At 68.3% G+C, this 115343-nt stretch carries 92 protein-coding genes and 2 tRNA genes (2 of these 94 cut by a window edge); 55 read left to right on the plus strand and 39 right to left on the minus strand.

The features are described 5' to 3' along the window. From OG858_RS22650 to fxsT, 3 genes are all read left to right on the plus strand, one after another. A protein-coding gene (locus OG858_RS22650; protein ID WP_086747427.1) for an FxsB family cyclophane-forming radical SAM/SPASM peptide maturase crosses the window boundary here: on the plus strand, positions 1-578 show its 3' end. 1954 nt of this gene lie to the left of the window's left edge; the window shows 578 of its 2532 coding nt (coding positions 1955-2532); the start codon falls outside the window, past its left edge; the stop codon is at positions 576-578. Positions 579-775: 197 nt separating this feature from the next. Then, positions 776-2023, plus strand: coding sequence for a TIR-like protein FxsC (locus tag OG858_RS22655; protein ID WP_327744329.1), 1248 nt, complete (start codon positions 776-778; stop codon positions 2021-2023). 117 nt (positions 2024-2140) lie between these two features. Beyond that, positions 2141-6112: an FxSxx-COOH system tetratricopeptide repeat protein gene (fxsT, locus tag OG858_RS22660; protein WP_328544532.1), complete on the plus strand. Its 3972-nt coding sequence runs from the start codon at positions 2141-2143 to the stop codon at positions 6110-6112. Positions 6113-6847: 735 nt separating this feature from the next. On the opposite strand, the gene OG858_RS22665 is transcribed toward fxsT, so the two are convergent. Next, complete coding sequence (locus tag OG858_RS22665) at positions 6848-7294, minus strand: ATP-binding protein (protein WP_060891164.1); 447 nt, start codon at positions 7292-7294, stop codon at positions 6848-6850. Positions 7295-7696: 402 nt separating this feature from the next. Here OG858_RS22665 and OG858_RS22670 point away from each other — a divergent pair, with 402 nt between their 5' ends. From OG858_RS22670 to OG858_RS22710, 9 genes are all read left to right on the plus strand, one after another. After that, a complete protein-coding gene (locus OG858_RS22670; RefSeq protein WP_328544531.1) occupies positions 7697-8512 on the plus strand; it encodes a hypothetical protein in 816 nt (271 codons plus the stop codon). Between the two features lie 179 nt (positions 8513-8691). After that, positions 8692-9438, plus strand: a complete 747-nt coding sequence (locus tag OG858_RS22675) for a YcnI family copper-binding membrane protein (RefSeq protein WP_086750998.1) — start codon at positions 8692-8694, stop codon at positions 9436-9438. 176 nt (positions 9439-9614) lie between these two features. Continuing rightward, positions 9615-10289 carry an SCO family protein gene (locus tag OG858_RS22680; protein ID WP_327724453.1) on the plus strand — a complete coding sequence of 225 codons (675 nt, stop codon included), beginning with the start codon at positions 9615-9617 and terminating at the stop codon, positions 10287-10289. After that, positions 10286-10747: a copper chaperone PCu(A)C gene (locus tag OG858_RS22685; RefSeq protein ID WP_328544530.1), complete on the plus strand. Its 462-nt coding sequence runs from the start codon at positions 10286-10288 to the stop codon at positions 10745-10747. Before OG858_RS22680 ends, OG858_RS22685 begins: the two co-directional genes overlap by 4 nt. 14 nt (positions 10748-10761) lie before the next feature. Further along, positions 10762-12885 carry a copper resistance CopC/CopD family protein gene (locus OG858_RS22690; RefSeq protein WP_086751001.1) on the plus strand — a complete coding sequence of 708 codons (2124 nt, stop codon included), beginning with the start codon at positions 10762-10764 and terminating at the stop codon, positions 12883-12885. Positions 12886-12893: 8 nt separating this feature from the next. After that, entirely contained in the window at positions 12894-14309 is a 1416-nt protein-coding gene (gene efeB, locus OG858_RS22695; protein ID WP_327724456.1) for an iron uptake transporter deferrochelatase/peroxidase subunit, read from the plus strand. 207 nt (positions 14310-14516) lie between these two features. Then, on the plus strand, positions 14517-15452 hold the full coding sequence (gene pheA / locus OG858_RS22700) for a prephenate dehydratase (RefSeq protein WP_086751004.1): 936 nt from the start codon (positions 14517-14519) through the stop codon (positions 15450-15452). A 678-nt stretch (positions 15453-16130) separates the two neighbouring features. Continuing rightward, positions 16131-17408 carry a serine--tRNA ligase gene (gene serS / locus OG858_RS22705; protein WP_319069017.1) on the plus strand — a complete coding sequence of 426 codons (1278 nt, stop codon included), beginning with the start codon at positions 16131-16133 and terminating at the stop codon, positions 17406-17408. Positions 17409-17488: 80 nt separating this feature from the next. Beyond that, entirely contained in the window at positions 17489-18295 is an 807-nt protein-coding gene (locus OG858_RS22710; RefSeq protein WP_086751005.1) for a Cof-type HAD-IIB family hydrolase, read from the plus strand. A gap of 631 nt (positions 18296-18926) precedes the next feature. Here OG858_RS22710 and OG858_RS22715 read toward each other — a convergent pair. The 6 genes from OG858_RS22715 to OG858_RS22740 form a co-directional block, all read right to left on the minus strand. Continuing rightward, positions 18927-19010, minus strand: a tRNA-Ser gene (locus OG858_RS22715). 285 nt (positions 19011-19295) lie between these two features. Further along, positions 19296-19541, minus strand: a complete 246-nt coding sequence (locus tag OG858_RS22720) for an SGM_3592 family protein (RefSeq protein ID WP_086746991.1) — start codon at positions 19539-19541, stop codon at positions 19296-19298. A gap of 321 nt (positions 19542-19862) precedes the next feature. After that, entirely contained in the window at positions 19863-20582 is a 720-nt protein-coding gene (locus OG858_RS22725; RefSeq protein WP_086746992.1) for an ABC transporter permease, read from the minus strand. A 10-nt stretch (positions 20583-20592) separates the two neighbouring features. Continuing rightward, the gene (locus OG858_RS22730; RefSeq protein WP_046704279.1) at positions 20593-21504 is read right to left on the minus strand and encodes an ABC transporter ATP-binding protein; all 912 of its coding nucleotides are present in this window, start codon (positions 21502-21504) and stop codon (positions 20593-20595) included. Beyond that, positions 21501-22439, minus strand: coding sequence for an ABC transporter permease subunit (locus OG858_RS22735; RefSeq protein WP_179200829.1), 939 nt, complete (start codon positions 22437-22439; stop codon positions 21501-21503). The genes OG858_RS22730 and OG858_RS22735 overlap by 4 nt, the downstream gene beginning before the upstream one ends. Beyond that, positions 22429-23418 (minus strand): ABC transporter ATP-binding protein, encoded by a 990-nt coding sequence (locus tag OG858_RS22740; protein WP_086746993.1) that lies wholly within the window; start codon positions 23416-23418, stop codon positions 22429-22431. Before OG858_RS22740 ends, OG858_RS22735 begins: the two co-directional genes overlap by 11 nt. A gap of 373 nt (positions 23419-23791) precedes the next feature. Between OG858_RS22740 and OG858_RS22745 the strand changes: the two genes are divergently transcribed. From OG858_RS22745 to OG858_RS22770, 6 genes are all read left to right on the plus strand, one after another. Further along, a complete protein-coding gene (locus OG858_RS22745; RefSeq protein ID WP_319314907.1) occupies positions 23792-24640 on the plus strand; it encodes a M24 family metallopeptidase in 849 nt (282 codons plus the stop codon). Then, the gene (locus OG858_RS22750; protein ID WP_328544529.1) at positions 24637-26421 is read left to right on the plus strand and encodes an SDR family oxidoreductase; all 1785 of its coding nucleotides are present in this window, start codon (positions 24637-24639) and stop codon (positions 26419-26421) included. The genes OG858_RS22745 and OG858_RS22750 overlap by 4 nt, the downstream gene beginning before the upstream one ends. A 695-nt stretch (positions 26422-27116) precedes the next feature. Continuing rightward, positions 27117-28067 (plus strand): MerR family transcriptional regulator, encoded by a 951-nt coding sequence (locus OG858_RS22755; protein ID WP_408059483.1) that lies wholly within the window; start codon positions 27117-27119, stop codon positions 28065-28067. A gap of 123 nt (positions 28068-28190) precedes the next feature. Beyond that, a complete protein-coding gene (locus OG858_RS22760) occupies positions 28191-28739 on the plus strand; it encodes an RNA 2'-phosphotransferase (protein WP_327724460.1) in 549 nt (182 codons plus the stop codon). A 36-nt stretch (positions 28740-28775) separates the two neighbouring features. Beyond that, positions 28776-29678 carry an LLM class flavin-dependent oxidoreductase gene (locus tag OG858_RS22765; RefSeq protein ID WP_319260234.1) on the plus strand — a complete coding sequence of 301 codons (903 nt, stop codon included), beginning with the start codon at positions 28776-28778 and terminating at the stop codon, positions 29676-29678. A gap of 172 nt (positions 29679-29850) precedes the next feature. Continuing rightward, positions 29851-30720: an HAD family hydrolase gene (locus tag OG858_RS22770; RefSeq protein ID WP_086747021.1), complete on the plus strand. Its 870-nt coding sequence runs from the start codon at positions 29851-29853 to the stop codon at positions 30718-30720. 118 nt (positions 30721-30838) lie between these two features. Here OG858_RS22770 and OG858_RS22775 read toward each other — a convergent pair whose 3' ends face one another. The 5 genes from OG858_RS22775 to hisC all read right to left on the minus strand — a co-directional run bounded on the left by OG858_RS22775 (position 30839) and on the right by hisC (position 39854). Next, positions 30839-31903 carry a M23 family metallopeptidase gene (locus OG858_RS22775; protein ID WP_328544527.1) on the minus strand — a complete coding sequence of 355 codons (1065 nt, stop codon included), beginning with the start codon at positions 31901-31903 and terminating at the stop codon, positions 30839-30841. Between the two features lie 395 nt (positions 31904-32298). After that, a complete protein-coding gene (gene cydD, locus OG858_RS22780; RefSeq protein ID WP_328544526.1) occupies positions 32299-35910 on the minus strand; it encodes a thiol reductant ABC exporter subunit CydD in 3612 nt (1203 codons plus the stop codon). Positions 35911-36018: 108 nt separating this feature from the next. Beyond that, positions 36019-37023, minus strand: a complete 1005-nt coding sequence (cydB, locus tag OG858_RS22785; RefSeq protein ID WP_086746998.1) for a cytochrome d ubiquinol oxidase subunit II — start codon at positions 37021-37023, stop codon at positions 36019-36021. A 27-nt stretch (positions 37024-37050) separates the two neighbouring features. Next, complete coding sequence (locus tag OG858_RS22790) at positions 37051-38559, minus strand: cytochrome ubiquinol oxidase subunit I (RefSeq protein ID WP_086746999.1); 1509 nt, start codon at positions 38557-38559, stop codon at positions 37051-37053. 215 nt (positions 38560-38774) lie between these two features. After that, entirely contained in the window at positions 38775-39854 is a 1080-nt protein-coding gene (gene hisC, locus OG858_RS22795; protein WP_086747000.1) for a histidinol-phosphate transaminase, read from the minus strand. A gap of 435 nt (positions 39855-40289) precedes the next feature. Here hisC and OG858_RS22800 point away from each other — a divergent pair, with 435 nt between their 5' ends. The 3 genes from OG858_RS22800 to OG858_RS22810 all read left to right on the plus strand — a co-directional run bounded on the left by OG858_RS22800 (position 40290) and on the right by OG858_RS22810 (position 43758). Then, positions 40290-41402 carry a LacI family DNA-binding transcriptional regulator gene (locus OG858_RS22800; protein ID WP_086747001.1) on the plus strand — a complete coding sequence of 371 codons (1113 nt, stop codon included), beginning with the start codon at positions 40290-40292 and terminating at the stop codon, positions 41400-41402. A gap of 199 nt (positions 41403-41601) precedes the next feature. Beyond that, positions 41602-42696: a metallophosphoesterase gene (locus OG858_RS22805; protein WP_256960234.1), complete on the plus strand. Its 1095-nt coding sequence runs from the start codon at positions 41602-41604 to the stop codon at positions 42694-42696. Between the two features lie 183 nt (positions 42697-42879). Beyond that, complete coding sequence (locus tag OG858_RS22810; protein ID WP_086747002.1) at positions 42880-43758, plus strand: hypothetical protein; 879 nt, start codon at positions 42880-42882, stop codon at positions 43756-43758. Between the two features lie 376 nt (positions 43759-44134). Here OG858_RS22810 and OG858_RS22815 read toward each other — a convergent pair whose 3' ends face one another. Continuing rightward, the gene (locus OG858_RS22815; protein WP_086747003.1) at positions 44135-45526 is read right to left on the minus strand and encodes a VWA domain-containing protein; all 1392 of its coding nucleotides are present in this window, start codon (positions 45524-45526) and stop codon (positions 44135-44137) included. A gap of 96 nt (positions 45527-45622) precedes the next feature. Next, the gene (thiC, locus tag OG858_RS22820; protein ID WP_086747004.1) at positions 45623-47467 is read right to left on the minus strand and encodes a phosphomethylpyrimidine synthase ThiC; all 1845 of its coding nucleotides are present in this window, start codon (positions 47465-47467) and stop codon (positions 45623-45625) included. A gap of 220 nt (positions 47468-47687) precedes the next feature. On the opposite strand from thiC, the gene OG858_RS22825 reads away from it, so the two are divergent. Continuing rightward, positions 47688-49181, plus strand: a complete 1494-nt coding sequence (locus OG858_RS22825) for a YibE/F family protein (protein WP_086747005.1) — start codon at positions 47688-47690, stop codon at positions 49179-49181. A gap of 31 nt (positions 49182-49212) precedes the next feature. Here OG858_RS22825 and OG858_RS22830 read toward each other — a convergent pair whose 3' ends face one another. The 4 genes from OG858_RS22830 to OG858_RS22845 form a co-directional block, all read right to left on the minus strand. Then, complete coding sequence (locus tag OG858_RS22830) at positions 49213-49650, minus strand: SsgA family sporulation/cell division regulator (protein ID WP_086747006.1); 438 nt, start codon at positions 49648-49650, stop codon at positions 49213-49215. A gap of 98 nt (positions 49651-49748) precedes the next feature. Further along, positions 49749-50474 (minus strand): IclR family transcriptional regulator, encoded by a 726-nt coding sequence (locus tag OG858_RS22835; protein WP_086747007.1) that lies wholly within the window; start codon positions 50472-50474, stop codon positions 49749-49751. A 762-nt stretch (positions 50475-51236) separates the two neighbouring features. After that, the gene (locus tag OG858_RS22840) at positions 51237-51449 is read right to left on the minus strand and encodes a DUF5326 family protein (RefSeq protein WP_086747008.1); all 213 of its coding nucleotides are present in this window, start codon (positions 51447-51449) and stop codon (positions 51237-51239) included. Between the two features lie 164 nt (positions 51450-51613). After that, a complete protein-coding gene (locus OG858_RS22845; RefSeq protein ID WP_046704297.1) occupies positions 51614-51931 on the minus strand; it encodes a cupin domain-containing protein in 318 nt (105 codons plus the stop codon). Between the two features lie 57 nt (positions 51932-51988). On the opposite strand from OG858_RS22845, the gene OG858_RS22850 reads away from it, so the two are divergent. The 5 genes from OG858_RS22850 to OG858_RS22870 all read left to right on the plus strand — a co-directional run bounded on the left by OG858_RS22850 (position 51989) and on the right by OG858_RS22870 (position 55714). Then, positions 51989-52366 carry a phage holin family protein gene (locus OG858_RS22850; RefSeq protein WP_328544525.1) on the plus strand — a complete coding sequence of 126 codons (378 nt, stop codon included), beginning with the start codon at positions 51989-51991 and terminating at the stop codon, positions 52364-52366. 8 nt (positions 52367-52374) lie between these two features. Continuing rightward, on the plus strand, positions 52375-52866 hold the full coding sequence (locus OG858_RS22855) for a low molecular weight protein-tyrosine-phosphatase (protein WP_086747010.1): 492 nt from the start codon (positions 52375-52377) through the stop codon (positions 52864-52866). Next, positions 52863-54008, plus strand: a complete 1146-nt coding sequence (locus tag OG858_RS22860) for a cystathionine gamma-lyase (RefSeq protein WP_086747011.1) — start codon at positions 52863-52865, stop codon at positions 54006-54008. Before OG858_RS22855 ends, OG858_RS22860 begins: the two co-directional genes overlap by 4 nt. A 190-nt stretch (positions 54009-54198) precedes the next feature. Further along, complete coding sequence (locus OG858_RS22865) at positions 54199-55104, plus strand: LysR family transcriptional regulator (RefSeq protein WP_086747012.1); 906 nt, start codon at positions 54199-54201, stop codon at positions 55102-55104. A gap of 127 nt (positions 55105-55231) precedes the next feature. After that, positions 55232-55714: an NUDIX domain-containing protein gene (locus OG858_RS22870; RefSeq protein WP_037689600.1), complete on the plus strand. Its 483-nt coding sequence runs from the start codon at positions 55232-55234 to the stop codon at positions 55712-55714. Positions 55715-55753: 39 nt separating this feature from the next. Here OG858_RS22870 and OG858_RS22875 read toward each other — a convergent pair whose 3' ends face one another. After that, entirely contained in the window at positions 55754-57214 is a 1461-nt protein-coding gene (locus tag OG858_RS22875; RefSeq protein ID WP_328544524.1) for a globin domain-containing protein, read from the minus strand. Between the two features lie 896 nt (positions 57215-58110). On the opposite strand from OG858_RS22875, the gene OG858_RS22880 reads away from it, so the two are divergent. Beyond that, a complete protein-coding gene (locus OG858_RS22880; RefSeq protein ID WP_328544523.1) occupies positions 58111-58977 on the plus strand; it encodes a GNAT family N-acetyltransferase in 867 nt (288 codons plus the stop codon). 34 nt (positions 58978-59011) lie between these two features. On the opposite strand, the gene OG858_RS22885 is transcribed toward OG858_RS22880, so the two are convergent. After that, positions 59012-60220: an MFS transporter gene (locus OG858_RS22885; RefSeq protein WP_319260271.1), complete on the minus strand. Its 1209-nt coding sequence runs from the start codon at positions 60218-60220 to the stop codon at positions 59012-59014. A 141-nt stretch (positions 60221-60361) separates the two neighbouring features. Between OG858_RS22885 and OG858_RS22890 the strand changes: the two genes are divergently transcribed. Next, on the plus strand, positions 60362-60820 hold the full coding sequence (locus OG858_RS22890) for a MarR family winged helix-turn-helix transcriptional regulator (RefSeq protein WP_328544522.1): 459 nt from the start codon (positions 60362-60364) through the stop codon (positions 60818-60820). A 9-nt stretch (positions 60821-60829) separates the two neighbouring features. Further along, positions 60830-61282, plus strand: coding sequence for a GNAT family N-acetyltransferase (locus OG858_RS22895; protein ID WP_086747015.1), 453 nt, complete (start codon positions 60830-60832; stop codon positions 61280-61282). 82 nt (positions 61283-61364) lie between these two features. On the opposite strand, the gene OG858_RS22900 is transcribed toward OG858_RS22895, so the two are convergent. Together OG858_RS22900 and dnaB are read right to left on the minus strand one after the other, a co-directional pair. Further along, on the minus strand, positions 61365-62750 hold the full coding sequence (locus OG858_RS22900; RefSeq protein ID WP_328544521.1) for a serine hydrolase domain-containing protein: 1386 nt from the start codon (positions 62748-62750) through the stop codon (positions 61365-61367). Positions 62751-62800: 50 nt separating this feature from the next. After that, positions 62801-64279, minus strand: coding sequence for a replicative DNA helicase (dnaB, locus tag OG858_RS22905; RefSeq protein WP_086747017.1), 1479 nt, complete (start codon positions 64277-64279; stop codon positions 62801-62803). A gap of 449 nt (positions 64280-64728) precedes the next feature. Between dnaB and OG858_RS22910 the strand changes: the two genes are divergently transcribed. Further along, entirely contained in the window at positions 64729-66075 is a 1347-nt protein-coding gene (locus OG858_RS22910) for an MATE family efflux transporter (RefSeq protein ID WP_408059421.1), read from the plus strand. Between the two features lie 186 nt (positions 66076-66261). On the opposite strand, the gene rplI is transcribed toward OG858_RS22910, so the two are convergent. From rplI to rpsF, 4 genes are all read right to left on the minus strand, one after another. Next, positions 66262-66708, minus strand: coding sequence for a 50S ribosomal protein L9 (gene rplI / locus OG858_RS22915; protein WP_086747019.1), 447 nt, complete (start codon positions 66706-66708; stop codon positions 66262-66264). Positions 66709-66725: 17 nt separating this feature from the next. Beyond that, positions 66726-66962, minus strand: coding sequence for a 30S ribosomal protein S18 (gene rpsR / locus OG858_RS22920; RefSeq protein ID WP_003949403.1), 237 nt, complete (start codon positions 66960-66962; stop codon positions 66726-66728). Positions 66963-67043: 81 nt separating this feature from the next. Continuing rightward, entirely contained in the window at positions 67044-67655 is a 612-nt protein-coding gene (locus OG858_RS22925) for a single-stranded DNA-binding protein (RefSeq protein ID WP_037689619.1), read from the minus strand. A 77-nt stretch (positions 67656-67732) separates the two neighbouring features. Beyond that, positions 67733-68023, minus strand: coding sequence for a 30S ribosomal protein S6 (gene rpsF, locus OG858_RS22930; RefSeq protein WP_005482942.1), 291 nt, complete (start codon positions 68021-68023; stop codon positions 67733-67735). A 263-nt stretch (positions 68024-68286) separates the two neighbouring features. Here rpsF and OG858_RS22935 point away from each other — a divergent pair, with 263 nt between their 5' ends. The 3 genes from OG858_RS22935 (at position 68287) to OG858_RS22945 (ending at position 71043) form a co-directional block, all read left to right on the plus strand. Next, on the plus strand, positions 68287-68601 hold the full coding sequence (locus OG858_RS22935) for a hypothetical protein (protein ID WP_327724465.1): 315 nt from the start codon (positions 68287-68289) through the stop codon (positions 68599-68601). A gap of 223 nt (positions 68602-68824) precedes the next feature. Further along, a complete protein-coding gene (gene femX / locus OG858_RS22940) occupies positions 68825-69946 on the plus strand; it encodes a peptidoglycan bridge formation glycyltransferase FemX (protein ID WP_086748638.1) in 1122 nt (373 codons plus the stop codon). A 65-nt stretch (positions 69947-70011) separates the two neighbouring features. Next, entirely contained in the window at positions 70012-71043 is a 1032-nt protein-coding gene (locus tag OG858_RS22945; RefSeq protein ID WP_033530670.1) for an alanine racemase, read from the plus strand. A 123-nt stretch (positions 71044-71166) separates the two neighbouring features. Here OG858_RS22945 and OG858_RS22950 read toward each other — a convergent pair whose 3' ends face one another. Continuing rightward, positions 71167-72666 (minus strand): glycosyltransferase family 87 protein, encoded by a 1500-nt coding sequence (locus OG858_RS22950; RefSeq protein WP_086748637.1) that lies wholly within the window; start codon positions 72664-72666, stop codon positions 71167-71169. A 195-nt stretch (positions 72667-72861) separates the two neighbouring features. After that, entirely contained in the window at positions 72862-75516 is a 2655-nt protein-coding gene (locus tag OG858_RS22955; protein WP_179200998.1) for a transglycosylase domain-containing protein, read from the minus strand. Between the two features lie 373 nt (positions 75517-75889). On the opposite strand from OG858_RS22955, the gene OG858_RS22960 reads away from it, so the two are divergent. The 3 genes from OG858_RS22960 (at position 75890) to OG858_RS22970 (ending at position 79110) form a co-directional block, all read left to right on the plus strand. Beyond that, a complete protein-coding gene (locus OG858_RS22960; RefSeq protein WP_086748635.1) occupies positions 75890-76570 on the plus strand; it encodes a PadR family transcriptional regulator in 681 nt (226 codons plus the stop codon). Positions 76571-76614: 44 nt separating this feature from the next. After that, complete coding sequence (locus OG858_RS22965) at positions 76615-77697, plus strand: inositol-3-phosphate synthase (protein WP_319260287.1); 1083 nt, start codon at positions 76615-76617, stop codon at positions 77695-77697. A 78-nt stretch (positions 77698-77775) separates the two neighbouring features. Then, complete coding sequence (locus OG858_RS22970) at positions 77776-79110, plus strand: MFS transporter (protein ID WP_327724466.1); 1335 nt, start codon at positions 77776-77778, stop codon at positions 79108-79110. A gap of 101 nt (positions 79111-79211) precedes the next feature. Here the strand turns inward: OG858_RS22970 and OG858_RS22975 are convergent, their stop codons facing one another. After that, on the minus strand, positions 79212-80660 hold the full coding sequence (locus tag OG858_RS22975) for a CCA tRNA nucleotidyltransferase (protein WP_086748632.1): 1449 nt from the start codon (positions 80658-80660) through the stop codon (positions 79212-79214). A gap of 234 nt (positions 80661-80894) precedes the next feature. Here OG858_RS22975 and OG858_RS22980 point away from each other — a divergent pair, with 234 nt between their 5' ends. The 7 genes from OG858_RS22980 (at position 80895) to trxA (ending at position 91601) form a co-directional block, all read left to right on the plus strand. After that, positions 80895-83306, plus strand: a complete 2412-nt coding sequence (locus tag OG858_RS22980) for a DUF6049 family protein (RefSeq protein WP_328544519.1) — start codon at positions 80895-80897, stop codon at positions 83304-83306. 47 nt (positions 83307-83353) lie between these two features. Further along, entirely contained in the window at positions 83354-85573 is a 2220-nt protein-coding gene (gene murJ / locus OG858_RS22985) for a murein biosynthesis integral membrane protein MurJ (protein WP_327724468.1), read from the plus strand. Positions 85574-85691: 118 nt separating this feature from the next. Beyond that, positions 85692-87392 carry a protein kinase family protein gene (locus OG858_RS22990; RefSeq protein ID WP_327724469.1) on the plus strand — a complete coding sequence of 567 codons (1701 nt, stop codon included), beginning with the start codon at positions 85692-85694 and terminating at the stop codon, positions 87390-87392. Between the two features lie 1081 nt (positions 87393-88473). After that, complete coding sequence (gene sigM / locus OG858_RS23000) at positions 88474-89181, plus strand: RNA polymerase sigma factor SigM (protein WP_086748628.1); 708 nt, start codon at positions 88474-88476, stop codon at positions 89179-89181. Next, positions 89178-90083, plus strand: coding sequence for an anti-sigma factor family protein (locus OG858_RS23005; RefSeq protein ID WP_328544518.1), 906 nt, complete (start codon positions 89178-89180; stop codon positions 90081-90083). Before sigM ends, OG858_RS23005 begins: the two co-directional genes overlap by 4 nt. 172 nt (positions 90084-90255) lie before the next feature. Next, on the plus strand, positions 90256-91227 hold the full coding sequence (gene trxB, locus OG858_RS23010) for a thioredoxin-disulfide reductase (RefSeq protein WP_086748626.1): 972 nt from the start codon (positions 90256-90258) through the stop codon (positions 91225-91227). Between the two features lie 41 nt (positions 91228-91268). Continuing rightward, positions 91269-91601, plus strand: coding sequence for a thioredoxin (gene trxA, locus OG858_RS23015; protein ID WP_037689654.1), 333 nt, complete (start codon positions 91269-91271; stop codon positions 91599-91601). A gap of 52 nt (positions 91602-91653) precedes the next feature. Here the strand turns inward: trxA and OG858_RS23020 are convergent, their stop codons facing one another. From OG858_RS23020 to rpmH, 9 genes are all read right to left on the minus strand, one after another. Next, positions 91654-92271, minus strand: a complete 618-nt coding sequence (locus OG858_RS23020; protein ID WP_327724472.1) for a GNAT family N-acetyltransferase — start codon at positions 92269-92271, stop codon at positions 91654-91656. Positions 92272-92596: 325 nt separating this feature from the next. Continuing rightward, positions 92597-93694: a ParB/RepB/Spo0J family partition protein gene (locus OG858_RS23025; protein ID WP_086748624.1), complete on the minus strand. Its 1098-nt coding sequence runs from the start codon at positions 93692-93694 to the stop codon at positions 92597-92599. After that, positions 93691-94764: a ParA family protein gene (locus OG858_RS23030; protein WP_086748641.1), complete on the minus strand. Its 1074-nt coding sequence runs from the start codon at positions 94762-94764 to the stop codon at positions 93691-93693. The genes OG858_RS23025 and OG858_RS23030 overlap by 4 nt, the downstream gene beginning before the upstream one ends. 288 nt (positions 94765-95052) lie before the next feature. Next, the gene (gene rsmG, locus OG858_RS23035) at positions 95053-95769 is read right to left on the minus strand and encodes a 16S rRNA (guanine(527)-N(7))-methyltransferase RsmG (protein ID WP_086748623.1); all 717 of its coding nucleotides are present in this window, start codon (positions 95767-95769) and stop codon (positions 95053-95055) included. Between the two features lie 115 nt (positions 95770-95884). Next, positions 95885-96397, minus strand: a complete 513-nt coding sequence (locus OG858_RS23040) for a Jag family protein (protein ID WP_037689663.1) — start codon at positions 96395-96397, stop codon at positions 95885-95887. A 15-nt stretch (positions 96398-96412) separates the two neighbouring features. Further along, positions 96413-97696, minus strand: a complete 1284-nt coding sequence (yidC, locus tag OG858_RS23045; RefSeq protein ID WP_086747271.1) for a membrane protein insertase YidC — start codon at positions 97694-97696, stop codon at positions 96413-96415. A 3-nt stretch (positions 97697-97699) separates the two neighbouring features. Further along, the gene (yidD, locus tag OG858_RS23050; protein ID WP_086747270.1) at positions 97700-98053 is read right to left on the minus strand and encodes a membrane protein insertion efficiency factor YidD; all 354 of its coding nucleotides are present in this window, start codon (positions 98051-98053) and stop codon (positions 97700-97702) included. After that, positions 98050-98421 (minus strand): ribonuclease P protein component, encoded by a 372-nt coding sequence (rnpA, locus tag OG858_RS23055; RefSeq protein WP_078935269.1) that lies wholly within the window; start codon positions 98419-98421, stop codon positions 98050-98052. Before rnpA ends, yidD begins: the two co-directional genes overlap by 4 nt. A 21-nt stretch (positions 98422-98442) precedes the next feature. Then, positions 98443-98580, minus strand: a complete 138-nt coding sequence (rpmH, locus tag OG858_RS23060; RefSeq protein ID WP_060891143.1) for a 50S ribosomal protein L34 — start codon at positions 98578-98580, stop codon at positions 98443-98445. Between the two features lie 417 nt (positions 98581-98997). Between rpmH and dnaA the strand changes: the two genes are divergently transcribed. The 9 genes from dnaA to OG858_RS23105 all read left to right on the plus strand — a co-directional run bounded on the left by dnaA (position 98998) and on the right by OG858_RS23105 (position 112051). After that, the gene (gene dnaA, locus OG858_RS23065) at positions 98998-101007 is read left to right on the plus strand and encodes a chromosomal replication initiator protein DnaA (RefSeq protein ID WP_086747269.1); all 2010 of its coding nucleotides are present in this window, start codon (positions 98998-99000) and stop codon (positions 101005-101007) included. An 880-nt stretch (positions 101008-101887) separates the two neighbouring features. Then, positions 101888-103018 (plus strand): DNA polymerase III subunit beta, encoded by a 1131-nt coding sequence (gene dnaN, locus OG858_RS23070; protein WP_037689673.1) that lies wholly within the window; start codon positions 101888-101890, stop codon positions 103016-103018. Positions 103019-103225: 207 nt separating this feature from the next. Then, positions 103226-104101, plus strand: a complete 876-nt coding sequence (gene gnd / locus OG858_RS23075; protein WP_327724475.1) for a phosphogluconate dehydrogenase (NAD(+)-dependent, decarboxylating) — start codon at positions 103226-103228, stop codon at positions 104099-104101. A gap of 105 nt (positions 104102-104206) precedes the next feature. After that, positions 104207-105331: a DNA replication/repair protein RecF gene (gene recF, locus OG858_RS23080; protein WP_086747267.1), complete on the plus strand. Its 1125-nt coding sequence runs from the start codon at positions 104207-104209 to the stop codon at positions 105329-105331. Next, positions 105328-105861, plus strand: coding sequence for a DUF721 domain-containing protein (locus tag OG858_RS23085; RefSeq protein ID WP_179200866.1), 534 nt, complete (start codon positions 105328-105330; stop codon positions 105859-105861). The genes recF and OG858_RS23085 overlap by 4 nt, the downstream gene beginning before the upstream one ends. Positions 105862-106256: 395 nt before the next feature. Continuing rightward, positions 106257-108320 (plus strand): DNA topoisomerase (ATP-hydrolyzing) subunit B, encoded by a 2064-nt coding sequence (gyrB, locus tag OG858_RS23090; protein WP_086747266.1) that lies wholly within the window; start codon positions 106257-106259, stop codon positions 108318-108320. A gap of 42 nt (positions 108321-108362) precedes the next feature. Next, positions 108363-110969: a DNA gyrase subunit A gene (gene gyrA / locus OG858_RS23095; RefSeq protein WP_037689683.1), complete on the plus strand. Its 2607-nt coding sequence runs from the start codon at positions 108363-108365 to the stop codon at positions 110967-110969. A gap of 18 nt (positions 110970-110987) precedes the next feature. Then, on the plus strand, positions 110988-111806 hold the full coding sequence (locus OG858_RS23100; RefSeq protein WP_086747265.1) for a DUF3566 domain-containing protein: 819 nt from the start codon (positions 110988-110990) through the stop codon (positions 111804-111806). A gap of 168 nt (positions 111807-111974) precedes the next feature. After that, positions 111975-112051: transfer RNA gene (locus OG858_RS23105), tRNA-Ile, on the plus strand. 489 nt (positions 112052-112540) lie between these two features. Here OG858_RS23105 and OG858_RS23110 read toward each other — a convergent pair. Then, entirely contained in the window at positions 112541-112891 is a 351-nt protein-coding gene (locus OG858_RS23110; protein WP_319068648.1) for a DUF6344 domain-containing protein, read from the minus strand. Positions 112892-113309: 418 nt separating this feature from the next. Here OG858_RS23110 and OG858_RS23115 point away from each other — a divergent pair, with 418 nt between their 5' ends. Then, complete coding sequence (locus OG858_RS23115; RefSeq protein ID WP_003999697.1) at positions 113310-113438, plus strand: DLW-39 family protein; 129 nt, start codon at positions 113310-113312, stop codon at positions 113436-113438. Between the two features lie 438 nt (positions 113439-113876). Next, on the plus strand, positions 113877-115343 hold the 5' portion of the coding sequence (locus OG858_RS23120) for a hypothetical protein (protein ID WP_328544517.1). 3 nt of this gene lie beyond the right edge of the window; 1467 of the gene's 1470 nt are visible here — the first part of the coding sequence; it begins with the start codon at positions 113877-113879; its stop codon lies beyond the right edge, outside the window.

Below are 115343 nucleotides of genomic sequence, written 5' to 3' on the forward strand. Positions count from 1 at the left end.
CGGGAATCGCCGCCGGACTCCAGGTGATCACCCCGCTCCTTCCCTCCCCCGAGGGCGCCGACATCAGCTCGGCGGCCCGCGACGCCTTCGGCGCGGTGGCCATCGCCCGCCCCGCCACACCTCAGACGCTCGCGCTGCTCCTCGTCCACGAGTTCCAGCATGTGAAGCTGGGCGCCGTCCTGGATCTGGTCGACCTGTACGACCCGGCCTGCGAGAAGCTGTTCTACGCGCCCTGGCGGCCCGACCCGCGCCCGTTGGAGGGGCTGCTGCAGGGGACGTACGCCCATCTCGCGGTGGTCGACTTCTGGCGCGCCCGGTGGCGGATCACGGCGGGCGCCGAGGCCCACGCCGCCGAAATCCAGTTCTCCCGTTGGCGAGACCAGACGGCCGAGGCTGTGGAGACTCTGGCCGCATCCGGCGCACTCACGCCTGTGGGCGAACGCTTCGTGGCGGGGGTGCGGGAGACGGTGCGCAGGTCGATGACCGCATCGGTCGGTCCGGACGCTCTCCGCACGGCCCGCGAGATGGCTGAGGAGCACCGGGGCACCTGGCGAGCGGCATCGCGTCCAGCGACCTGACGAGAGGTCTCCGAGATCCGACTCTCGAAGGACGACCGCGGGTCACCCATAGTCGACCGTGCGATGATCCGCGCCCCACTCGTACGCAATGACCTCCTTGGACATCAAAATCCGAGACGAGCGCATTCGTCCTGTTCCGAACAGGACTTGAGGCTTCCTACACTGGGATCCCACTCACGGAGCGTCGGGGGACATACGTGCAGGGTGCCGGTCTGGGCAGAGGGGGAAGCAGTCCGTACTTCTTCCTCAGTCATGCGCATACGCCGCGTCACGATTCGAGCGGTGCCGACCCCAGCGTGTGGGTGAAGAAACTGTTCGACGGACTGTGCGAGCACATCATGGAGCTGACCGACCTGCCCATGGGGACCAAGGTCGGATTTCTGGACCAGGGGATACAGGTCGGCACCCGGTGGACCGACGAGTTGTCGGCGAACCTCGCGCGCTGCAAGGTGTTCGTACCGTTGTACTCACCTCGCTACTTCCGCAGCAAGCAGTGCGGCCGGGAGTGGTGGGCCTTCTCCCAGCGGCAGGGCGACCATCGGGCGCGCGGCGGCGGCGCGCGGGACAGCGCGATCATCCCGGCGTTATGGACGCCGGTGGAGCCGGCACACATGCCCCAGGTGGCGAGGGACCTACAGTTCAACCACGCCGCCTTCGGGCGGGACTACGCGGACGAGGGCTTCTACGGACTGACCAAGCTGCGCTGTCTCCGTGACGAGTACGAGCGGGCCGTGTACCGGCTGGCCAAGCAGATCGTGCGGGTGGCCGACGGCACCTCGCTGGACGAGGGCAAGTTCTCCAGGGACTACGAGTCGCTGCCGACCGCGTTCGGATCCGTGGAGCATCCGCCGGAATTCGACATATCGGTGCTCGCCTGCACCCGTTCGGACCTGCCGCAGGGCCGCGAGCCGGACTACTACGGGAACCGACCGCACGACTGGAACCCGTACCACCCGGAGTCCACCCTGCCGCTCGGCGAGCACGCGGCCGACCTCGTGCGCACCATGGGCTACAAGGTGAACGTCTTGGCCCTCGACGACAACTCCCGCATGCTCCGCCAGAAAAAGCCCAAGGCTCCCGGGCTGATGCTGCTCGACCGGTGGGCGCTGGAAGCCACCAAGAACCAGGACCTCATGGGCAAGTTGTGCGAGGAGCAACGCCCCTGGGTCAGCGTCATGATCCCGCAGTACCGCTACGACATCGTGCCCGCAGAGAGGGAGCAGCAGCTCGATGAGCTCGCGTACCGGACGCTGATCCCGCGGCTGGCGGACGACGCCGGCCACTGCGCGGCCAACGGCAGCATCCCCGATCTGGACGCCTTCGGCAGCGAGCTGCAGCGGGCGGTCGCCTCGGCCGTCTTCTCCTACTGGGAACACATCGAGACCTATCCACCGGAGGGACCACCGATCGAGCCTCCACGGCTGAGGGGGCCCGACCTGGGCTAGGCCCGACCTGGGCCAGTGGACCCGGGTAACGGACCCCGGCAGCACCACCTGGCACGACCACCGAAGGGCGCGCGACGAGCGAGGCCGAAAGAGGCCGACAGGGCGGAAGGCAGAAACATGGCGCAAAGCCGCAACGGCACCGTGATCACGTTCTACTCGTACAAGGGCGGTACCGGACGGACCATGGCACTCGCCAATGTGGCGTGGATCCTGGCCGCGAACGGCCATCGTGTGCTGGCCGTCGACTGGGACCTGGAGGCACCGGGCCTCCACAAGTTCTTCCACCCCTTCCTGGACGCCCATTTACTGCGTGGCACGCCCGGGTTGATCAACCTCATAGACGAGTACCGGCGGGAGGCCCTGCGCAATCTGCCCGACCGGGCGGCGGACTGGCACCGCAGTTACGCACGGGTCCGGCCGCACGCGCTCTCCCTCGACTGGGCCTTCCCCGACGGCGGCAGCCTGGACTTCCTGTCCGCCGGGAAGCGGCACCGCGACTACCCCATCGTCGGCAACATGGACTGGGACCGCTTCTACGCGAGCTACGGCGGCGGCCAGTTCTTCGACGCGATGCGCGCCGACATGCAGCGCTACTACGACTTCACCCTGATCGACAGCCGTACCGGTCTCAGCGACCTCGCGGACATCTGCACCGTGCAGATGCCCGACACCCTGGTCGTCTGCTACACCCTCAGCGAGCAGAGCATCGAGGGTGCCGCCTCCGTCGCCCAGGACATCAAGGAACTCCACGGTGACAAGGGCATCCGCATCCTGCCCGTCGCCATGCGCATCGACCTCGGCGAGAAGGACAAGCTCGACGCCGGGCGTGCCCGCGCCAAGGAACGCTTCTCCGGGCTGCCGGCCGGCCTGAACTCCGACCAGCTGGCCGACTACTGGGCGTCGACGGAGGTCCTCTACCAGCCGTACTACGCCTACGAGGAGATCCTCGCGGCGTTCGGCGACCCGCCGAAGTCGGCCAACTCCATGCTGAGCGCCTGTGAGCGGCTCACCTCGGTCATCACCGAGGAGCGGGTGACCAAGCTGCCGCCGATCAGCGAGGCGAAGCGGGCCCGGTACAAGAGCGCGTACACCCGGCAGCGGCCGACGCCGCCGTCCCAGCTGACGCTCTACTACGTGTCCGAGGACCGGATGTGGGTGGACTGGCTCGAATCCGTGCTGCGCGGCGCGGGTTTCGAGGTGACGCCCAAGAACGTCCAGTCGATGCCCACGGCCGAGATCGGCGCCGAGGCCATGCCCGGCGGGGCGCACCGGGTGCTCGCCGTGCTCTCGCCGAGCTTCGTCGACTCCCGCCGGGCACGGGCGGCGTGGGAGGCGGCCGTGCACTCCAGCGGCTCGGAGAAACGGCAGCAGCCGGTGTCGATCCGCATCGACGACGTACAGCTCAGCCTTCCGTTCGCGGCCCGGGGCGTCATCGACCTCAAGGGCCTGACCGAGACCCAGGCGTACACCACGCTGCTGAACGGACTGGACCGCCCTGAGTCCGTCTCCACCGTGACCCCGAGCGCCCGCGGGCTGCGGTTCCCCATACTCGGCCGACGGATCTCCAACGTCCCGGCCCGATACCGCTGGTTCACCGGTCGCTCCACGATCCTGGACCGGCTGCGCCAGCAGCTGACCGCGAACCGCTCCGGACAGCGCGTGCCCCAGGTCCTGCACGGCTTCGGCGGTGTGGGCAAGACGCACCTCGCCCGTGAGTACGCCCACCGGTTCATGGCGGACTACGACCTGGTGTGGTGGGTCGACGCCGAGCAGCCGGAGCTGGTGCCGCCGAAGCTGGCCGCGCTCGCCCGGCACCTCGAACTCGGCGTCGGCGAGGACGTCAAGGAGGCGGCCGAATCGGTCATCCAGGCCCTCAGGAACGGTGAGCCGTTCAACCGATGGCTGTTGATCTTCGACAACGTCGAGGACCTGGACAAGGTGCTCCACAGCTTCCCGGAGTACACCGGCCCCGTCCCCGACGACGTCTACGGCCACATCATCACCACCACCCGCACCCGGCCCGCGCTGCCCAAGGTCCAGCCGCTGGAGATGGAGGTCTTCACCCGCGAGGAGAGCGTGGAGCACCTGTGCCGCCGGGTGCCCGGGCTGAGCGAGGAGGACGGCGGGCTGGTCGCCGACGCGGTGGGCGACCTGCCGCTCGCCATCGAGGTGGCGGCCGCGTGGCTGGAGGCGACGGCCACCCCCGTCGACGCCTACATCGAACAACTGCGCGAGCAGTCCACCCAGGTGCTCTCCGTCAAGGAGGCCGTGGAGGCCGTGGACTACCCGCGGTCCGTCGGAGCCACCTGGAACATCTCCATCAACCGCCTCCGCGATGAGTCCCCGGCCGCCGCCCGTCTCCTCGAACTGTGCGCCTTCTTCGCCGCCGAGCCCATCTCCATGGCCCTCATCGGCAGCGACGCGATGATCAGGGCGCTGCTGCCGTACGACCGGGATCTGCGCGCCCGTTACATGCTCGGCCGGGTCACCCAGGCGCTGAACCGCTTCGCCCTGGCCAAGGTCGACTCGACCGACAACTCCATCCAGGTGCACCGCCTCGTCCAGGCCGCCGTGCGCGACAGCATGGACGAGCAGAAGTTCGACGACACCATCCACGAGGTGCACCGCATCCTCGCCGCCGCCCGACCGCCCGAGGAGGCCCTGGACGACCCCGCCCAGTGGCCCGGCTACGAGGTGATCTGGCCGCATCTGACGCCCTCGGACATCCGCAACTGCTCGGAGGAGGAACCGCGGCAGCTGATGGTCTACCGCGTCCGGTATCTGTGGAAGCGGGGCGACCTGCACGCCGCCCGCACCCTGAGCACCCAGCTCAACGAGTTCTGGTCGGGCGAGTTCCCGAACGCCACCGACGAACAGATCCTCAATCTCCGCTTCGAACTCGCCAACGTGCTGCGCTCGCAGGGCCAGTACCAGGACGCCCTGGATCTGGACGAGAAGACCCTCGCCGACCAGCGGCAGCTCCTGGGCGACGACCATCCGAGCATCCTGATCACGTCCGGAAGCTTTGCCGCCGACCTACGGGCGGTGGGCCGCTTCACCGAGGCCCTGGAACTGGACCAGCGGATCTACCGTGGCTTCCGCGAGATCTTCGGTGAGGACCATCCTCGTACCCTCACCTCCGCCAACAACCTCGCGATCGACTACCGGCTCGCCGGTCAGAGCGAGGACGCCCGCCGCCTCGACGAGGACACGGTGCGCCGCCGCACCGCGCTGCTGGGAACGCTGCACCCGTACACCCTGACCACCCAGGGCCACCACGCCCGCGACCTGCGGGAACTGGGCGACTACAAGAATTCGGTGGACATCCTGCGCGAGGTCCGCGAGGGCTTCAAGCAGGTCATGAACCCGAACGTGCCCGAGGTACTGCGGGTCGACAAGAGCCTCGCGGTCTCCCTGCGCAAAGACGGCCAGGTCGCGGAGGCACTGCGGATCACCCAGGAGACCTGGGAGACGTACACCCTGTACCGCGACCGCTACGGCAGCACGATCCCCGAGGCGCTGGCCTGCGGGCTCAACCTCGCCGCGGACTACTTCGCCACGGATCCGGAGCACGGCGCGGCGCGTGCGGTCGAGCTGGTCGACGAGGTGCTGGAGGGGTACAGGAACATCTTCGGACCCGAGCACCCGTTCGTCATGTGCTGCCTCAACAACCTGTCCATCTACCGCCGCGCCCTGGGCGAGGCGGAGAGGGCCGCCGAACTCAGCGAGCGGGCCCGCGACGCCCTGGCGGCGGACCTCGGGGGCGACCACCCCGCCGTGTTGTCCGCCGGCCTGAACCTCGCCAACGCCTACGGCGATCTGGGGCTCCACAACCGGGCCGAACAGTGGGAGCGGCTGGCCATTGAGGGCTTCCGCGCCCGGTTCGGGGCGGATCACCCGGACGTCCTGGTCAGTACCGGGAACCTGTCCGTGACCCTGCGGGGCATGCGGCGGGGGGACGAGGCCGAGCGGCTCCAGCAGCAGGCGGAGTCCAGGCTGTCACAGCTGCTGGGCGACGCCCATCCGGTCACCGAGTCCGTCCGCGCCGGGCGCCGGGTCGGCCGGGACCTGGAGCCGCAACAGACGTGACCTGAGTCCGGATGTCTTCGCGGAGAGCCCTCCCTGGCCTACGGCCCGACTCAGGACCGACCTGGGTCGGCGCCCGCAGCACGCCGAGGTGGGCGGCACCGCGCCGAGTGGGCGGCACCGCACCCTGCTCGACCGACAGCGAGCCGTCGAGCGTGCGAGGAACGCGCCGTTGTTTGCAATGCCGTCCCCTGTCGTCCCGTCCCACCCATGTGTCCGCCGATCGTCTCCTCCGCCGATCGTGAACCACCGCAGCGGGTTTGGGCTTCGCACCACGTCCGGCCTCGGTGGGAAACATCGGAGAGACCGAGGCCCACGCGCGTGGTTGGGGGCACGCGGGTCCAGAGTGGCTCGGGGCGGGGTGGTGTGCGGCAGCACGCCCCCGCCATGGGGCGGTCCTTCGTCGTACGGCACTTACGCGAGCGTGGACGTACGGCATGACGTCGCCGTACGTCGTGGAACCGCGCACCGCCGGGTCACGAACCATAGAACTCCGCGCCGTGGCACCACGCGCCGCCGAGTCGCACGGGCCATGACGGCCGTGTTCAGTGACGCTTCGTCGGCGATCGGCTCGATCCCATCAACAGCGGGCGCCCACGCTGGTCGCCTCACATGCCTCCGGTGCACGGCCGACCGGCCGGCCCCGGCCCAGACCGCGTAGGGAACCTAGCCCCGTCGGCAGCGGCTCTTCATCGGGAACGCGCGGGCCCTACACGACCGGGCGCGGGCCTGGGCGCGCTACACCGCCACCAGCGGTGCGTCCTCGCGCCACTTGAGGATCTTGTCGAAGCTGACGACGGCGCCGCCGTGGCCCGGTTTGTTGCCGATGTGGACGTGGTCGGCGAGTTCGCGGATGAGGCAGAGGCCGCGGCCGTTCTCGGCGTCGGTGTGGGCCGGGCGGACCGGATGGCGGTGCGGGAAGCCGGGGCCGGAGTCGGCGACCTCGATACGGCACTTCTCACCGTCGAGGTAGGCGGTGACCCGGTACGCCTCGGTGGTGGCGCCGGCCGAGACCGCGCCGCCGTGCTCGACCGCGTTGGCACAGGCCTCGCTGAGGGCGACGGAGAGGTCGTAGGAGACGTCCGGGTCGACGCCCGCCGTCTCCATCGTGCCGATCAGCAGTCGCCGGGCGAGCGGCACGCTCGCAGCCTCGCGCCGCAAATGGAGTGACCACCAGATGCTCATGCTCCAGCCTCCAGGCCGCGGCTCGACATACCGTTACGTATTGCCGCCGAGAGCGGTGCGCAATCGCCCGGACACAGTCTCTCCGCCCATACGGCGGATGCGTCCCCCGCGCATTCGGTGTATGCGGACCGAACCCTTCCGAATCACCCACCACTTTCGACACTCGGGCCCACAACGCTTGGGCCCCGGACGACTTCGCGATCAAGGGGACGGGGGCGGCCCTTTCAGGGTCGCGGGGAACTGCGCGACAGGCTCCCCACAACTCGCACCCGCCGACCGCCCACGCACCCCACCCCCATCGCGCCCGAACCCCCACCTGAACACCGCCCCCCGTCCCCCCGTACCTCACCCCATGAACCCGCCGAACCCAGCGGAGCGCCCCGGTGCGATGATGGGCCCGCCATGACTGCCCCCCATCCACACCGGCCAGGCGCCCCGCGCCGGGCGCGCGCCGGAGGTGAACTCCGGGTTCTGCGGGCCGCGGTGTTCGCCGCGGTCTGCGTCGTGCTGGCCGGGGCCGGACACGCGCTCGCCTCATGCGCGGCGATCCCGCTGTGGAGCCTGGGCGTCGGTTTCGTCGGCGTCTTCTCCGTCGCGGCCGCGCTGGCCGGGCGCGAACGCTCGCTGCCAGGCATCGCGGCGACGCTGGCGGTGGGCCAGATCCTGTTGCACATTCTGTTCGGGCTGGGCCGGCATGGGGCGACGACCGCGTCGCGGACCACGGAAGCCATGGACAGCGTGCTCGTCGAGCGCGCCGCCCGCTTCGTGTGCGGCGCGACCGCGGCGGCCCTGAGCCCCGCGCAGGCCCGGCGGATCCTCATCGAGGCCGGTGTCGGCGGCACACACGCCGCCCACGACCCGGCAGACGCCATGACGACCGCCACAGGCTCCCCCGCCGCCCTCCTGCCGTCCCTGCCCATGCTGCTCGGCCATGTACTCGCGGCCCTCGCCGCCGGGTGGATGCTCCGCCACGGCGACCTGGCGCTGCTGCGCCTGACCCGGCTGTCGGCGCAGGAGCCACTCGTAGGGTCCCTGCGTGGGGCGCTCGCGCTGGCGCGGGTCCTGCGGTCCGGGCTCCCGAGCGCGCCGGAGGCCGTTTCGGCCGCCCCGCGCGCCGGGTACACGGCGCCCGCGACCCTGCGGACGACCTCCCTCCAGCACACGCTCGTCCGGCGCGGCCCGCCGACCGCGGCGCCCGTCTTCGCCCTCGCCGCCTGACCCGACGCCCGCTCACTCCACACCTGGAGGGGGAGTCCGTCGTAGGACGACGAGAAACGCGCGCATCCGTTTCCGCTCCCGGCCGCGGGCTCCCCGCTCCCGGCCTCGGCTGCCGGCTCGTGGCGCGCGCGGCCCCTCTTCCTCTCTTCTCCCTCACTCACTGTGGAGTGTCACCAGTCATGAAGGCTTCTCGTATCGCCGCCGTCGGCGCCCTCGCCGGTTCGGCCGTCCTCCTCCTTTCCGGCCCCGCGTTCGCGCACGTCAGCGTCGCGGCGGAGGGCACGGCGGCCAAGGGCGGGTACGCGACCGTCAACTTCAAGGTCCCCAACGAGCGCGACGACGCCACGACCACCGAGCTCGAGGTCAACTTCCCGACCGACCACCCGCTCGCCTCGGCCCAGCCGGAGGCCATCCCCGGCTGGAAGATCAAGGTCACCAAGGCCAAGCTCGACAAGCCGGTCGAACTGCACGGCGAGCAGATCGACGAGGCCGTCTCCAAGATCACCTGGACCGCCACCGGCGACGGCATCGCGGCGGGCTTCTTCCAGAAGTTCCCGGTCTCCATGGGCCAGCTCCCCGAGAACACCGACGAACTGGTCTTCAAGGCCATCCAGACGTACTCCAACAAGGAGGTCGTCCGCTGGATCGAGGTGCCGAAGGACGGCGAGGAGGAGCCCGAGAACCCGGCACCCGTGCTCGCGCTGTCGGCCGCCTCCGAGGACCACCACGGCTCGTCCGGCGCCTCCACCGCCTCCGACGAGTCGGAGGACGCCGACGACGCCAAGGCCGCGTCGAACGAGACCGCCGCCGCGCCCGCCGACTCCAGCGACACCACCGCCCGAGTCCTCGGCATCGTCGGCATCGTCATCGGCGCCGCGGGCGTGGCGTACGGCGTCCTGGCCGGCCGCCGGCGCACGAACGTCTGAGCCTCCGCCTTCTCGGCCCCTTCCCCCCTCGGCGCGCACGCGGCCCCGTACAGAACTCCGTCCCGAACTTCGTCCGAAGTCCGTACCGAAGTCCGTACCGAAGTCCGTACACAGGCTGTCCGCGACGGCGTACGCCCCCGTGCGCGCCGGGGCTCGAACAACTGGGACATTTCTCTATGCGCACGAACACGACGAAGAAGACGTTCGCGGCCGGCGCCCTGCTGGTCGCGGCCGTCCTCACCCTCTCGGCCTGCGGCACGGGCGACGCCTCGACGACATCGGTCGCCGAGGTCTCCGACACCGGCCCGCGGAAGGCCGCCACAGTCCTCGACCAGCCGTTCACCAAGCCGGACCTGGTCCTCACCGACACGAACGGCAAGTCGTACGACCTCCGCAAGGAGACCGAGGGCAAGCCGACGCTGATCTACTTCGGCTATACCAACTGCCCCGACGTCTGCCCGCTGACCATGAACAACCTCGCGGTCGCGAAGAAGGAGGTGGCGAAGAAGGTGTCCAAGTCGGAGCTGGCCAACCTCCGGCTCGTCTTCGTCACCACCGACCCGGAGCGGGACACCGCGGCGGAACTCGGCAAGTGGCTCAAGGGCATCGACTCCGAGATCGTCGGCCTGACCGGCGACTTCGACGACATCCAGGCCGGCGCCCTCAAGCTCGGCATCTCCATCAACCCGCCGACCAAGGACGAGAACGGCAAGACCATCTCCGAGCACGGCACCCAGGTCATCGCGTTCTCGCCGAAGACCGACGAGGGCTATGTGCTGTACGACGACGAGGCCACCGTGCAGGACTACGAGAAGGACCTGCCGAAGCTGCTCAAGGGCGAGAACCCGTGAGGCATCGACTCGCCGGCCCCCTCCTGGTCACCACCGCCGCGCTCGTCCTGACCGGGTGCGGGTCCTCCGACTCCGCCTCGTCCGCCGCGAAGTTGTCCGTGAAGTCCGCCTACATGCCGCAGCCCGTCACGGACTCCCTGGCCGCCGGTTACCTCGTCATCGAGAACGACGGCGGTGCGGCGGACGAGCTGACCTCCGTCACCAGCGACATCGCCCGCGACGTCACTGTCCACGAGACGACCGGGCAGTCGATGCAGGAGGTCACAGGCCTGAAGGTCCCCGCCGACGGCGAACTCGTGCTCAAGAGCGGCGGAAACCACCTGATGTTCGAGAACCTGAAGCGCAAGCCGAAGGAAGGCGAGACGGTGTCCCTGCGGTTGAACTTCACCAAGTCCGGGGCCATCACGGTCGAGATGCCAGTGAAGTCGGCGACGTACCAGCCGACCAGCGGGCACTGAGGGAGGTAGCACCGTTGAGCCGGTTGAGGCCGTTGCTGTTGCTGTTGTTCGCCACCGTCGGAGCGCTGCTCGCCGGTGCCGTGCCCGTCTCCGCGCACGCCGCGCTGACCGGCAGCGACCCGCAGCAGGGGTCGGTGGTCCAGGAGGCACCGGGCCAGGTGTCGCTCACCTTCTCCGAGAAGGTCGCGATGTCCGACGGCGCGGTGCGCGTGTACGACCCCAAGGGCAAGGAGGCCGACACCGGCGAGGTCACCGACCTGGGCGGCAACAGCTACGCGGTGGAGCTGCACTCGGGCCTGCCCGACGGCACGTTCACCGTCACCTACCAGGTCGTCTCGGCGGACAGCCACCCTGTCTCCGGCGCCTTCACCTTCTCCGTGGGGGCGCCCTCCAAGACGACGGTCGCGGTACCCGAGCAGGAGGTCGGCGGCGGGGTCGTCGGCGGCCTCTACGGGTTCGCGCGCTACCTGTCGTACGCCGGTTTCATCCTGCTGGTCGGCGGCGCGGCCTTCGTGCTGGCCTGCTGGCAGCGCGGTGCCGGGGTACGGCCCGTGCAGCGGCTCGTGGTCTCCGGCTGGCTCGCGCTGACCACCGCCACCCTTGCGATGCTGCTCCTGCGCGGCTCCTACACCGGCTCCGGCAAGCTCGGCGACGTATTCGACCTCGACCTCCTGGGCCAGGTCCTGCAGACGAAGACGGGCGCCGCCCTCGTCTCCCGCCTGCTGCTGCTCGCCGCGGCGGCACTGTTCATCGCGGTCCTGTTCGGGGCGTACGCACGACGGGACGAGGAGGCCGAGGACGACGGAGAGGCCGTGGAGGTTCCTCGGGCTCGTTCGGGCCCTTCCGGGGACACCGACACCGAAAGGGATTCAGAAGGGGACTTGGAGGAGGACTCGAAGGACGGCTCGAACAAGGGCTCCGAAGAGGACTCAGAAGAGGACTCCGGGGACGAAGAGGCCGACGACGAGTCCCTCCGGCGGGACCTCACCTTCGGGCTGGCCATCGGCGGGGGCGTGGTCTCCGCCGGTCTCGCCGCGAGCTGGGCGATGGCCGAGCACGCCTCTACCGGCATCCAGACGGGCATCTCGATGCCCCTCGACATCCTGCACCTGCTGGCGGTCGCCGCCTGGCTGGGCGGCCTGGCGACCCTGCTCGTGGCACTGTTCCGGGCCCCTGTGGACGCACAGATCGAGACCGAGGCCGTACGACGGTTCTCGCGGGTCGCGTTCGGCAGCGTGCTCGTCCTGACCGCGACCGGGATCTACCAGTCGTGGCGCCAGGTCGGCACGTGGTCCGCGCTGACCGGCACCTCGTACGGGCAGCTGCTCCTGGTGAAAGTCGGCCTGGTCGCCGTACTCGTCGGGATCGCGTGGATCTCCCGCCGGTGGACCGCGCAACTGGCGGAAGCACCGGCCGTGGCGGAAGCGGAAGCCGCAGTGGAAGCGGAAGCCGCAGTGGAAGCGGAAGCCGCGGTGGAGAAGGAGCCGGCGGCCACGCACGCCACCGGTGGCTCCGCGCGGGGCGCGGGCGGAGGTTCCGAGAAGGTCACCGGCGAGGGTTCCGAGCGAGCCGCTCAGCTCGCCCGGCAGCAGGCGGCGGTGGCAAGCGCGCGTGAGCAGCGGATACGGAACGCCGATCCGGGCCGAACGGGTCTGCGCCGGTCGGTGCTGGCGGAGGCCGGCGTCGCGGTCGTACTGCTCGCCGTCACGACGGTGCTGACCGCCACCGAACCGGGACGCACGGTGGAGGAGGCCAAGGCGGCCAACGCTGCCGTGACGCAGGAGGACGAGACGTCAGGGGCGTTGGCGCTGGACATGTCGTTCGACACGGGAGGCAAGAACGGCAAGGGCGTGGCCCGGCTGCAGATCGACCCCGCGCGCGTGGGCGCCAACGAGATGCACGTCTACGTCCAGCGCCCCGACGGCAAGCCCTTCGACATCCCCGAGGTGAAGGTCGCCTTCACCCTGGAGGCCAAGGAGATCGGCCCCCTGCCCGTGGTCCCCGACCGCGTCACCACCGGTCACTGGACGGCGAACGGCGTGCAGATCCCCATGGCCGGCAACTGGAAGATCGAGATCACCGTACGGACATCTGAGATCGACCAGGTGACCGTCAGCAAGAACGCGAAGATCGGCTGAAACACATCATGGCTGACCAGGACCTTGTCGACGGCGACTCCGCCACCCCTGAAGGGACGCGGGGCGGCGCTGAACCCACGACTGCCGCCGCGCGGGGGCGAGCGACCACGAACGACGCGCAGTCGCCGTCCGGCCCTTCGGAGTCGCGGCAGGAGAGCAATATCCCACCCCCCGGTGGAACGATCTCGCGTCGCCTCCTGCTGGGCACCGCCGGCGCAACCGGCCTCGCGCTGGGCGCGGTAGGCGGCGCCGCCGGATACGCGGCCGGATCCTCCTCATCCTCCTCCTCGACCGAGAAGGTCGCCCCTCTGTCCTCCCTCGGCGCCGGGGAGGTGATGTTTCACGTGAAACATCAGCCGGGGATCATCACCCCCCTCCAGGCACGCGGCCACCTCGTCGCGTTCGACCTGGCCGCCGGAGCCGGGCACAAGGAGGCCGCCGCTCTGCTGCGCCGCTGGTCGGAGACGGCCCGGCGGCTGATGGCGGGCGAGGCCGCGGCCCAGGACGACACCGGTATCGCCCGTGACGCGGGACCGTCGTCGTTGACGGTCACCTTCGGTTTCGGGCACAGCTTCTTCGCCCGTACCGGCCTGGAGAAGCAGCGCCCGGAATCCCTGGACCCGCTGCCCGACTTCTCCTCGGACCAGCTCGACAGAACGCGGAGCAACGGCGATCTGTGGGTGCAGATCGGGGCCGACGACGCACTCGTCGCCTTCCACGCCCTGCGCGCGATCCAGAAGGACGCAGGCAGGGCGGCCCGGGTGCGGTGGCAGATGAACGGCTTCAACCGTTCGCCGGGTGCCACGGCCCACCCCATGACGGCCCGCAACCTGATGGGGCAGATCGACGGCACCCGCAACCCGAAGCCGACCGAGTCCGACTTCGACGAGCGGATCTTCGTGCCTTCCTCGGGTGGCTCGGACCCGGCATGGATGGCGAACGGCTCGTATGCCGTCGTACGCCGTATCCGCATGCTCCTCGACGACTGGGAGCACCTCTCGGTCAAGGAGCAGGAGGACGTCATCGGGCGCCGGAAGTCCGACGGCGCGCCGCTGAGCGGGGGCACGAAGGCGATCGAGACGACCGCGATGGACCTGGAGAAAACCGACGCCCAGGGCAATCTCCTCGTCCCGATCAACGCGCACGCCCGTATCACCCGGCCCGACCAGAACGGCGGCGCGGCCATGCTCCGTCGCCCGTTCTCCTTCCACGACGGTATCGACGCGAAGGGTGTCCCCGACGCCGGTCTCCTCTTCGTCTGCTGGCAGGCCGACCCTCTCCGCGGTTTCGTCACCGTGCAACGCAAACTCGACCGCGGCGACGCCCTGTCGAAGTTCATCCGCCACGAGTCGAGCGGCCTCTTCGCGGTGCCGGGAGGCGCGGCGGAGGGGGAGTACGTGGGGCAGGGGTTGTTGGAGAGTTAGCCGACTGGAGGGTTGGCCGATTGGAGGGTTGCCCCGTGGGAGGAGGCTGGGTCACCCTCCGATCGCCCCGACCGGCCCGGCCCTGGCCCGCCGCGTCCCGACGTCTCCGGGAGGCGTGCGGGCGCCCACAGAGCCGTACGTCGCTCTCCGGGGTGGTGGGGGCAAGATAGTGCGCCGGGGCCCCGCAAGGCCCATTAGGGTGAGTCCATGCCAGCCAGCTACGTGTACCTCGGCCCCGAGGGCACCTTCACCGAGGTCGCCCTGCGCACGCTGCCGGAGTCCGCGACCCGCGAGCTCGTCCCGATGGTGTCCGTCCCCGCCGCGCTCGACGCCGTCCGCAACGGCGAGGCCGAGGCCGCGTTCGTCCCGATCGAGAACTCCGTGGAGGGCGGGATCACGACCACGCTCGACGAGCTGGTCGCCGGCGCCCCGCTGATGATCTACCGCGAGGTGCTCCTCTCGATCACCTTCGCGCTGCTGGTCAGGCCGGGTACCAAGCTCTCGGAGATCAAGACGGTCACCGCGCACCCGGCCGCCCAGCCGCAGGTCCGCAACTGGATGAAGGCCAACCTCTCGCCCGACGTCGTCTGGGAGTCCGCCGCCTCGAACGCCGACGGCGCCCGTCTCGTCCAGGAGGGCCGCTACGACGCCGCCTTCGCCGGTGAGTTCGCGGCCTCGCGGTACGGCCTGGAGGCACTGCAGACCGAGATCCACGACGCGGAGAACGCCCAGACCCGGTTCGTCCTGGTCGGCCGCCCCGCCCGGCCCGCTGCCCCGACGGGCTCCGACAAGACCTCCGTCGTCATCTGGCAGCGCGACGACCACCCCGGCGGACTGCGCGACCTGCTCGGCGAGTTCGCCGTCCGTGGCGTCAACCTCATGCTGCTGCAGTCCCGCCCGACCGGCGAGGGCATCGGCAACTACTGCTTCGCCATCGATGCCGAGGGCCATATCTCCGACCGCCGGGTGGCCGAGGCGCTGATGGGCCTCAAACGGATCTGCCTCCAGGTCCGCTTCCTCGGTTCGTACCCGCGTGCGGATGCAGCCACCGCGAAGATCCGGCCCACTCTGCCGGGCACCTCCGACGCCGAGTTCGTGGCCGCGGCGGACTGGGTGGCGCGCTGCCAGGACGGCCGCTTCTAGGAAGCCTGTCCCAGGACGGCCGCTTCCAGGAAGCCGGTTCCAGGGAGCACGTCCCAGGAAGTCGACTCCACGGAGTCGACTTCGGGCCCGCCTGCCGCTGGTCCTACCTGCTTATTTTCTTTGTCCACAGAAGTTATCCACAGGGCGGCTTCTCGACCTGGGGACAAGTCGACAACACATCGCCACGTAGTCGACAAATCCCCTTCACGGGCTCCATTGCGTCCACAACCCCGTAGGTCACCCTTCGTCCACGCGTCCCCTCCCGTCAATCCTTTAGAGCTACCCATTTACCCGCGAATCCACTCGAAAGTGGGCGTGAAGGTGGTTTGAGTCGGGAATCCTCAAGTCGACGGCCCGCCATCCCAATGATCTTTCCCTCGATCCACAGATCTTTCGCACAGCCTGTGGATAACTCTGCTGCGCTGTGGACTTCTGTGGACAGTCGATCCCCAAGTCCCTTACGGCACAAGGAAGTCGAGTCAACCAGGCACCACGCCCGCACCTCCTTTCGGGGGGGTGGACCCCAATTCATTGACTTCTACCGGCACCCGCACACACCCTTCGCCACCCTTCACCCCTTCCGGGCGTCGAGGTCGAAATTTGGGTTAAATCGGCACATAAGTGGCGGGGAGTGAATTCGAGTCGTGGGCCGGAACCACGCACCGGTAGCCTTGGGGGGTGATTGACCTTCGCCTGCTCCGTGAGGACCCCGACCGTGTGCGCGCGTCCCAGCGCGCCCGTGGAGAGGACGTCGCGCTCGTCGACTCCCTCCTGTCCGCCGACGAGCGGCGCAGGTCCTCCGGCGTCCGCTTCGACGAGCTCCGCGCCGAGCAGAAATCGCTCGGCAGGCTGATCCCCAAGGCATCCGCCGACGAGAAGGCCGAACTGCTCAAGCGCGCGGAACAGCTCAAGGCCGACGTCAAGGCCGCCGAAGCCGAGCGCGACACGGCCGCCACCGAGACCCAGGAACTCCTCCTCCAGCTCGGCAACCTCGTCCACCCCGACGTCCCCGTCGGCGGCGAGGAGGACTTCGTCACGCTGGAGACGCACGGCGAGATCCGCGACTTCACAGCCGAAGGCTTCGAGCCGAAAGACCACCTGGAGCTCGGCACGATCCTCGGTGCCATCGACACCGAGCGCGGCGCCAAGGTCTCCGGCTCGCGCTTCTACTTCCTGACGGGCGTCGGCGCCCTCCTCGAACTCGCCCTGGTCAACGCGGCGATCGCCCAGGCCACCGCGGCCGGCTTCACCCCGATGCTGACCCCGGCGCTGGTCCGCCCGCAGTCGATGGCCGGCACGGGCTTCCTCGGCCAGGCCGCCCAGGACGTCTACCACCTCGACAAGGACGACCTGTACCTGGTCGGCACCTCCGAGGTCGCGCTCGCGGCGTACCACATGGACGAGATCATCGACGCCGACCGCCTCCCCCTGCGCTACGCGGGCTTCTCCCCCTGCTTCCGCCGCGAGGCCGGTTCACACGGCAAGGACACCCGGGGCATCTTCCGCGTCCACCAGTTCGACAAGGTCGAGATGTTCTCGTACGTCGCGCCGGAGGACTCCCAGGCCGAGCACCAGCGTCTGCTGGACTGGGAGAAGCAGTGGCTGACGTCGCTCGAACTGCCCTTCCGTGTCATCGACGTCGCCTCCGCCGACCTCGGTTCCTCTGCCTCGCGCAAGTTCGACTGCGAGGCGTGGATCCCGACCCAGGGCAAGTACCGCGAGCTGACCTCGACCTCCGACTGCACGGAGTTCCAGTCGCGCCGTCTACAGATCCGTGTCCGTGACGGCAAGCAGGTCAAGCCTCTGGCCACGCTCAACGGCACACTCTGCGCCGTCCCGCGCACGATCGTGGCGATCCTGGAGAACCACCAGCAGGCCGACGGCTCCGTCCGCGTCCCCGAGGTCCTGCGCCCCTACCTGGGCGGCCGCGAGGTGTTGGAGCCGGTAGCCAAGTGAGCGAAGCGGCTGCCCCCGGGGGCTCCTCGGACTCCGGGAAGACCACGGCGTCCGAGGCGTCCGAGGTTTCCGAACCGTCCGTGCAGCCCTCGGGCTTCCCGTACAAACTGATCGCGACCGATCTCGACGGAACGCTCCTGAGCTCCGACGGCTCTGTCTCTCCACGCACCCGTGAGGCGCTCGCCGCAGCCACCGCGGCGGGCGCCACCCACATCGTCGTCACCGGCCGGGCCGTCCCCTGGACCCGCCACATCCTCGACGACCTCGGCTACCGGGGACTGGCCGTCTGTGGCCAGGGCGCCCAGGTCTACGACGCCGAAGAGCACCGGCTGCTCACGGCCGTCACCCTGGACCGACAGCTCGCCGCCGTGGCCCTCGCCAAGATCGAGGCGGAGGTCGGACCCCTGCACCTGGCCGCCAGCCAGGCGGGTCTGGAGGGCGAAATTCTGGTCGGCGCCGGCTACTCCCTGCACGGCACGCTGCCCACCACTCCGCTCACAGACGTGTCCGACCTCTGGGCAGCTCCGCTGAACAAGATCTACATACAGCACCCCACACTGACCTCCGACGAGCTCGCCGAAGCCTCCCGCCAGGCCGCCGGCGGCTTCGTCACGGTCGCCATGGCCGGCGAGGGCATCGTCGAGCTCCTTCCTCTCGGCCTCACCAAGGCCACCGGTCTCTCCCTTGCCGCCCGCCGCCTCGGCGCGAAGCGCACCGACACCATCGCCTTCGGCGACATGCCCAACGACATCCCGATGTTCACCTGGTCCGCCCACGGCGTAGCCATGGCCAACGCCCACGCCGACCTCAAGGCCATCGCCGACGAAGTGACCTCCTCCAACCAGGACGACGGCATCGCCGAGGTACTGGAACGCCTGCTGAGCTAGAAGCCGGCGGCACCGTACGCCCCGGCGAAGCGACGCCGATGGGGTTGGCCGACGCCAGGGGGTTCGCCCTGCGAACCGCCAGCCTGCCGGGAGTCGGCCGCACTGAGGGCTTCGGTGGTGGTTGAGCCGTCGACATCGAGCGGCACGATAGCGGGGAGCCGACAACCGAGTGAGCGCGCGGCGGCGGGTGGAGCCGACACCAGCAAGGCACGCGACGGCGGGGGACCCGACGACAGCAAGGCACGCGGTTGCAGGGGAGCCGACGACTAAGTGTGGGGTAGCGGGGAAGCTGACGTAGCGGTGAAGCTGACGACGCTGAGAGCGCGCAGTGGTGGATGGGGAAGCGCCACCGAGAGGTGCCGTAGGGGGCGGAACCAACAGCCTGCCTTGCCGCAGGCCCGGCACTCCACCCCGCCTCCCCGGCTGCGGGCAGTCGTGCCGCCGGGGCGCCACGGGTGGACGCAGGCGGCACCCTGCAAGCGCCGGTGAGCGGAACACCCACCCCGTTCAGCACCAGCACAGACCGCCGAGCCCCCTCAAGAAGGCCCCCGAGGGGGCACACCCCCGCGAGCCTCCCTCTACGTACCCCCAAGCCCACGACCTGGGCCAAGTCACAGCGACAGCGAAACGGCGGAGGATGCACGAATCGAACGTGCGCGGGCAGAACCCGACCACGGCTTAGCAAGCCGGTGCCTTACCACTCGGCCAATCCTCCGGGTGGGCGGCCCACGCGAAGCGATTCGCGCGCTCGAAGCGGCCGCCCCGGGCAGCACCCCCGCTGGGGGGACGGACTCGACGGAGGGGTAACTACTCCGGAACCCGCCATGAGCTGCCCCGCTGGGAACTCGACGTACTGCACCTGAAGGACAGCATCGCCGGGCTCCTCTCCCAGAACGTGGCACCGGCGCGACCCGGCGACCTGGACATCAACCACTGTGCCCGGCGGCTGAGTTGCCCGCCACCGAATATCCGTCGCAAGGGCCACGGCCGCGTCGAGCGATCACCGGCGGCGCCACCTGCGGCGTCGCGCCTTGCTGAAGAACCACCCGGCCGGCGGCTCGTCCGAGCGCCAGGGCTGAGGATCGGGGGCCTGTCGCCGCCAGCGCGCCGCGAGCATCCGGGCCCGCGCCGACGGTTCGGCCGTCTCGGCGGACCGTATGAAGTCCTCGTCCAGAACGGTGCCGTCCCAGACGCCCTCGCTCGCGCTCCCGGCACCCGCCTCGGCCCGGACGCCTGGTTCCGACATGGGTCCGGATCCCCCCTTGGCGCCCGGTACTCCACCGGAACCCGCGCCGGGCCCGAGGCCAGCTGTGCCTCCGCCCCCGGCACCCGGTGCAGCCGCAGAGCCCGCTCCGTCCCCGACCGTGCCGTCGGTCAGCGCGCCCTGCGCCTCGCCGCCTTCGGGCGACACCTCCGTTGCCATCCCCGTTCCTCCTGCCTTCTGGCCGCCCCTCCTGGCCGCTTGTGCCCTTCGTTTTCCGCTCGTTCAGTCTGCCGGGACAGGCGTGAAGCCCCTGTCAAGATCAAGGAAAGGTGAGCCTCCGGGGCCGAGCCCCGGAGGGTTCCGTCACTCCTCGCCGGCCAGCTTCAGCGTCCGCAGCTTCTGCCCCGCGTACCAGGTCGCGCCCGCCGTGACCACCGTCAGCAGAACCACCGCGGTCGGCAGCCCCACGTCGGACGTCACGAGACCACCGTCGGTGACTCTTTGGGCGACGGCGAGCGCCCACTGCTGGACACTGAGCGTGCGTGCCCCGTCCACCAGAGACCCGAAGAGGGTCTCCCAGACGAGCGCATACACGAGTCCGAAGACGACCGCGTGCCGGGTGACCGTCCCGAGGAGCAGGAACATCGCCGCGTACGCGATCGAGGCGACCAGCGCCGCCACGGTGTAGGCGACCGCGATCTGCTGTCCGTTGCCGTTCAGGATCAGCCCCGCGAGCAGTGTCGGTACGGCCGAGAAAGCCATGGTCACCGCGATCGCCACGATCAGCTTGGTGAAGATGATCGTCGGCCGCTTCACCGGCTTGGCCAGCAGATAGACCACCGAGCCGTCATCGATCTCCGGTCCGATGGCGCCCGTTCCCGCGATGACGCCGATGATCGGCACCATCGTGGCGAGCGCGAACCCGCCGAGGAGGTCTACGGCCACCTGGTCGTCGGCGCCGCTCAGGGCGCGCACGGCCACGGAGAGCACGATCAGCAGGGCGGGCAGCGCACTGAGAATGAGGGCCCGACGGCGGCCGAGCAGAGCCCGGTAGGTGAGCCGGGCGACTGTGGGGTCGTACATCTTCGGCCTCCTACGCCGCTACGAGATACGAGAAGACGGACTCGAGGGACTCGTCCGACGGCGAGACCGTGAGCAGACGAATGCCGTGGTCCCGGGCCACCCTCGGCAACAGGGCCGTGAACCGGCCGAAGTCGACGGCCTGAATACGCAACGCACCCTCGGCCAGGTCCACTTCGATCCCGGCGGTCGACGGGTCGGCGATCAGCGCGGCGGCCAGGGCCCGGTCGTCGCTGGAGCGCACAAGATAGCGGTGCGGACGGTCGGTCATCAGGCGACGGATGCGCCGGAAGTCGCCGCTCGCCGCGTGCCGTCCGGCGACAATCACCTCGATGTGGGCCGCCAGCTGTTCGACTTCTTCGAGGATGTGGGACGAGAACAGCACCGTGCGGCCCTCGTCGCCCATACGCCGCAGAAGGTCCATGAGCTGCATGCGCTGGCGCGGGTCCATGCCGTTGAACGGCTCGTCCAGCAGGAGCAGAGACGGTTCGTGGACCAGCGCGGACGCCATCTTCACGCGCTGGCGCATGCCCTTGGAGTACGTCGAGATCTTGCGGTCCTGCGCGTACTCCATCTCCACCGTGGCGAGCGCCCGCTGGGCGGCCTTCGCCCCGAAGCCGTGCAACTCGGAGTTGGCGACGACGAACTCGCGGCCCGTAAGGAAGTCGTACATCGCCTCGCGCTCGGGGACGATGCCGATGTGCTTGTAGATCTGCTCGTTGCGCCACACCGGCGTGCCGTCCAGTGTGACGGAGCCCGTGGAGGGGGCGAGAAAGCCGCCCATCATGTTGATGAGGGTGGACTTTCCTGCGCCGTTCGGGCCCAGCAGGCCGGTGACACCGGGGCCGATCGTCATCGTGACGTCGTTGACCGCCACCACGTTGCCGAACCAGCGTGAGACGTGGTCGATGTTGAGCGTGGTCACAGCCCGACCTTTCGGTAGCGGCGCATCAGCAGGCCGTAGGAACCGGCGATGAGACCCAGGACGACGAGGAGGTAGAGGGCTCCCTGCCCGCTGGAGGGCCCGTGTCCGCCGGGGAAGGCGGAGGCGGCACCCAGGAAGGCGGTCTGTACGCCGTCTATCAGCGTGATGGGCGAGAAGAGACCGAGCCAGGGCACCGCGTCGGCGCTGGACTGGACATCGGCGATGGCCTGGACGACGGACACGGCCCCATAGGAGATGGTCAGGACGGCGATGACGGCCGCGATGCCGAAACCACGGCGCGGGGTCACCGCCGAGATCACCAGGCCGATGCCTGCGAAGAGGAGCGAGAGCAGTGCCACGGACACCAGTCCCTGCGCGAGTCCCTTGGTCTGGTCGGTGAAGTCGAGCTCGGCCAGCAACGCACCCACATAGAGCACGAGCAGGGGCACCGCGGTCAGGATGAAGAGCGCCGAGGTCAGCGCCGCGAACTTCGCGCGGACGTAGTCGGCGGTCTCGATCGGGCGCGAGAAGTACAGCGGGACGGTCTTGAAGCGCAGGTCGCGCGAGACGGACTGCGGTGCCTGGGAGGCGACGTACAGGCCGATGACGGCCTGCATGATGACCGCGTAGTCGGTGTACTTGATGGGAAGGTCGTTGGCCTGGGTGGCGACCGAGACTGCCACCATGATGGCCGCCGGCACGCACATCACCGCGAACAGCAGCATGGGCAGCACCTTGGACTTGACCGAGCGGCCCAGTCCGTACGCGCCGCGCAGGGACTGCGAGTACAACGAGCGGCGGGCGTAGGCGCGGCCTAGGCGGGCGCCGTCGTAGGAGCGGTATCCGATGTTGTGGATGCGGCTCTGCTCACCCGTGCGAGCGGGCTGTCCACCGGCGAGGGCCGGTGCCTGTGCACCGTGCTGCTCAACCGCCATGGCCGACCGCCTCCTTCCCTGCGTCCTGGGCGCTCCGGGTGCCCGTCTGTTCGTCGTTGTCCTGGAAGACCTCGGCGATCTGGTGCCTGCGCTGCTCCATACGGACCAGGCCGAGCCCCAGGTCGGCGACGACGTCACGGACCAGGTCGTAGGTGTCCTCGCCCTGTGCGGTGAGCAGCAGGATGTGTCCTGCTCCCGGGAGGCCGCTTCCGTCGGAGACGGTCACTCCGCGCGCGTGAAGCGCCTCGCGCAGCGCGCCGGTGCCGTCGGGGTGCTCGTCGCTGTCGGTGACCTCGATCGCGAGGGTCGCCGTGTTCTGCGTGAAGTCCCTGGTGGAGCTGGACCGCAGAAGCTTGCCGCCGTCGACCACGACGACGTGGTCGCAGGTGCGTTCCAACTCGCCGAGCAGGTGGGAGGTGACCAGCACCGAGATTCCGAAGTCGGTGTGGATGCGGCGGATCAGGCCGAGCATCTCGTCCCGACCGACCGGGTCCAGGCCGTTGGTCGGCTCGTCCAGGAAGACCAGCTGCGGGTCGTGCACCAGGGCCTGGGCGAGCTTCACTCGCTGTTTCATGCCCGTGGAGTAGCCGCCTATGGGGCGGTATCGCTCCTCGTACAGGCCGACGTGGCGCAGCGTGTCCGCGGTGCGCTCACGTGCGGCGGTCGGCGGTAGTCCGGACATGCGGGCCATGTGCACGACGAACTCGGTGGCCGAGACGTCGGGCGGCAGGCAGTCGTGCTCCGGCATGTACCCCACGCGCTCGCGGATGGCGCCGCCCTTGGTGGCGACGTCGAGGCCGAGCACCTCGGCTCGGCCCTCCGAGGCGGGGGACAGACCCAGCAGGATTTTGATCAGTGTGGACTTGCCGGCGCCATTGGCACCGACGAGTCCCGTCACACCGGGTCCGATGTCCATGGAGAGCCGGTCAAGAGCGGTCACCCTCGGGAACCGCTTGCTCAGGCTTTCGGTCGCGATCACAGTCACGATTTAGACATTAGGGGCGCGGACCGCCGCGGTCGTCACCCCGCAGAGCTGTCTCGCCGTCACCCTCGAGTCGTACGGGCCCGTAGGGGGCATCCACCGCCGGTCCCCCTAGGGGTCACCCTGAGGTCGAACGACCCGCCGGAACCGAGCCGCGTGGCAGCCGCCATCGTTTGTTGAACGACCGGCGTCGCCGTTTCGTGCCCGGGTTCCCGCCTGTCTCCGTGGCCGGGTTCCCGCCTGTCTCCGTGGCCGACGGTTCTCCACAGCCCAGCACCCACCATTGACGCAGTCGCCAATCACTGTCACATTCATTGATGTCACATTGCGAACACGGACCGTAGTCGACGGAGACGGGTGGGGCAGTGACATGACCTCGGCACCGACAGGCCGACTCACCGCAGAACTGCGGGGGTTCAGGCAGGTCCAGACCCTGGCGTACGAGTGCGCGGAAGCGGTCGCGGCCCAGCTGAAACCGGGCATGACCGAGCGCGAGGCGGCTCGCATGCAGCGCCACTGGCTGCGGGAGCGCGGCGTACAGGACTGGTTCCACCTGCCTTTCGCCTGGTTCGGGGACCGCACGGCGTTCGTGAACTTCCGTGTACCGCTGCAGTTCTTCCCCACCGACCGCCGCCTCGAAGCGGGCATGCCCTTCATCCTCGACATGGCCCCCATATACAAGGGCCACACGGCGGACATCGGCTACTCGGGCTGCCTCGGGCCGAGCCCTCTGCACGACAAGCTGATGACAGACCTTCGAGCACACCGCGAGCTGATCCTGCGCGAGGTGCGCGAGCGTCGGTCGCTGCGCGAGATCTACGAGGACGTGAACCGGCTCATGATCCGCCAGGGATATGCCAACCGACATCGCGCCTACCCGTTCGGCGTCATCGCGCACAAGGTGGACCGGGTGAAGAAAAGCCGCTGGTCACCGCATGTTTTCGGGTTCGGCACACAGTCCCTGAAGGGCCTGGCGGCCGATGCGCTGCGCGGACACCGCGACGGCTGGTCGCCGCTGTGGTCGCCGTACCGGTTCTCCGACCACCCACCGCGGCCTGGGCTGTGGGCGGTCGAGCCCCACCTCGGCTTCCGGGGCACGGGCGCGAAGTTCGAGGAGATCCTGGTCGTCACCGACTCCGCAGATGCTGAGGAGAACGCGTTCTGGCTGGACGACGATCTACCGCACGTCCGGCGGTGGGCGGAGGAGAAGTACCGATGACCGAAGGGGGAGACGTGACGGACACGGTGACGCTCGAAGGCGCGCGGGAGCGCCGGGTGCGCTCGGGCGGGGTCGAGTTGTGCGTCGCCGAGCTGGGCGACCTCGAGCAGCCGACCGTGGTACTCGTGCATGGTTACCCCGACACCAAGGAGGTCTGGTCCGAGGTCGCCGTGCGGCTCGCGGAGCGCTTCCACGTAGTGCTGTACGACGTGCGCGGCCACGGCGGATCGACGGCACCCGAGCCATTGCGCGGCGGGTTCACGCTGGAGAAGCTGACGGACGACTTCCTGGCGGTCGTGGACGAGGTCAGCCCCGGCCGCCCCGTGCACCTGGTGGGGCACGACTGGGGTTCCGTGCAGGGCTGGGAGTTCGTGACGGTCGAGCGCACCGAGGGGCGCGTCGCGTCCTTCACCTCGATGTCCGGCCCTTCCCTCGACCACATGGGGCACTGGATCGAACGGCGGGTGAAGCGCCCGACCCCGCGCCGTATCGGTCAACTCCTCGGCCAGGGCGCCAAGTCCTGGTACATCTACGTGCTGCACACGCCCGTGCTGCCCGAGCTCGCATGGCGAGGCCCTCTCGGCAAACGGTGGCCCGGCCTGATCCGGCGAGCCGAGAAACTGCCCCGGGGTGACTACCCGAGCTCGTCGCTGCCCACGGACGCCGCGCACGGGGCATGGCTGTACCGGGACAACATGCGTGCCCGTCTGGCCCGCCCCCGCGACGACGCGTACGCCCACGCGCCCGTGCAGCTCATCACACCTCTGGGGGACCAGTTCCTCTCCGAGCAACTCTACGAGGACCTTGAGTCGTGGGCCCCGCAGCTCCTCCGCCGCACCCTTCCCGCCAAGCACTGGATCCCACGTACGCGGCCCGATCAACTGACGGCCTGGATCACCGAGTTCGTCACGGCAACCGAGGGTGGACGCCCCGCACCGGTGGCCACCGGGAAGTACACGGACCGCTTCGGTGGGCAGTTGGTGCTGGTCACCGGTGCGGCCGGCGGCATCGGCCGGGCCACAGCCTTCGCGTTCGCCGAGGCCGGGGCACGCGTCGTCGCCGTCGACCTGGACGCCGAAGGAGCGGCCCGCACCGCGGAGCTGTCCCGGCTGATCGGCGCGTCCGAAGCCTGGGCCGAGGCGGTCGACGTCTCGGACGAGCAGGCCATGGAGAAACTCTCCGAGAAGGTCGCCGCCGAGTACGGCGTGGTCGACGTGCTGGTGAACAACGCTGGAATCGGATTGTCAGGGTCCTTCCTCGACACCACTCCCGAGGACTGGCGGAAGGTTCTCGACGTCAATCTGTGGGGCGTGATCCACGGCTGCCGGCTGTTCGGCAGGCAGATGGCAGAGCGCGGCCAGGGCGGCCACATCGTCAACACCGCCTCGGCCGCCGCGTATCTGCCCTCCAGGTCGCTGCCCGCTTACAGCACCTCCAAGGCGGCCGTCCTGATGTTGAGCGAGTGCCTGCGCGCGGAGCTGGCCGGGCAGGGCATCGGGGTGTCGGCGATCTGCCCGGGCATCGTCAACACCAACATCACCTCGACCGCGCGCTTCGCCGGCGTCGACGCCGAAGAGGAGAAGCGCCGTCAGCGGAAGGCCACGAGGCTGTACGGACTGCGGAACTACCCGCCGGAGAAGGTCGCGGACGCCGTCCTGCGCGCGGTCGTCCGCAACCAGGCGGTCGTCCCCGTCACCCCGGAAGCACACGGCGGCCGCTTCATGTCCCGGTTCGCCCCGCGGGCGCTGCGGGCGCTCGCCCGACTGGAGCCGCCGCTGTGAGGCACCGGAACGAGCAAAACGAGAACGGGCATCACGTGGTCGCCCCGCGCAGGGTCTCCCTCGACGGCGCCGGTGTGCGGGCCCCTGATCCACCGGAGAGATGGGTCAGGGCCTCCCAACCGCCCCTGGCCGCGTTCTGCAGATCAAGTCGTGGGGGACCCCGCCCCACCAGGCCTGAAACACGGACGGGATCCGTGCCGCCGCTTTGCCATGAAGACGGGCGACCAGCGCACCCAAGACCGTTCGGGGTGTGCCAGTGGCCGGGCCCGCTTCTGCCACCGTCAAGGAACGGTTCATGGGGCAGAAGGCTCCCCAGGGAAGTGAGTTGCCCCGTAGGCCCGACGGATCACGAGCATGGCGGTCCCCGCGTCCCGGCGCTACACCGACGGACGCGGGGGCGCTGCCTGTCTCATACGGCACGACACGAACTCGCTGGACGCCTGCGCCACTCGCTCGCCGCGCACAACAGGGCAGTACGCAAGGGCCTGTTCCCATGTGGAGGATGCTCGGCGCGGGCATCCAACCACTATCTGCACCGCTCCTGCCATCCGTCACAGGAGCGGTAGCTGCGCAGGGCGGTCGAGTATCCGGCGAAGCCGCCCACGGCACGTACGGCAGCGGGCGCGAGTGCGCGGGGAAGGCGTCGGCGTAGCCGTCGGCGGACGGCATGGCGAGGCAGAAATGGAGGCACGAGGATCTTGAACGACGAACCGGCCGGGGCCGCGTATCGCATCGAGGATCTGGCGCACCTCAGCGGTGCCACGGTCCGGACGATCCGCGCCTACCAGGACCGCGGACTACTCCCCCGCCCCGAGCGGCGCGGCCGGGCGAACGTGTATTCGGACAGACATCTGACCAGACTGCGCCAGATCGCCGACCTGCTCGACCGCGGCTACACCCTGGCTTCCATCAAGGAGCTTCTGGAGGCCTGGGACACGGGCCGCGGACTCGGCGGGGTACTCGGCCTGGCCGCGGAGGTCGACGGGCCGTGGACCGACGAGAAGGCCGTACGGATCTCGCGGGCCGAGATGGTCGAGCGGTTCGGCGGCGCTCCGGACGAAGCGGCGGTGGCGGACGCGGTCGAGCTGGGTGTACTGGAGCAGGTGCCCGGGGAGGAGGACCTCTTCCTCGTGCCGAGCCCCCAAGAGCTGGCTGTGGCTGCCGAGTTGCACGAGGCCGGGGTACCGCTGTCCGCGATCGCCGGTCATCTACGGGAGTTGCGGGGACAGGTGGAGCACATCGCCGCTCGTTTCCTGGAGTTCACCACCGAGCACCTGTTCGCTCGCTACATCGGGGTGCATCAGCCACCGACCGAGGCCGACGTGGTCAAGGCGGCGACGCTCGTACGACGGCTGCGGCCGCTGGCCCAGCAGACAGTGGACGCCGAACTCGCCCGCGCGATGCGACTGTTCGCGACCCGGCAGCTGCGTCGGCACCTGGACACCGAACCGGCCGCCGAACCTGCGGACGACGTGCGTTCCGTCCGGATCCCGGCGTCCACAATGCGAGCCGTGGAGAAGCTGGTTGGTCCGGCGCAGACTTCGGCCTTCATCACGGCGGCAGCCGAACGGGAGGTACAGACGCGCACCTTGGACACCCTCGCGGCAAATATACATAAAGGTAATAAAATTGACCAATCGCCCTGAATTCTATGACCAGTTGTCCACAGAATCCTCAATATCCCTGTGGATAACTACACTTGGCTGTGGATCAAACATCCGGATCAAAATCAAGTGCGTGACGCGGGTCTCGCCAGGCACGCTGACGGGATGAACGAACGACGTACCGTGAGAGTGTCGAAGTACCTCTCCAAACACCTCCGACACCAGCCGGAGCGCATCGGACTCACGCTCGACGAGGGTGGCTGGGTCAGGATCGACACGCTCATCGAGGCTGCCGCCGCACACGGCTTCGGCTTCACCAGGGCGGAACTCGACCACGTGGTCGAGGCCAACGACAAGCAGCGCTTCGCCGTCGAGGGCGACCGGATCCGCGCCAGCCAGGGCCACACCGTCGAGGTCGACCTCGGCCTTCCCCCGGCGACCCCGCCGCCGTACCTCTACCACGGGACCGTGGCGGCTTATCTGGGCGCGATCCGCGCCGAAGGCCTGCGCGCCATGAACCGGCACGACGTGCACCTCTCACCCGACCGTGAGACCGCCACCCGCGTCGGCGCCCGCCGCGGCCGGCCCGTCGTGCTCTCCGTGGACGCGGGTGCCATGCACCGCGACGGCCACGTCTTCCGTGTCAGCGACAACGGGGTGTGGCTGACGGAGGCAGTTCCGCCCCGCTACCTGCGGTTCCCCGAGCCGCACTGAGCGGGACCATCCGACGGCTGCCCTTACGCTCGACGTATGAGTCTGCGTCTGAGCACCGTGATCCTGCCTTACCTCCGCTGGCACGAGGGCGGCCGTGACACGTGGCAGCGGGCCGAGCAGCTCGGGTTCCACACCGCGTTCACCTACGACCACCTGTCATGGCGGACCTTCCGGGACGGGCCGTGGTTCGGTGCCGTGCCGACCCTGACCGCCGCAGCCGCCGTCACCGACCGTCTGCGCCTCGGCACGCTCGTGACCTCGCCGAATTTCCGCCACCCGGTGACCCTCGCCAAGGAACTGATCTCCCTCGACGACATTTCGGGCGGCCGGGTAACCCTCGGTGTCGGTGCGGGCGGCACCGGCTTCGACGCCACCGCGCTCGGCCAGGAGCCGTGGACGCCGCGTGAGCGCGCCGACCGGCTCGCCGAGTTCGTCCCCCTCCTCGACCGGCTGCTCACCGAGGACTCCGTCTCGTACGAGGGCGACCACTACTCCGCCCACGAGGCGCGCAACATCCCCGGCTGCGTCCAGCGCCCCCGGCTGCCCTTCGCCGTGGCCGCCACCGGGCCGCGCGGGATGCGGCTGGCCGCACGGTACGGGCAGGCGTGGGTGACCACCGGAGACCCCAAGCTCTTCGAGGCGGGCACCCCCGAGCAGTCGGTTCAAGCCATTCGCGGGCAGGTCGAGAGGCTGGCCGACACGGCCGCCGCGCTCGGCCGGGACGCGGCCCGGCTCGACAAGATCCTCCTCACGGGTTTCACTCCGGACCGCGGTCGACCGCTGGCGTCCCTGGGCGCATTCGTGGACTTCGCGGGACGCCACGCCGAGCTGGGCTTCACCGACATCGTCATCCACTGGCCGATCCCGGACTCGGACTTCGCCGCGGACGAGAAGGTCTTCGAGCGGATCGCCATGGAGGCACCCGCTCAGCTGGCCTGAGAGCGCCCCCGAGCGTCGCGGCCGGGGCGTGCACGGCCCAGCACGGCCCTCTCCGTAGGAGCGCGGGTCGGCCGCTCGTGACAGCGCTCGTAGCGGGCGGCCCAGGGCGGTAATCACTCACCTGTGCAGGCGCCCGCACGACCGTGCGCGCATATGCGCGACAATGGGGTCCGTGACCTCAGCGACGAGACAGCCCGAGACCCCGGCCCCGACCGTCCCGCTCCGGCTGATAGCCACGGATCTCGACGGCACCCTGCTCCGCGACGACAAGTCGGTCTCCCCCCGCACCGTCGCCGCCCTCGCGGCCGCCGAGGAGGCCGGCGTCGAGGTCTTCTTCGTCACCGGGCGCCCGGCCCGCTGGATGGACGTGGTCAGCGAACACGTCCACGGCCACGGCCTCGCGATCTGCGGAAACGGCGCCGCCGTGGTCGACCTGCACGGCGGCCCGGGCGCCCATCGCTTCGTCAAGGTCCGCGAGCTCGCGCGGGCGAACGCCCTCGACGCCGTGCGGCTGCTGCGCGATGCCGCGCCGGGCACGGTGTACGCGGTCGAGCAGACGTACGGCTTCCATCAGGAGCCCGAGTACCCGAGGCTGCACATGGAGATCCCCGACGCTCTCGCGCCCGCCGAGAAACTGCTTGCTCCGGGCGGTGTGGCCGACGACGAGCCGGTGCTGAAGATTCTCGCGTACCACCCGTCGATCGACCCCGACGACTTCCTCGCCACCGCCCGTCTCGCCGTCGGCGACCGTGCCACGATCACCCGATCCAGCCCCAGCGCGCTGCTGGAGATCAGCGGACCGGGCGTCTCCAAGGCCAGCACCCTCGCCCTGTCCTGCGCCGAGCGCGGTATCTCCCACGAAGAGGTCGTCGCCTTCGGTGACATGCCGAACGACGTCGAGATGCTCACCTGGGCAGGTCGGTCGTACGCCATGGGCAACGCGCATCCGGACGTCCTCGCGGCGGCCTCCGGCCGAACCGTGGCCAACAACGAGGACGGGGTGGCGGTCGTGATCGAGCGGCTGCTGGCGGAGCGCCTGTAGCCGGAGGCCGCCGACCCACCGGCGCCACTCCGCTCACGACCGCCGGGCTGCTGACGAGGCAGTGTTCCGCTCACGAGAGCCCCTTCGCCCACGGCCGACCCCGTACCGGGACAGTCGGCTACAACTCCACCCCGTGGTTCCGCAGCCACGGCACGGGGTCCACACCCGATCCCAGCTCCGGGGTGACCCGCACCTCGAAGTGCAGGTGCGGTCCGGTGGAGTTGCCGGTGGTCCCCGACTGGCCGAGCCACTGCCCCGGGGCCACCCGTTCGCCCTGGTCGACGGTGACGGCGGCGAGGTGCGCGTACTGCGTGTAGTAGCCGTCCTCGTGTTCGACGACGATCTCGATGCCGAAAGCGCCCCCGCACGAGACCTTCACCACACGCCCGGCCCCGACGGCCCGCACCGGCGTGCCGATCGGCACCGCGAAGTCCTGCCCGGTGTGCTGACCGGCCCAGCGCTCACCGCCGCTGCCGTAGCCCGCGGAGAGTTCGTACGTGTCCACAGGCGTGACCCACGTGTTCGAGAGCGCACCAGGCGGCTGGTCCAGCCTGACGGCTCCCCGGCAGGCGCCGGCCGCGACCGCGGCGTCGGCCTGCCCCTGGAGCGTCCACTGCGCCTCTTCGAGCTTCTGTCGGATCGCCTGCTTGCTCTCGGCGAGTCCTGTCTTCCGCTCGTCCAACGCCCGCCATGCCGCAGCGGCCTTCCCCTCGTCCTCGGCGAGCCTCGCCTCCGCGCGACGGTTCTTGGTCACGGCGTTGTTGACCGCCAGGTCGGCCTGCCAGACGGCCCGCTGACCGCGCATCAGCTCCTCCGGATCCTCCGCGAACAGCATCTGCGCGGTGTACGGCACCCCACCGCCCTCGCGGTACTGGGCGCGCGCGATCCGTCCGAGGGCAGCGTTCAGCACCGCGATCTGCTTCCGCTCCCGGGCGAGCAGCGTCTCCAGTCGTTTCGCCTTCGTCTTCTGCGTCTCCGCCGCCCGCCGCCCCGCCTCGTACCGTTGCGTAGCCACCGCCGCTTCCTCGAACAGGCGCGCCACCTGGCCGCTCATCCCTGCCTCGGCAGGCGTGCCCGGGGCCCCACCACCGTCTCTGTCGGCCACCGCCGGTCGGGGCACCAGAACCGCCGAGGCGCACAGCAGCACGACGACGAACAGCGGGTGTCGGCCAGAGAAGCGCATGTCAGCGATCGTGGCCCGTGCCTGGCACCGCCGTCCTGTTCGAGTCGTACGGCTGGGGGACGCCGTGCCCCGGACGGGTCAAGGAGCTGGGCCGAACAGCGGCTCGGCTGCGGCGTGTTCGGCGCGGGGACTCGCGGACGTGGCTGAGCGGTACGAGACGGGCCTGGACGGAAGAGGCCGCGAAGGAAAGAACTTGAGGGAACTGCGCCGGAGCCGCAGGCCGGCGACCGATCGGACGTCCGATGTCACTCGGCATCGGTCTTGGTCGACGGTCGGGCCATACGACGGCGGCCCGATGGCAGAGGACGGCAGAGGACGGAACAGCAACCCCAGGGGCCGTGGCGCGCGGTGAGCCCCTGTCGCACCCCCGTCGTTTCCCGACCGCAGCGAATCACTCAGACCCCGGCCAGTAGTTCCCCCGCCGCCTCCCGCTCCACCATCGCCCGCAAGGGACCATCCACCACGGCCAGTTCCGCGTAGGCCCCGCGCTGCGCGACCCGCCCATCCGCCAGCACGACGACCTCGTCCACGGCGTCGAGACCGGCCAGCCGATGGGTGATCAGCAAGGTGGTACGGCCCTCGGTCGCGGCCAGCAGGTCCGCGGTGAGCGCGTCGGCCGTCGGCAGGTCCAGGTGTTCCGCGGGCTCGTCGAGAACGAGGACGGGGAAGTCGGCCAGCAGCGCGCGGGCGAGGGCGAGCCGCTGACGCTGGCCGCCGGACAGCCGCGCCCCTTGTTCGCCGATCAGGGTGTCCAGCCCGTCGGGCAGTTCGTCGGCCCAGTCGAGCAGCCGCGCCCGCGCGAGCGCGTCCCGCAGCTCCTCCTCACCCGCGCCCTTTCGGGCGAGCAGCAGGTTCTCCCGGACCGAACTGTCGAAGAGGTGCGCGTCCTGGGCGCACAGCCCCACGAGCCGCCGTACAGCGTCCCCGTCGAGCGTGTACGCGTCCACGCCGCCCAGCGTGTACGTCCCTTCCCGCGCGTCCAGAAAGCGCAGCAGCACCTGTGCGAGCGTCGTCTTGCCTGCCCCCGAGACACCGACCACCGCGATCCTGCGCCCCTGTTCGAGCGTGAGATCCAGCCCGGCGAGCGCGTCCCGGTCCTGCCCGGCGTACCGCGTGCCGAGCCCTTCGAGCCGCAGCGGGAACGGCGACACCGGCGCCTCGGCCGACGCCTCCGGTTCGCGTACGGGGTCGGGTGCGTCCAGCACCTCGTACACACGCTCCGCGCTCCTGCGCACCCGCTGGCGGAACTGGACGGCCAGCGGTATCCCGAGCACCGCCTCGAACGCGGCCAGTGGGGTGAGCACGACGACGGCCATGGCCACACCGCTCAGCCGCCCGTCACCGACGGCCTGTGCGCCGAAGAGCGCGGTGACGGCGACGGTGAGCCCGGAGACGAGCGCGGTGAGCCCGTCACCGAGCGCGGTGGCGGTGGCGGCTCGGGAGGCGATCCGGGTGAGCACATGGTCGGCCTGCCGTGCCTCGGCGATACGCGCCGGCAGGGCGCCCGCGACCGTCGACTCGGCGGTGCCGGTGAGCAGATCGGCCACGCGGGTGGCGAGCACCCCCCGGGCCGGCGCCAGCCGGTGCTCCGCCCGCCGGGCCACGGCTCCGGTCACGAGGGGTACCCCCGCCCCGGCGGCGAGCAGCCCGACGGCGAGAGCCATGCCGGCCTCGGGCAGCAGCCAGGCGGTGAACCCGACGGAGGCGGCGGAGACGGCCGCCGCGGCCCCGGCAGGCAGCAGCCAGCGCACCCAGTAGTCCTGCAGGGTGTCCACATCGGCGACCAGCCGCGAGAGCAGATCACCCCGCCGGGTCGTCCGCAACCCGGCTGGCGCCAGCCGCTCCAGCCGCCGGTAGACGGCCACCCGCGTGTCGGCCAGCATCCTCAGCACGGCGTCGTGCGACACCAGTCGCTCCGCGTACCGGAACGTCGCCCGTCCTATCCCGAACGCCCGCGTCGCCGTCACCGCGACCATCAGATACAGCACCGGAGGCTGCTGCGAGGCCCGCGAGATCAACCACCCGGAGGTCGCCATCAGCCCGACGGCACTGCCCAGCGCGAGGCTGGACAGCAGCAGGGCGAGGGCGAGCCGACCCCGGCGCGGCCCGGCCATGTGGCGGACGCGGCCGAGTACACCTCGCCGGGAGGCGTGGGGCATCGTGTCGGGGCGAGGCACCGTGCTCCCGGCTCCAACTGCAGCGAGGGGCGCACGCACGGCGGCAGTTCTCTCGTCGTCCGCACCGACGGGCCGCACGACCGCCGTTCCAAGAACGCCGGACTCGCCCAGGGGCTCCCCTGTTCCTCCCCGGAGCGGCCCGAGCGAACCGGCGGGTTCCCTCGACGAAGGCTCCTGGATGGGCAACACCTCAGCCGCCCGCCCCTCCAGCCGCACCACCCGATCCGCCACCCGCAGCAGCGCCGGCCGGTGGACCACCAACAGCACGGTCCGTCCCACCGCCAGCCGCCGCACCGCGTCCACGACCTCTGTCTCGGTCTCCCCGTCCAGCGAGGCCGTCGGCTCGTCGAGGAGCAGCACGGGCCGGTCGGCGAGGAACGCACGGGCGAGGGCGAGCCGTTGCCGCTGTCCGGCAGAGAGGCCGGCGCCGTCCTCACCGAGGACCGTCTCGGCCCCGGCGGGCAGCGCGTCCACGAACTCCAGCGCCCCCGCGTCGGTGAGCGCCCGCCGTACCGCCGCCTCGTCCGCGTCCGGACGGGCCAGGCGTACGTTCTCGGCGATCGACCCGGCGTACAGGTGCGGCCGCTGCGGCACCCAGGCCACGCGCGAACGCCACTCGTCCAGGTCGAGCGAGGCGAGATCGGCTCCCCCGACCCGCACCCCGCCCGCCGTCGCCTCCGTGAACCCCAGCAGGACATTCAGCAGCGTCGACTTGCCCACACCGCTCGGCCCGACGAGGGCCACCGTCTCCCCGGAGGCCACCGTGAGGGAAACGTCCGAGACCGCGTCGTACGACCGCCCGGGGTACCGGACGGTCACCCCGTCGAAGCGGATGTCACCGGCGGACGGCACAGCCCCGGCCCCGGGCATCGGCACCGGTGTCTCCAGGACCTCGAAGATCTCCTCGGCCGCCGCGAGTCCCTCGGCGGCCGCGTGGAACTGGGCGCCCACCTGCCGGACCGGCAGATATGCCTCGGGGGCCAGCACAAGGATGACCAGCCCGGTGTACAGGTCCATCTCGCCGTGCACGAGCCGCATGCCGATGGTGACCGCGACCAGTGCGACCGAGATCGTCGCCAGCAGCTCCAGCGCGAAGGACGACAGGAAGGCGATCCGCAGCGTCCGCATGGTCGCCTGCCGGTACTCGCCGGTGATCCGCTTGATCGACTCGGCCTGCGCCTTGGCCCGGCCGAACACCTTCAGCGTGGGCAGCCCGGCGACGACGTCCAGGAAATGCCCCGACAGCTGTGACAGGAGCCGCCACTGACGGTCCATCTGCGAGCGGGTCGCCCAGCCGATGAGCACCATGAAGACCGGGATCAGTGGCAGCGTGCCGACGATGATCGCCGCAGACACCCAGTCCTCGGTGACGATCCGCGCGAGCACCGCGACAGGCACGACGACGGCAAGGCCCAGCTGCGGCAAATAGCGCGAGAAGTAGTCGTCGAGCGCCTCGACCCCCCGGGTGGCGAGGGCGACCAGCGAGCCGGTGCGCTGCCCGCTCAGCCAACCGGGCCCCAGCGCGGTTGCCCGCTCCAGCAGCCGTCCCCGCAACTCCGACTTCACCGCCGCACTCGCGCGGTGAGCGGCCAGCTCGGTGAGCCAGGAGACCAGGGCCCGCCCCAGCGCGACCGCCGCCAAGAGCAGCAGAGGAGTGCGGAGTTCGGTGACCGGCATCCCGTGCTGGAAGGCACCGACCACCACTTCCGCGATGAGCATGGCCTGAGCGATGACCAGCGCTGCCCCGACAACACCCAGGCCGACGGCCACCACCAGGAAGAGGCGGGTGGCGCGGGCGTATCGCAACAGTCGTGGGTCGATCGGTTTCACGTGAAACACCCTCTTCTCGGCAGGCATGTTTCACGTGAAACATGCCTCTTCAGGCCGAGGATGGATGTTTCACGTGAAACATCGTCAACCACCCATCCCCGCCGGGACTCAGTGCGCCGACTCGGCGATGTGCTGTGTACCGATCCGCTTGCGGAACACCCAGTACGTCCACCCCTGGTAGAGCATCACGACCGGTGTGGCGATGGCCGCGCACCACGTCATGATCTTCAGGGTGTACGGGCTGGACGAGGCGTTGGTGACCGTGAGGCTCCAGTCCTCGTTCAGCGAGGACGGCATGACGTTCGGGAAGAGCGTGAGGAAGAGCATCGCGACGGCAGCCACGATGGTGACCCCCGACAGGGCGAACGCCCAGCCCTCACGCCCCCCTTGCACCGCCGCCAGTGCCGTCACGAGCGCGGCGACCGCCACGACCGCCGCGAACAGCGAAACGCCGTCACCCTTTTCGATTTGGGTCCAGAGCAGGAAGAGCAGCGCCAGTCCGGCCGACACGGCACCGACGCGAAGCGCCAGCTTCCGCGCCCGCTCCCGGATGTCCCCGACCGTCTTGAGACCGACGAACACCGTTCCGTGGAAGGTGAACAGCGTCAGCGTGACCAGACCGCCCAGCAGGGCGTACGGGTTGAGCAGATCCCCGAGAGTGCCCACGTACTCGAAGTCGCGGTCGATCTTGACTCCGCGCACGATGTTGGCGAAGGCCACGCCCCACAGGAACGCGGGGAGCAGCGAGGTCCAGAAGATCGCCGTCTCCCAGTTGCGCTGCCAGTTCTCCTCGGGCCGCTTCACCCGGTACTCGAAGGCGACACCACGGACGATCAGACAGACCAGGATGAGCAGCAGCGGCAGGTAGAAGCCGGAGAAGAGCGTGGCGTACCACTCGGGGAAGGCGGCGAAGGTCGCGCCGCCCGCCGACAGCAGCCACACCTCGTTGCCGTCCCAGACCGGCCCGATGGTGTTGATGAGGACCCGCTTCTCCGGACGGTTCCGGGCCAGCAGCTTGGTGAGGACACCGACCCCGAAGTCGAAGCCCTCCAGGAAGAAGTAGCCGATCCAGAGGACGGCGATGAGGACGAACCAGACGTCGTGAAGTTCCATGACTGTGCTCCCTTGGCCCGGTGCGGCCTAGTACGAGAAGGCCATCGGCTTGTCGGCGTCACGGGAGTCGCCGCCGATCTTCGTGGGCGGGTTGAGGTCGGCCTCCGTCAGCTCGGGCGGTCCCGCCTTGACGTACTTCACGAGCAGCTTGACCTCGACGACGGCGAGGATGGCGTACAGCGTGGTGAAGACGATCATCGAGGTGAGGATCTCGCCCTGGGAGACACCGGGGGAGACCGCGTCCTCGGTGCGCAGCACGCCATAGACGACCCACGGCTGGCGGCCCATCTCGGTGAAGATCCAGCCCCAGGAGCTGGCGATCAGCGGGAAGCCCAGGGTCAGGACCGCGATGCGCCAGTACCACTTGGTGAGGGTCGGGCCGAGGGCCTTCTTCGGCAGCAGGACGAGATGCGGCACCTCGTCGTCGCCGACCCGCAGGTGCTGCGGCAGCAGGAACCTCTTGCGGGTGAGCCAGAGCCCGACGACGCCGATGGCGACGGACGCCATGCCGAAGCCGATCATCCAGCGGAAGCCCCAGTAGGCGACGGGGATGTTGGGCCGGTAGTCGCCGGGCCCGAACTTCGCCTGCTCGGCCTTGTTGACGTCGTTGATGCCCGGGACGTACGAGTCGAAGTCGTCGTTGGCGAGGAAGGACAGCAGACCGGGGACCTCGATGGCGACCTTGTTGTGCCCCTTGTCGACATCGCCGTAGGCGAAGACGGAGAAGGGCGCGGGCGCCTCGCCGTCCCAGAGGGCCTCGGCGGCGGCCATCTTCATCGGCTGCTGCTTGAACATGACCTTGCCGAGCAGGTCGCCGCTGATCGCGGTGAGCATGCCGGCGATCACCACGGTGACCAGGCCGAGTCGCAGCGAGGTCTTCATCACCGGGATGTGCTTCTTGCGGGCCAGGTGGAAGGCGGCGATGCCGACCATGAAGGCGCCACCGGCGAGGAAGGCCGCCGAGAGGGTGTGGAAGACCTGGGTGAGCGCGGTGTTCTGGGTCAGGACGAGCCAGAAGTCGGTGAGCTCGGCCCGGCCCTTGGCCTCGTTGATCCGGTAGCCGACGGGGTGCTGCATCCAGGAGTTGGCCGCAAGGATGAAGTACGCCGACAGGATCGTGCCGATGGAGACCATCCAGATGCAGGCCAGATGGATCTTCTGTGGAAGCTTGTCCCAGCCGAAGATCCACAGGCCGATGAAGGTGGACTCGAAGAAGAAGGCGATGAGCGCCTCGAAGGCGAGCGGGGCCCCGAAGACATCACCGACGAAGCGGGAGTAGTCGGACCAGTTCATACCGAACTGGAACTCCTGCACGATGCCGGTGACGACACCCATGGCGATGTTGATCAGGAAGAGCTTGCCCCAGAACTTGGTGGCCTTGAGGTACTTCTCCTTTCCCGAGCGCACCCATGCGGTCTGCAGGCCGGCAGTGAGGGCGGCGAGCGAGATCGTGAGCGGGACGAAGAGGAAGTGGTAGACGGTCGTGATACCGAACTGCCAGCGCGCCAGGGTCTCCGGCGCCAGAGCGAGGTCCACGTCTTCTCCTTACATGCCGTGGCACTGCGGCAGTTTGTCCCGCCTGTCACGTACATCTCAGGACAACCGGGACGAGCTTGTGAACGCGTTCACATTCACAAGCAATTATGACGCATGCCCGTTCGAGATGGGAGCGGGGGGTCCAAAAACAGCAGGGGGTCCGGAGAAAACCCCGAACCCCCTGCTCAGAAGCCCTCCAGGCCCTCCAGGACCCTCTAGAGCTCCTTGCGGAACGCCTCCGTCACCTTGAGGAAGATGTCGTTCGCCTCGGTCTCGCCGATCGTCACACGCACACCCTCGCCCGGGAACGGCCGCACGACGACACCGGCCTGCTCGCACGCACCGGCGAACTCGACCGTGCGCTCCCCCAGCCGGAGCCACACGAAGTTCGCCTGGGTCTCCGGCACCGACCAGCCCTGGCCGCGCAGCGCCTCGACGACCCGGTTCCGCTCGCAGACCAGCGAGCCGACCCGGCCGAGAAGCTCGTCCTCTGCGCGCAGCGAGGCGACCGCTGCGTCCTGTGCGAGCTGGCTCACACCGAACGGCACGGCCGTCTTGCGCAGGGCGGCCGCCACCGGTTCATGAGCGATCGCGAATCCCACCCGGAGTCCCGCGAGCCCGTACGCCTTGGAGAAGGTGCGCAGCACACAGACGTTCGGCCGCTCGCGGTAGAACTCGACGCCGTCCGGCACCTCGACGTCCCGCACGAACTCGCGGTACGCCTCGTCCAGCACCACCAGCACATCACCGGGCACCCGGTCGAGGAACCGCTCCAGCTCGGCCCGGCGGACCGCCGTCCCCGTCGGGTTGTTCGGGTTGCAGACGAAAATCAGCCGGGTCCGGTCGGTGATCGCGTCCGCCATCGCGTCCAGGTCGTGCACATCGTCCGCCGTCAACGGCACCTGCACCGACGTGGCCCCGCTGACCTGCGTGATGATCGGGTACGCCTCGAACGACCGCCAGGCGTAGATCACCTCGTCGCCGGGGCCCGAGGTCGCCTGCAGCAACTGCTGGGCCACGCCGACCGAGCCGGTGCCCGTGGCCAGGTCCGTGACCGGCACCCCGAAGCGGTTCGCGAGCTCGCTCATCAGCCCCGTGCACGCCATGTCCGGGTACCGGTTGAAGGACGCGGCCGACCCCGTCACGCTCTCCAGCACACCGGGCAGCGGCGGATAGGGGTTCTCGTTGGAGGACAGCTTGTACGCCACCGGGCCGCCCGCCGCGGCCGGCTTGCCGGGCTTGTAGGTGGGAATACCCTCCAGCTCGGCTCGCAGCTTGGGGCTCGTCTCGCTCACCGCAGTCCTCCTCGTCGACGTAATGCTTCTCACCCTATGAGGATTCGGCGCCCCTGCGAATGGCCTGTGGACAACCGCGTCCACACCGTGGTCACGCGACCGCTGTCCCCTCGTCCACGCCTCTGCCGTCCCATCCGCCCCACGGGCATCAGCGCACGAACGTGTACGAATCAGGGGGCGCGCTGCTCGCGAGCGCACGCGCCGGTGGCTCGCGCCGTGGCGCGCATCACCCATGCAGGTGAGTTGAGACCTCTTCGAAACATGAGCTACTTGGCAGGCCCATGCGCGTCGACAAGCCACGTACTGGCATTGGATCCTTCAACTCCCTTGCAATGCAAGGATATTGCCCCTTAATGACCATGCAGAAACGTGCCTGTCAACGAGTGCATATGCGTCCGCACTACCCCACCGCATGAGCCCTACTATCGGCTCGCCATGACAGCAGCAGGGAAGCACCAGGTGAGCCGCGCGGAAACTCCCCGCCGAGGCAGCCGGTCGGGCCGGGCGGGCATCCGGGACGTGGCCGCCGCCGCCGGAGTCTCCATCACGACCGTTTCCGACGCCCTCAACGGCAAGGGCCGGCTCCCGGACGCCACCCGACGCCATGTACGCGAGGTCGCCGACCGACTTGGCTACCGCCCCTCGGCGGCGGCCCGAACCCTCAGAACCGGCAAGTCCGGCCTCATCGGCCTGACCGTGACCACGTACGGGGATGAACCTTTCACCTTCACCGAGTTCGCGTACTTCGCGGAAATGGCGCGGGCCGCCACCTCGGCCGCGCTGGCCCGGGGCTACGCCCTGGTCATCCTCCCCGCGACATCGCGTCACGACGTGTGGTCGAACGTCGCCCTGGACGGCACCGTGGTCATCGACCCCTCCGACCACGACTCGGTCGTCAGCGAACTGGTCCGCCAGGGCTTACCAGTGGTCTCCGACGGCCGACCGGCCGGCTCACTGCCGGTCACCGCATGGGTCGACAACGACCACGAGGACGCCGTCCTCGGCATCCTCGACCATCTGGCCGACGCGGGCGCCCGCCGGATCGGACTCCTCACGGGCACCACGACGGACACGTACACACATCTCTCCACCACCGCATACCTGCGTTGGTGCGAGCGCGTGGGCCAGGATCCGGTGTACGAGTCCTATCCGGCGCACGATCCGTGCGCGGGTGCCGTCGCCGCCGACCGGCTGCTGGCCCGGCCGGACCGCCCGGACGCGGTCTACGGCCTCTTCGACCCCAACGGCACCGATCTGCTGGCCGCCGCCCGGCGATACGGTCTGCGCGTCCCCGAGGACCTGTTGCTCGTCTGCTGCAGCGAGTCCACCGTGTACGCGACCACCGAGCCGCCGATCACCACGCTCTCGCTCAAGCCGCGCCGGATCGGCACGGCCGTGGTCCAGCTCCTCATCGACGCCATCGAGGGGGTCGAATCGGACCAACCGGTCGAGCAGGTGATACCGACGGAGCTGATCGTGCGGACCTCGTCCGAGCGGCGTCCACCGCGTACGACGGTCAGCCCGCCACGATCACCTGAAGAGGGTTGACGCCCGATCTGAGGATCCGAACGGGAATTGGGCGGGGAGAGCCCCGCCCAATTCGGGAGAAAACCGCGGTGAACTGGGGCCCCGCGCCATTTCACCACCCCTGGGTCATCACATGGCGCGATCCGCATTCCTATGATGGGCGCACACACCGCGGGCCGCTGCGACCAGGCAGTCCGATGCGGTGCAGATGCGGGCGATGGTGGTGGAGGGGTCGATGACTCAGGGGGCCGGTCAGGGACCCGAGGTGCGGACGCCGACGGTGCGCGATTTCCGCGTGCCCGCGTACGTCCACGAGGCCGGTCCGTACGGACACACCACGGACCCCGGTGAGGCCTCCCGGCCCACCGAGGAACCCGAGGGCTACCCAGAGGGGTACACCCCGACCCAGCGGGACCTGCCGGTGATCAACCGGGGTGACACTCTTCAGGTCGTGATCGACCCGCAGGCCGCGGCGGCCGAGCAGTCCGCCGCCCGGCCGGGGCCGCTCTTCGTCGTCGGGGACGTCCACGGCTACCTCGACGAGCTCCTCGCCGCACTCGGCGAGAAGGGCCTCGTCGACGACGCGGGCAACTGGTCGGCGGGCACCGCCCGGCTCTGGTTCCTCGGCGACTTCACCGACCGGGGCCCGGACGGCATCGGCGTCATCGACCTCGTGATGCGTCTGTCCGCCGAGGCGGCCGCCGCCGGCGGCTACTGCAAGGCCCTCATGGGCAACCACGAGCTGCTGCTGCTCGGCGCCAAGCGGTTCGGCGACACCCCGGTCAACTCCGGCGCGGGCACCGCCACCTTCCAGGCGGCCTGGCTCCTCAACGGCGGCCAGAAGACCGACATGGACCGCCTCCAGGACCACCACCTCCAGTGGATGGCTCGTCTGGACGCCATGGAGGAGGTCGACGGGCATCTCCTGGTGCACTCCGACACCACCGCCTACCGCGACTACGGCGACTCCATCGAGGCGGTCAACGACACCGTCCGCGAGACGATCACGCGCAACGACCCGGACGAGGTCTGGGACCTCTTCCGCAAGTTCACCCGACGCTTCTCCTTCCGCGACGAGGGCGGCGCCGATGCCGTGCGCTCGCTGCTGGAGACCTATGGTGGCACCCGCATCGTCCATGGCCACAGCCCCATTCCGTACCTCCTGGGCGAGGTCGGTTCGGAGGACGGCGAGGACCGCACAGGCCCCTCGGTCAACGGCCCGTACACCTATGCGGAGGGTCTGGCCGTCGCCATGGACGGCGGCGTGACCATGGCCGGAAAGCTGCTGGTCCAGGAACTTCCCCTGCGTACCTGAGCCGTCAGCGGGCAGGCGTCACACGTCGGCAGACTTCGCTGGCCAGGGCCCAATTTTTTCAAACCCCCTGTCACGGCCTGCCGTCACCGCTCTACCATCGGCTTATCCGTAGCAGGCTCCCCTCCGTTTCTGCCCGACGGCTCGTCAGCATGCCGAGCCACAAGCCCTACGGAGCATCGGGGGATGCACATGAACAGCGTTCCGCAGCACCTGCTCAGTGAGGACCGCCAGGAATACGAGCGGATCCTCGGCGAGGCGCTGCGCTCCGCACCACACCGCCCGGAATTCGCCGCCGGTCTCCAGCGGCTCAACCCCGAACAGCTGCGCACCATGGCCCTCAACGCCACGGCGATCATCACGGCCGCCGCAGCGACCGAATACCAGTACTACGTAAAGGTCCGCAGCGAATTCCGCAGCCCGTCGTCGGCGACCGCACCCGCCCATGAGGGGACGGGGTCCGGCTCCAGCGAACCGGACGGCACCGCCGTGGGACTCGCGACCACCGTGGGCGAGGTCACCGAGGCAGCGGGCGCTGGTGTCGGCGCCATCGCCGCTGTGCTCGCTCCCGTCCTCGCCGGAACCGCCGCGGTGCTCTTCCTGCTCGTGGGGTACGTCATGAAGGTGCTCGACCCCGAGCGTGCGATCGCCGAGACGCTTCTCACCACGGGGTGGGTCTTCGGCGCGGTCACCGCGGCGGCGATCCTGGTGGCCGCGGTCGGCCTCCTCCTCACCGCCCTGCGCAACAACGCCACCGCCCTCCTGGACGACGGGGTCCGCAGCGAACTGAACGAGGAGGTGACCCGGGCCAGGGAAGCCTGGCGCGAAACGCTTCTGGAGCGCGGCATCCTCCCATTCCTCCGCGACGCCCTCGCCAACCCGGGCCCGGCGGTGCTGAGCGAGCCGGACCGGCCTGCCCCGCCCAGCCGCATGCCGCATCTCGGATACAACCGCCCGAGCTTCAGCAGCAGCCCGGACAGCGCCAGCTCACGCTCCCGCCCCAGCTACAGCAGTCCGGACTTCTCCAGCCCGGACTTCGGCGGGCCGGAACACCAGCCCGAGTAGCACCAGGGCTCCGGCCGCCGCCCCGGAACCCACCGGGCTTCGGCGGCCTACCCGGTACGCCCCCGGGGCCGGCCCCACGGCACCGCCCCCTCGGCGGCGGGCTCTCCCGGCAACCGGCCGGAAGAGCGCCGCTCGTCGCGCGCGGGCAGCGACAGTCACGGCCGCACCACGCCCGCCGCCCGCGCCACCCTCGGCGCCGACGCGTGTCGGTCCGACATCGGCAGAAGGACCCGGTTGCCCGCCTCCGCGAACTCCTCGGCTTTCCGCTCCCTGACCGCCTCGGCCTAGGCCCGGGAACCACCGTGTTCACGACGGACACCCTGGGAGATCTTGGTCGAGAACGGCCACCTGCCTGCGATGGCCCGGAAGCATCGGATCAAAGGATGCCCGCCTGGCCGGCGGCAGCCACCCAGGTCGGGAATTCGGAGAGAAGCCGGTCGTACAGCTCCTGGTCGGGGACTGTGCTGATGTCGTCCACAGCGAAGAATCCGACGTTGTCGACGCGACGTCCAGGCAGGGTGTCGAAGCGTTCCAGCACTCCGTAGTTGGATCGTCCCAGTCCCACGAACTGCCAGAAGATCGGCTCCTCGACGGCATCCCGCAGCTCCTGCTCGATCAGGGCGTTGCGGTGGACACCACCGTCCGAAAAGAACAGCACGAAGGTGGGGGCAGCGGCAGGATTCTCCCGGACATACGTCCGGACTTGGGCGATCGCCTTCTGTTCCTCGTTCTGGATGCCAACCATCCGCATATCGACCTGGCCGGCTTGCAGTCCTCTGCCCGGCTTCCTGCTTCGGCGGAAGAGGCTGATCTGGCCCACCCGGACGTGCAGTCGCAGCCATTCGGGAAGGTCCCCGAGTCGCAGGTCTGGCAGGCGCGCCGCATTCGAAGCGAACGTCCAGGCCTGCATTTGACCGTCATCGTCCAGCTGCGCGGCAACCGCTGCCATGCGCTCCACGACATCGGCGACGACGCCCTTGGAGTAGAGGTAGGACATGGATCCGGAGGCGTCCAGAACCAGAATGACACGTGCGGTGACTCCGGCTGCTCCATGCTTCCTGAGGCTGACCGCCACCTGCTCCTTACGCAGCGACAGACGCTTGCGCATGTCGACGGGCAGCTGTTCCTCTTCCTTGCTGAGCCGCGGGCCGACCGGTGCCGCGGCTGGGACAAATGGTACTGGGACAGGTGGTGCCGAGACAGGTTCCGGCGAGAACGCGGACGTGTCCGAGGGCGCATCGTCGACGGTGATGCCGAAATCGGAGGCCAGCCCGGCGAGCCCGGAGGCATAGCCCTGACCGACTGCGCGGAACCTCCACTGCCCCGCCCGTAGATACAGCTCGCCGCCGATGAACGCGGTCTCCGTCCCGGCCTCCATGGGAAACCGTACGATCTCGGTCCGCGTCCCGGCATCCAACAGCCTCAGGGTCAGCCCTGGCACCTGTCCGAACGTTCCGCCATCGGCCGACGCGCACAGCACGACCCGCTCGACAGCCGGCTCGAGCAAGTGCAGATTCACCTCGACCGTATCGGTGAGAACACCGCCGGCACTCTGCTTTCCCAGATGGGCCACAGCATTCGACGTGTGCTGCGGCTGGTTGTAGAAGACGAAGTCACCGTCGTCGCGGACACGTCCGACGCCAGTGAGCAACAGCGCCGAGGCGTCGACATCGGGTGTGCCGACCCCTTCGGACCAGGTCAGCTCGACACGCACCGTAGGAGAATCGACGGGAAGGTTGGCGCCCTTGCTCAGTGCTCTCGCTGTCATGGAGGCAGTCTGCCCGCCGGGAGAGCAGGAGGGCAGACTTGCTGCGGTCCTCAAGGATGCGATGCCCTGGAGCGCCAAGGCATCGCACCCCGATTCTCATTCCGCCAGCGGCAGATACACCCGGTTCCCGCTCTCCGCGAATTCCTTCGACTTCTGGAGCATCCCCTCAGCGATCTCCTCCTGTGAAGCACCCTCAGCCGCCGAACCGCCGAACCGCTCGGCGATGCTTTGGCTGATCTTCATCGAGCAGAACTTCGGGCCGCACATGGAGCAGAAGTGGGCCGTCTTGGCCGGCTCCGCCGGGAGCGTCTCGTCATGGAACTCACGGGCCGTGTCGGGGTCGAGGGCCAGGTTGAACTGATCCTCCCAGCGGAACTCGAAGCGGGCGTCCGACAGCGCGTCGTCCCATTCCTGTGCGCCCGGGTGTCCTTTGGCGAGGTCCGCCGCATGAGCCGCGATCTTGTAGGTGATGACGCCGGTCTTCACGTCATCACGATTGGGCAGTCCCAGGTGCTCCTTGGGCGTGACGTAGCAGAGCATCGCAGTGCCCCACCACGCGATCATCGCGGCGCCTATGCCCGAGGTGATGTGGTCGTACGCCGGTGCGACGTCCGTGGTCAGCGGGCCGAGCGTATAGAACGGAGCCTCATCGCAGATCTCCTGCTGCAGGTCGATGTTCTCCTTGATCTTGTGCATCGGGACATGTCCCGGGCCCTCGATCATGGTCTGTACGTTGAAACTCTTGGCGATCGTGTTGAGTTCCCCGAGCGTACGCAACTCCGCGAACTGCGCTTCGTCGTTGGCGTCCGCGATGGAGCCCGGCCGAAGGCCGTCGCCGAGGGAGTACGTGACGTCGTAGGCGGCGAGGACCTCGCACAGTTCCGCGAAATTCTCGTAGAGGAACGACTCCTTGTGGTGCGCCAGGCACCAGGCCGCCATGATCGAGCCGCCCCGCGAGACGATGCCTGTCTTGCGGTTCGCGGTGAGCGGCACATACGCGAGGCGCACGCCCGCGTGAACTGTCATGTAGTCCACGCCCTGCTCGGCCTGCTCGATGACCGTGTCCTTGTAGATCTCCCAGGTCAGCTCCTCGGCCCTGCCGTCGACCTTCTCAAGCGCCTGGTAGAGCGGCACCGTACCGATGGGGACGGGGGAGTTGCGCAACACCCATTCGCGGGTGGTGTGGATGTTCCGGCCGGTGGACAGGTCCATGACCGTGTCGGCGCCCCACCGGGTCGCCCAGGTCATCTTGTCGACCTCCTCCTCGATGGAGGAGGTGACCGCGGAGTTGCCGATGTTGGCGTTGACCTTCACCAGGAACCGCTTGCCGATGATCATCGGCTCGATCTCCGGGTGGTTGACGTTCGCGGGCAGTACGGCCCTGCCCGCGGCGATCTCCTCGCGGACGACCTCCGGCGAGACGTTCTCCCGTACGGCCACGTACTCCATCTCCGGGGTGATCTCCCCGCGTCGTGCGTACGCGAGCTGCGTCACCGCCCGGCCGTCACGGCTCCGGCGCGGCTGGCGCGGCCGCCCCGGGAACACCGCGTCGAGGTTGCGCAGTCCGCCACGCGGCGAGGTGTGCTTGACCCCGTCGTCCTCGGGGCGGACGGGACGCCCCGCGTACTCCTCGGTGTCTCCCCGGGCGATGATCCAGTTCTCGCGAAGGGGGACCAGCCCCCTCCTGACGTCGGTCTCCGCGCTCGCATCGGTGTACGGGCCCGAGGTGTCGTACAGGGTGACCGACTGCCCGTTCGTGAGGTGCACCTGGCGGACCGGCACCCGCAGATCGGGGCGCGAGCCCTCGATGTACGCCTTGTGCCAGCCGATGGACTTCCCGGCCTCCAAAGGCTGTTCGCCCCGGTTCGTCCCGCTCGCGGACGAGGCGGACGTCCCGCCCGTCTGGTTGGAGGCAGGCGTGCGTGTGTCCTCGATGGTCATGAGACCTACTCCCTACGCCGGCATTACCCGGTAACAGGTTCAGCGGTCGACGCAGCGATTTCCGCCCGACGATGTTCCACGTGAAACATCGCGTCTGCGGAGGTCAGCGCCCTCTCAGCCCGGTGCTCCGAGCTCCCGCGTGTGCAAAGGTGGCTCCACGCTAGCGGCAGATGTGGCGCGGTGAACAGTGGGCATCGCTCGTTCTTGCGATGATCGGTCGGTGACCACGACGCAGCAGCCCCCGCCTCCACCCCCCGAGCCGCCCCATGGCCATGGCCCCGGAAACGGCCACGGACATGGATCCGACGGTGGCCACGGCCACGGTTCCGGCGGCGGCCACGGTTTTGGCGGCCACGGCTCTGGGGGCGGCCACGGCTCTGGTGACGGACATGACCAAGGCCCGTCCTCAGGCGGCGGCCACGGGCATTCCCACAGCCACAGCCACGGCCCCGCCGCACCCGTTTCGCAGCACCTGCGCAAGGTCATCGCGGCGGTGCTGATCCCCTTCGCCACCGCGGTGGTCGTGGGCCTCGTCGTGCTCTGGCCCGGCGGCGCCCCGGCGCACGAGCGCACCGGGGTGGGCTTCGACCGACAGACGCAGCAGGCCACCGTCACCAAGGTCGACGAGGTCGACTGCTCGTCGGTGAACGCCTCGGGCGGCACCCCGACCGGCGACACGTCCACCGCCGAGGGCTCGTCCGCCCAGCAGCAGGCAAACGGCACGTGCAAGAAGGCCACGATCCGGGTCGACACCGGCGACGACAAGGGCCGTACGTTCACGGAGATCGTTCAGCCGGACCAGTCACGGCAGTTGGAGGAGGGCCAGGAGGTCGTGGTCGCGTACGAACCTGCCGCGCCCAAGGACCTGCAGTACTCGGTCACCGATGTGAACCGGAAGTTCCCGATGGCGCTGCTCGCCGGGATCTTCGCGCTCGCCGTCGTGGTGGTGGGCCGCATGCGTGGTGTCATGGCCCTGGTGGCGCTGGCCATCAGCTTCCTGGTGCTGACCCTCTTCGTCCTGCCGGCCATTCTGCAGGGCTCGAACCCGCTGGTGGTGGCGGTGGTCGGGGCGAGCGCCATCATGCTGATCGCCCTCTACATGTGCCACGGGCTCTCGGCCCGAACATCCGTGGCGGTGATCGGCACCCTGATCTCCCTGCTGTTGATCGGCCTGCTGGGCTCTGGATTCATCGACTGGGCCTACCTGACCGGCAACACGGACGACAACACCGGTCTGATCCATGGGCTGTACCCGACGATCGACATGAGCGGTCTGCTGCTCGCGGGCGTCATCATCGGTTCGCTCGGTGTGCTCGACGATGTGACGGTCACGCAGACGTCGGCGGTCTGGGAACTGCACGAGGCCAATCCGGCGATGGGGTGGCGGGGGCTGTACCGCGCGGGTATCCGGATCGGCCGGGACCACATCGCGTCGGTGGTCAACACCCTCGTCCTCGCCTACGCCGGTGCCGCGCTGCCGCTGCTGTTGCTCTTCTCGATCGCGCAGAGCAGCGTCGGCACGGTGGCCAACAGCGAGCTCGTCGCCGAGGAGATCGTGCGCACGCTCGTCGGCTCGATCGGTCTGGTGGCCTCCGTGCCGGTGACCACCGTGCTGGCTGCCCTGGTCGTCTCGGCCGACCGCCCGGGTGCCCCGGAAGCGGCGGCCGTGCCCGCTCCGGCACGTGGGGGGAGAGGCCGCCGCCGCAAGCGCTGAACCGTTACGGCACCTCGGTGCCGTAACGGGTTCACCCCGCGCTCTGCTCCTCCGCCAGGATGCGGTCCAAAGCCTCGTCGAGCAGAGTGTCGAAGTCGGCGAGGGAACGCTCCTGCCCGAGCGGCACGAGCTTGTCCGTACGGTCCAGGAAGGCCACCAGCGGCGCCGTGCCAACCCGGAACATCGCCTGGTCGGTGCCCACCTGGAGCCGGATCAGGACCTCGCCGAACGTCTCCGGATCGGCGGGCGAAATGTGGACGTCCCCGTCGCCGCACGGGCGCCCCACACCGTCGATGAGCAGCTCCCGCCCGAAGGCCCACGTCACCGGAGCATCGCCGGGCAGGTGGAAGGTCAGCCGCACGGCATAGGGATCACAGGTCTCGTAACGCAGCTCCACCGGGATGCGGAAGGAGAGCTCCTCCGAGACGAGAAAGCTCATCATGACCTCTGCCTGTACCGACTCGCGCATCGCCTACCCCGCCGTGTTCGTCGACTGGCCAGGAATCATCCGCCTGACACCTCTGGAAGTTTGCTGAAAGTACACGGGAGATCACAAGGAGTGATTTTTCAGATGCTGATAGAGATGGCGAGTGTCCCTAGTAGCTTTCCGATCTCGGTCTGCAACTGATGGGCCACCGGCAGCAGTCGGTCCGCCTGGTGCGAGGGCAGCGAGATGGCGAGGGTCCCGGCGGTCGTCCCCGCGGTGATGGGAATCGCGGCGCAGACCGTCCCGAGGGCGTACTCCTGCCGCTCGACGACCGGTTCCATGCGCCCGATCCGGTCCAGGCGCCGTAGCAGCGTCTCGTCGTCACGGACCGTGTACGGGGTCAGCGACTGCACCGGATAGCGGTCCAGGTGGTCGCGGCGCGCCTCGTCGCCCAGTTGGGACAGCAGGCACTGCCCGATGGCGTGTGCGTGACCGGTCTCACGGAAGTCGGCCCACTCCTCGACCGCCGGAGTGTTCGGGCCGTCGGCGACGCACTTGACCTCGATCTCGCCGTCCCGGTAGATCGCGAAGTACACGGGCACACCCAGCGCGTCCCGCCAGTGCGCCAGGGCCTCGCCCACCGTGCTGCGACGTTTCTGCTGCGCTCCGCTGCTGCTCAGCCGCTCGGCCGCCTCACCTAGAAAGAACAACCCCTTCTCCCGGCGCAGATAGCCCTCGTGGACCAGTGTGCGGAGCAGGTGGTACGCCGTGGGCAGCGCGAGCCCGGCATCCCGCGCCAACTGTTTGGCGGGCGCCCCGTGTTCTCGCTCGGCGACGGCCTCCAGCAGCCGCATCGCCCGCTGCACGGAGCCGATCAGAGTGCCGGAATTCGACTCCGCCGCGGTCGGCGACGCCGGGGACGGGATACGCGCTCCTTTCCCCGGACCGTGCCCGAGGGGCGACACAGGGCGTAGGGGCGCCGCCGCATGGGGCCGGGCCCTGGTCGGCGGTGCCAGCGGCTGCGCCTGTTTACGGGACGATGCCGCCCGTGGCTGCCCCTGTGCCTGAGCCGCCGACGCCGGTGACGCCGGTGACTGCGTCCGCACCTGGGACCGCGCCTGCTCCTGCGTCACGGACGGTTCGGGGCATCGCATGTCCTCCTCGCCCGGCGAGGTCCGTGGCTGCACTGGGGGAGCCGGGCTCTTCGGAGGCACCGTACGCGGCGGCTGCGGGACATGGGTTTCCGCGGCCCGGACACGCGACTGCTCGACGGCGGCCGCCGGTGCCGACCGGGGGCCCGGCTGTGTGGGCGGAACGACGCTCTGTGTCGACCGGGGGCGCGGCCGGGCTGATGGAGAAAGCGGTTCTGCGGGTGCGGTGTCAGCCGTGGCCAAGGGTCACTCCCGAAGCGCGAGGAGGGCCGCCCGTGCAGGGGACACGGGAGGAAGATGCGCCGCCCGCGGGGGTAGAGCCCGCGACGAGTTCCCGGACTCTAGCCGCCCGTCACCGCCCGCAGACGGCCCCGCCGGGAAACTTCCCTCGGGCGAGGGAACCTCACGTTCCTGTTACCGCCGCGCCCTGACCGGGCTCACCCACTCTCGCCTCACCCGTTACGCGGTGCCGGCTCCTCACCAGTCGCCGCGCGAGGAGGAACCCGCCGTGAACTTCCTTACGACGTAGACCAGTCCGCCGACCAGCGCCACGAAGACCAGCACCTTGAAGAGCAGGCCCACCACGATCTGGACGACGCTGACTATCAGCCCCCCGAACACCAGCAGGGCGATGACCGGCACCGCGATCCACTTCACCCACCACGGCATCCCCGCGAAGATCTCCCGCATCGCCCTTGCTCCTTGTGTCTCCACCCGTCGCCCCGCCACCGGGGCCCTGATTCCGGGCCTTCTGCTGTCCTGCTGTCGATGCTAGGGCCACGAGGGGGCCACCCGGGGGCTTCGCACCCCTTGTCCGTCCCTGATCGTCCCCCTAGGGAACACCGAAGCGGACGTCAGCCCTCCGGCGGAGAGAACACCACAACGACCCTCAAGTCCTCGGTGATGTGGTGGAACTTGTGGGCGACCCCGGCGGGCACGTACACGACACTTCCGCGCGCGACCTGGGTGGTCTCCAAGCCGACCGTGAGCGCGGCCCGGCCACTCACCACCAGGTACACCTCGTCCTGGCTGTGCGGCTTCTGCGGGTCTAGTTCGCCGGCATCGAGCGCGTACAGACCGACCGACATGTTCCGCTCACGCAGGAACTGCAGATAGGCACCGTCATTGGCGGCGCGCTCCGCCTCCAGCTCGTCCAACCGGAATGCCTTCATCGACTTAGTCGCCCCTGCCCAGTGCTCGTGCCGATCGCTTCTGCCACGATCAGACACATGATGAATTTCCTAGTCAAGACGATCGCCAACGCGGGCGCCCTGGCGGTCGCCGTCTGGCTGATCGACAAGATCACGCTGACCGGTGACAGCACGGGCAAGGAGGTCGGCACGCTGCTGCTGGTCGCGCTCGTGTTCGGCCTGGTGAACGCCGTGGTCAAGCCGCTCGTCCAGCTGCTGACCCTCCCGCTGTTCATACTCACGCTAGGCCTGTTCACACTGATCGTGAACGCCCTGATGCTGCTGCTCACCTCGTGGCTGGCCGACGTGCTCGACCTGAGCTTCCACGTGGAGGGCTTCTGGGCCGCCGTCCTCGGCGGCCTGATCATCTCGATCGTCTCCTGGGCGCTCTCCCTCGTCCTGCCCGACGGGGACTGAGGGTCCGCATGACCTACCGAGTCTGTTTCGTCTGCACCGGCAACATCTGCCGCTCCCCGATGGCCGAGTCCGTCTTCCGTGCACGCGTTGAGGAGGCCGGGCTCGCCGGCCTGGTCGAGGTCGACAGCGCGGGCACCGGAGGCTGGCACGAGGGTGACGCCGCCGATGCACGTACCGTCTCCGTCCTGGAGGCGAACGGCTACACCGGTGTCCATGCGGCACGGCAGTTCCAGGTCTCCTGGTTCTCCCGCCTCGACCTCGTCATCGCCCTCGACGAAGGCCACCTCAAGGCTCTGCGCCGCCTCGCACCGACCGGGGCGGACGCGGACAAGATCCGACTCCTGCGCTCCTACGACCCCGCCGCGGGCGACGACCTCGACGTTCCGGACCCCTACTACGGAGGCATGGACGGGTTCGAGGAGTGCCTGGAACTCGTGGAGGCGGCGAGCCCCGGTCTGCTGGCCGCCGTACGCGAGAAGGTGGAGGGACCGGCCTCATGAGCACGGAGAACCCCGCCGCCGGCCTCGGAGACGGCACCCGCACGGTACGGGCCGGGCTGCCCGAGCCCGTCAAGCACGAACCGACCCTCCCCGGGCCGGTCTTCGCCGCCCACTACCACCTGCCGGGCGAGCCCACCGGCCCGTACGCCTACGGTCGCGACCAGAATCCCACCTGGACCCTGCTGGAACGCGCCATCGGCGAACTGGAGGCGCCCGGACAGGACGACGTCGACACGGTCACCTTCGCCTCCGGCATGGCCGCCATCTCCGCCGTCCTGTTCTCCCAACTGCGCACCGGTGACGTACTCGTCCTGCCGAGCGACGGCTACAACGTGCTGCCGCTGGCCGGTGAGCAGCTGCGGTCGTACGGCATCGAGGTGCGCAGTGCTCCGACGGGCGGCGACGCCCAGTTCGACGCTCTCGACGGCGCCAGTCTGCTGTGGCTCGAGACGCCGTCGAACCCGGGGCTCGACGTGTGCGACGTGCGGCGGCTCAGCGAGGCCGCACGCGCGCGTGGCTGTCTCGTGGCGGTCGACAACACCCTGGCGACCCCGCTCGGGCAGCGGCCGCTGGATCTGGGCGCCGACTTCGCCGTGGCCAGCGGCACCAAGCAGCTGACCGGGCACGGGGACGTCCTCCTCGGGTACGTCGTCGGGCGCGACGCCTCGCTGATGGCCGCCGTACGGCGCTGGCGGAAGATCGTCGGCGCGATTCCGGGCCCGATGGAGGCCTGGCTCGCTCATCGCTCGCTCGCCACACTCCAGCTGCGCGCCGACCGGCAGAACGCCAACGCCCTGGCTGTGGCCGAGGCGCTCAAGGGGCGGCCCGAGGTGACCGGGGTGCGCTACCCGGGGCTGCCCGACGACCCCTCGCACAAGATCGCCTCCCAACAGATGCGGCGCTACGGGTGCGTGGTGTCGTTCGCGTTGTCCACCCGCGCGCGTGCCGACCGTTTCCTCGACGCGCTCCGCCTCGTGGACGACGCGACGAGCTTCGGCGGGGTGCGTTCCACGGCCGAGAGACGCGGCCGTTGGGGAGGCGACGCGGTTCCGGAAGGCTTCATCCGCTTCTCGGCCGGCGCGGAGGACGCGGACGATCTCGTGGCGGATGTGCTGCGCGCGCTGGCAGTTGCTACCGATTAGTACTCCGCTACGCACAACGGACGGTCCGAGCCTCCCCCCTCGTGGCTCGGACCGTCCCCGGTTCCGCACGCGAAGAACCGCGCGAACAAGGCTAGTTGACTCTGTGTCAGTGTCCAATCACAGTAGCGACAGGAGCCTATCGACTTATTTATAGTTGGGCGCTCCCAGGACGGCGAGGGGAGGGGCAATCATGGATCTGGCCTTACTGCGCACGTTCGTGACCGTGCACCGGGCCGGTTCCTTCACCCGCGCCGCCGCCCTGCTCGGCCTCTCGCAGCCGGCGGTCACCTCACAGATACGCACCCTGGAGCGCCAGTTGGGCCGCCCGCTGTTCCTGCGCCAGGCCCGAGGCGTGACCCCGACGACCATCGGCGACGAGCTCGCCCACAAAGCGGCACCGCATCTCGACGCGCTGGTGGAGATCACAGAGACCGGCCTCGACGACGACTCCTCCTTGCGGACCCTCCATCTCGCCGGTCCACCGGAGTTCACCGCCGAGCGGGCCCTGCCCGCCCTCACCGAACTGACCGGGGACGACGGCCAGGGCTTCGCTCTGCGGGTCTCGTTCGGCAACTCCGACGAGACTCTGGACGGTCTCGCCGCAGGGCACCACGACCTCGCCATCACCACCGCGCAGCCCCGCGGCGCCCTGCTCACCGCGGCTCCCCTCTGCGACGAGGAACACGTCCTGGTCGCCGCCCCGCGCTGGGCGGACGAGATCGGTCCCGGGAAGCTGCGCCGGAAGGGGGCGCATGCGTTGGAGGCCCTTCCCGTCGTCGAGGTACACGAGTCAATGCCCTTCATCACCCGCTACTGGGCCTCGGTCTTCGACGCCCGGCCCGCCGCCTCCGGCACCGTTGTCGTCCCGGACCTCCGCGCGGTCCTCGCCTGCGCCATCTCGGGCGCCGGACTGGCCGTGCTGCCCCGCTATCTGTGCGACTGCGCCCTGGACCGCGGTGACGTCGTCGCGCTGTTCGACCCTGCGGTGCCCCCGCTGCGGACGTACTTTCTGGTGGTCCGTACCGGCACCCTGGCCATGCCGCACATCGCGCGGGCGCACGAGTGGCTGCTGGGGGCCGCGGCCAGGTGGTCCTGAGGCAGCCCCGAAAATCTCCGCGGAGGAGAGCGTCGTGGCGGGCCTGCTCGTCGTCGCAGGGGCACCCCGCGACTCTTCCTCGCTCCGGTGATGTTTCACGTGGAACATGCAGGGCCACATTTCTCCCATGACCGTACGACCCGTGGTCAAGCGCACCGCCCGTGCCGTTCTGCTCGACGGCGACGACCTGATCCTCATCAAGCGGACCAAGCCGGGCATGGATCCCTACTGGCTCACGCCGGGCGGCGGTGTCGAGCCCGAGGACACGACTGTCGTCGACGCGCTCCATCGCGAAGTGCACGAGGAACTCGGCGCCAAGATCACCGACGTGGTGCCCTGTTTCGTGGACACCGTCGAGCACATCGGGGAGGACGGTGGCGCCACCGGCGTGAAGGTCCAGCACTTCTTCGTCTGCCGCCTTGAGTCCATGGACCCCTCCAAACGGCACGGCCCCGAGGTGGAAGAGCCTCTGGGCGAGTACGAGATCGTGCGCATCCCGTTCACCCGGGTCGGCATCGCCTCCGTGCACCTCGTCCCGCTGTCCCTGCGGCACTACCTGGACGGGAACATCGAGGGGGTACGGGCGATGCACGCGCCCGACCTGGGCTGACGCAACGGCTGCCGACCGCTCGGCCGAAGACCCCTGGGGTCAGTCCCCGGCGGCCACCAGTTCCTCCACCGAGTCGTGTCGTATGCGGTCGGAGGGGATGCCTGCGTCCTTCAACGCGTCCACACCGCTGCGGATCATGCCGGGCGGGCCGGAGATGTACGCGTCGTACCCGTTCCAGGGTCCGTGGTCCCGTATCGCGTCGGGCAGTTGAAGCAGCCCGTGCCGGTCCACGACCGGGCGCACCTCGAGCCACGAGTTGCTCTGTTGCAGCCGTAGCAGTGTGTCGAGGTCGTACAGGTCCTGGCCGGTGCGTGCTCCGTAGAAGACCTCGACGGGGCGGTGCCGCCCGTGCTCGGCGACGTCCTCGACGATGGCCCTGATGGGCGCGATACCGGTGCCGCCGCCCAGACAGAGCAGTCCGCTGTCGGTGGTGTGGTCGACGGTCATCGCGCCGGCCGGCGGCCCCAGGCGCAGAACGTCGCCGGGCCGGGCACGGTGCACGAGCGCGTTGGAGACCCAGCCCGCGGAGATCGCCTTCACATGGAACGACAGCAGTCCGTCCGAGCGTGGCGCCGAGGCGAATGAGTAGTGCCGCCAGATCCGCGGCCACCAGGGGGTCTCCAGGCTCGTGTACTGCCCGGCAAGGAAGGGGTAGGGCTGGTTGGGACGGACGGTGAGGACCGCTATGTCCGCGGTTCGCGCATCGTGCGAGACGACCTCCGCGAGCCACCAGGGCGGGGATCGCAGTTCGTCCGCCGCCGCCGCGTCGATCATCACCTGGGAGATCGTCGTGTACGCCCGGACCCAGGCCGCCTCGGTCTCGTCGCTCCAGCTCGCCGTGGCGTACCGGCTCAACGCGCCGATGAGGCACTCGCCGACGGCCGGGTAGTGATCGGCCTGTGTGCCGTACTTGCGGTGGCCGCGACCGAGGTTCTGCAGATAGTCGACGAGGACCGGGGTGTTGTCGATGTGCTCGGCAGCGGTCAGCAGCGCCTTGAGCAGGCGGTCGCGCTGTGCGTCCATCGCCGGAGGGAACATCGAGCGCAGCTCCGGGTGCTGGACGAAAAGGAGCGCGTAGAAGTACGAGGTGACCTTGTCGGCGACGGGCCCCACCTCAGCCATGGTCCGCTGGATGAGAACGGCGTCAGGGGAGGCGGTGGCTGCGTGGTCGCCGCGCTGGGCGGGTGCACGGGCGTCGAGGACGGAGTGTTCGGAACCGTGCTCCGCCGCGTCCGGGACAGGCTGGGGGCGAGCCGGGGCGGCGGCAGGAAGGTCCGCGGAGGTCTGTATTCGCTCCCGCGCGGCGCTTTCCCGGTTCTGCTGCGAGCCGTTCGGTGTCTTCTGGGAACGACCCACGGGCCGCAGGGCAGCGAGGCGGTTGCCCTCGGGCTCCTGGTCTCCGCCGGGGGACGGCGGAGACGTGCGCGCTGTGAACCAGCCGCCTCCGTCACTGTCCCCCGAAGTGCCGTTGCCGGCCGACGTGGTGGTCGGAGCGTCCATGGTCTGCCTCGCCTCAAGCATCTTTCGGTCGATCTGCGTACGCCTCCAGTCGGAAGTCGCACGCTTTCCCCCGCGGACGGCCTTGCTTTTCCCCGTTCGTTCCCCGTCGACCAATGCGGACACATTCAATCCGGGTTCCCGCTCCGTACGGACAAGTAGGTGAGAGTGTGACGTGGGCCGCAGCACTCACCGCAAGCCTTCCACAGCACACGAACGCACCCGCCACGTAACGGTAAACGCAGGTCCTCGATCTCCCTGTCCGGTTAGGCTGCATAGGACTGCGTTCGTACCCCCGCCATGAGACGACTGCATCTCGCTTCGGACACGAACCGGACTCGACCCTACCGGCAGGGCCGCCACACACAAGTCCCCCCATGCCGTACCGGGAATTCCATGGGGGCGAATCAACAATTCCTTCAATTACCGGGCGCGTCACACCAATTCATAGGCATCCCACAGATCCTGCCCCACGTGCGAGTGCGCGACCGGCCCATCAGATACCGCTCGGCATTCGTGGGCGACCGAGATCGGCACAGTACCGAAGAGTGCCGCGCCGGCGAGAGCGAGACGACGACGCAGCGCTCCCCCTGGTCGCGGGGGTCGGCCAGCGTGTCCCGAATGCATCGCAGCGTGGCGCGCCTTCCAAGGCGGCGACGGCATCCGACGACTTCAGCAGGGCCGTTGCATGGTGTGGCAGAGCACTGTCCCGGTCGACGGTGCCGTCACGCCATGGGTGCCGAGGCCAACCGTGCCTGCACGCGTGTGCCTGGAGACCGATGTTTCACGTGAAACATCTGTCCGCGCGCTGTGCGGTTGTGCACGAGATGGCCAAAAGGATGTACGTCCGACCGCAAACCGGTGGACGCCAAGGGCTCATGTCGGACAGCCTGACCTGCGTGTCGACACCTTCCCCCGCCGCTCTGCCCATCCGCCGTCTGACGCCTCGCGATCGCACCGCCTGCGCCGACCTGTCCGAGGACCGGGGCTGGCCCCGTGAGGAGCACAAGTGGGGGCTGCTTCTCGCAGCCGGCACCGGGTACGGCATCGATGACCCTGCGGGTGGCCTTGTCACCGCCTGCGTGGTGACCGAGTACGGCCCGGCGGGCCGCCCTGATCTGGGTGCTGTCGGCATGGTTCTGGTCGCCGAGCGGCATGCCCGCCAGGGCATCGGCCGCCGCCTGATGCGCCATGTCGTCTCGGAGATAGGCACGACTCCGCTGACCCTGCACTCCACCCCGTACGGACGTCCGCTCTATGAGGAGCTGGGCTTCAAGGTCACCGGACGGGCCGAGATGGTGCGCGGGCACTTCACACCGGGAGGGCCTGATCCTGCGGTCTTCACGCGCCCGGCCACGGCCGAGGATCTCACCACGATCATCCGACTCGACGAAGAGGTCTTCGGCACGGACCGCACCCACATCCTCACCCGGCTCCCCGCCTTCGCCGATCAGCTGCGCGTGGCCGAGGAGAACGGCCGGATGATCGGTTACGCGGCCGCCTGGCCCAACATGGACGACCATGTCGTCGGCCCTCTGATCGCCCGTGACACACGGACGGCGAAGGCACTCGTCGCTTCCCTGGCCGCCCACACCGACCGCCCGTTGCGCACCGACATCGACGTGCGCCACGAGGAACTGCTGACGTGGGCGAAGGAGCGCGGCCTGGCGTCGATCGCCTTCAACTCGGTGATGACGTACGGGCTCCCCGAGCTACCGGGCGACTGGACCCGGCGGTACGCCCCGCTGACCGTGGCAGCGGGCTGAGACACCGGGGACGGCGGACTCGGCTGGCCGCCCGTCAGTGGTGGACGGCTGTCCGCTGTGCGCTCACACCGGCGCCCGCGACGACGGTACCGGTGGAGCTCCCCCTGCGCTCCAGCATCGCCGCGATGAGCGCCAGCACGAGAGCACTCACGGCGAGGACGGCTCCGACCCAGCTGGGTGCCGTGTAGCCGAGGCCCGCGTCGATGACGAGGCCGCCGAGCCAGGCGGAGAGCGCGTTGCCGAGGTTGAAGGCACCGATGTTCACGGCCGAGGCCATCGTGGGTGCGCCGTGCGCATGGTCGAGGACCCGCTTCTGCAGCGGCGGCACGGCCGCGAAGCCCAGGGCGCCGACCAGCACGATGGTCACGGCTGCAGCGATCTTGTCGTGGGCGGTGATCGAGAACAGTGCGAGGACCACGGCCAGGGCGCCCAGTGAGACATACAGCATGGGCATCAGCGCACGGTCGGCGTACTTACCGCCCACGAGGTTGCCGCCGACCATGCCGAGGCCGAAGAGGACGAGGAGCCAGGTGACGGAGGAATCGGCGAAGCCGGCGACGTGCGTCATCATCGGGGCGATGTAGGTGATGGCCGCGAAGACACCACCGAAGCCCAGCACCGTCATCGCCATGGCCAGGAGGACTTGGACGTTCTTGAAGGCGGCCAGCTCGTGGCGGAGGCGCACGTCCTTCGGCCTGGCTGTCTCGGGGACCAGCCGGGCGATGCCCAGCAGCCCGACGACACCCAGCACTGCGACCCCGGCGAAAGTGACCCGCCAGCCGACGGACTGCCCGATCAGGGTGCCCAGCGGCACTCCGACGACGTTCGCGACGGTCAGACCGCTGAACATCATCGCGAGGGCACCGGCCTTCCGATCGGGGGCGACGAGTCCGGCCGCGACCACCGAGCCGATGCCGAAGAAGGCACCGTGCGCGAGTGAGGCGACCACACGACCGAGCAGCATGACGGAGTAGGCGGGAGCGAGCGCGGAGAGCAGATTGCCCGCGATGAACAGCCCCATCAGCAGCATGAGCATCCGCCTGCGGGACACCCTCGTGCCCAGAGCGGTCATGATCGGCGCTCCGAAGACAACGCCCAGTGCGTAGCCGGTCACGAGGAATCCCGCGGTGGGGATGGAGACACCGAAGTCGCCCGCGACCTCGGGCAGCACCCCCATGATCACGAACTCTGTCGTGCCGATGCCGAAGGCCCCGATCGCCAGAGCCAGAATCGCAAGAGGCATGAGGACGTACACCTTCCAGAAGAATGCGGATGCACCTTATGAGCGTTCACAATAATTGCATACGCGCTCTATGGGTACAGGCGGGCAATTGCCTGGGTGGCCTATCCTGGAGGGCAGCCGCTCCGGGACGGAGGAACACCGATGACAGCGACGGATCCCGCGCTCACCGCCCTCGCCCAGGGCTGGTGCGCTCTCTCCTTGCTGCACGGGCGCATCGAGGCTCACATCGAGCGCGCACTGCAGTCGGGGCATGGCCTGAGCGTGCGCGAGTACTCCCTGCTCGACGTGCTGAGCCGCCAGCACGACGGCGAGGGCGGGCACCTTCAGATGAAGCAGGTCGCGGACGCGGTCGTCCTCAGCCAGAGCGCCACCACCCGACTGGTCACCCGCCTCGAGGACCGCGCTCTGCTCGCGCGCTACCTGTGTCCGACCGACCGCCGGGGCATCTACACCGACGTCTCCGAGTCTGGCCTTCAACTCCTCGCGGCGGCACGCCCCACCAATGACGTTGCCCTGCGCGAGGCCTTGGACGAGGCGGCCAAGAATCCCGAACTGGTCCCCCTGGTCCGCGTCGTGGAGTCGCTGAACGCGCCCGCATAGGGTGCGGGTATGGGAGAGCTCGAAATTCGCCCGGCGACCGAGGACGACGTCCCGGAGATCGTCGCGATGCTGGCCGACGACCCCTTGGGCGCCCGGCGCGAATCCCCGGAGGACCTCACCCCCTACCTGGCAGCGCTGGAGCGCCTCAGCAGCGACCCCAACCAGCACGTGGTGGTCGCCGTCCGCGAGAACCGTGTCGTCGGCACGCTCCAGCTGACGGTCGTCCCCGGCCTCTCCCGGCGCGGCTCCACTCGCTCGATCATCGAAGGAGTGCGGGTCCATGCCGATGAGCGCGGCAGCGGACTCGGTACGCTGCTCATCGAGTGGGCGGTCGACTCATCACGGGAGCAGGGCTGCCGGTTGGTGCAGCTGACGTCCGACGTCACACGCACCGACGCCCACCGTTTCTACGAGCGGCTCGGCTTCGAGGCCACCCACGTGGGTTTCAAACTGCCGCTCTGAGCAGCGATTCCGAGACTTCCTGTGGGGCCCCGTTTCACGTGAAACATCGCGAGCCGGAACCCCATCACTCACGGAACCGCGCCTACGAGATCCCGCGCCACCCCTCGGGATCCACTCCACCCGGCACCGGAGCCCCCTCGTCGTACGGCTGGCGCGTGAACACGAACGACCCGAGGTCCAGGTGGCTCGCGGTCCCGTCGGGCCTTCGTACGGCCCGCAGGAGCTCGCCGGCGAAGTAGCCGTTGAGCCCGGTCCAACTGCCGTCGTCGTTGACCCGGAAGCGAGCGCCGCGCAGGGTGGCGGAGAGCGGGTCCAGTGAAAGCCCGCCGTCGGCTAGGAGACGCAACGCGAAACTGTACGTCCCCCAGTACCAAGGGCCGGCCAACTCCAGGACCGAGCGGTCCACCTCGGGCAACGGCCGCCAAGGCTCAGGGATCCGCGGCTCGGCCTCCGCCACGATGCGGACGAGGTCGGCGGCCACCTCCGAGACCACCGGCCCGGAGGTGCAGTTGGTCAGCACGACGGCCGCCACATCGTCCTCGACACTGATGATGAGCTGTGCGAGGAAGCCGGGAACCGAACCACTGTGACCGACGAGGAACCGGCCGTCCCGGTGCTGAAGCTGCATCCCGAGCCCGTAGGCCGAACCGGCCGACACGTCGGCGGCCTCTCCCGGCGCCGCCGGCGTCCGCATCTCCCGGACGGACTCCGCACTCAGCACCCGGTCGTCCCCCTGGGCCAGGAAGACCGCGAAGCGCGCCAAGTCGGCCGCCGTCGACCAGAGTTGACCGGCGGGGCCCATACGGCCCAAGTCCTCGACCTGCTCAGGCAGCATCACGTCCGCCCAGGGATGCACGGCCCAGCCGCCGGCATGCGGTGCCTCCGGGTGCCACGTCGTGCGGAGCAGGCCGAGCGGTTCGAGCACCTCGCGCCGCAGGACGTCCTCCCAGGGAGCGCCCCGCAACTGTTCGACGAGCGCGCCGAGGAGAGTGAAGCCGGGGTTGGAATAGTGGAAGCGGCGGCCGACGGGGTGGCGGTGGGGCCGCTCGCCGAGCACATCGGCCAGTTCCGGGCGCAGGGAGCCCGGAGTGCGCTCCCACCAGGGCGACGGCGACTCGGCCGCCAGTCCGCCCGTGTGCGCGAGAAGTTCGGCGATGGTCGCCTCCCCCGCGCCGGTTCCCGGCAGCTGCTTCTCCAGCGGGTCGCCGAGGTCCAGCACACCCTCGTCACGAAGCCGCAGGACCAGAACAGCGGTGAAGGTCTTGGTGATCGAGCCGATCCGGTACTGCACGTTCGCGTCCGGCGCGTGCCCCTCAACCATGGTCCGCGCCCCGTTCCACACCGTCTCCCCGCCCCGGACCACCGCCGCGACCAGCGACGGTGCCCGCCCCTCGGTCTGAGCGACGGCGATACGGTGCAGCAGAGCCCGGCGCGTGGCGGGAAGCAGCTCTTCCTGAGGTGTTGTCATGCGCCCAGTCCATCGGGCCGGACACCGTGCGTCGAGCGCATTTTCTCGGGTCAGGTCTGTGCCATGTCCACGAACCGCGAGTAGTGGCCCTGGAAGGCGACCGTGATCGTGGCCGTCGGACCGTTACGGTGCTTGCCCACGATGATGTCGGCCTCGCCCGCGCGCGGCGACTCCTTCTCGTACGCGTCCTCGCGGTGCAGCAGGATCACCATGTCCGCGTCCTGCTCGATCGATCCCGACTCTCGCAGGTCGGAGACCATGGGCTTCTTGTCCGTGCGCTGCTCAGGGCCACGGTTGAGCTGCGACAGCGCGATCACCGGCAGCTCTAGCTCCTTGGCCAGCAGCTTCAGGTTTCGCGACATGTCCGAGACTTCCTGCTGGCGACTCTCGGACCGCTTGCCGCCGGACTGCATGAGCTGCAGATAGTCGATGATGACGAGCTTCAGGTCGTTGCGCTGCTTCAGGCGTCGGCACTTGGCGCGAATCTCCATCATCGACAGGTTCGGGGAGTCGTCGATGAAGAGCGGTGCGGCCGAGACGTCCGGCATCCGGCGGGCCAGTCGCGTCCAGTCCTCGTCCGTCATCGTGCCGGAGCGCATGTGGTGCAGGGCCACGCGCGCCTCGGCCGACAGCAGACGCATCGCGATCTCGTTGCGCCCCATTTCGAGCGAGAAGATCACGCTCGGCATGTTGTGCTTGATCGAACAAGCGCGCGCGAAGTCCAGCGCCAGAGTGGACTTACCCATGGCGGGACGGGCCGCGATGATGATCATCTGGCCCGGATGCAGACCGTTGGTGAGCTGGTCGAGGTCGGTGAAGCCCGTCGGCACACCGGTCATCTCCCCCGACCGTGAACCGATCGCCTCGATCTCGTCGAGCGCGCCCTCCATGATGTCGCCGAGCGGCAGATAGTCCTCGGTGGTGCGCTGCTCGGTGACCGCGAAGATCTCGGCCTGGGCTCTGTTGACGATCTCGTCCACATCGTCGTCGGCCGCGTATCCCATCTGGGTGATGCGGGTACCGGCCTCGACCAGGCGGCGCAGGACGGCGCGCTCATGGACGATCTCCGCGTAGTACTCGGCGTTCGCCGCCGTCGGCACCGTCTGGACCAGGGTGTGCAGATACGAGGCGCCGCCGACCTTGGTGATCTCTCCGCGCTTGGTGAGCTCGGCGGCAATGGTGATGGGGTCGGCGGGCTCTCCCTTGGCGTAGATGTCGAGAATCGCCTGGTAGATCGTCTCGTGCGCCGGCTTGTAGAAGTCGGGGCCCTTGAGGATCTCGACCACGTCGGCGATGGCGTCCTTCGACAGCAACATGCCGCCGAGGACCGACTGCTCGGCGTCGAGGTCCTGCGGTGGCACACGTTCGAAGGCCGAACCTCCGCCGTCCCACTCCCCGTTGTCCCGGCCGCGGTCGTGCCGCTCGTCCCTGCTCTTCCCGCCCTCGTCGTGACGTCGGCGGGAGGAGGGCAGACGATCACTCGGCCCGCTGTCGGCCCACGGGTCGTCCAAGGGCTCGGAAATGCTCACCGAGCGACCTCCTCCCGTCCGCCGAGCGGACCTCGCCGTGCTTCTCATTTCTACGGCACGACACTGACAAATAAGAGGCCCAACTCCGGTTCTGGCGCGTCGGTTTTGCGAGGTTTTCGCGATCTGCCGAGGAGCGGGCGCCGCACCACCGTAGGCCCGTCGGCACCGTCAGCCAATCTGGTTATCCACAGGCCATGTGGACGACGGCCCGGATGCTGTGGAGAACCCCACAAAACCTGTGCACGACTCGGTGGACAGGGCTGTGAACAAGACCTCGCCCCTTCCGACGAATACTCCCTGACCTGCACTTTTACCGTCCACTGGCTGTGCAGAAGAAAAACTTTCCCGACCGGATCAAGATCATCACGTTCCCTGCGCGAGAACGCACTGGACCAGGCGCCATGTAATAGTCACTAGCCCATTGCATCTCTTACCTGTGGAAGATTAGATTGGTGGTCATGACACAGGCTTCCGCGCTCCGCAGGACCACCCGGCGCCGACACGATCGTGAGATCATCACGCTGGCTGTTCCGGCCTTCGGCGCGCTCGTCGCCGAGCCACTCTTCCTGATGGTCGACACCGCCATCGTCGGCCACCTAGGGACCGCGCAACTGGCCGGCCTCGGCGTCGCTTCGGCCCTCCTCGTCACCGCGGTGAGCGTCTTCGTCTTCCTCGCCTACGCCACCACGGCCGCAGTCGCCCGACGCGTCGGAGCCGGGGATCTGCGGGCAGCCATCCGCCAGGGCATGGACGGCATCTGGCTCGCCCTGCTGCTGGGCGCGGCCGTCGTCGCTGTCGTCGTGCCCACGGCACCCATGCTCGTCGCCCTCTTCGGTACCTCGGACACCGCGACTCCCTATGCCACGACCTATCTGCGCATCTCGGCACTCGGGATCCCGGCCATGCTCGTCGTACTCGCCGCCACCGGTGTACTGCGAGGCCTCCAGGACACGAAGACACCTCTGTACGTCGCCGTGGCGGGCTTCGTCGCCAACGGCGCCCTGAACGCAGGCCTTGTCTATGGCGCCGACCTGGGCATCGCGGGATCCGCCTGGGGCACGGTCATCGCCCAGGTCGGCATGGCTGTCGCATACCTCTGGGTGGTGATCCGCGGTGCCCGCAGACATGGCGCCTCATTGCGTCCGGATGCCATCGGCATACGTGCCTCGGCTCAGGCAGGGGCGCCCCTGCTGGTCCGTACGCTCTCACTGCGAGCCGTCCTCATGATCGCCACGGCGGTCGCCGCCCGGCTCGGGGACAAGGACATCGCCGCGCACCAGATCATTCTCGCGCTCTGGAGCCTGCTCGCCTTCGCTTTGGACGCAATCGCCATCGCCGGACAGGCCATCATCGGCCGCTACCTCGGCGCGGGCGACGCCCAGGGAGCCCGCGAGGCCTGCCGCCGGATGGTGCAGTGGGGGATCGCCACGGGTGCCGTCCTCGGACTGCTGGTGATCCTCGCCCGCCCCGTGTTCATCCCGCTCTTCACAGACGACCCGACGGTGCAGGCAACCGCGCTCCCCGCTCTCATCGTCGTGGCGCTCGCCCAGCCGATCTCTGGGATCGTCTTCGTTCTCGACGGCGTACTCGTGGGCGCTGGAGACGGCCCCTACCTCGCCCGAGCCATGTTGCTGACCCTGGCGGTCTTCATCCCGGCCGCTCTGCTCGTCCCCACCTTCGGCGGTGGTCTCACCGCCCTCTGGGGCGCCATGACACTCATGATGGCAACACGCATGCTGACTCTCTGGCTGCGATCCCGTTCCGGCCTATGGATCGTCACCGGAGCGACGCGCTGATTGCAGGACTTGCATCCGGCGTCGTTTCACGTGAAACATCGCCCAACTCTCTGTGTTTCACGTGAAACAGTCGCTTCGCTGACATCCTGAGTCGATCGACACCGGTCAGCAATGGACCCGACAAGCATGTGGGGCCGCACCCTTCACAGGGTGCGGCCCCATACACCGCTTCAGCGAGCGCGACCCTTAGGCCGCGATGACCTCGATGTTGACCTTGGCGGCAACCTCGGGGTGAAGACGCACGGACGTCTCGTGGGCGCCCAGCGTCTTGATCGCAGAAGTCAGCTCGATGCGGCGCTTGTCGACCTCGGGGCCACCGGAAGCCTTGATCGCGGAAGCGATGTCGGCCGGAGTGACGGAACCGAAGAGACGACCGGCGTCGCCGGAGCGGACAGCCAGACGGACCCTGACAGCCTCGAGCTGGCCCTTGATCTGGTTGGCCTGCTCGATGGTCTGGATCTCGTGGATCTTGCGAGCACGACGGATCTGCTCGACGTCCTTCTCGCCACCCTTGGTCCAGCGGATAGCGAACTTCCGCGGGATCAGGTAGTTGCGAGCGTAGCCGTCCTTGACGTCGACGACGTCTCCTGCAGCGCCGAGGCCGGAGACCTCGTGAGTAAGGATGATCTTCATTATTCGGTCACCCTTCCTTAGCGCGCGGTGGACGTGTAGGGCAGCAGCGCCATCTCACGGCTGTTCTTGACGGCCGTGGCGACGTCACGCTGGTGCTGCGTGCAGTTGCCGGTCACGCGACGGGCACGGATCTTGCCGCGGTCGGAAATGAACTTCCGCAGCATGTTCGTGTCCTTGTAGTCCACGTACGTGACCTTGTCCTTGCAAAAAGCGCAGACCTTCTTCTTAGGCTTGCGCACAGGCGGCTTCGCCATGGTGTTTCTCCTGTGTGATCAAGAAGTTTGGGGTACGGCCCCGCCTTCGACCTCGAGGACCGGTGATCCGGCCAGGAAGCCTTAGAAGGGGGGCTCGTCCGAGTAGCCGCCACCGCCGCCGGAGCTTCCGCCCCAGCCGCCGCCGCTGCCGCCCTGGTTGCCGGCCTGGTTGCCACCGGCAGGAGCGCCGCTGGCCCACGGGTCGTCGGCGGGAGCGCCGCCGCCCTGCTGGCCGCCGCCGGAGCTTCCGCCCCAGCCGCCGCCACCCTGGCCGCCACCGTTACCGCCGCCACCGCCGCCGTAACCACCCTGGCCACCGCGGCCACCGCCGGCGGTCTTGGTGACCTTGGCCGTGGCACTGCGCAGGCTGGCGCCGACTTCCTCGACGTCCAGCTCGTAGACCGTGCGCTTGACGCCCTCACGGTCCTCGTAGGACCGCTGCTTCAGCCGGCCCTGCACGATGACGCGCATGCCTCGCTGGAGCGACTCGGCGACGTTCTCCGCCGCCTGACGCCAGACCGAGCAGGTCAGGAACAGGCTCTCGCCGTCCTTCCACTCGTTGGTCTGACGGTCGAAGGTGCGGGGAGTGGACGCGACACGGAACTTCGCGACCGCCGCACCGGAAGGGGTGAAGCGCAGCTCGGGGTCGTCGACAAGATTGCCGACGACCGTGATGACGGTCTCGCCTGCCATGGGGGTACCTCTCGGCGGGTTTGCTGCTGGCTGCTAGTGCTGCTACTCGGATCCCGGGATCAGCTGAGCGGGAGAGCTCAGTGGGTCTCGGGGCGGAGGACCTTGGTCCGGAGGACCGACTCGTTCAGGTTCATCTGGCGGTCGAGCTCCTTGACGACCGCAGGCTCGGCCTGCAGATCGATGACCGAGTAGATGCCCTCAGGCTTCTTCTTGATCTCGTACGAGAGACGACGACGGCCCCAGGTGTCGACCTTCTCGACCTTTCCGTTGCCCTCACGGACGACGGAGAGGAAGTTCTCGATCAGAGGGGCGACAGCGCGCTCCTCCAGATCGGGGTCGAGGATGACCATCACCTCGTAGTGACGCATGTAGAACCCACCTCCTTTGGACTCAGCGGCCACGGTCGTTCCGTGGCAGGAGGGTCGTGATGCGTACGCAACGGTATCGGCAGCCACTGACAATCGGGGTCCCCGCTGGGGATCCCTGCCATGGCCTGGGCAGACACCGGTGCAGACGCTACAGACTACCTGCACCCCCGCTTCCGGTTGAAATCCAGGGGTGGTGACCGTCAGTCTGTACACATCGGGTGTGTATGGCGCTACGATGCGCCGCCTTCCGCAGGAGGTGCCCTATGGCACAGACATTGCGACCCAACATCGCCGGCTCTCTGTTCGCCACCGACGACAAGCCCCACCCAGTACAGGACACCCTGCTGGCCATGACGCTCGTACTCGGGGCGGTCTCCTTCGTCACCGCGATGTTCCACCATCTGCACCTGCTCAGTTCCTGGGCAGGGTTGGTGGGGATTCTGACCGGCGCGTACGGGCAGTTCATCTCGGAGACGACCCGTGAGCGCTTCGGCCTGATCGTGGGTCTCGGTGCCTCGGCCGTCGGCTTCTTCCTCGGCATGGCCCATGGAGGTCTCTTCGGCGGGGTCATCGGCTGACTCCGTACCCCGGCCGCGCGGGCGGCGGACCGTACTTGTAGCTGTCCGCCGCCCTACATCGGACCAAGCAGCCGAATAGCACCACCTGGTGTCCCGGCCGCATACTGGCCGGGCCCCAGGTTCCATACGGCCATTCGAGGCGCCCGCAGGGCGCAGTAGGCTTCGGCGCGAGAGCCGGAGCCCCTGTACCCATGGGGACACACCAGCCCGAGGAGCGCCCTGAATGAGCCTGACCCTGAGGACGATCAGCCGTGAGCAGCATCTGGCTTACATCCAGAGCCTGCCCTCGGCTAGCCACATGCAGGTCCCGGCCTGGGCCGACGTCAAGGCCGAGTGGCGCTCCGAGAGCCTCGGGTGGTTCGACGACAAGACCGGTGAGATGGTCGGCGCCGGCCTGGTGCTGTACCGCCAACTGCCCAAGATCAAGCGCTATCTCGCCTATCTGCCCGAGGGCCCGGTCATCAACTGGTTCGCCCCGAACCTCACCGACTGGCTGGAGCCGATGCTCGCGCATCTGAAGCAGCAGGGCGCCTTCTCGGTGAAGATGGGCCCACCGGTGATCATCAGGCGTTGGGAAGCCACCTCCATCAAGGCGGGCATCCAGAACCCGGACGTGAAGCGTCTGCGTGACATCGAGGCCGACTTCATCGAGCCACGCGCCTTCGAGGTCGCCGACAAACTGCGCCGCATGGGCTGGCAGCAGGGCGAGGACGGCGGGGCCGGCTTCGGTGACGTACAGCCCCGCTACGTCTACCAGGTGCCGCTGGCCAACCGCTCCCTGGAAGAGGTTCACAGAAACTTCAACCAGCTGTGGCGCCGCAACATCAAGAAGGCCGAGAAGGCGGGCGTCGAGGTCGTCCAGGGCGGTTACCAAGACCTGGAGGAGTGGCAGCGGCTGTACGAGATCACGGCCCTGCGCGACCGCTTCCGGCCCCGCCCGCTGTCGTACTTCCAACGTATGTGGACGGCCCTCAACACCGAGGACCCCAACCGCATGCGGCTCTACTTCGCCCGGCACAACGGCGTGAACCTGTCCGCCGCGACCATGCTGGTCGTCGGCGGGCACGTCTGGTACTCCTACGGTGCCTCGGACAACATCGGCCGTGAGGTCCGGCCCTCGAACGCGATGCAGTGGCGCATGCTGCGCGACGCCTACGCTCTTGGCGCGACCGTCTACGACCTGCGCGGTATCTCCGACTCGCTGGACGAGACGGATCACCTCTTCGGTCTGATCCAGTTCAAGGTGGGCACGGGCGGACAGGCCGCCGAATACCTCGGTGAGTGGGACTTCCCGCTGAACAAGCTGCTCCACAAGGCACTCGACATCTACATGTCGCGCCGCTGACGCCCCCGTTTTTGCTTCCATACCTCTGATACACCGCAGCCACGAGAAAGGTTCCGGGACCGTCCATGGCGCTCACGCTGTACGTCGACACCGCGCGCTGGCGGGCACACCACAAGCATGTTCAGGAGCAGTTCCCGGGACTCGTCCCCGTCTGCAAGGGCAACGGCTACGGCTTCGGGCACGAGAAGCTGGCGGAAGAGGCCACGCGCCTCGGGTCGGACATCCTCGCCGTCGGCACCACGTACGAGGCCGCCCGGATCAAGGACTGGTTCAGCGGCGACCTGCTGGTGCTGACGCCCTACCGGCGCGCTGAGGAGCCCGTACCCCTGCCCGACCGTGTCATCCGTTCCGTGTCGTCGGTCGACGGCGTGTACGGGCTCGTGGGTGCCCGTGTCGTCATCGAGGTCATGTCCTCGATGAAGCGGCACGGAGTGAGCGAGCAGGAACTGCCCCAGCTCCACGCAGCCATAGAGAACGTGCGCCTGGAGGGCTTCGCCATCCACCTGCCGCTGGACCGCACCGACGGCTCGGACGCCGTCGAGGAGGTCATCGGCTGGATGGACCGCCTGCGCGCGGCCCGGCTGCCTCTGCACACCATGTTCGTGAGCCACCTCAAGTCCGAGGACCTCATCCGCCTCCAGCAGCAGTTCCCGCAGACCCGTTTCCGGGCCCGCATCGGCACGCGGCTGTGGCTGGGTGACCACGAGGCGACCGAGTACCGCGGGGCCGTGCTGGACGTGACCCGCGTCGCCAAGGGCGACCGCTTCGGTTACCGGCAGCAGAAGGCGGCCTCCGACGGCTTCCTGGTCGTCGTGGCGGGCGGTACGTCGCACGGGGTGGGTCTGGAGGCGCCGAAGGCGCTGCACGGCGTCATGCCGCGCGCCAAGGGCGTCGCACGGGCAGGCCTCGCCACGGTCAACCGGAACCTTTCTCCATTCGTCTGGGGCGGCAAACAGCGCTGGTTCGCCGAGCCGCCGCACATGCAGGTGTCGATCCTCTTCGTGCCGTCGGACGCCCCGGAGCCGAAGGTCGGCGAGGAACTGGTGGCCCATCTGCGGCACACCACCACGCAGTTCGACCGGATCGTCGACCGCTGAGCCCCTGCCTCCCGAGAGGCGAGGGAACGAATCGCCGGACGGATCATCCGCGGTGCAACGCGGAGGGCCGTACACGAGACCTCGTGTACGGCCCTCCGCGTTACCTGCCCGCGCTCTGTTCGCTCAGGGCGAACTGTTTCCCGGATCACGGCTTCCCCACTCCACCTGTGCCCCTTCGAAGTGCATCGCGTGCCGCGGGGGATGGGCCGCCGCGCCGTACACATGAACGTCCTCCGCGCCGTCGAGCACTCCACCGGAGGGATCGTCGTCGCCCGCCCGGCGCACCGTGTCGCGCTCGGGCATGAAGATGTCCCGCACGACGAGGACGCACAGGTACAGCGTCCCCAACAGGTGCGCCATGATGGCGAGTTGGTAGCCCTCGGCAGGCAGACCCTTGTGGGCGTCCCCGCTGGTCGTGTACGCGAGGTACATCCAGATCCCCAGGAAGTACGCCACTTCGCACGCCTGCCAGATGAGGAAGTCCCGCCAGCGGGGCCGGGCCAGCGCGGCGAGCGGCACCAGCCAGAGCACGTACTGCGGCGAGTAGACCTTGTTGGTGAGGATGAAGGCCGCGACGATCAGGAAGGCAAGTTGCGCGAAGCGCGGGCGGCGCGGTGCGGTCAGTGTGAGCGCGGCGATGCCCGCGCAGACGAGCACCATCGAGACCATCGCATACGCGTTCGCGGTCTCGGCCGTGATCTGGATGTTCATCCGCTGCGCGACGACGAGGAAGAAGGAGCCGAAGTCAACGCCACGTTCCTGGCTGAAGCGGTAGAACTTCGCCCATCCGTCGGGGGCAAGGAGCATCACCGGGATGTTCACCGCGAGCCAGGCCCCGACGGTGCCTAGCAGAGCGGTCACGAACGCGCGCCACTTGCCCGCCCGCCAGCACAGCACGAAGAGCGGTCCGAGCACCAGGAACGGATAGAACTTGGCGGCAGTGGCGAGTCCGATCAGCACACCGAAGGCGAGGGGCCTCCCGCGCGACCACATCAGCATCGCTGCGGCCAGCAGAGCCACGGCGAGCAGGTCCCAGTTGATGGTGGCGGTCAGCGCGAAAGCGGGCGCCAGAGCCACCAGAAGGCCGTCCCAGGGGCGTCGGCGGTGAATGCGCGCGCAGCAGACAGCGATGACCGCCGCGCACGCCATCAGCATCCCTGCGTTGACCATCCAGTACCACTGCTCTTGTTCCTGGATGGTACCGCTGCCCGGGGTGAGCCAGGCGGCGACCTCCATGAACACACCGGTCAGCACCGGGTACTCGAGGTACTCCATGTCGCCGGGGATCTTGTCGAAGTACGGCACGAGCCCGTCGGCGAAGCCACGCCCCTGGTAGAGGTGGGGGATGTCCGAGTAGCAGGCGTGCGTGTACTGGGAGCTGGCCCCGAAGAACCAGGCGCCGTCATAGCAGGGCAGCTTCTGCACCATGCCGAGCGCGAACACGCCGATCGCCACAAGCGCCACAACCCGTACCGGCGTCCACCAGGACGTGCCGAGCAGCGCCCGTCGCCCGATCGGGCCGCCGATCAGCTCACTGCCGGTCGAAGCGACCTCGTCCTCCCTGGTCGGCCGCACGGGCTCCGGCTCGTCCACGCTCACTCGCGTCGTCTCTGCACTGGGCATGCCGCACATCCTGCCGTACGCGCCTGGGAATACGCCGAGGGCTACCGCATCCCGTCGTGTGCGACAGCCCATGTTTCACGTGAAACACGCCCTGGCCTCCTGATGCCCGGGTCCCACAGGAACGGCAAGGGCCACCGCACCTGACCGGTGGGGTGGCCCTTGTTTCACGTGAAACACATTCTGCCGAGCGGGGGGCTACCCTTCGGAGCCTCCGAAGAGTCCCCCGTTCTGATTGCCTCTCGTATCGTCCTCCGACTCCGTCGGGGTCGGGGTCACCCCACCAACGGTTCCACCGGCGTCCGTACCGCCCGCGTCCGTCTCGCCGGTGTCCTCACAGGTGGTGTCGAACGGGTTGCGGCAGGTCTCGCTGGGTGTCGGCGACGGCAGGATCTCGCTCTCGGTCGGCGTCGGGCTCGGCTCGGGGCGCTCCTCCTCGGACTCGGTCGGCGTCGGGGTCGGCGTCGGGTCCGGGTCGTCGTTCACGATCACACCGATCGGCTGGGGCTCGGGGAAGTCCACAGCCGGCTCGCCCTTGAGCGCGTCCTCCATGTAGTCGTGCCAGATCTCGGCCGGGAACGACGCACCGTGGATCGTCTCCTGGCCACCCGTGCCGTACATCTCCAAGAACTTGCGGTTCTTGTTCGACTCGTCGTCGTCCATGCGGTACATGCTGATCGCGGTCGACAACTGCGGGGTGTACCCGACGAACCAGGCCGACTTGTTGCCGTCGGTGGTACCGGTCTTGCCCGCCACCTCACGGCCGGTGAGCTGGGCCGACGTACCGGTTCCCTCGTCGACGACGGTCTTGAGGACGTCGGTGACGTTGTCGGCGACCTCCGACGTGAAGGCCCGCTTGGGCTCGGCGATTTCGTCGTGGTCGAACCTCGTCAGACCGTCGTACTCGACCGTCTTCACCGAGAACGGGTCGTTCTGCTTGCCGCTGGCGGCGAAGGTCGCGTAGGAGCCGGCCATACGGATCGCGCTGGGGTCGGAGATACCGATCGAGAAGGACGGGAAGCTGGTGCCGGCCAGGCTGCTCTCCTTGAGGCCCGCCTCGATGGCCGCTTCCTTCACCCGGTCCAGACCGACGTCCATGCCCAGCTGCACGAAGGCCGAGTTCGCCGAGACCCGCATCGCCTCACGGAGGTCGATCTGGTACTTCGGCGCACTGCCGTACGACGCGTCATCGTCGTTGGCCTGTAGCCACTCCTCACCCTTCTCATTCGTCCAGACCTGGCCGTCGTAGTCCTTGATCTTGAGGTTGTTCCTGCCGCTGTAAAGGCTCTTCGGCGAGACGATGGTGCGCTCGTCCTGCGCCTGGTCCCCATCGAGGTTGGGGTCGCGCTTGCCCCAGGTCATGGCTGCCGCGAGGACGTACGTCTTGAACGTCGAACCGACCTGCGCACCGGTGACATCGGCGTTGTTGGTGAAGTGCTTGGTGGCGTCCACACCGCCGTAGATCGCCTCGATGGCACCCGACTTCGGATTCACCGACGCGCCGCCGAACTGCACATGGGTGTCGGTCTTCGGACGCAGGTCGGGCTTGATGTTCCCCTTGCGGACCTTCGCCACGGCCTTCTCGAGTTCCTTGACCTTGTTCTTGTCGAAAGTCGTGTGGATCTCGTAGCCGCCCCGCTCGAGCGCCTTCTGGTCGATATTCGTGTTGTTGAGGATGTAACCCTTGGCCGTGTCGACGAGGTAGCCGATCTGGCCCCCCAGCTGGGCGTTCGACCGTGGGCTCTGGATCTTGGGGAAGTCGGGGTACTTCGCCCGTTCTGCCGCGGACAGGTGCTTGTCCTTGACCATCTCGTCGAGGATCCAGCGCCAGCGCAACGTGGCCCGTTTGCGGTTGTTCTCCGGCGAGGCCTCCGGGTCGATCGACGGCGCGCCGGCCGGGTCGTAGTACGTGGCGCCCTTGAGGACAGCGGCGAGGAAGGCGCACTGGCTCGGATCGAGCTTGTCGGCGTCCTCGCCGAAGTACGTGCGGGCGGCCGCCTGAATACCGTACGCACCGCGTCCGTAGTACGCGGTGTTCAGGTACCCCCGCATGATGTCTTCCTTCTCGACCGAGGTGCCCACCTTGACCGAGATGAAGAGCTCCTTGACCTTCCGCGACAGGGTCTGCGACTGGTCGTCGAGCATGGCGTTCTTCACGTACTGCTGGGTGATGGTCGAACCACCCTGCGTCTGACCACCCTTGGCCATGTTGACGACGGCTCGGGCGATACCCATCGGGTCGACGCCGCTGTCGGTCTCGAACGTCTTGTTCTCGGCCGACATGACGGCGTAGCGCATCTCCTTGGGGATCTTCTCGTACGCGATGATCTGGCGGTTGACCTCACCACCCGTCGCGACCATCTGCGAGCCGTCCGACCAGTAGTAGACGTTGTTCTGCGCCGTCGCGGCCTCGGCAGGGTTGGGTACGGCCACGACCGCGTATCCGATGCCCGCCGCCGCCACCAGGCTTCCGAAGAACCCGATGAACAGCCCGGTCACCTGGCGCCACGACGGCACCCAGCGCATCGCCCCGTATTTGCCGGCACGCGGGTAGTCGATAAGGCGCTTCTTCCCTGGCGGAGCCGCGCCACGGCCACGGCCGGGTCCACGCCCTGCGGGTTCGGCGGCTCTACGGCGGCCGCCGACGCCGGGGTCGCTGCTTCTCTGCGACGCCCGTCGAGTGGCACGGCCCTCGTACTGGATCTCCTCACCTCCCGCGCCATAGGTGTCGGAAAGTGACCCGGTGGCGCCCCGCGGTGCCGCGCGGCGGCCGGCGGACGCCGACTGGCCGCGTCGGGCCGCGGCACGTCCGCCTCCCTGCGGCTGCGGCGGTTTGCGACGGTGCTCGCTCATCGAACGACTACTCCTCGGGCAGGCGCACCCGTGCGCGCCTGGAAACGGCGGCTGGTTTCCGGTCCCCCCGAAGTACGGATGCGGCCCTGCTGGCATTCATCCGTACCGCACCCAGGACGACGACGTGCTCAAACGTCACTCGGCTCCCAGTGGTGTGCATGCCGCACAGACTACGCACCGCCAAAACCCACTGAGCACCGAACTTCATCCCAAATCAGGCAACTTGCTTCCTACTAATCGGTGATGTGACCCCGTTCACCGGATCCCCACTTGTCGCATCCGTAGGGGCGTTCTATCGTCTGGATGTATCGAGTCGATACATCAGCTCGGCATAAAACGTGTCGACAGGGCCAGCGGGAGAGGGGAGGCGACGATGAGCCGGCGCTCCGGGATACTCGAGTTCGCTGTCCTCGGTCTGCTCCGCGAAGCCCCGATGCACGGCTATGAGCTGCGCAAACGACTCAACACGTCGTTGGGTGTGTTCCGTGCGTTCAGCTACGGGACGCTCTACCCGTGCCTCAAGACGCTGGTCGCGAACGGCTGGTTGATCGAGGAGTCGGGTGGTACCCCGGAAGATGCTGCCGCCGCCCCACTCACGGGCCGCCGCGCCAAGATCGTCTACCGGTTGACGGCGGAAGGTAAGGAGCACTTCGAGGAGCTGCTCTCGCAGACGGGTCCGGACGCCTACGAGGACGAGCACTTCGCTGCTCGCTTCGCGTTCTTCGGGCAGACCTCCCGTGATGTGCGCATGCGCGTCCTGGAGGGCCGTCGCAGCCGTTTGGAGGAACGGCTGGAGAAGATGCGTGCCTCCCTGGCACGCACCCGCGAGCGCCTCGACGACTACACGCTCGAGCTCCAGCGCCACGGGATGGAGTCCGTGGAGCGCGAAGTGCGCTGGCTGAACGAGCTCATCGAAAGCGAGCGGGCAGGTCGGGACCTGAAGGGTCCCGCCCACGGAGAACCCGCTCGCGACACCACAGAGGGAGCGCCGGGCGCCCTGCCCCGGCCCGGGGACATCCCCGGGCCGGAAGCGCCCGGCGACACCACCACGTGAGGTCCCTGCCAGGACCTCACTCGTACACACAGGGAGCAACCGGAATGGGTTCGGTTCGCGTAGCCGTCGTCGGCGTGGGCAACTGCGCCGCGTCGCTGGTGCAGGGAGTCGAGTACTACAAGGACGCCGACCCGGCGTCGAGGGTCCCCGGCCTCATGCACGTGCAGTTCGGTGACTACCACGTCCGTGACGTGGAGTTCGTCGCGGCCTTCGATGTCGACGCCAAGAAAGTCGGTCTCGACCTCGCGGACGCCATCGGCGCCTCCGAGAACAACACCATCAAGATCTGTGACGTGCCCGCCACAGGTGTGAGCGTGCAGCGCGGCCACACCCTCGACGGCCTCGGCAAGTACTACCGCGAGACCATCGAGGAGTCCGCCGACGCCCCGGTCGACGTGGTCCAGGTCCTCAAGGACAAGCAGGTCGACGTCCTCGTCTGCTACCTGCCCGTCGGGTCCGAGGCCGCGGCGAAGTTCTACGCCCAGTGCGCCCTCGACGCCAAGGTCGCCTTTGTCAACGCGCTTCCGGTCTTCATCGCCGGCACCAAGGAGTGGGCGGACAAGTTCGTCGAGGCGGGCGTCCCGATCGTCGGTGACGACATCAAGTCGCAGGTCGGCGCCACGATCACGCACCGCGTGATGGCGAAGCTGTTCGAGGACCGCGGTGTGGTCCTGGACCGCACGATGCAGCTGAACGTCGGCGGCAACATGGACTTCAAGAACATGCTCGAGCGCGAACGCCTGGAGTCCAAGAAGATCTCCAAGACCCAGGCCGTCACCTCCCAGATCCGTGACCGCGAACTCGGCGCCGACAATGTCCACATCGGACCGTCCGACTACGTGGCCTGGCTCGACGACCGCAAGTGGGCGTACGTCCGCCTCGAAGGCCGCGCATTCGGTGACGTCCCGCTGAACCTGGAGTACAAGCTCGAGGTCTGGGACTCCCCGAACTCCGCTGGTGTCATCATCGACGCCGTGCGCGCCGCGAAGATCGCCAAGGACCGCGGCATCGGCGGCCCGATCCTGTCGGCGTCCTCGTACTTCATGAAGTCCCCGCCTGTGCAGTACTTCGACGACGAGGCCCGAGAGAACGTCGAGAAGTTCATCAAGGGCGAGGTCGAGCGCTGACCAGGCGCTGGTAGTGGGCTATTGAGGGTCTCCGGGTCATGCGCCCGGGGGCCCTCCCCGTATGTGAGGCTGTGCCCCATGTCCGTCGTGCGCGACCTGCGTGTCCTGCTCCGCCTCCGAGACTTCCGGCACCTGCTGGCCGTACGGCTGCTGTCCCAGGGAGCCGACGGCGTCTATCAGGTCGCGCTCGCCACGTACGTCGTGTTCTCCCCCGAGAAGCAGACCTCGGCGGCCGCGATCGCCTCCGCCATGGCGATCCTGCTCCTGCCGTACTCCCTCGTCGGCCCCTTCGCGGGCGTCCTGCTGGACCGCTGGCGACGTCGCCAGGTGCTGCTGTACGGAAACCTGCTACGCGCCCTGCTGGCGTGTGTGACAGCCGTCCTGATCCTGAGCCACGTGCCCGACTGGCTCTTCTACGTCTCCGCTCTGTGCGTCACCGCGGTCAACCGCTTCGTGCTGGCGGGGCTCTCCGCCGCACTGCCCCGCGTGGTGGACGCCGACCGCCTGGTCGTCGCCAACTCGCTCTCCCCGACGGCCGGAACGCTCGCCGCGACCGTCGGCGGCGGACTTGCCTTCGCCGTTCGGCTGGTGGTCTCGGACTCCGACGCGGTGGTCGTCCTCCTCGGCTCGGTCCTGTACCTGTGCGCGGCCCTGGCCTCGCTGCGTATCGCCCGAGAGCTGCTCGGCCCGGAACCGGAGTTGGTGCAGCCTCGGCTGTGGGTGGCGCTCGCCGGGACCGCGCGAGGCCTGGCGGCGGGCGTACGACATCTTGCCGAACCGGGGCGGCGTACGGCTGCCTGGGCGTTGGCCTCGATGACGCTGATGCGGTTCTGCTACGGCGCCCTGACCGTCATGGTGCTCATGCTCTGTCGGTATGCCTGGTCGTCCGACAGTTCCGGGGCTCCCGACTCCGAGCAGGGGTTGGCCCTCCTCGGTCTCGCCGTGGGGATCTCGGGAGCCGGGTTCTTCACCGCTGCGGTGATCACGCCCTGGGCAGCCGGACGGTTGGGGCCGGGCCTCTGGATCGTCACCTGCTCCGCTGCCGCCGCACTGCTCGAACCGGCCCTCGGCCTGCCGTTCGCGGAAGCGCCCCTGTTGATCGCGGCGTTCGTCCTGGGTCTGATCACCCAGGGCGCGAAGATCTCCACGGACACAATCGTCCAGTCCTCTGTCGACGACGGCTACCGGGGCCGGATCTTCTCCCTGTACGACGTTCTGTTCAACGTCGCCTTCGTCGGCGCCGCCGCCGTGGCCGCTCTGATGCTTCCTCCGGACGGCCGCTCAGCCGCTCTGGTGATCACCGTGGCCGTGATCTACGGACTGATCGCTGCGGTCATGGCCCGCTTCGGGGTGGCAAGGCGGCGACGATGCGGGGGCCACGATGTTTCACGTGAAACATCGCCCCCTCGGTGACCACACCCCTTACCGACTCCCAGGACAGCAGAGCGGTGCGATGTTTCACGTGAAACATCGCACCGCTCTGCTGTCCTGGACAGGCAGGTGCCCACCTGTCGTCAAGAAGCCCGTGACGTCTGGGCCCACCAGTCCTTGAGTGCTGTCACGGCCTCGCCGTGTTCCATCGGCCCGTTCTCCAACCGCAGTTCCAGCAGGAACTTGTACGCCTGCCCGATCACCGGCCCGGGGCCGACGCTCAAGATCTCCATGATCTGGTTGCCGTCGAGGTCCGGGCGGATGGCGTCAAGTTCCTCCTGCTCCTGGAGCTGGGCAATGCGCTCCTCCAGACCGTCGTACGCGCGAGACAGGGCGTTCGCCTTGCGCTTGTTCCGCGTCGTGCAGTCGGAGCGGGTCAGCTTGTGGAGCCGCTCCAGGAGCGGGCCGGCATCGCGTACGTAGCGGCGGACGGCCGAGTCCGTCCACTCACCCATTCCATACCCGTGGAAGCGCAGGTGGAGTTCGACCAGACGCGAGACATCCTTGACGAGTTCGTTGGAGTACTTCAGGGCAGTCATGCGCTTCTTGGTCATCTTGGCGCCCACCACCTCGTGGTGATGGAAGGAGACCCTGCCGTCCGTCTCGAATCGACGAGTGCGGGGCTTGCCGATGTCGTGCAGCAGAGCGGCGAGCCGCAGAGTGAGGTCCGGTCCGCCGTCCTCGAGCGCGATCGCCTGCTCCAGAACGATCAGCGTGTGGTCGTAGACGTCCTTGTGCCGATGGTGCTCGTCCCGTTCCAGCCGCAACGCCGGGAGCTCGGGCAGGACGTACTCGGCGAGGCCGGTATCGACCAGCAGGCTCAGGCCCTCGCGGGGGTGGGCGGACAGAATGAGCTTGTTCAGCTCGTCCCGTACCCGCTCCGCCGAGACGATCTCGAGACGGCCGGCCATCCCGGTCATCGCCGAGACGACCTCGGGGGCCACCTCGAAGTCCAACTGCGCGGCAAAACGCGCGGCACGCATCATGCGCAGCGGATCGTCGGAAAAGGAGTCCTCAGGCGTGCCGGGAGTACGCAGTAGGCGTGCCGAGAGGTCCCCAAGCCCACCATGGGGGTCGATGAACTCCTTCTCGGGGAGGGCCACCGCCATCGCGTTCACGGTGAAGTCGCGGCGTACGAGATCTTCCTCGATCGAGTCGCCGTACGACACCTCGGGCTTGCGCGAGGTCCGGTCGTACGCCTCTGACCGATAGGTCGTGACCTCGATCTGATAGCCGTCCTTCTGCGCCCCCACCGTGCCGAAGGCGATGCCGACCTCCCAGACGGCGTCCGCCCAGGGGCGCACGATCTTCAGCACGTCCTCGGGGCGGGCGTCCGTCGTGAAGTCCAGGTCGTTGCCGAGCCTGCCGAGCAGCGCGTCCCTGACCGAACCGCCGACCAGAGCGAGTGAGAACCCGGCCTCCTGGAATCGGCGGGCGAGGTCGTCGGCGACCGGGGACACCCGCAGCAGTTCACTCACCGCGCGGCGCTGCACCTGGCTCAGGGCACTGATGTCTTCGTTGGCGTTCGGCACAACAGAAAAGGGTACGGGGCGCCGGTGGCAGCGGTCGCCTCCATTGAAAGTGCACAAGGGCTTCGCGCAGGTGCTCCCCTCCCCGACCCCCTTGATACGTGCACATACGGGGACAGCTCGACCTAGCCCCCGATCTTGTGGAGCGGACCGCGGCACTTCCCCTCAGCGCGCATCGTTACCATGCGTGGACGCACATTCCGACGACCACTGACACGACGAGGGACGGGCGAGCGCGTGGCCGAGGCGGCAGACTTCCAGGGGACGAGTCCCTCACCTGCCCGCCGGTGGCTGCTGCGCACCGGAGCGCTGTTCGCCGGGGCACCGCTGCTGGCCGGTCTGGTTCAGCTGCCCGCGGCCCTGTCCGCGGAGGCGGCGCCGAAAGCCTCCCTGACCGAGGCCACGGGGTCGAACACGGTCGAGGTCTCCCTGGACTCGCTCAGCCCCAGCCTGCCCACCGACGGCGACACGGTCACCGTCTCCGGCACGGTCACGAACAAGGGCAAGCAGACGGTCACGGATGCCCACGTGGGCCTGCGTGTGGCCTCAGGGGCCGTGACGGGCCGCTCGGCCATCGACGACGCGGCCAAACGTACCGGCTTCGACCAGTTCACGGACGGGACGGAGGTCGGCGGGAAGTACGTGGAGAAGTTTCCCGAGCTCGCCTCCGGTGTGGCCCAGCCCTTCACCATCTCGGTGCCCGTCAAGGAGCTGGATCTCGGCTCGGACGGTGTCTATCAGCTGGGTGTCTCGCTGTCGGGCAAGACCGCCGCCGCTCAGTACGACCAGGTCCTCGGCATCCAGCGCACCTTCCTGCCGTGGCAGCCCGACGCTGCGGGTGCCAAGACGAAGACGACGTACCTCTGGCCGCTGATCTCCACCACCCACCTGACGGCCGAGACCGGTCCCGGCGAGCAACAGACGCCTGTCTTCCTGAACGACGACCTGGCCAAGGAGATCTCGGCCGGCGGGCGCCTGGAGCAGATGCTGACGCTGGGCAAGGACCTGGACATCACCTGGGTGATCGATCCGGATCTGCTGGCATCGGTGGTCGCGATGACGGGGAGCTACCGGGTCCGGAGCGAAGGAACCACCGTCGCGGGCAAGAACCAGGCCGTCGCCAAGGAGTGGCTGACGGAGCTCGAGACGGCGGTCCAGGGCGAGGAGGTGATCGCTCTCCCCTTCGCCGACCCCGACCTCGCTTCGTTGGCCCACAACGGAAAGACGATCACGGGCTCCCTCAGCCGACTCAAGGGCGCCACCGATGTGGCCTCGGACACCGTCCGGAACATCCTCCGGGTGGAACCCGACACGGACTTCACCTGGCCCGTCAACGGCGCCGTCGACCCGTCGATCGTCAAGGTCGCCATCTCCGCGGGCGCCGACAAGGTGATCGCCCGCAGCGACAGCCTGCAGGAGAGCAGCAGCCTGTCCTACACGCCCAACGCCGCCCGCCCCATCGGCGGCGGCACCACGGCAGTGGTCGCGGACGCCCGGCTGTCGACTGCGTTCCAGGGCGACATGACGAAGGCCGAGAGCTCCACGCTGGCGGTGCAGAGGTTCCTCGCCCAGAGCCTGGTGACGGACCTCCAGAACAACAAGCAGCGCAGCATCGTGATCGCCCCGCAGCGCATGCCGTCGGCGAGCCAGGCGCAGACGATGGCGCAGGCACTGACGGCGCTCCAGGGGGGAAACTGGTCGCAACCCCAGGAACTGTCCGAGGCCGCCGCCGCGAAGCCCGACCCGGACGCCAACACCAGGATCCCGTCAGCCTCGGCCTACCCCAAGTCGCTGCGGAAGCAGGCACTGCCGAAGTCGGCGTTCGAGGAGATCCACGCCACCCAGGCCGACCTCGACCGCTTCAAGGTGATCCTCTCCGACGAATCCCGCGTGGTCACGCCGTTCGGCAGGACCATGGACCGAGAGATGTCCACGTCCTGGCGGGGCCACTCCATGAACGCGGCGGTCTATCGCAACGACGTGCAGTCGTACCTCAACTCGCTCACCGACCAGGTCCGGCTGATCGAGAAGTCCGAGACGAAACTCTCGGGCCGCAGCGCAACGATCCCTGTGACCGTGCAGAACAACCTCGTGCAGGGTGTCGACAATCTGACACTTCGCCTCACGTCGAAGGCCCCGAAGCGCCTGAAGATCGGTGACGATGACTTCGACGAGCACTCCGTCGACATCTCCGGCGGTCACAGCGAATCGGTGAAGTTCACCACCAACGCCAAGGCCAACGGCAAGGCCGATGTCGTCGCCCAGCTCTACACGGCGGACGGCGAGAAGTATGGTGACGAGGTCAGATTCACCGTGAACGTCACCGAGATCACGGCCACGGTCATGCTGGTCATCGCCGGTGGCGTCCTGCTCCTCGTCCTCGCAGGATTCCGGATGTACACCCAGCGCAAGCGCGCCGCTGCCCGGCAGGCGGCGGAAGAAGCCTCCATGGACGACGACGACCCGTCGGAAAGCGTCCCGACGGACGAGGACGCGAACGCCGAAGCGGCCTCTGTCGTACACACTGCCGAAGAGCAGTCCCCGGCGAAGTCCGGGTCAGATGAGCCGGAGCACCCGAGTGACCCGGCACCGGACACCGCTCCGGAAAGTGCCGACCCCTCCGGCACGGGTGAGAGAGTGGACCGTTGAGCGACTGTCGTGGCCGGTTGGCCCGGGGACGATGAGGTGGGGTAACCATGAACGCGCCGTACGACGGTGACCGCGGCCAGGGCGCGGCCGACTCGGGGTATCCCGACGGCCGCCAGCCCGGGCCGGGCCAGGTACCGCCGCAGCCCCCCGCGGACATGTACCTCCAGGATGCCTACGGCCAGGACCCCTACCGCGCGCGCGATCTGGCCGCCCAGGACCCGGTGGCCGAGGCGCTCTACGACCGTGCCGCGCACCCGCCGCCCGCTCCGGGCACCTACCAGCCGCAGCAGCCGCCGCTCTACTCCCAGCCGTCGGCGCCTCAGTACGCGCCCGACCCCCGTGTGTGGGCCCAGACGCCCGCGCCCGAGCCCGAAGGGCCGACCCGCCATCTGCCGTACGGCGACGACGCGCGTACGACCCAGTTCGTGGGCGTGGACGACCTGGTGACCCAGGCCGGCGAGGAGCGCCACGAGCCGGACGCGTTCGCCCATCTCTTCCGCGACCAGCAGCAGGGCGGCGCCCCCATGGGGCAGCCCTCGGTTCCCGGACCGGCCCCCGCCCCGTCGCCCGGTCCGGGCCGCCCTGAGTACCAGGAGCCCGCCCCCGCTCCGACACCCGCGCCTCCGGCGAAGAAGGGCGGGCGGGCCTCCGGCCTGCTGAAGTCGAGCGCCGTGATGGCGGCGGGCACCATGGTGTCGCGCCTCACGGGGTTCATCCGCTCGGCGATGATCGTCTCGGCGCTGGGCCTCGCACTTCTCGGTGAGTCCTTCCAGGTCGCCTACCAACTACCGACGATGATCTACATCCTGACCGTCGGCGGTGGTCTCAACTCCGTCTTCGTGCCGCAGCTCGTCCGTGCCATGAAGGACGACGACGACGGCGGAGAGGCGTACGCCAACAGGCTGCTGACCCTGGTCATGGTGATCCTGGGCCTCCTCACCGCGCTCGCGATGTTCGCCGCACCCCTGCTCGTCCGCGCGCTGTCGACGCCCCTCGCCACCAACGCCGAGGCCAACGACGTCGCCGTCACCTTCACCCGTTACTTCCTGCCCTCGATCTTCTTCATGGGCATCCACGTGGTGATGGGGCAGATCCTCAACGCCCGCGGCCGCTTCGGCGCGATGATGTGGACGCCGGTCCTCAACAACATCGTCATCATCGTCACCCTCGGCGCCTTCCTGTGGGTCTACGGCAGCGCGGCAGACTCCGGCATGACGGTCGAGAACATCCCGCCGGAGGGCGAGCAGCTGCTCGGCATCGGCATCCTCCTGGGCCTCGTGGTCCAGGCCCTCGCGATGATCCCGTACCTGCGGGAGACCGGGTTCCGGATGCGGCTGCGCTTCGACTGGAAGGGCCACGGCCTCGGCAAAGCCGCGATGCTCGCCAAGTGGACGATCCTTTTCGTGCTCGCCAACCAGGCGGGCGCCCTCGTCGTCACACAGCTGGCGACCGCGGCGGTCACGGAGACCAGGATCGCCGGAACCGGTTTCAGCGCCTACGCCAACGCCCAGCTCATCTGGGGCCTGCCGCAGGCCATCATCACCGTCTCGCTCATGGCCGCCCTCCTGCCGCGTATCTCCCGCTCGGCCGCCGAGGACGACACGGGCGCCGTCCGTGACGACATCTCACAGGGCCTGCGCACCACGGCCGTTGCCATCGTGCCGATCGCCTTCGGCTTCCTCGCCCTCGGCATCCCGATGTGTACGCTGATCTTCGGCCCCTCCGGCACCGGCGCCGCCACCAACATGGGCTTCATGCTGATGGCCTTCGGGCTCGGTCTGATCCCGTACTCCGTGCAGTACGTCGTCCTGCGCGCCTTCTACGCGTACGAGGACACCCGGACCCCGTTCTACAACACGGTCATCGTGGCCGCCGTCAACGCGAGCGCCTCCGCGGTCTGCTTCTTCGTGATCCCGGCCCGCTGGGCCGTGGTCGGCATGGCGGCCTCGTACGGCCTGGCCTACATGATCGGTGTCGGCATCGCCTGGCGCCGACTCAAGAAGCGGCTGGGAGGCGACCTGGACGGTTCCAGGGTCATGCGGACGTACGCGCGGCTGTCCATCGCCTCGCTGCCCGCGGCGCTGCTCAGCGGCGCCGCCTGCTACGGCATCAGCCGGGCCCTGGGACAGGGCGTCGGCGGCTCGATGCTCGCACTCGTCGGGGGAGGAATCGTGCTGCTCGGTGTCTTCTACGTAGCCGCGCGACGCATGCGCATCGAAGAGCTCAACTCGATGGTCGGCATGGTTCGCGGACGGCTGGGGCGCTGAGGCTGGGGTACGCGCACAACCATCGTCCGCCGCCGCGTGTCGCTCATAGCGGCGGACTGTGGGCACAATTGGCTTTGGCGTCTCGGAGCGCTCAACGGATGGGGAGGCAGGAACGACGGTGGCGGAACGGAGCACGGCTGCCGTCGACGTGGCAGACAACAGCGGCGACGAGCCGCTGACCGCACAAGCGGACCAGTCCACGGCCGACGGGGAGGCCCAGAACCGGGAGCGGGACACGGAAAGCTCGGCGAGCGAAGAGGCACAAGGGAGCAGCGGTACCGAGGGCCCTTCGAAGACGACACCGCCCGAACTGCACAGCGGCCACAAACTCGCCAGGCGCTACCGCCTCGAGGAGTGCGTCACCCGTCTGGACGGTTTCAGCAGTTGGCGTGCCGTGGACGAGAAACTGCGGCGCGCGGTCGGGGTGCATGTGCTGCCCGCAGACCACGCCCGCGGTCGTTCCGTGCTGGCGGCGGCCCGCTCCTCGGCGTTGCTGGGGGACCCCCGCTTCGTCCAGGTGCTGGACGCAGTCGAGGAGAACGACCTCGTGTACGTGGTGCACGAATGGCTGCCCGACGCCACGGAGCTGACGGCGCTGCTGGCGCACGGTCCGCTGGAACCTCATGACGCGTACCAGATGGTCACGCAGGTCTCCCACGCCATGGCCGCCGCGCACCGCGAAGGCCTCTCGCATCTGCGGCTCAACCCGAGCGCCGTGCTGCGTTCCGGTTCCGGGCAGTGGCGTATCCGCGGTCTCGCCGTGAACGCCGCGCTGCGCGGCATCGCCTCGGACACCCCGCAGCGCACGGACACAGAGGCGATCGGCGCCCTGCTGTACGCGGCGCTCACCCAGCGCTGGCCGTACGAGAACGACGCACACGGCCTCTCCGGGCTCCCCAAGGGCGTCGGGCTCATCGCGCCCGACCAGGTCCGTGCGGGCGTCCACAGGGGGCTGTCGGAGCTCTCCATGCGCGCGCTCGTCAACGACGGTGCCACCGCCTCCCGCCACCAGTCTCCGTGCACGACGCCGGAGGAACTGGTGAAGGCTGTCGGTGAGATGCCCCGCATCCGCCCGCCGGAGCCCACGTTCACCGCGCCGCCCGACTACCAGCGCACGACGTACCAGCAGGGGACATACGGCCGTCAGACGCCCCGCCCCGGCGCTACCCAGCCGATCTCGATGCCCCCGCCCCCCTTGCAGAGCCGTACCGGCAAGGCCCTCAAGTGGGCCGTGTCGGCACTTCTCATCGCCGCTCTGGGGCTCGGCAGCTGGCAGCTCGCGGACGCGCTGATAGGCGAAGGCAAGAGCGACGATGAGAAGCCGGCGCAGACCCCCTCAAGCAGCGACAAAGCCCCATCACCGTCCACCACGGGCAAGTCAATCACCATCGCCCGCGCGTTCGATTTCGACCCATTCGGCAATGACGGTTCCGAGAACTCGTCCGACGTCGGAAAGCTCTCCGACAGCAGCATGAGCACGTACTGGGAGACCAGCTTCTACACCAGTGCGGATTTCGGGCGGCTCAAGAGTGGGGTCGGGGTCGTTCTCGATCTTGGAAAAGTGCAGCAGGTCGGAAAGGTACGTGTCTCCTTCGTGGGGAGCACATCTGTCGAACTGCGCGCGGCTACGGGCAGTGCCACACAGCCCGGCTCCTTCGACGACTACAGCAAAGTTACGGACGGCACCGGCGCAAGTGTGACACTTGAACCGAAAGAGTCCGTGAAGGCCCGATACCTGTTGGTTTGGCTGACTAAACTCCCCTTGACGGCCGACGGGAATTACCGTGGAAAGGTACTGGACGTGAAGGTGACCAGCTGACTTCCGTTTCAGGGAAGCCAGTCGGCAAAAACACTGCGTTGCCGAATCCGTGCAGCAGATTCGGCTCTAGACCTCATGCCGGAATCATCCGCTCACTACGTTGCTGCCACCATGAGTCAAAGCGCCGTGCAAGGCTGCGGCCTTCCTTCAAACATCCGCGGCACAGATCTGCTCCGGTCTACCCGGGACGGTGTTGGTGACCCAGCACATTTGGGCGCCGGCGGCGGACGCAATCTATCCGAGGTGCTCCAGCTCGGTGCGGCCTTGGAGATCCCGGCGTCCCCGCCGATGGCCTTGACCAGGTCGTCCACGCCACGAGTGGAGACGCTTTGCACGTCCGCCTCCCTCGGTACCCGTTGCGCATCCTCGTGCGTGTCTCGGTGTGCTCGCCGAGTTCGGCGACTATCCGGGCAGTAGCTTCGGCCTTGATGAGATCCTGCAGGGTCCGATGGGCCAGGACCCTGATCAACTCAATTACGTCTGCGGTGTGCAGTGACTCCATCAGGCGGACCCGAAGAGGTTGCGCGAGGCCGCCCCGTGGCCAGGGGCTATGCAGAGATCGCTGCTACACCACTCGGTGGGACATTCGGTGGAGCCCGTCCCACACCTCATCAAAGGCAGTCCACGGTGACGCCCGCATTCCGAATCGAGCCCTCAGCTCGGCTTCTGTCCCGGACACGGCAAACAGGATCGGTTCACCCTCATTGGATTGCTGCTATTAAGCAGTTCGACAGAAAGGAGCCTGCACCGAAGGCGCAGCGGCCAACATCGCAACAGCCGTTGCACCCAACGTCACCATTGCAACACTCTTGCGCATGTATACTCATTTCAATTACGCATGCCATCGGTAGGTCAAATCGATATGGCCATCATAGCGATCACACAGATCTTTTCGTAAAATTCTATCTAAATCGTGACGTGGTGCCACCAATGCCCCTGAAATAAGGAAACCTCGCAACCAATCGGACTATTCACGATTTCCACCCATACGTCCTGACCTAGTCCTACTCTTTCTGTATGCGGCTTAAATCTTTACACTGTGCACTTCTTCGGTGAAACTGGGAAGGAGGGGCAGAAACGGATGCAAGATGATTGCCAAGGAGTCTCTGATCAAGCACTCCTCGCAAGGCACCTTGAGGGTGACCCGGAAGCCTTCGGTGAGCTTGTACGCCGGCACCGGGACCGCCTGTGGGCCGTGGCTCTGCGCACCCTGGGGGACCGCGAGGAAGCGGCCGACGCAGTCCAGGACGCCCTCGTCTCCGCCTACCGGGCTGCCCACACCTTCCGCGGCCAATCGGCCGTCACAACATGGCTGCACCGCATCACGGTGAACGCCTGTCTCGACCGCGCCCGCAAGGCCGCGTCCCGGAAGACCTCGCCTGTCGATGACACCGAGCGCCTGGAGCAGCTCTTGGAGCCGTACGAGGCGGCGTCCGCTCCGGTGGAGCGCAACGACCTGCACCGCCAGCTCCTGGAGGCGCTCGGCACCCTACCCGCCGACCAGCGTGCCGCGCTCGTCCTGGTGGACATGCAGGGCTATCCGGTGGCGGAGGCGGCCAGGATCCTCGACGTGCCCACCGGCACCGTGAAAAGCCGGTGTGCCCGTGGCAGAGCCAGGCTTCTGCCTCTCGTCACCCATCTCCGTACGGAGGGCGGTGGCAGGGACGGCAAGAAGTCGGCAGGGAAAAGGAACCGGACGCAGGAGACATCCGTCCCACCCGCAGCAGGACCACATGATGCAGGACCAAGCGATTCAGCTGCTGTGAGGGGCGGAGGTGGCCGAGCGTGACATCCACGACCGACACGGCCGAGCACCCGGAGGTCACGGAGCTCTCCGACCTCATCGAGGGTCTGCTCCCGCCTTCCCGTACCGCGGACGTGCTACAGCACCTGGACGAGTGCCCGCTCTGCGCTGACGTGTACGCCTCCTTGGAAGAGATCGGCGGTTTGTTGGGCACCCTGCCGGGCCCTCCCCTTATGCCCAATGACGTGGCGGGGCGGATCGATGCCGCCCTGGCTGCCGAGGCTCTGCTGAACGCCACAGCATCCGAACGCGATACCGCCGATGAGTCTGCCGCTGCCAACGTCTCCCGCGCGACGGCAAGCGAGGACGGCGTGCATGTTTCACGTGAAACATGCACGCCGGTGGATCGCCCTGCCGGTCATCCACGCGCGTCCATCGGCCCAGGCCGCACGATCCAGAAGCGCCGAAACCGACGTGTGACGGTCATCGGGACCGCCTTCGCGATCGCAGCCCTGGGCCTCGGTACCGTCCTTGTCCAGTCGATCGGTGAGAGCAACGGTCCCACGAGCACAGCTCCGACACCGACCTCCGTCACCTTCTCCGGCGTCAAGCTGGAGGAACGGGTCAATGACCTCCTGGACGAGACCGAGAAGCAGAGCTCCCCCGAGAAGGATTCCTTCGGGACTGCCGCGACCCCGGACAAGAGTAGGAACACAGTCTTCAGGGCCGACGTGCCCATCTGTATCGCGAAAGGCATTGGCGACACCACGGGCGCTATCGCGTCCGAACGGGGCACCTTTCGAGGAGCGGACGCCTATCTCGTGCTGCTGCCCGACCGTTCCGACGACTCACGCGTCACCGCTTATGTCGTCGACGCCTCCTGCTTGGACAAGGCTTCGGAGCCGGCCGGCGACATTTTCGTGAAGCAGTCCTACGCCCGCCCCTGAGGGCTGTCGCTCGCGTGCACCATCCCTGGCATCCCTGCGCGGTGCCTTGTCTCCGTGTGCCCGGACACACCGGGAATGCGCGCCCCTTAGGATCCGTTGGGTGGGGTGAGAGTTCCGAGAGCAGCTCCCACCGGCAGTACACCAGCAGTCTCCAGAGACGAGGAATCAAGCCGTGAGCGACGTCCGAAACGTGATCATCATCGGCTCCGGGCCCGCCGGCTACACGGCGGCGCTCTACACCGCGCGCGCGTCGCTGAAGCCGCTGGTGTTCGAGGGCGCCGTCACCGCAGGCGGCGCGCTGATGAACACCACCGAGGTGGAGAACTTCCCCGGCTTCCGGGAGGGCATCATGGGCCCCGATCTCATGGACAACATGCGGGCGCAGGCCGAACGCTTCGGTGCCGAGCTCATCCCGGACGACATCGTCGCCGTCGACCTGAGCGGCGAGATCAAGACCGTCACGGACACCGCAGGCACGGTGCACCGCGCCAAGGCCGTCATCGTCACCACGGGCTCCCAGCATCGCAAGCTCGGGCTGCCCAACGAGGATGCTCTCTCCGGCCGCGGTGTTTCCTGGTGTGCCACCTGTGACGGGTTCTTCTTCAAGGACCAGGACATCGCCGTGATCGGCGGCGGGGACACGGCGATGGAGGAGGCCACCTTCCTCTCGCGGTTCGCCAAGTCCGTGACCATCGTCCACCGCCGGGACACGCTGCGTGCTTCCAAGGCGATGCAGGAGCGCGCGTTCGCCGACCCGAAGATTTCCTTCGTGTGGGACAGTGAGGTCGCCGAGATCCAGGGCGACCAGAAGCTCGCCGGACTGAAGCTGCGCAACCTCAAGACGGGCGAGACCTCCGAGCTGCCGGCGACGGGTCTCTTCATCGCGATCGGCCACGACCCTCGCACGGAACTCTTCAAGGGCCAGCTCGACCTGGACGACGAGGGCTACCTGAAGGTGGTCTCCCCGTCGACCCGGACGAACCTGACCGGTGTCTTCGGCGCCGGTGACGTCGTCGACCACACGTACCGCCAGGCGATCACCGCGGCCGGCACCGGCTGCTCCGCCGCCCTCGACGCCGAGCGCTACCTCGCCGCCCTCGCCGACGGCGACCAGGTCGCCGAGCCCGAGAAGACCGCCGTCTGACCCCCGTCCGCCTCACCGCACCAACCAGTTAGGAGCCCTCAGTGGCCGGCACTCTGAAGAACGTGACCGACGACTCCTTCGAGCAGGACGTCCTCAAGAACGACAAGCCCGTCCTGGTGGACTTCTGGGCCGCCTGGTGCGGTCCGTGCCGCCAGATCGCGCCGTCCCTCGAAGCGATCGCCAACGAGTACGGCGACAAGATCGAGATCGTCAAGCTCAACATCGACGAGAACCCGGCCACCGCTGCCAAGTACGGCGTCATGTCCATCCCGACACTGAACGTCTACCAGGGTGGCGAGGTCGCCAAGACCATCGTCGGTGCCAAGCCCAAGGCAGCGATCGTGCGTGACCTCGAGGACTTCATCGCCGAGTGATGTTTCACGTGAAACACGAAGGGGCCAACCCAAGCGGGTTGGCCCCTTCGCTTTAGAGCGGTCGCAACGCCGGCTCCTTCTGCACAGCTCCCAGAAGCCGGTCCAACGCCAGCTCGACGTCCTCCTTCCAGGAAAGCGTCGTCCGCAGCTCCAACCGCAGCCGGGGATAAGCGGGATGGGGGCGGACTGTCTTGAAGCCCACGGCCGTCAGATGGTCGGCGGGGAGAACACACGCCGGATCCCTCCAACGAGCGTCCCCGAAAGCCTCGATCGCCTTGAAGCCCCTCCGCAACAGATCCTTGGCAACCGTCTGGACCATCACACGGCCGAGCCCCTGGCCTTGGTAGCCCTGCACGATGAAGGCGGTCATCAACTGAACCGCGTCGGGAGACACCGGACTCGTGGGGAACGCCATAGCGCGGGGAACATAGGCCGGAGGCGCGTACAGCACGAAGCCCACCGGTACCTCGTCCACGTAGGCAACCCGGCCGCAGGACCCCCAGTCCAGCAGGACGGCGGAGATCCACGCCTCCTTCTCCAGAGCTGGAGTACCTGCTTTCAGCGCGGCCTCGCCGCTGACTGGGTCCAACTCCCAGAAGACACACGATCGGCAGCGCTTGGGAAGGTCCTGAAGGTTGTCCAGCGTGAGCGGTACGAGCCGACGCCCCATGAAGGCTGTTCCTCGCTTCCTTCGCCCGCGGCGTCGCGAGCGGCTGTCAGAGCGCTCCGCTCCCTGATCAGACTGCCGATGAATCCGCCGACCGCACCCAGTCCCAGGCCTGCGGTCAACAGTCCGGAACGGCTCACGGTTCGCATGGGCCCCGCCTCTCCAAAGAAGACCCGCCAGGTCGATGCGCCATACCCGAACGCATCGTATCCACGATGCGATTGCCTAGATACCGCCTCGAAGCAAAGAGCGGGCTGTGACCGGTATACATCGGTCACAGCCCGCTCAGGCGGTCGACGGGCCGAAGACCGTCCTTCCATTCGACCGCTCAGGCCTCCGTGTCCTCCGAGTCGTCGTCCAGAAGGCTCTTCTGGAGAGCGAGCTTCTCGCCCGGAGCGAGCGTGCTCAGAATCCGCTCAAGATCCTCCGTGGACGCGAACTCCACAGTGATCTTGCCCTTCTTCTGGCCCAGATCAATCTTCACCCGCGTCTCGAAGCGATCCGAGAGACGGGTCGCGAGTTCGCCCAGCGCTGGGGAAGGCACGGAGCCGGCGCGAGGGCCCCTGGACCGTGCAGCAGTCTGCGTATGCGATCCCATGAGGGTGACGATCTCTTCGACAGCTCGGACCGAGAGCCCCTCGGCCACGATCCGGTGAGCCAGCTTGTCCTGCTCCTCGGAGTCCTCGACAGAGAGCAGCGCCCGAGCGTGCCCGGCTGAGAGAACACCGGCGGCCACACGACGCTGGACCGCCACCGAGAGCTTCAGCAGGCGCAGCGTGTTGGAGACCTGCGGGCGGGATCGGCCAATACGGTCCGCCAGCTGGTCGTGCGTGCAGTTGAAGTCCTTGAGCAACTGATCATAGGCAAACGCCTCTTCCAGCGGGTTCAGCTGGGCACGGTGCAAGTTCTCCAGGAGCGCGTCCAGAAGAAGCTTCTCGTCGTCCGTGGCCCGGACGATCGCCGGAATTGCCTCCAGACCGGCCTCACGGCAGGCTCGCCAGCGCCGCTCACCCATGATGAGCTCGTAGCGGGCCGGACCCACCTGCCGTACGACGATGGGCTGGAGAAGACCGACCTCCTTGATGGAGGTGACGAGTTCCTGAAGAAGGTCATCGTCGAACACCTCACGCGGCTGGCGTGGGTTCCGGGAGATGGAGTCGAGAGGCAGCTCGGCGAAGTAGGCACCGACAGGTGCTGCGGGTAGTTCCGCCGCGCCATCCGGCGGCAGCTCCTCTGTTTCACGTGAAACAGGCGGGAGAGTGGCCACCTTCGAGGCTCCCAGCCCACGCTCGGGGGCGAAGACAGATGGCACCGCCGGTGGTGTGGGTGCGGTTGCTCCCGCTGCTGGAGATTCCTTCTCTCCTGTCGCAGCCGCTGGGATCAGTGCGGCAAGACCACGGCCCAACCCCCTCCGTCGATCACTCACTGGATCCCCTCCACCACACTCGGATTGTTCTGAGCACCGATATGGGCGTGCGTCGGGTCGTACCCCATACCCACGCCCCTCAGTGCGATTTCTCGTGCCGCCTCAAGGTAGGAGAGGGCACCACTCGATCCTGGATCGTAGGTCAGCACCGTCTGCCCATAGCTCGGCGCCTCGGAGATACGGACCGAGCGAGGAATGCTCGTCCGTAGCACCTCCTCGCCGAAGTGGGTGCGCACCTCGTCGGCGACCTGGGACGCCAGGCGCGTCCGGCCGTCGTACATGGTGAGCAGGATGGTCGACACATGAAGGACGGGGTTGAGGTGCCCACGTACCAGGTCGACATTGCGGAGCAGCTGGCCGAGGCCCTCCAGCGCGTAGTACTCGCACTGGATCGGAATGAGAACTTCCTGGCCTGCGACCATCGCGTTCACCGTCAGCAGGCCGAGCGAGGGCGGGCAGTCGATGAGGATGTAGTCCAGGGGCTGCTCGTACGCCTGAATCGCTCGCTGCAGCCGACTCTCTCGTGCCACCAGGGACACCAGCTCGATCTCGGCACCAGCGAGATCGATCGTGGCGGGCGCGCAGAAGAGACCCTCAACATCAAGAACGGGCTGAACGACTTCCGCCAACGGCTTGCTGTCGATCAACACGTCGTAGATGGACGGCACCTCGGCATGATGGTCGATCCCCAACGCGGTGGACGCGTTGCCCTGGGGGTCAAGATCGATCACCAGGACACGGGCGCCGTGCAGAGCCAGCGAAGCAGCAAGGTTGACCGTCGTCGTGGTCTTGCCGACACCGCCCTTCTGGTTGGCGACCACCATGACTCTGGTCTGCTCGGGCCGAGGCAGACCCTCGCCGGCGCGGCCCAGAGCTTCTACCGCCAGTTGGGCGGCACGACCGATGGGAGTGTCGTCCATCGGAGGCGGTGTTTCACGTGAAACATCCTCCCCCATCGACTCGGTACGGGGACCGGGGACCGGATCGGTCATCGGTCCCGCGATGTTGGCGTCGGACCGCAACGATTCACTCTCCTCGACTTCAGGCTCGCAATGAACAGAGCCTCCCATGCCTTCGGGGTCGTGAACCAGTGAGGCCTGGTCTTCTGTGGAGAATTCCACCTCTGTGGAAAACTCCGTTACCTCTCCGAGTGACCCGAGAGGCTTCCGGTCGCGCGGTTCGGCCGCGGCGCGGCCACGGCTGATAATGCCGTGCAGCAGTGAGCGACGTTTCACGTGAAACACGATGCCCAGCGACACGGACCAAGCTCGCGCGACACTCCGAGATGCATAGGTTTGGAAGCTTGTGTGGAGTACGACTCGTCGTCAGGACGGATCAGCGAACGTCCAGATCAATGTCTAGCGACGTCGACGTGCTCGCCCCGTCCGGGCCGCCTTGGCGCGCTTCGCCGCGAAGCGCACGCCTCCTGGGCTCTCCCCGACCTCCACGCGGACCACGGTGGACAGTGGATCGACCACGCCCTCTCCGACATGGAGGACCGAGGTCTCCACCGCGCCGAGCTTGCTCAGGGCCGAGGCAGCACTCTTCAGCTCCTCCTCCGCGGTGTCGCCCTTGAGCGCCAGCATCTCTCCATATGGCCGCAATAGAGGGATGCCCCACGCGGCCAATCGGTCCAGTGGGGCCACGGCCCGAGCCGTCACCACATGGACGGGCTGCAACGTCCCGAGGACCTCTTCGGCTCGGCCTCGGACGACGGTCACATGGTCCAGGCCCAAAAGCTCGACGACCTCGGCCAGGAAGTTCGTGCGCCGCAGAAGTGGCTCCAGCAGCGTGATCTTCAGGTCCTCCCGGACGAGGGCCAGCGGAATCCCGGGCAGTCCGGCACCGGAGCCGACATCGCACACCGTCACCCCCTCGGGCACGACCTCCGAGAGCACCGCACAGTTCAACAGGTGCCTCTCCCACAGGCGTGGTACCTCCCGCGGGCCGATGAGCCCGCGCTGTACTCCCGCCTCAGCCAGGAGCTCGGCGTACCGGACCGCATCCGCGTAGCGATCACCGAATACGTCACGCGCCTGCTCGGGCGCAGGGGGGAGCTCCGCTGACTCCGTCACGGGGACCGTCCTTCCGTACCGCAAGAGCGCACTCGGCGCTGACACCAGACCAACAGGCTGACAAAGTTCGGCCCCGCCTGCGGGCAGACGGGGCCGGAGAAGCGTACGTACCGAATCAGGCGGGCAGCACGACGACGAAGCGCTGCGGCTCCTCGCCCTCGGATTCACTGCGCAGGCCCGCGGACTTGACCGCGTCGTGCACGACCTTGCGCTCGAAGGGCGTCATCGGCTTCAGCTTCACGGGCTCGCCGGTGCTCTTGGCCTCGGCCGCCGCCTTGGCACCCAGCTCGGAGAGCTCGGCACGCTTCTGGGCACGGTAGCCCGCGATGTCCAGCATCAGACGGCTGCGGTCACCGGTCTCCCGGTGCACGGCCAGGCGCGTGAGCTCCTGGAGCGCCTCGAGCACCTCGCCCTCCCGGCCGACGAGCTTGTTCAGATCGCGGCCGCCGGAGTCGCTGATGATCGAGACAGAGGCACGGTCGGCCTCGACGTCCATGTCGATGTCGCCGTCGAGATCTGCGATGTCCAGCAGACCTTCCAGGTAGTCCGCCGCGATCTCACCCTCCTGCTCCAGGCGGGTCAGGGTGTCGCCACCCTCGGAGGCGGTGGAGGTGGTGCCTTCCGTCACGGGAGGGGCTCCTTCTTACTTCTTGGACGGGGACTTGGGGCGCTGCTGGCCCTTGCGCTGACCGGACTGGGCCTTGCTGCGGCCACCGGTACCGGGCTTGGGCGCGGCCTTCTTGGCAGCAGCCGCCGGCTTGGCGTCCTCCGGCTGGTCGGACTTGATCAGCGAAGTGGGCTCAGTCTGCGGCTCCTCGTCGTCGGTGGTCTTCGCACCACCGGACTGACGCTGGGCCTTGGTCTGGCGCTTGGGCTGCTGACGCTTGGGGGTGCCAGGCATCGACGTACCGTCCTCGGCCGTAAGGACGGTCGAGACCTCGCTCTTGACCACGGTGCCGTCGCCCTGGGCCGCGAGGCCTTCCTTGCCCAGACCGGTGATGAACTTCCGCTCGTACTCGTTGCGGTCGCGGCCCTTGGCGACGATCGCCTTGACGATGGCGCGCTCACGGCGGTTGCGGGTCTTGCCGTGCCGCGTGACGTGCTTGAAGAGGCGCTCCAGGTAAGCGGCCTGGGCCGTGGAACCCGGGGTCGGGTTGTTGTGGATGACGTACATCTGCTGGCCCATGGTCCACACGTTGGTGGTCAGCCAGTAGACGAGGACACCGACCGGGAAGTTGATGCCGAAGACGGCGAACATGACCGGGAAGACGTACAGCAGCATCTTCTGCTGCTGCATGAACGGCGTCTTCACCGTGGTGTCGACGTTCTTCTTCATCAGCTGACGCTGCGTGTAGAACTGCGACGCCGACATCAGGACGATCATGATCGCGGTGACGATGCGGACCGTGACCAGCGAAGCGTCGAGCGCCGCGACGTCCGCGGAACTGTCGGTGAACTTCGCGGCCAGCGGAGCACCGACGATGTGCGCCTTCTGCGCGCTCTGCAGCAGGCTCTCGTTGATGACACCGATGGTGTCGTTGTTCGCGATGCTGTTGAGCACGTGGTACAGCGCGAAGAAGAACGGGGACTGCGCCAGGATGGGAAGGCACGAGGAGAGCGGGTTGGTGCCCGTCTCCTTGTACAGCTTCATCATCTCTTCGGACTGGCGCTGCTTGTCGTTCTTGTAGCGCTCCTGAATCTTCTTCATCTCGGGCTGCAGCGTCTGCATCGCCCGGGTCGCCTTGATCTGCTTCACGAAGAGCGGGATCAGGCAGATACGGATCAGGATCACCAAGGACACGATGGACAGGCCCCAGGCCCACCCGGTGTCAGCGCCGAAGAGGGCGCCGTACACGCTGTGGAACTGGACGATGACCCAGGAGACAGGTGTCGTGATGAAGCTGAAGAGGCTGGCAATCGTGTCCACTAATCATGCTCCTTGGGCATGGGACGGGCTCTCGGCGGCCGGGCTCGAGGGAACGTGCCCCTCGATGGCCGGTTCGGCGGCGGAGGACCCGCCCTTGCGTGCGCGCCACGTGCCACGCACCATCTCGTGCCACCGTGGGCGCTTGCGCGGCGGGACATGGTCCACGCCGCCGAGCGACCACGGATTGCACCGCAGGATGCGCCAGGCAGTGAGTGCCGTTCCCTTGATCGCACCGTGCCGGTCGATGGCCGTGTAGCCGTAGTGGGAGCACGACGGGTAGTACTTGCACACCGGCCCGAGCAGCGGACTGATCGTCCACTGGTACAGCTTGATCAGCGCCAGCAGCGGGTACTTCATCGTGCGCCCCCTCCCAGCAGCCGCCCCAGGGCGGCATCCAGGTCTTGGGCCAGTTGTACGTGGTCGGCGTCACCCGCTCCGGGCAGCGCCCGTACCACTACCAGGCTACCGGGGGGCAACAGGGCGACTCGATCGCGCATCAGATGGCGAAGCCTGCGCTTCACCTTGTTGCGTACGACCGAGCCACCGACGGCCTTGCTCACGACGAAACCCGCACGCGTCGGGGGAGCGCTCTCCCCAGGCGCGTGCGGGTCCGTGGCACCGCTACGTAGGTGAATGACGAGGAGCGGGCGGCCGGCCCGGCGTCCTCGTCGTACCGCGGTCGCGAAGTCCTCGCGCCGCCTCAGCCGATGCTCGGTAGGCAGCACGACGTCATGACCTGATCGGGATCAGGCGGACAGGCTTGAGCGACCCTTGCTGCGGCGGTTCGCGAGAATCGCGCGACCGGCACGGGTACGCATCCGCAGGCGGAAGCCGTGGGTCTTGGCGCGACGACGGTTGTTCGGCTGGAAGGTGCGCTTGCTCACTCGGGGGCTCCAGAAAGAAATCGGTGTTTGCGGGTGCCGTCCTGGCTGTCACCGTGCGCCCACGAGTAGCTCGTATAAACGCCCGAGTGCACCGCTGTCCGATCACCTGACGCGATCTGTGCCCATCGGAGGCAGGCGGCAGCAGCCATCGACAACTCGACCTGTTTACGGTACGCGCGGCTACGCCATCCGGTCAAACCGAGGGTTGCGGGGAGACACTATCCACAGCCTGGGGACAACAACTTGAACCGTACCGGTCGCCGTGACTACCGTGACTGAACTCCGATTCCTTCCCCTTCCTTTGGCTGCTGGGCACCGACCCACCCACCAGCACCTCGTCCCGAGTGCCCCACCCGAGTTCCAAACCAACCTGTCCCACAACCACACGTTCGTGGGACCTGTGAGAGAGCGTGCCCTGTGGCTGACGTACCTGCCGATCTTGCCGCAGTGTGGCCACGCGTATTGGAAAAGCTCCTCGGCGAGGGCCATGGCCAAGGCGTGGAGGTGAAGGACGAGCGCTGGATCAAGCGCTGTCAGCCGCTCGCGCTGGTAGCGGACACGGCTCTCCTCGCCGTCCCGAACGAGTTCGCGAAGGGCGTACTCGAAGGCCGTCTCGCGCCGATCGTCAGTGAGACCCTGAGCAGGGAGTGCGGCCGGCCGATCCGTATCGCGATCACCGTCGACAGCTCCGTCGGCGAGCCCCCGCCCTCGCCGGTCCAGCGCCGCTTCGACGAGCCGGAGCTCCCCTCCGTCCCTGCCCAGAACCGCGACGGCTACGACGGCAGGACCGCGTACGACGGCCAGGGGCGCGATGCGCGCGGTGGGTACGAGAACCAGAACGCGTACGAGAGCCAGAACGGATACGACGGCCAGCCCCGTGATCCCTACGAGGGGTACGGCCGCCACCGGGCCGACGACCGCGGTCCTGGACGCGGCGAACAGCCGGGCGGCGGACCCGGCGACCAGTTGCCGCCCCCCCGCGCGGACCAGCTCCCCACCGGCCGCTCGGACCAGCTTCCGACCGCGCGCCCCGCGTATCCGTCCGAGTACCAGCGGCCCGAGCCGGGCGCCTGGCCGCGGCCGCCGCAGGACGACTACGGCTGGCAGCAGCAGCGGCTCGGTTTCCCGGAACGGGACCCGTACGCTTCGCCGTCGTCTGACTACCGCTCGCAGTCGATGGACCGGCCACCGTACGACCAGCAGCGTTCCGAGTACGACCAGCCCCGCGGCGACTACGACCGGCCGGGTGCCGACTCCGACTATCCACGCCAGAACAGGCGTGGCCTTCCCGAGCAGTCGCCGGGTTCGGGACATGTGCACCGGGGTGGCCCGGCGAGCAGCGCGCCCGGCCCGCTGGCTGCCCAGCCCGCGCCGGCGCCCGGTCCGGGTGAGCCGACGGCACGCCTGAACCCGAAGTACCTCTTCGACACCTTCGTCATCGGCGCCTCGAACCGTTTCGCGCACGCGGCCGCGGTGGCCGTCGCCGAGGCGCCGGCGAAGGCGTACAACCCCCTCTTCATCTACGGGGAGTCCGGCCTCGGCAAGACCCACCTGCTGCACGCGATCGGGCACTACGCGCGCAGTCTCTATCCGGGCACGCGGGTGCGGTACGTGAGCTCGGAGGAGTTCACCAACGAGTTCATCAACTCCATCCGCGACGGCAAGGGCGACAGCTTCCGCAAGCGGTACCGGGAGATGGACATCCTGCTCGTGGACGACATCCAGTTCCTGGCGGACAAGGAGTCGACGCAGGAGGAGTTCTTCCACACCTTCAACACGCTCCACAACGCGAACAAGCAGATCGTGCTCTCCAGCGACCGGCCGCCGAAGCAGCTGGTGACTCTGGAGGACCGGCTGCGGAACCGTTTCGAGTGGGGTCTGATCACCGACGTCCAGCCGCCCGAGCTGGAGACGCGTATCGCGATCCTGCGCAAGAAGGCGGTGCAGGAGCAGCTCAACGCCCCGCCGGAGGTACTGGAGTTCATCGCCTCCCGTATCTCGCGCAACATCCGCGAGCTGGAGGGCGCGCTGATCCGGGTGACGGCGTTCGCCTCGCTCAACCGGCAGCCGGTGGACCTCGGTCTGACCGAGATCGTGCTCAAGGACCTGATCCCGGGCGGCGAGAACGCGTCTCCCGAGATCACCGCCACCGCGATCATGGGCGCGACGGCCGACTACTTCGGGCTCACGGTCGAGGATCTCTGCGGCACCTCGCGCGGCCGCGCTCTGGTGACCGCCCGGCAGATCGCCATGTACCTGTGCCGTGAGCTGACCGACCTGTCGTTGCCCAAGATCGGCGCGCAGTTCGGCAACCGTGACCACACCACCGTCATGCACGCCGACCGCAAGATCCGCGCGCTGATGGCCGAACGGCGCTCCATCTACAACCAGGTGACGGAGCTGACGAACCGCATCAAGAACGGCTGACAGAAGGCCGTCGTACGTCGCTGAGGGCGCCCCGGGACGAGTTCCCGAGGGCGCCTTCGGCGTTCCGGGGAAGCTTCCTCCGTCGCCGGTCAGGCACCAGGTGTTCGAATACCTGCCGCGTTACGGCCTCCCTCCACAGATTCCGGGACTTTTTCCCGTCCACACCCTGGGGACCGGCAAGTTATGCAGATCGTGTCCACAGGGCAGGCTGCTGAGGGATCATCGGGCCAGGTCAGTGCCCTGTGGATTCGTGGACAAAAGATCTCCACAGGCTGTGGACGAAGCGGAGATCCACAGACTGTGGACGGAGTTGTCCACCGACGGCCCACAGGCTGCGGCCTGTTGTCCCCAGTGATCGTCGGCTTCTCCACATGCCTGTCCACTGTTCGGCAAGCCGACGCGCCTCCTCACCGTGTCGAGTGAAAGGCGTCACACGAAGTTGCCTGGTTGGGCTGTGGGTAAGACGGGTAAACCTGGGGACGCCGTTGGGGAGAACTGCCCCGGGGCTGTGCACGGTGTGTGCAGAACTTTCCGTTCTCCACAGATACCCCTGGTTGTCCACCGCCTCCACCCACAGGCCCGGTGGACAAAATTTGCCGCCTGAGCTGCGAAAACGGGGTTATCCACGGTTTCCACAGCCCCTACTACTACTCCCAACTAGAGAGAGCTGGGAATCCGTTTCGAAGTGGGTCCTGTGCACAACTCGCTCTGGGCTGCCCGACCGCGCCTCATCACGACTTGACCCCGAGAGGCTCCGAGTGTCAGTGGTGTGCGTCAGACTGTTCCCGGTGTCCTTCCCCTCACAGGAACCAGCGACACCGAGACAGACGACGAAGCCAGGCAGGGCGAGAAGCGCCGGCAACAGCAGGAGGCGGCAACAGTGAAGATCCGGGTGGAACGCGACGTACTCGCGGAGGCAGTGGCCTGGGCGGCGCGCAGCCTCCCGGCCCGGCCGCCGGCGCCTGTTCTCGCCGGCCTCCTTCTGAAGGCCGAGGAAGGCCAGCTGAGCCTCTCCAGCTTCGACTACGAGGTCTCCGCTCGTGTGTCCGTGGAGGCGGAGGTCGACGAGGAGGGCACGGTGCTCGTCTCCGGCCGGCTTCTCGCCGACATCTGCCGCGCCCTCCCCAACCGCCCGGTGGAGATCTCCACAGACGGTGTACGGGCGACGGTGGTCTGCGGTTCCTCCCGGTTCACGCTCCACACACTGCCTGTGGAGGAGTACCCGTCCCTGCCGCAGATGCCGAACGCCACGGGCACCGTCCCCGGTGAGGTCTTCGCCTCCGCCGCCGCCCAGGTGGCCATCGCCGCCGGGCGTGACGACACGCTGCCCGTCCTCACCGGTGTCCGTATCGAGATCGAGGGCGACACGGTCACGCTGGCCTCCACCGACCGCTACCGCTTCGCGGTCCGCGAGTTCCTGTGGAAGCCGGAGAACCCCGAGGCGTCCGCTGTGGCCCTGGTGCCTGCCAAGACGCTCCTGGACACCGCCAAGGCCCTCACGAGCGGCGACAGCGTCATCCTGGCGCTCTCCGGCTCGGGCTCGGGTGAGGGTCTGATCGGTTTCGAGGGCGCGGGCCGTCGTACGACCACCAGGCTGCTGGAGGGCGACCTCCCGAAGTACCGCACGCTGTTCCCGACGGAGTTCAACAGCGTGGCCGTCATCGAGACGGCGCCCTTCGTCGAGGCCGTCAAGCGTGTCGCCCTGGTCGCCGAGCGGAACACCCCGGTGCGGCTGAGCTTCGAGCAGGGCGTGCTGATCCTGGAGGCCGGCTCCAGCGACGACGCACAGGCTGTGGAAAGGGTCGACGCCCAGCTGGAGGGCGACGACATCTCGATCGCCTTCAACCCCACCTTCCTGCTGGACGGCCTCAGCGCCATCGACTCCCCGGTCGCCCAGCTGTCGTTCACCACCTCCACCAAGCCTGCGCTGCTCAGCGGCAAGCCGGCCGTGGACGCCGAGGCGGACGAGGCCTACAAGTACCTGATCATGCCGGTGCGGCTCAGCGGCTGACCGGCCGGACGCCGCCGCGGCCGAGCCGCCAGAGGTGGTCCACAGCGCTGTGGGGCCCGGTGGAGCACCGGGCCCTCGGTGCGAAGCCGCAGGTCGGGGCGTACGAATGAGCGGGTATGCCCACAGGTGTGCGTGAGTGTGCGGGTTTAGGCTCGTGCGTGGGTACGCAGGTGCCCTCATGCCACGTCGCAACCTAAGGAACAACTGATGGAGCTCGGTCTCGTCGGCCTCGGCAAGATGGGCGGCAACATGCGCGAGCGGATGCGCCGCGCAGGTCACACCGTCATCGGATACGACCGGAACCCGGATCTCGCCGATGTCCACAGCCTCGAGGAGCTTGTGGGCAGGCTCAAGGGCCCGCGGGTCGTGTGGGTGATGGTCCCGGCCGGTGCAGCCACCCAGTCGACCGTCGACGAGCTGGCCGAACTGCTCCAGCCCGGTGACGTCGTCGTGGACGGCGGCAACTCCCGCTGGACGGACGACGAGAAGCATGCCGAGGAGCTGGCGGCCAAGGGCATCGGCTTCGTCGACTGCGGTGTCTCCGGCGGAGTCTGGGGTCTGGAGAACGGCTATGCGCTGATGTACGGCGGTGACGCGGAGAACGTCGCCAAGGTGCGGCCCGTCTTCGACGCGCTGAAGCCCGAGGGTGACCTCGGCGCGGTGCACGCCGGCAAGGTCGGTGCCGGGCACTTCGCGAAGATGGTCCACAACGGCATCGAGTACGCCATGATGCAGGCGTACGCCGAGGGTTGGGAGCTCCTGGAGAAGGTCCACTCGGTGACGGACGTCCGCGAGGTCTTCCGTTCCTGGCAGGACGGAACGGTCATCCGCTCCTGGCTGCTCGACCTGGCGGTGAACGCCCTGGACGAGGACGAACACCTGGACGGGCTGAAGGGCTACGCACAGGACTCGGGCGAGGGCCGCTGGACCGTGGAGGCCGCCATCGACCACGCCGTGCCGCTGCCGGCGATCACGGCCTCGCTCTTCGCGCGGTTCGCGTCGCGTCAGGAGGACTCTCCGCAGATGAAGATGGTCGCGGCGCTGCGGAACCAGTTCGGCGGCCACGCGGTCGAGAAGAAGTAGCCCACGGCACCGAAGGCAAGACCGAACACACGAAACCAGTCGACGAGAAGTCGTTCACAGGTCCGCACAGCGGTCCACAACCCTGGGGGAGGTCGGCACCCGACCATGCACGTCACGCATCTGTCGCTGGCCGACTTCCGCTCCTACGCCCGGGTCGAGGTCCCGCTCGACCCGGGCGTCACCGCGTTCGTGGGCCCCAACGGGCAGGGAAAGACGAACCTGGTCGAGGCGGTCGGCTATCTCGCGACCCTCGGCAGCCACCGGGTGTCGTCGGACGCGCCCCTGGTCCGCATGGGCGCCGACCGCGCGGTGATCCGGGCGCAGGTGCGGCAGGGCGAGCGACAGCAGCTCGTCGAGCTGGAGCTGAACCCCGGCAAGGCGAACCGGGCACGCGTCAACAGGTCGTCGCAGGTCAGGCCGCGTGATGTGCTCGGCATCGTGCGGACGGTGCTGTTCGCGCCGGAGGACCTCGCGCTGGTCAAGGGTGATCCCGGTGAACGGCGGCGCTTCCTCGACGAGTTGATCACCGCACGGGCCCCACGCATGGCGGGCGTGCGCTCCGACTACGAGCGGGTGCTCAAGCAGCGCAACACGCTCCTCAAGACGGCCGCGCTGGCCCGCAGGCATGGCGGCCGCACCATGGACCTGTCCACGCTCGACGTGTGGGACCAGCATCTCGCGCGCGTGGGCGCCGAGTTGCTCGCCCAGCGGCTGGACCTGGTCGCCGCGATCCAACCGCTCGCCGACAAGGCGTACGAGCAGCTGGCGCCTGGGGGCGGACCGGTGAGTCTGGACTACAAACCTTCCTCGCCCGGCATTGTCGGTCACGCGCGCGATGAGCTGTACGAGCAGCTGATGGCCGCCCTCGGCGAGAGCCGCAAGCAGGAGATCGAGCGGGGCGTCACCCTCGTAGGACCTCATCGGGACGATGTGAACCTCAGACTCGGCCAGCTCCCCGCCAAGGGATACGCCTCCCACGGCGAGTCCTGGTCGTACGCCCTGGCCCTGCGGCTCGCCTCGTACGATCTGCTGCGGGCCGAGGGGAACGAGCCGGTGCTGATCCTCGACGACGTCTTCGCCGAGTTGGACGCCCGCCGACGCGAGCGCCTGGCGGAGCTGGTCGCGCCGGGCGAGCAGGTGCTGGTCACGGCCGCGGTCGACGACGACGTACCGGGCGTACTGACAGGGACGCGGTATTCCGTGTCCGACGGGACGGTGGAGCGCGCATGAGCGGATCCGAGGGAACCCCTACGCCTCCCGAGCCCTCCGGTGTGGACCTCGCGCGCGTGGCGCTGCGCGCCGCGAAGGAGGCCGCACGCGCGCGTGGGGACGCCGCACAGCAGAAGAAGCAGGTGCGACGGGGTGCCGGTCTGCGCTCCGGCGCGCGTGCCGACGGCCGCGACCCGATGGCCCTCGGCTCCGCCATCAACCGGCTGATCACCGAACGCGGCTGGGAGACCCCGGCCGCCGTCGGCGGGGTCATGGGCCGCTGGCCGCAGATCGTCGGTGAGGATCTGGCGAGGAAGTGCGTACCGGAGCGGTACGACGAGGACGAGCGGGTCCTGCATGTGCGGTGCGACTCCACGGCGTGGGCGACGAACCTGCGGCTGCTCGCCCCGCAGCTGGTCGCCCGGCTCAACGAGGACCTGGGCCACGGCACCGTACGGCTGCTCAAGGTCCACGGCCCCAGTGGTTCCGCCCGTCGCTACGGGCCCCTGCGCGCCCCGGGGAGCACCGGGCCCGGCGACACCTACGGGTGACCGTAGTCACATTTCAGGGCGCCTCCGTGTCCATGACCGGGGGTCCTTCACTGCCCGGCGAACGACCGTGTGCTCCGGCGCGCACGGTCGCGTGCGGTTGCGAACGCCGACCTGACCCGGGAGTAGCAAAGGGTTCACAGCCGGAAGCTCTGAGTGCCGCTGTGAGCCTCTTGGAGCCCCGCTCCGCATATGGGGAGTCGGGAGAGACCGGTTCAGGGCGGCACATGCGGACTCAGGTACCGGCAAACCCCCATCACTGTCGGCGCTACCGGTAGACTGGAAGCTAATCCCGCCCCATTCGTGGGGACCGCTTCGGAAACTCTCTGCAACGCTGACAAAGGCTTTCACCGCAACATGCCGCAGCCGCTCCGGCAAACCCGCCTGGAGCCTGGTTTGTGCTGTGCCAGAAAGGGCGCTTCGTGGCCGATTCCGGCAACCCCAACGAGAACATCCCGTCCACCGGCGCCGGCGCCAACGGCGAGGTCACAGCCTCGTACGACGCCAGCGCCATCACCGTCCTCGAAGGGCTGGACGCGGTCCGCAAGCGGCCCGGCATGTACATCGGCTCGACCGGTGAGCGTGGTCTGCACCACCTGGTGCAGGAGGTCGTCGACAACTCGGTCGACGAGGCGCTGGCCGGTCACGCGGACACCATCGACGTGACGATCCTCGCCGACGGCGGTGTGCGCGTCATCGACAACGGCCGTGGCATCCCGGTGGGCATCGTTCCGTCCGAGGGCAAACCCGCCGTCGAGGTCGTGCTGACCGTGCTGCACGCGGGCGGCAAGTTCGGCGGCGGCGGCTACGCGGTCTCCGGCGGTCTGCACGGCGTCGGCGTCTCCGTCGTGAACGCCCTGTCCAGCAGGGTCGCCGTCGAGGTCAGGACCGACGGCTACCGCTGGACGCAGGACTACAAGCTGGGCGTCCCGACGGCTCCGCTGGCCCAGCACGAGGCGACGGACGAGCACGGCACGTCGGTCACCTTCTGGGCCGACGGCGACATCTTCGAGACCACCGAGTACTCCTTCGAGACGCTGTCGCGGCGCTTCCAGGAGATGGCGTTCCTCAACAAGGGGTTGACGATCAACCTCACTGACGAGCGCGAGGTGGCGAAGGCCACGACCGGTGCGGACGAGGCGGGTGCCGACGAGAAGGACGAGGTCAGGACCGTCTCGTACCACTACGAGGGCGGCATCGTCGACTTCGTGAAGCACCTCAACTCCCGCAAGGGAGACGTGGTGCACCCGACCGTCATCGACCTAGAGGCGGAGGACAAGGACAAGAGCCTGTCCCTCGAGGTCGCGATGCAGTGGAACACCGGTTACAGCGAGGGTGTGTACTCCTTCGCCAACATCATCCACACGCACGAGGGCGGTACGCACGAGGAGGGCTTCCGGGCCGCGCTGACTTCGCTGATCAACAAGTACGCGCGCGACAAGAAACTGCTCCGTGAGAAGGACGACAACCTCACGGGCGACGACATCCGCGAGGGTCTGACCGCGATCATCTCGGTCAAGCTCAGCGAGCCGCAGTTCGAGGGCCAGACGAAGACCAAGCTGGGCAACACGGAGGCGAAGACCTTCGTACAGAAGGCGGTCTACGAGCACCTCAACGACTGGCTGGACCGCAATCCGGTCGAGGCCTCGGACATCATCCGCAAGGGCATCCAGGCGGCCACCGCGCGCGTGGCGGCCCGTAAGGCCCGCGACCTCACGCGTCGCAAGGGTCTGCTGGAGACCGCGTCGCTGCCGGGCAAGCTGTCCGACTGCCAGTCGAACGATCCCATCAAGTGCGAGATCTTCATCGTCGAGGGTGACTCCGCCGGCGGTTCGGCCAAGTCCGGCCGCAATCCGCAGTACCAGGCGATCCTCCCGATCCGCGGCAAGATCCTGAACGTCGAGAAGGCGCGGATCGACAAGATCCTGCAGAACCAGGAGATCCAGGCGCTGATCTCGGCCTTCGGTACCGGGGTCCACGAGGACTTCGACATCGAGAAGCTGCGCTATCACAAGATCATCCTGATGGCGGACGCCGACGTCGACGGCCAGCACATCAACACCCTGTTGCTGACCTTCCTCTTCCGCTTCATGCGCCCGCTGGTCGAGGCCGGACACGTGTTCCTGTCCCGTCCCCCGCTGTACAAGATCAAGTGGGGTCGGGACGACTTCGAGTACGCGTACTCGGACCGTGAGCGCGACGCCCTGATCGAGCTGGGCCGGCAGAACGGCAAGCGGGTCCGCGAGGACTCGATCCAGCGCTTCAAGGGTCTCGGCGAGATGAACGCCGAGGAGCTGCGCATCACGACGATGGACCAGGAGCACCGGGTCCTCGGCCAGGTCACGCTCGACGACGCCGCGCAGGCCGACGACCTGTTCTCGGTCCTGATGGGCGAGGACGTCGAGGCGCGCCGCGCGTTCATCCAGCGCAATGCCAAGGACGTCCGCTTCCTCGACATCTGAGTCGGTCTCAGCTGACCGCACCAGAAAGGATCTTCACCAGCAATGACCGACGAGACACCTCTTCCCCCCACTGGTCCGAGCACTCCCGAAGAGGGCGAGGTCGCCCTGCGCGTCGAGCCCGTCGGGCTCGAGACCGAGATGCAGCGCTCGTATCTCGACTACGCGATGTCCGTCATCGTGTCGCGCGCGCTGCCCGACGTACGGGACGGTCTCAAGCCCGTCCACCGCCGGGTCCTGTACGCGATGTACGACGGTGGTTACCGCCCCGAGAAGGGCTTCTACAAGTGCGCCCGCGTCGTCGGTGACGTCATGGGCACCTACCACCCGCACGGCGACTCCTCGATCTACGACGCGCTGGTCCGTCTCGCGCAGCCGTGGTCGATGCGGATGCCGCTGGTGGACTCCAACGGCAACTTCGGTTCCCCGGGCAACGACCCGGCCGCGGCCATGCGGTACACCGAGTGCAAGCTGAAGCCGCTGTCCATGGAGATGGTCCGTGACATCGACGAGGAGACCGTCGACTTCACGGACAACTACGACGGCCGTAACCAGGAGCCGACGGTTCTGCCGGCGCGCTTCCCGAACCTGCTGATCAACGGCTCGGCGGGCATCGCGGTCGGTATGGCGACGAACATCCCGCCGCACAACCTCCGTGAGGTCGCGGCCGGTGCCCAGTGGTATCTGGAGAACCCCGAGGCCTCCCACGAGGAGCTGCTCGATGCCCTGATCGAGCGCATCAAGGGCCCGGATTTCCCCAGTGGTGCCCTGGTGGTGGGCCGCAAGGGCATCGAGGAGGCGTACCGCACGGGCCGTGGCTCCATCACGATGCGCGCGGTCGTCGACGTCGAGGAGATCCAGAACCGCCAGTGCCTGGTGGTCACCGAACTCCCCTACCAGGTCAACCCGGACAACCTCGCGCAGAAGATCGCCGACCTGGTGAAGGACGGCAAGATCGGCGGCATCGCGGACGTCCGCGACGAGACGTCCTCCCGTACGGGCCAGCGCCTGGTCATCGTCCTGAAGCGGGACGCGGTCGCCAAGGTCGTCCTGAACAACCTCTACAAGCACACCGACCTGCAGACGAACTTCGGCGCGAACATGCTGGCGCTGGTGGACGGCGTACCGAGGACCCTGTCCCTGGACGCCTTCATCCGTCACTGGGTGACGCACCAGATCGAGGTCATCGTCCGGCGTACGCGATTCAGGCTGCGCAAGGCCGAGGAGCGCGCGCACATCCTGCGTGGCCTCCTGAAGGCCCTGGACGCCATCGACGAGGTCATCGCGCTGATCCGGCGCAGTGACACCGTCGAGATCGCGCGTGAGGGCCTGATGGGCCTCCTGGAGATCGACGAGATCCAGGCCAACGCGATCCTCGAGATGCAGCTGCGACGCCTGGCGGCTCTGGAGCGTCAGAAGATCGTCGCCGAGCACGACGAGCTGCAGGCGAAGATCCGCGAGTACAACGCGATCCTCGCCTCGCCGGTGCGTCAGCGCGGCATCATCAGCGAGGAACTCGCCGCGATCGTCGAGAAGTTCGGCGACGACCGTCGCTCCAAGCTGGTCCCCTTCGACGGTGACATGTCCATCGAGGACCTGATCGCCGAAGAGGACATCGTCGTCACCATCTCGCGCGGCGGCTATGTCAAGCGGACCAAGACCGAGGACTACCGTTCGCAGAAGCGCGGCGGCAAGGGCGTACGCGGCACGAAGCTCAAGGAAGACGACATCGTCGACCACTTCTTCGTGTCGACCACGCACCACTGGCTGCTGTTCTTCACGAACAAGGGCCGTGTCTACCGGGCCAAGGCCTACGAGTTGCCGGACGCCGGACGTGACGCGCGTGGACAGCACGTCGCCAACCTGCTGGCCTTCCAGCCGGACGAGTCGATCGCCGAGATCCTCGCGATCCGCGACTACGAGGCCACGCCCTACCTGGTGCTCGCCACCAAGGGTGGTCTTGTGAAGAAGACGCCTCTGAAGGATTACGATTCGCCCCGTTCCGGCGGCGTCATCGCGATCAACCTTCGTGAGAAGGAGGACGGTTCCGATGACGAACTGATCGGAGCCGAACTCGTATCGGCCGAGGATGACATCCTTCTGATCAGCAAGAAGGCACAGTCGATCCGCTTCACGGCGACGGACGAGGCGCTGCGGCCCATGGGCCGTGCCACCTCGGGTGTCAAGGGCATGAGTTTCCGTGAGGGGGACGAGCTGCTCTCGATGAATGTTGTTCGACCCGGTACGTTCGTGTTCACTGCCACAGACGGCGGGTACGCGAAGCGGACCGGCGTCGACGAGTACCGCGTCCAGGGTCGCGGTGGCCTCGGTATCAAGGCCGCCAAGATCGTCGAGGACCGCGGTTCGCTCGTTGGCGCGCTGGTGGTCGAGGAGACCGACGAGATCCTCGCCATCACGCTGTCAGGCGGTGTGATTCGTACGCGAGTCAACGAGATCAGGGAAACCGGCCGTGACACCATGGGCGTCCAACTGATCAACCTGGGCAAGCGCGATGCCGTGGTCGGCATCGCTCGTAACGCCGAGGCAGGGCGGGAGGCGGAGGAGATCGACGGCGACGAGGCCGTTGACGAGACCGCCGAGGGTGCCGCGACGACCGGTACGGACGAGGGTGAGGCGCCCTCGTCCGAGTAGCACGAGGAGTGAGTCAGCGTGAGCGGAGCCACGGGCGCCGGATCGTCCGGTACTTCGGCCGGTAATTCGACCGGGTCGGAGGCGGATGGCGGCGGCCGTGGCTCCGCCGCGCGTGCGATGGACACGCACACGACCCAACTGAAAGCGATCAAGACGGGCGCGACCGATTCGGCTGCGCCCGCGCCCTCGCCCGAGAAGTCTGGATCCCAGGGGGGAACCGTGACGGACACCCGTGGTCCGCAGACCCAGCAGTCCGCGCCGGGCAGCCCGGCCGCGGCTGCGGGCGGGCCCGCCCGCCAGGCTCCGGCGCAGCCCCCGGCCCAGGCGGCTCAGTCCGGTGGTTCCGCGCTGCCCGGTGAGCGGCAGTCGCAGCAGCAGGCCGGCCCGTACCACCCGCCACAGGCCTACCAGCCGACGCCGGAGGGCTCGTCCCGCAAGCCGCGTACGGGAGCACGCACGACGCCTCGTACGCGCAAGGCGCGATTGCGGGTGGCCAAGGCCGATCCGTGGTCCGTGATGAAGGTCAGCTTCCTGCTCTCCATCGCTCTCGGCATCTGCACGGTCGTCGCGGCCGCGGTGCTGTGGATGGTCATGAACGCGATGGGTGTGTTCTCCTCAGTCGGCGCCACCATCTCCGAGGCCACCGGCTCCAACGAGTCCAACGGATTCGATCTGCAGTCGTTCCTGTCCTTGCCCAACGTGCTGATCTTCACCACGATCATCGCGGTCATCGACGTCGTCCTCGCGACCGCCCTCGCCACCCTCGGCGCCTTCATCTACAACCTGTCCGCAGGCTTCGTGGGCGGCATCGAGCTGACGCTCGCCGAGGACGAGTGAGCGCGGAGAGGATGTAGGGGACGGACTACGGGGACTGCGCCGAGCGCCGTCCCCGACAGGGCGCGCCACCGTGTCACGGTCCCCCTCCGGGTATCGATTTTGGGACTCCCCACGTCGTGCGCTAATCTTCAGGAGTCAGCGCGCGGGACACACACCGCAGAGCGCGGCGGGGCTATAGCTCAGTTGGTTAGAGCGCATCCCTGATAAGGATGAGGCCACAGGTTCAAATCCTGTTAGCCCCACCATCGCAAAGACCCCCAGCCGGTACCGGCTGGGGGTCTTTGTCATCTACGGCTGACATCGTGGCGGATTCCCCCGGCTCATCAGATGCTGTGTGCCGGACAAGAGGCGCAGCGACCACCTGGCAGGGATGCGCTTGATACCGACTTCAGCGGCCGGCACCCACAGCAGTGAACAGGGGCGGACCTGGAGGGTTCGCCACGACCGCCGCTGAGCCGCCCACCCGGCGAATCGCAGGGCCCAGAAGCCGCCATGATCTGATCGACCTGGTAGGTATCAGGTCACGGGCTCGAATCCTGTAGGCCCATCGGTAGGAACGCCCTCGACCGATAGCGATCGAGGGCGTTCGTCGTTCACGGCGGAGGCCGGCGGGGCGCGCATGCAGGAACCCCCGGCCATCCCGGCCGGGGGTTCCTGTTGTTCTGTGGGGCTGTACTACGGGCGTCGTACGCAAGATCGCCACGATGGTTGTGCGGGATACTGCCCGGTCCGAATCAGCGCTGGAGGGGTGCGGCGGGCTGCTCGGCTCGCGGGTGAGGGGGCTCCAGGGCGGCGCCGTCAATGGCCGCCGTGTCCAAGGGCGTGCGGTGGCGGCACGAGGGTGAGGAGCCGTGGGCCTCGGCGCGGATGCGTTGCTTCATCGTGGGGGGCAGGGCGCGATCGTGAGGCCGGGCCGGAGAAGTCATCGCCGCCGGTGTCGTCGTGGGGACCGCGCAGTTGCGGGTGCTCTCGGTCTGCGGTACCGCGGCCGACGCCGTGGTCGTGATCAGTCCGAGCGCCGTGCACAGGGTCAGGACGGCGGTGACGATGGCGGTCCACAACTTCATGACCGTGTTCTGGGCCATGGCCCCTCACTTTCGGGTTGGGCGATTTGCGTACTTTCCTCATGATGTGTATGGGGGCTCCGAAATCACGGACCGACGCCCATGGCGCGTGGATCTTCGGATGAACACCACTCGGATGGGCGCAAGGGGCTCGGAAGGCCCCAGGGGCCCCGCAGGCGCCCGCAGGTGCCTGCCGACGGCTGCGGGAATGCGCAGGGCAGTGGGTGCGGCGGACGGGGTGCGGCCTCCGGGGCCCGTCGCGTGTGCGAGATGTGGGGGACCTGTGTGATGAGCCTGCGATCGGAACAATGGCATCCGGTTCTACTGCGGTCTTCCCGGCGGGAGTTGAGGGGGCGACGCAGGTCACCGATCGGTATCGGTCGGTGTGTATAGTCGGGCGCCAGAGGTCCCCTACGTCAAGGAAAGACGAGGTCGCGCGGTGAAGAAGCTTCTCCTGGTCGCACTGGCCGCCATCGGCGGGCTCCTCGTGTACCGCCAGATCCAGGCGGATCGCGCCGAGCAGGACCTGTGGACGGAGGCAACTGACTCCGTGCCCACGGGTTCGTGAACATCGACATCAGTCTCAGAGCAGACCCCGGCCGCGCCAGCGGTCGGGGTTTTGTGTCGCTCGGGCACGCAGTCCACGTCATTCCGGATATTCAGGCGTATACCCCTGGTCCGAGATTCGCCTTGGCAAACGATTTGGTTGCCTCGGTAAAAGCGGCGGTCTGTGTAGGGGCCGTTTTCGGCCGCTCCTTCCCAGGAACGCGGGCACCGGCGCGCAGGGCCCGGCAGGATGGGCGCGTTCAGGGCCGTGGCTTCCGGGAAGCCGCTGCGTAACCACGACCGCTGGGCGGGGTCTGCCGGCATGTATCCGGGCATCGCTGCCTGGCTTCTCCCCGGGCCTTCTTCCGGGCTTCGACTTCGGAGCCGCGACTTCGGGTCTTACGACGAGGGGTGGCGCTTGATGGGGCGGCGCACGGTCTGGTGGCGAACTGCGGCAGCCATGGCTACGGCCCTGTGCGCGACGACGGCGTCGATCGGACCCGCCGCGGCGGCTGACGCGCCCACTCCTTACTCCTACGCCGAAGACGCTAGGACGGTGGAGGGCGCCACGAGCAGCACGGGAGCCGTGCGGCTGGCGGCCGGCAGGACATACCGGAGCTCCATCGGCCCGGGCGGCAAGCTCTACTACCGCCTCGATCTCGGTGCCGCCGCCAACGCGTACGTCTCGGCCACAGCCGTACCCGGTGCCGGAGCGGAGGTAGCCTCCGCCGACGGCGTCCGGGTGTCCCTGCAGGACGCCGACGCACATCGCTGCTCCTACGAGACCGCCCGCTTCGGCCCGACCCGCAGTGCGCACCCCGTCACCGCCTGGGCCTCGCGTGAGATCGGCAGCGACGAGTACATGTGTCAGGAGGCAGGGGCGTACTACGTCGTCGTGGAACGGGTCGGCTCGGCCGTGGGAACCGGTACGGGGGCGAGTGCGGGTTCGGCTACCGGCTCGGTGTCGGGTTCGCCCTCGGAGGGCTCGTCGGAGGAGTGGGGGCTGGAGATCGGCTTCGTGTCGGAGCCCGCTGTGACGACGGGCGGTTCGACGAGTGCCCCCGAGAGCTGGAACTCCGCTCCGCCCGAAGGCCTGTCGGGTGACCCCGAGCTCCGTCGCGGTGGGAGCGGCTTCGCGACGGCGAGTCCCGTGACGCAGGGCGTCTGGCAGGACGAGGCCGGGATCAGAGCCGGGGAGACGCTCTTCTACAGGGTGCCGGTCGGCTGGGGGCAGCAGCTGTACGCCACCGCCGAACTGGGCAGCACCACCGACGGCGACGGGTACGTGGGGAACGCGTTCGTCATGTCGCTCTACAACCCCGTACGTGGCTTCGTGGACGACAGGACCGCCAGCTACGGGGGCGAGCAACGGTCCACCGCCCTGGACCCGCTCCCGCCAGTCGCGTACGAGAACCGCTTCTCCCTCGACGACGAAGTGAGCGGGATGCGGTTCGCCGGCTGGTACTACCTGGCACTGCACGTCGGGACGTCGGTCGCCGACCGGTATGGCGAGAAGCCTCTCGGGTTGACCCTGCGGGTGCGGCTGGAGGGAAAGGCCGGGGCCGGGCCGGGGTATCTGGGTGACTCCGAGCCGAGTGGGGTCTTCGAGGTCACCGCGGAGGATCAGGAGGCCGCGGAGGGCGGGACCACAGGAGACACGCTGGACGGAGCGGGGGACAGCGACGGTGGAGGAGGCACGGAGACTTCCGGCGGTGGAGAGGGTTCCGGGAAATCCGGGGGCACCGGGGACCGGCGTCTCGCCATGACGGTCGTCGCGGCGGGCGGCATCGGCACGGGGAGCCTGCTGGTGTTCGGGCTCGTGATGTGGACTCTCGTGGCGCGCAGGAGGGCGTCCGCCGGTGCGCAGGCGGAGCGGACGAAGGCGGGCACGGCTCCGCGGGGGCGGCATGGGGTGTCCCGGGGGTGG

This window comes from Streptomyces europaeiscabiei (genome assembly GCF_036346855.1).
Taxonomy (GTDB): domain Bacteria; phylum Actinomycetota; class Actinomycetes; order Streptomycetales; family Streptomycetaceae; genus Streptomyces; species Streptomyces europaeiscabiei.

Excerpts from the sequence above, each read along its gene's own strand:
- fxsT (WP_328544532.1), top strand. The coding sequence starts at position 2,141 with ATGGCGCAAAGCCGCAACGGCACCGTGATCACGTTCTACTCGTACAAG.
- OG858_RS22665 (WP_060891164.1), bottom strand. The coding sequence starts at position 7,294 with ATGAGCATCTGGTGGTCACTCCATTTGCGGCGCGAGGCTGCGAGCGTG.
- OG858_RS22670 (WP_328544531.1), top strand. The coding sequence starts at position 7,697 with ATGACTGCCCCCCATCCACACCGGCCAGGCGCCCCGCGCCGGGCGCGC.
- OG858_RS22675 (WP_086750998.1), top strand. The coding sequence starts at position 8,692 with ATGAAGGCTTCTCGTATCGCCGCCGTCGGCGCCCTCGCCGGTTCGGCC.
- OG858_RS22680 (WP_327724453.1), top strand. The coding sequence starts at position 9,615 with ATGCGCACGAACACGACGAAGAAGACGTTCGCGGCCGGCGCCCTGCTG.
- efeB (WP_327724456.1), top strand. The coding sequence starts at position 12,894 with ATGGCTGACCAGGACCTTGTCGACGGCGACTCCGCCACCCCTGAAGGG.
- pheA (WP_086751004.1), top strand. The coding sequence starts at position 14,517 with ATGCCAGCCAGCTACGTGTACCTCGGCCCCGAGGGCACCTTCACCGAG.
- OG858_RS22720 (WP_086746991.1), bottom strand. The coding sequence starts at position 19,541 with ATGTCGGAACCAGGCGTCCGGGCCGAGGCGGGTGCCGGGAGCGCGAGC.
- OG858_RS22725 (WP_086746992.1), bottom strand. The coding sequence starts at position 20,582 with ATGTACGACCCCACAGTCGCCCGGCTCACCTACCGGGCTCTGCTCGGC.
- OG858_RS22735 (WP_179200829.1), bottom strand. The coding sequence starts at position 22,439 with ATGGCGGTTGAGCAGCACGGTGCACAGGCACCGGCCCTCGCCGGTGGA.
- OG858_RS22745 (WP_319314907.1), top strand. The coding sequence starts at position 23,792 with ATGACCTCGGCACCGACAGGCCGACTCACCGCAGAACTGCGGGGGTTC.
- OG858_RS22750 (WP_328544529.1), top strand. The coding sequence starts at position 24,637 with ATGACCGAAGGGGGAGACGTGACGGACACGGTGACGCTCGAAGGCGCG.
- OG858_RS22760 (WP_327724460.1), top strand. The coding sequence starts at position 28,191 with ATGAACGAACGACGTACCGTGAGAGTGTCGAAGTACCTCTCCAAACAC.
- OG858_RS22765 (WP_319260234.1), top strand. The coding sequence starts at position 28,776 with ATGAGTCTGCGTCTGAGCACCGTGATCCTGCCTTACCTCCGCTGGCAC.
- OG858_RS22775 (WP_328544527.1), bottom strand. The coding sequence starts at position 31,903 with ATGCGCTTCTCTGGCCGACACCCGCTGTTCGTCGTCGTGCTGCTGTGC.
- cydB (WP_086746998.1), bottom strand. The coding sequence starts at position 37,023 with ATGGAACTTCACGACGTCTGGTTCGTCCTCATCGCCGTCCTCTGGATC.
- OG858_RS22800 (WP_086747001.1), top strand. The coding sequence starts at position 40,290 with ATGACAGCAGCAGGGAAGCACCAGGTGAGCCGCGCGGAAACTCCCCGC.
- OG858_RS22810 (WP_086747002.1), top strand. The coding sequence starts at position 42,880 with ATGCACATGAACAGCGTTCCGCAGCACCTGCTCAGTGAGGACCGCCAG.
- OG858_RS22815 (WP_086747003.1), bottom strand. The coding sequence starts at position 45,526 with ATGACAGCGAGAGCACTGAGCAAGGGCGCCAACCTTCCCGTCGATTCT.
- thiC (WP_086747004.1), bottom strand. The coding sequence starts at position 47,467 with ATGACCATCGAGGACACACGCACGCCTGCCTCCAACCAGACGGGCGGG.
- OG858_RS22830 (WP_086747006.1), bottom strand. The coding sequence starts at position 49,650 with ATGCGCGAGTCGGTACAGGCAGAGGTCATGATGAGCTTTCTCGTCTCG.
- OG858_RS22840 (WP_086747008.1), bottom strand. The coding sequence starts at position 51,449 with ATGCGGGAGATCTTCGCGGGGATGCCGTGGTGGGTGAAGTGGATCGCG.
- OG858_RS22845 (WP_046704297.1), bottom strand. The coding sequence starts at position 51,931 with ATGAAGGCATTCCGGTTGGACGAGCTGGAGGCGGAGCGCGCCGCCAAT.
- OG858_RS22850 (WP_328544525.1), top strand. The coding sequence starts at position 51,989 with ATGATGAATTTCCTAGTCAAGACGATCGCCAACGCGGGCGCCCTGGCG.
- OG858_RS22855 (WP_086747010.1), top strand. The coding sequence starts at position 52,375 with ATGACCTACCGAGTCTGTTTCGTCTGCACCGGCAACATCTGCCGCTCC.
- OG858_RS22860 (WP_086747011.1), top strand. The coding sequence starts at position 52,863 with ATGAGCACGGAGAACCCCGCCGCCGGCCTCGGAGACGGCACCCGCACG.
- OG858_RS22865 (WP_086747012.1), top strand. The coding sequence starts at position 54,199 with ATGGATCTGGCCTTACTGCGCACGTTCGTGACCGTGCACCGGGCCGGT.
- OG858_RS22870 (WP_037689600.1), top strand. The coding sequence starts at position 55,232 with ATGACCGTACGACCCGTGGTCAAGCGCACCGCCCGTGCCGTTCTGCTC.
- OG858_RS22875 (WP_328544524.1), bottom strand. The coding sequence starts at position 57,214 with ATGGACGCTCCGACCACCACGTCGGCCGGCAACGGCACTTCGGGGGAC.
- OG858_RS22885 (WP_319260271.1), bottom strand. The coding sequence starts at position 60,220 with ATGCCTCTTGCGATTCTGGCTCTGGCGATCGGGGCCTTCGGCATCGGC.
- OG858_RS22890 (WP_328544522.1), top strand. The coding sequence starts at position 60,362 with ATGACAGCGACGGATCCCGCGCTCACCGCCCTCGCCCAGGGCTGGTGC.
- OG858_RS22895 (WP_086747015.1), top strand. The coding sequence starts at position 60,830 with ATGGGAGAGCTCGAAATTCGCCCGGCGACCGAGGACGACGTCCCGGAG.
- OG858_RS22900 (WP_328544521.1), bottom strand. The coding sequence starts at position 62,750 with ATGACAACACCTCAGGAAGAGCTGCTTCCCGCCACGCGCCGGGCTCTG.
- rplI (WP_086747019.1), bottom strand. The coding sequence starts at position 66,708 with ATGAAGATCATCCTTACTCACGAGGTCTCCGGCCTCGGCGCTGCAGGA.
- rpsR (WP_003949403.1), bottom strand. The coding sequence starts at position 66,962 with ATGGCGAAGCCGCCTGTGCGCAAGCCTAAGAAGAAGGTCTGCGCTTTT.
- OG858_RS22925 (WP_037689619.1), bottom strand. The coding sequence starts at position 67,655 with ATGGCAGGCGAGACCGTCATCACGGTCGTCGGCAATCTTGTCGACGAC.
- rpsF (WP_005482942.1), bottom strand. The coding sequence starts at position 68,023 with ATGCGTCACTACGAGGTGATGGTCATCCTCGACCCCGATCTGGAGGAG.
- OG858_RS22935 (WP_327724465.1), top strand. The coding sequence starts at position 68,287 with ATGGCACAGACATTGCGACCCAACATCGCCGGCTCTCTGTTCGCCACC.
- femX (WP_086748638.1), top strand. The coding sequence starts at position 68,825 with ATGAGCCTGACCCTGAGGACGATCAGCCGTGAGCAGCATCTGGCTTAC.
- OG858_RS22945 (WP_033530670.1), top strand. The coding sequence starts at position 70,012 with ATGGCGCTCACGCTGTACGTCGACACCGCGCGCTGGCGGGCACACCAC.
- OG858_RS22950 (WP_086748637.1), bottom strand. The coding sequence starts at position 72,666 with ATGCCCAGTGCAGAGACGACGCGAGTGAGCGTGGACGAGCCGGAGCCC.
- OG858_RS22955 (WP_179200998.1), bottom strand. The coding sequence starts at position 75,516 with ATGAGCGAGCACCGTCGCAAACCGCCGCAGCCGCAGGGAGGCGGACGT.
- OG858_RS22960 (WP_086748635.1), top strand. The coding sequence starts at position 75,890 with ATGAGCCGGCGCTCCGGGATACTCGAGTTCGCTGTCCTCGGTCTGCTC.
- OG858_RS22965 (WP_319260287.1), top strand. The coding sequence starts at position 76,615 with ATGGGTTCGGTTCGCGTAGCCGTCGTCGGCGTGGGCAACTGCGCCGCG.
- OG858_RS22970 (WP_327724466.1), top strand. The coding sequence starts at position 77,776 with ATGTCCGTCGTGCGCGACCTGCGTGTCCTGCTCCGCCTCCGAGACTTC.
- murJ (WP_327724468.1), top strand. The coding sequence starts at position 83,354 with ATGAACGCGCCGTACGACGGTGACCGCGGCCAGGGCGCGGCCGACTCG.
- sigM (WP_086748628.1), top strand. The coding sequence starts at position 88,474 with ATGCAAGATGATTGCCAAGGAGTCTCTGATCAAGCACTCCTCGCAAGG.
- OG858_RS23020 (WP_327724472.1), bottom strand. The coding sequence starts at position 92,271 with ATGGGGCGTCGGCTCGTACCGCTCACGCTGGACAACCTTCAGGACCTT.
- OG858_RS23030 (WP_086748641.1), bottom strand. The coding sequence starts at position 94,764 with ATGGGAGGCTCTGTTCATTGCGAGCCTGAAGTCGAGGAGAGTGAATCG.
- yidD (WP_086747270.1), bottom strand. The coding sequence starts at position 98,053 with ATGAAGTACCCGCTGCTGGCGCTGATCAAGCTGTACCAGTGGACGATC.
- gnd (WP_327724475.1), top strand. The coding sequence starts at position 103,226 with ATGGAGCTCGGTCTCGTCGGCCTCGGCAAGATGGGCGGCAACATGCGC.
- recF (WP_086747267.1), top strand. The coding sequence starts at position 104,207 with ATGCACGTCACGCATCTGTCGCTGGCCGACTTCCGCTCCTACGCCCGG.
- OG858_RS23085 (WP_179200866.1), top strand. The coding sequence starts at position 105,328 with ATGAGCGGATCCGAGGGAACCCCTACGCCTCCCGAGCCCTCCGGTGTG.
- gyrA (WP_037689683.1), top strand. The coding sequence starts at position 108,363 with ATGACCGACGAGACACCTCTTCCCCCCACTGGTCCGAGCACTCCCGAA.
- OG858_RS23110 (WP_319068648.1), bottom strand. The coding sequence starts at position 112,891 with ATGGCCCAGAACACGGTCATGAAGTTGTGGACCGCCATCGTCACCGCC.